At 59.6% G+C, this 113647-nt stretch carries 107 protein-coding genes, 1 tRNA gene and 3 pseudogenes; 74 read left to right on the top strand and 37 right to left on the bottom strand.

Annotated features, from left to right (window positions below):
* Positions 1-6: 6 nt before the first annotated feature.
* The 7 genes from rplU to BUE92_RS03100 all read left to right on the top strand — a co-directional run bounded on the left by rplU (position 7) and on the right by BUE92_RS03100 (position 5645).
* The gene (rplU, locus tag BUE92_RS03130) at positions 7-321 is read left to right on the top strand and encodes a 50S ribosomal protein L21 (protein WP_003176051.1); all 315 of its coding nucleotides are present in this window, start codon (positions 7-9) and stop codon (positions 319-321) included.
* Between the two features lie 34 nt (positions 322-355).
* The gene (rpmA, locus tag BUE92_RS03125; protein WP_003176049.1) at positions 356-613 is read left to right on the top strand and encodes a 50S ribosomal protein L27; all 258 of its coding nucleotides are present in this window, start codon (positions 356-358) and stop codon (positions 611-613) included.
* A gap of 192 nt (positions 614-805) precedes the next feature.
* On the top strand, positions 806-2029 hold the full coding sequence (gene cgtA, locus BUE92_RS03120; protein ID WP_003194084.1) for an Obg family GTPase CgtA: 1224 nt from the start codon (positions 806-808) through the stop codon (positions 2027-2029).
* A 109-nt stretch (positions 2030-2138) separates the two neighbouring features.
* Positions 2139-3257 carry a glutamate 5-kinase gene (gene proB / locus BUE92_RS03115; RefSeq protein ID WP_019817476.1) on the top strand — a complete coding sequence of 373 codons (1119 nt, stop codon included), beginning with the start codon at positions 2139-2141 and terminating at the stop codon, positions 3255-3257.
* 16 nt (positions 3258-3273) lie between these two features.
* On the top strand, positions 3274-3738 hold the full coding sequence (locus BUE92_RS03110) for a CreA family protein (RefSeq protein ID WP_014719889.1): 465 nt from the start codon (positions 3274-3276) through the stop codon (positions 3736-3738).
* A 102-nt stretch (positions 3739-3840) separates the two neighbouring features.
* Positions 3841-4323: a glutathione peroxidase gene (locus BUE92_RS03105; RefSeq protein WP_073521880.1), complete on the top strand. Its 483-nt coding sequence runs from the start codon at positions 3841-3843 to the stop codon at positions 4321-4323.
* A gap of 218 nt (positions 4324-4541) precedes the next feature.
* Positions 4542-5645, top strand: a complete 1104-nt coding sequence (locus BUE92_RS03100) for an NADH:flavin oxidoreductase (protein ID WP_073521879.1) — start codon at positions 4542-4544, stop codon at positions 5643-5645.
* On the opposite strand, the gene BUE92_RS03095 is transcribed toward BUE92_RS03100, so the two are convergent.
* The gene (locus BUE92_RS03095; RefSeq protein ID WP_073521878.1) at positions 5614-6816 is read right to left on the bottom strand and encodes a glycosyltransferase family 4 protein; all 1203 of its coding nucleotides are present in this window, start codon (positions 6814-6816) and stop codon (positions 5614-5616) included. The genes BUE92_RS03100 and BUE92_RS03095 overlap by 32 nt on opposite strands.
* Positions 6817-6870: 54 nt before the next feature.
* The gene (cysZ, locus tag BUE92_RS03090) at positions 6871-7635 is read right to left on the bottom strand and encodes a sulfate transporter CysZ (protein ID WP_073521877.1); all 765 of its coding nucleotides are present in this window, start codon (positions 7633-7635) and stop codon (positions 6871-6873) included.
* A gap of 293 nt (positions 7636-7928) precedes the next feature.
* On the opposite strand from cysZ, the gene trxB reads away from it, so the two are divergent.
* Positions 7929-8891: a thioredoxin-disulfide reductase gene (gene trxB / locus BUE92_RS03080; protein ID WP_010206474.1), complete on the top strand. Its 963-nt coding sequence runs from the start codon at positions 7929-7931 to the stop codon at positions 8889-8891.
* Positions 8892-9075: 184 nt separating this feature from the next.
* On the opposite strand, the gene BUE92_RS03075 is transcribed toward trxB, so the two are convergent.
* The 6 genes from BUE92_RS03075 to BUE92_RS03050 are packed head-to-tail and all read right to left on the bottom strand — an operon-like array spanning position 9076 to position 11999.
* On the bottom strand, positions 9076-9414 hold the full coding sequence (locus BUE92_RS03075; RefSeq protein ID WP_073521876.1) for a HopJ type III effector protein: 339 nt from the start codon (positions 9412-9414) through the stop codon (positions 9076-9078).
* Positions 9407-9703, bottom strand: a complete 297-nt coding sequence (locus BUE92_RS03070) for a DUF1244 domain-containing protein (protein WP_073521875.1) — start codon at positions 9701-9703, stop codon at positions 9407-9409. Before BUE92_RS03070 ends, BUE92_RS03075 begins: the two co-directional genes overlap by 8 nt.
* A gap of 15 nt (positions 9704-9718) precedes the next feature.
* Complete coding sequence (gene folX, locus BUE92_RS03065) at positions 9719-10090, bottom strand: dihydroneopterin triphosphate 2'-epimerase (RefSeq protein WP_003194073.1); 372 nt, start codon at positions 10088-10090, stop codon at positions 9719-9721.
* Positions 10091-10092: 2 nt separating this feature from the next.
* Positions 10093-10653 carry a GTP cyclohydrolase I FolE gene (gene folE / locus BUE92_RS03060; protein ID WP_073521874.1) on the bottom strand — a complete coding sequence of 187 codons (561 nt, stop codon included), beginning with the start codon at positions 10651-10653 and terminating at the stop codon, positions 10093-10095.
* A gap of 20 nt (positions 10654-10673) precedes the next feature.
* Entirely contained in the window at positions 10674-11384 is a 711-nt protein-coding gene (gene folM / locus BUE92_RS03055; RefSeq protein ID WP_073521873.1) for a dihydromonapterin reductase, read from the bottom strand.
* Positions 11385-11441: 57 nt separating this feature from the next.
* The gene (locus BUE92_RS03050) at positions 11442-11999 is read right to left on the bottom strand and encodes an antibiotic biosynthesis monooxygenase (RefSeq protein WP_073521872.1); all 558 of its coding nucleotides are present in this window, start codon (positions 11997-11999) and stop codon (positions 11442-11444) included.
* A 213-nt stretch (positions 12000-12212) separates the two neighbouring features.
* Between BUE92_RS03050 and BUE92_RS03045 the strand changes: the two genes are divergently transcribed.
* A complete protein-coding gene (locus BUE92_RS03045; protein WP_073521871.1) occupies positions 12213-13181 on the top strand; it encodes a MerR family transcriptional regulator in 969 nt (322 codons plus the stop codon).
* Here the strand turns inward: BUE92_RS03045 and BUE92_RS03040 are convergent.
* Both BUE92_RS03040 and BUE92_RS03035 read right to left on the bottom strand, forming a co-directional pair.
* On the bottom strand, positions 13172-13777 hold the full coding sequence (locus BUE92_RS03040; protein ID WP_073521870.1) for a hypothetical protein: 606 nt from the start codon (positions 13775-13777) through the stop codon (positions 13172-13174). The genes BUE92_RS03045 and BUE92_RS03040 overlap by 10 nt on opposite strands.
* Before the next feature lie 58 nt (positions 13778-13835).
* Positions 13836-14303: a PAS domain-containing protein gene (locus BUE92_RS03035; protein WP_073521869.1), complete on the bottom strand. Its 468-nt coding sequence runs from the start codon at positions 14301-14303 to the stop codon at positions 13836-13838.
* A 129-nt stretch (positions 14304-14432) separates the two neighbouring features.
* Here BUE92_RS03035 and BUE92_RS03030 point away from each other — a divergent pair, with 129 nt between their 5' ends.
* From BUE92_RS03030 to BUE92_RS03000, 7 genes are all read left to right on the top strand, one after another.
* Positions 14433-14888 carry a flavodoxin gene (locus BUE92_RS03030; protein ID WP_073521868.1) on the top strand — a complete coding sequence of 152 codons (456 nt, stop codon included), beginning with the start codon at positions 14433-14435 and terminating at the stop codon, positions 14886-14888.
* A 176-nt stretch (positions 14889-15064) separates the two neighbouring features.
* Positions 15065-15847, top strand: a complete 783-nt coding sequence (locus tag BUE92_RS03025; RefSeq protein WP_073521867.1) for a class II aldolase/adducin family protein — start codon at positions 15065-15067, stop codon at positions 15845-15847.
* Positions 15847-16749, top strand: a complete 903-nt coding sequence (locus BUE92_RS03020) for an alpha/beta fold hydrolase (RefSeq protein ID WP_073521866.1) — start codon at positions 15847-15849, stop codon at positions 16747-16749. The genes BUE92_RS03025 and BUE92_RS03020 overlap by 1 nt, the downstream gene beginning before the upstream one ends.
* Before the next feature lie 118 nt (positions 16750-16867).
* On the top strand, positions 16868-17779 hold the full coding sequence (locus BUE92_RS03015; RefSeq protein WP_073521865.1) for an SDR family oxidoreductase: 912 nt from the start codon (positions 16868-16870) through the stop codon (positions 17777-17779).
* Between the two features lie 481 nt (positions 17780-18260).
* Entirely contained in the window at positions 18261-20051 is a 1791-nt protein-coding gene (locus BUE92_RS03010; RefSeq protein WP_073521864.1) for a DUF1302 domain-containing protein, read from the top strand.
* Between the two features lie 27 nt (positions 20052-20078).
* A complete protein-coding gene (locus BUE92_RS03005; RefSeq protein ID WP_073521863.1) occupies positions 20079-21437 on the top strand; it encodes a DUF1329 domain-containing protein in 1359 nt (452 codons plus the stop codon).
* A gap of 198 nt (positions 21438-21635) precedes the next feature.
* A complete protein-coding gene (locus BUE92_RS03000) occupies positions 21636-24131 on the top strand; it encodes a LuxR C-terminal-related transcriptional regulator (RefSeq protein ID WP_073521862.1) in 2496 nt (831 codons plus the stop codon).
* Here BUE92_RS03000 and BUE92_RS02995 read toward each other — a convergent pair.
* A complete protein-coding gene (locus tag BUE92_RS02995) occupies positions 24128-25003 on the bottom strand; it encodes an AraC family transcriptional regulator (RefSeq protein WP_073521919.1) in 876 nt (291 codons plus the stop codon). The two genes, BUE92_RS03000 and BUE92_RS02995, sit on opposite strands and share 4 nt — an antisense overlap.
* Before the next feature lie 136 nt (positions 25004-25139).
* On the opposite strand from BUE92_RS02995, the gene BUE92_RS02990 reads away from it, so the two are divergent.
* Positions 25140-26051 (top strand): DMT family transporter, encoded by a 912-nt coding sequence (locus BUE92_RS02990; RefSeq protein ID WP_073521861.1) that lies wholly within the window; start codon positions 25140-25142, stop codon positions 26049-26051.
* A 170-nt stretch (positions 26052-26221) separates the two neighbouring features.
* Here the strand turns inward: BUE92_RS02990 and norR are convergent, their stop codons facing one another.
* The gene (gene norR, locus BUE92_RS02985) at positions 26222-27769 is read right to left on the bottom strand and encodes a nitric oxide reductase transcriptional regulator NorR (protein WP_073521860.1); all 1548 of its coding nucleotides are present in this window, start codon (positions 27767-27769) and stop codon (positions 26222-26224) included.
* A 147-nt stretch (positions 27770-27916) separates the two neighbouring features.
* On the opposite strand from norR, the gene hmpA reads away from it, so the two are divergent.
* From hmpA to queC, 8 genes are all read left to right on the top strand, one after another.
* Positions 27917-29098, top strand: a complete 1182-nt coding sequence (hmpA, locus tag BUE92_RS02980) for an NO-inducible flavohemoprotein (protein WP_073521859.1) — start codon at positions 27917-27919, stop codon at positions 29096-29098.
* Between the two features lie 237 nt (positions 29099-29335).
* On the top strand, positions 29336-29842 hold the full coding sequence (locus BUE92_RS02975; RefSeq protein WP_047711744.1) for a disulfide bond formation protein B: 507 nt from the start codon (positions 29336-29338) through the stop codon (positions 29840-29842).
* Between the two features lie 793 nt (positions 29843-30635).
* Complete coding sequence (gene cyoA / locus BUE92_RS02960) at positions 30636-31577, top strand: ubiquinol oxidase subunit II (RefSeq protein ID WP_073521857.1); 942 nt, start codon at positions 30636-30638, stop codon at positions 31575-31577.
* Between the two features lie 3 nt (positions 31578-31580).
* Positions 31581-33599, top strand: coding sequence for a cytochrome o ubiquinol oxidase subunit I (gene cyoB / locus BUE92_RS02955; RefSeq protein WP_073521856.1), 2019 nt, complete (start codon positions 31581-31583; stop codon positions 33597-33599).
* Positions 33600-33602: 3 nt separating this feature from the next.
* Positions 33603-34229, top strand: coding sequence for a cytochrome o ubiquinol oxidase subunit III (locus BUE92_RS02950; protein ID WP_034133624.1), 627 nt, complete (start codon positions 33603-33605; stop codon positions 34227-34229).
* Positions 34229-34564, top strand: a complete 336-nt coding sequence (cyoD, locus tag BUE92_RS02945) for a cytochrome o ubiquinol oxidase subunit IV (RefSeq protein WP_003194051.1) — start codon at positions 34229-34231, stop codon at positions 34562-34564. The genes BUE92_RS02950 and cyoD overlap by 1 nt, the downstream gene beginning before the upstream one ends.
* A gap of 11 nt (positions 34565-34575) precedes the next feature.
* Positions 34576-35463, top strand: a complete 888-nt coding sequence (cyoE, locus tag BUE92_RS02940) for a heme o synthase (protein WP_014719864.1) — start codon at positions 34576-34578, stop codon at positions 35461-35463.
* Positions 35464-35597: 134 nt separating this feature from the next.
* Positions 35598-36296, top strand: coding sequence for a 7-cyano-7-deazaguanine synthase QueC (gene queC, locus BUE92_RS02935; RefSeq protein ID WP_044268318.1), 699 nt, complete (start codon positions 35598-35600; stop codon positions 36294-36296).
* Positions 36297-36403: 107 nt separating this feature from the next.
* Here the strand turns inward: queC and BUE92_RS02925 are convergent, their stop codons facing one another.
* Together BUE92_RS02925 and BUE92_RS02920 are read right to left on the bottom strand one after the other, a co-directional pair.
* Positions 36404-37267, bottom strand: a complete 864-nt coding sequence (locus tag BUE92_RS02925; protein WP_014719862.1) for a queuosine precursor transporter — start codon at positions 37265-37267, stop codon at positions 36404-36406.
* The gene (locus BUE92_RS02920) at positions 37254-37859 is read right to left on the bottom strand and encodes a helix-turn-helix transcriptional regulator (RefSeq protein ID WP_003194047.1); all 606 of its coding nucleotides are present in this window, start codon (positions 37857-37859) and stop codon (positions 37254-37256) included. Before BUE92_RS02920 ends, BUE92_RS02925 begins: the two co-directional genes overlap by 14 nt.
* A gap of 211 nt (positions 37860-38070) precedes the next feature.
* Between BUE92_RS02920 and ptaA the strand changes: the two are divergent.
* The 3 genes and pseudogenes from ptaA to BUE92_RS02905 all read left to right on the top strand — a co-directional run bounded on the left by ptaA (position 38071) and on the right by BUE92_RS02905 (position 41319).
* Positions 38071-39152: pseudogene (gene ptaA, locus BUE92_RS02915) on the top strand (pyoverdine biosynthesis transaminase PtaA).
* A gap of 120 nt (positions 39153-39272) precedes the next feature.
* The gene (locus tag BUE92_RS02910; RefSeq protein WP_256673931.1) at positions 39273-39944 is read left to right on the top strand and encodes a helix-turn-helix transcriptional regulator; all 672 of its coding nucleotides are present in this window, start codon (positions 39273-39275) and stop codon (positions 39942-39944) included.
* 175 nt (positions 39945-40119) lie between these two features.
* A complete protein-coding gene (locus BUE92_RS02905; RefSeq protein ID WP_178380675.1) occupies positions 40120-41319 on the top strand; it encodes an MFS transporter in 1200 nt (399 codons plus the stop codon).
* Between the two features lie 49 nt (positions 41320-41368).
* Here the strand turns inward: BUE92_RS02905 and BUE92_RS02900 are convergent, their stop codons facing one another.
* From BUE92_RS02900 to BUE92_RS02865, 8 genes are all read right to left on the bottom strand, one after another.
* Positions 41369-42085 (bottom strand): hypothetical protein, encoded by a 717-nt coding sequence (locus BUE92_RS02900; RefSeq protein ID WP_073521853.1) that lies wholly within the window; start codon positions 42083-42085, stop codon positions 41369-41371.
* 83 nt (positions 42086-42168) lie between these two features.
* A complete protein-coding gene (locus tag BUE92_RS02895) occupies positions 42169-43422 on the bottom strand; it encodes a 2-aminoadipate transaminase (protein WP_073521852.1) in 1254 nt (417 codons plus the stop codon).
* A 109-nt stretch (positions 43423-43531) separates the two neighbouring features.
* Entirely contained in the window at positions 43532-44545 is a 1014-nt protein-coding gene (locus tag BUE92_RS02890; protein ID WP_073521851.1) for a diguanylate cyclase domain-containing protein, read from the bottom strand.
* 137 nt (positions 44546-44682) lie between these two features.
* Positions 44683-46581 (bottom strand): alkaline phosphatase D family protein, encoded by a 1899-nt coding sequence (locus BUE92_RS02885; protein ID WP_073521850.1) that lies wholly within the window; start codon positions 46579-46581, stop codon positions 44683-44685.
* 157 nt (positions 46582-46738) lie between these two features.
* Entirely contained in the window at positions 46739-46960 is a 222-nt protein-coding gene (locus BUE92_RS02880; RefSeq protein ID WP_073521849.1) for a hypothetical protein, read from the bottom strand.
* Between the two features lie 270 nt (positions 46961-47230).
* Positions 47231-49474: an ATP-binding protein gene (locus BUE92_RS02875; protein ID WP_073521848.1), complete on the bottom strand. Its 2244-nt coding sequence runs from the start codon at positions 49472-49474 to the stop codon at positions 47231-47233.
* Complete coding sequence (locus BUE92_RS02870; protein ID WP_073521847.1) at positions 49471-50085, bottom strand: biliverdin-producing heme oxygenase; 615 nt, start codon at positions 50083-50085, stop codon at positions 49471-49473. The genes BUE92_RS02875 and BUE92_RS02870 overlap by 4 nt, the downstream gene beginning before the upstream one ends.
* 212 nt (positions 50086-50297) lie before the next feature.
* A complete protein-coding gene (locus tag BUE92_RS02865) occupies positions 50298-50660 on the bottom strand; it encodes a response regulator (RefSeq protein ID WP_073521846.1) in 363 nt (120 codons plus the stop codon).
* Between the two features lie 162 nt (positions 50661-50822).
* Between BUE92_RS02865 and BUE92_RS02860 the strand changes: the two genes are divergently transcribed.
* Together BUE92_RS02860 and BUE92_RS02855 are read left to right on the top strand one after the other, a co-directional pair.
* Complete coding sequence (locus BUE92_RS02860; protein WP_073521845.1) at positions 50823-51254, top strand: bleomycin resistance protein; 432 nt, start codon at positions 50823-50825, stop codon at positions 51252-51254.
* A 30-nt stretch (positions 51255-51284) separates the two neighbouring features.
* Entirely contained in the window at positions 51285-51659 is a 375-nt protein-coding gene (locus BUE92_RS02855) for a c-type cytochrome (protein WP_073521844.1), read from the top strand.
* A gap of 166 nt (positions 51660-51825) precedes the next feature.
* Here the strand turns inward: BUE92_RS02855 and BUE92_RS02850 are convergent, their stop codons facing one another.
* From BUE92_RS02850 to BUE92_RS02840, 3 genes are all read right to left on the bottom strand, one after another.
* On the bottom strand, positions 51826-52095 hold the full coding sequence (locus BUE92_RS02850; RefSeq protein WP_073521917.1) for a barstar family protein: 270 nt from the start codon (positions 52093-52095) through the stop codon (positions 51826-51828).
* Positions 52096-52168: 73 nt separating this feature from the next.
* Positions 52169-52426, bottom strand: coding sequence for a colicin E3-like toxin immunity protein (locus BUE92_RS02845; protein ID WP_073521843.1), 258 nt, complete (start codon positions 52424-52426; stop codon positions 52169-52171).
* A gap of 7 nt (positions 52427-52433) precedes the next feature.
* On the bottom strand, positions 52434-53516 hold the full coding sequence (locus BUE92_RS02840; RefSeq protein WP_256673930.1) for an S-type pyocin domain-containing protein: 1083 nt from the start codon (positions 53514-53516) through the stop codon (positions 52434-52436).
* On the opposite strand from BUE92_RS02840, the pseudogene BUE92_RS29225 reads away from it, so the two are divergent.
* A pseudogene (locus tag BUE92_RS29225) lies at positions 53502-53699 on the top strand (PIN domain-containing protein); the annotation flags it as partial. The gene BUE92_RS02840 and the pseudogene BUE92_RS29225 sit on opposite strands and share 15 nt — an antisense overlap.
* An 80-nt stretch (positions 53700-53779) precedes the next feature.
* Here the strand turns inward: BUE92_RS29225 and BUE92_RS02830 are convergent.
* Positions 53780-54151 (bottom strand): PH domain-containing protein, encoded by a 372-nt coding sequence (locus BUE92_RS02830; protein ID WP_073521841.1) that lies wholly within the window; start codon positions 54149-54151, stop codon positions 53780-53782.
* Positions 54152-54307: 156 nt separating this feature from the next.
* Between BUE92_RS02830 and BUE92_RS02825 the strand changes: the two genes are divergently transcribed.
* Positions 54308-54943: a LysE family translocator gene (locus BUE92_RS02825; RefSeq protein WP_073521840.1), complete on the top strand. Its 636-nt coding sequence runs from the start codon at positions 54308-54310 to the stop codon at positions 54941-54943.
* Between the two features lie 7 nt (positions 54944-54950).
* Here BUE92_RS02825 and BUE92_RS02820 read toward each other — a convergent pair whose 3' ends face one another.
* A complete protein-coding gene (locus BUE92_RS02820) occupies positions 54951-55280 on the bottom strand; it encodes a hypothetical protein (protein WP_073521839.1) in 330 nt (109 codons plus the stop codon).
* 83 nt (positions 55281-55363) lie between these two features.
* Positions 55364-55448 (bottom strand) — tRNA-Leu (locus tag BUE92_RS02815).
* Positions 55449-55556: 108 nt separating this feature from the next.
* Here BUE92_RS02815 and queA point away from each other — a divergent pair.
* The 6 genes from queA (at position 55557) to BUE92_RS02785 (ending at position 61630) form a co-directional block, all read left to right on the top strand.
* Positions 55557-56606, top strand: a complete 1050-nt coding sequence (queA, locus tag BUE92_RS02810; RefSeq protein ID WP_003194027.1) for a tRNA preQ1(34) S-adenosylmethionine ribosyltransferase-isomerase QueA — start codon at positions 55557-55559, stop codon at positions 56604-56606.
* A gap of 5 nt (positions 56607-56611) precedes the next feature.
* Positions 56612-57727, top strand: coding sequence for a tRNA guanosine(34) transglycosylase Tgt (gene tgt / locus BUE92_RS02805; protein WP_032803964.1), 1116 nt, complete (start codon positions 56612-56614; stop codon positions 57725-57727).
* A gap of 43 nt (positions 57728-57770) precedes the next feature.
* A complete protein-coding gene (gene yajC, locus BUE92_RS02800) occupies positions 57771-58109 on the top strand; it encodes a preprotein translocase subunit YajC (protein ID WP_003175975.1) in 339 nt (112 codons plus the stop codon).
* Between the two features lie 62 nt (positions 58110-58171).
* Positions 58172-60040 (top strand): protein translocase subunit SecD, encoded by a 1869-nt coding sequence (gene secD, locus BUE92_RS02795; RefSeq protein ID WP_003194025.1) that lies wholly within the window; start codon positions 58172-58174, stop codon positions 60038-60040.
* 9 nt (positions 60041-60049) lie between these two features.
* Positions 60050-60964 carry a protein translocase subunit SecF gene (secF, locus tag BUE92_RS02790; protein ID WP_073521838.1) on the top strand — a complete coding sequence of 305 codons (915 nt, stop codon included), beginning with the start codon at positions 60050-60052 and terminating at the stop codon, positions 60962-60964.
* Between the two features lie 123 nt (positions 60965-61087).
* Positions 61088-61630 (top strand): glycine zipper 2TM domain-containing protein, encoded by a 543-nt coding sequence (locus BUE92_RS02785; RefSeq protein WP_073521837.1) that lies wholly within the window; start codon positions 61088-61090, stop codon positions 61628-61630.
* A 222-nt stretch (positions 61631-61852) separates the two neighbouring features.
* On the opposite strand, the gene suhB is transcribed toward BUE92_RS02785, so the two are convergent.
* On the bottom strand, positions 61853-62668 hold the full coding sequence (suhB, locus tag BUE92_RS02780; protein ID WP_005791195.1) for a type III secretion system regulator SuhB: 816 nt from the start codon (positions 62666-62668) through the stop codon (positions 61853-61855).
* Between the two features lie 145 nt (positions 62669-62813).
* Here suhB and trmJ point away from each other — a divergent pair, with 145 nt between their 5' ends.
* From trmJ to BUE92_RS02675, 21 genes are all read left to right on the top strand, one after another.
* Positions 62814-63584 (top strand): tRNA (cytosine(32)/uridine(32)-2'-O)-methyltransferase TrmJ, encoded by a 771-nt coding sequence (gene trmJ / locus BUE92_RS02775; RefSeq protein WP_073521836.1) that lies wholly within the window; start codon positions 62814-62816, stop codon positions 63582-63584.
* Positions 63585-63586: 2 nt separating this feature from the next.
* On the top strand, positions 63587-64369 hold the full coding sequence (cysE, locus tag BUE92_RS02770; RefSeq protein WP_073521835.1) for a serine O-acetyltransferase: 783 nt from the start codon (positions 63587-63589) through the stop codon (positions 64367-64369).
* Positions 64370-64646: 277 nt separating this feature from the next.
* A complete protein-coding gene (gene iscR, locus BUE92_RS02765; protein ID WP_003194020.1) occupies positions 64647-65138 on the top strand; it encodes a Fe-S cluster assembly transcriptional regulator IscR in 492 nt (163 codons plus the stop codon).
* A gap of 50 nt (positions 65139-65188) precedes the next feature.
* Positions 65189-66403: an IscS subfamily cysteine desulfurase gene (locus tag BUE92_RS02760; RefSeq protein WP_003194019.1), complete on the top strand. Its 1215-nt coding sequence runs from the start codon at positions 65189-65191 to the stop codon at positions 66401-66403.
* Between the two features lie 99 nt (positions 66404-66502).
* A complete protein-coding gene (iscU, locus tag BUE92_RS02755; RefSeq protein WP_003175965.1) occupies positions 66503-66889 on the top strand; it encodes a Fe-S cluster assembly scaffold IscU in 387 nt (128 codons plus the stop codon).
* 28 nt (positions 66890-66917) lie between these two features.
* Complete coding sequence (gene iscA / locus BUE92_RS02750; protein WP_003209680.1) at positions 66918-67241, top strand: iron-sulfur cluster assembly protein IscA; 324 nt, start codon at positions 66918-66920, stop codon at positions 67239-67241.
* Positions 67242-67249: 8 nt separating this feature from the next.
* Positions 67250-67771 (top strand): co-chaperone HscB, encoded by a 522-nt coding sequence (gene hscB / locus BUE92_RS02745; RefSeq protein ID WP_073521834.1) that lies wholly within the window; start codon positions 67250-67252, stop codon positions 67769-67771.
* Positions 67772-67822: 51 nt separating this feature from the next.
* The gene (hscA, locus tag BUE92_RS02740) at positions 67823-69685 is read left to right on the top strand and encodes a Fe-S protein assembly chaperone HscA (RefSeq protein WP_073521833.1); all 1863 of its coding nucleotides are present in this window, start codon (positions 67823-67825) and stop codon (positions 69683-69685) included.
* A gap of 3 nt (positions 69686-69688) precedes the next feature.
* Positions 69689-70030 (top strand): ISC system 2Fe-2S type ferredoxin, encoded by a 342-nt coding sequence (gene fdx, locus BUE92_RS02735; protein WP_005791182.1) that lies wholly within the window; start codon positions 69689-69691, stop codon positions 70028-70030.
* A gap of 14 nt (positions 70031-70044) precedes the next feature.
* A complete protein-coding gene (iscX, locus tag BUE92_RS02730) occupies positions 70045-70245 on the top strand; it encodes a Fe-S cluster assembly protein IscX (protein WP_003238461.1) in 201 nt (66 codons plus the stop codon).
* A 92-nt stretch (positions 70246-70337) separates the two neighbouring features.
* A complete protein-coding gene (gene ndk / locus BUE92_RS02725; protein WP_003175956.1) occupies positions 70338-70763 on the top strand; it encodes a nucleoside-diphosphate kinase in 426 nt (141 codons plus the stop codon).
* 29 nt (positions 70764-70792) lie between these two features.
* Complete coding sequence (rlmN, locus tag BUE92_RS02720) at positions 70793-71941, top strand: 23S rRNA (adenine(2503)-C(2))-methyltransferase RlmN (RefSeq protein WP_003194014.1); 1149 nt, start codon at positions 70793-70795, stop codon at positions 71939-71941.
* A gap of 12 nt (positions 71942-71953) precedes the next feature.
* The gene (gene pilW / locus BUE92_RS02715; protein ID WP_014719819.1) at positions 71954-72712 is read left to right on the top strand and encodes a type IV pilus biogenesis/stability protein PilW; all 759 of its coding nucleotides are present in this window, start codon (positions 71954-71956) and stop codon (positions 72710-72712) included.
* The gene (locus tag BUE92_RS02710; protein ID WP_073521832.1) at positions 72712-73713 is read left to right on the top strand and encodes a RodZ domain-containing protein; all 1002 of its coding nucleotides are present in this window, start codon (positions 72712-72714) and stop codon (positions 73711-73713) included. Before pilW ends, BUE92_RS02710 begins: the two co-directional genes overlap by 1 nt.
* A gap of 2 nt (positions 73714-73715) precedes the next feature.
* Positions 73716-74825 (top strand): flavodoxin-dependent (E)-4-hydroxy-3-methylbut-2-enyl-diphosphate synthase, encoded by a 1110-nt coding sequence (gene ispG, locus BUE92_RS02705; RefSeq protein ID WP_034115889.1) that lies wholly within the window; start codon positions 73716-73718, stop codon positions 74823-74825.
* Positions 74826-74848: 23 nt separating this feature from the next.
* Positions 74849-76138 carry a histidine--tRNA ligase gene (hisS, locus tag BUE92_RS02700; RefSeq protein WP_073521831.1) on the top strand — a complete coding sequence of 430 codons (1290 nt, stop codon included), beginning with the start codon at positions 74849-74851 and terminating at the stop codon, positions 76136-76138.
* Between the two features lie 41 nt (positions 76139-76179).
* The gene (locus BUE92_RS02695; RefSeq protein ID WP_056789048.1) at positions 76180-76821 is read left to right on the top strand and encodes a YfgM family protein; all 642 of its coding nucleotides are present in this window, start codon (positions 76180-76182) and stop codon (positions 76819-76821) included.
* Complete coding sequence (gene bamB, locus BUE92_RS02690; protein ID WP_073521830.1) at positions 76814-77965, top strand: outer membrane protein assembly factor BamB; 1152 nt, start codon at positions 76814-76816, stop codon at positions 77963-77965. The genes BUE92_RS02695 and bamB overlap by 8 nt, the downstream gene beginning before the upstream one ends.
* Positions 77966-78229: 264 nt before the next feature.
* Entirely contained in the window at positions 78230-79699 is a 1470-nt protein-coding gene (gene der / locus BUE92_RS02685) for a ribosome biogenesis GTPase Der (protein WP_073521829.1), read from the top strand.
* A 135-nt stretch (positions 79700-79834) separates the two neighbouring features.
* The gene (locus BUE92_RS02680; RefSeq protein ID WP_073521828.1) at positions 79835-80983 is read left to right on the top strand and encodes a pyridoxal phosphate-dependent aminotransferase; all 1149 of its coding nucleotides are present in this window, start codon (positions 79835-79837) and stop codon (positions 80981-80983) included.
* Entirely contained in the window at positions 80971-81762 is a 792-nt protein-coding gene (locus tag BUE92_RS02675; protein ID WP_073521827.1) for an amidohydrolase, read from the top strand. The genes BUE92_RS02680 and BUE92_RS02675 overlap by 13 nt, the downstream gene beginning before the upstream one ends.
* Before the next feature lie 159 nt (positions 81763-81921).
* Here the strand turns inward: BUE92_RS02675 and leuA are convergent, their stop codons facing one another.
* The 6 genes and pseudogenes from leuA to BUE92_RS02645 form a co-directional block, all read right to left on the bottom strand.
* Positions 81922-83601 carry a 2-isopropylmalate synthase gene (gene leuA / locus BUE92_RS02670; protein WP_073521826.1) on the bottom strand — a complete coding sequence of 560 codons (1680 nt, stop codon included), beginning with the start codon at positions 83599-83601 and terminating at the stop codon, positions 81922-81924.
* 89 nt (positions 83602-83690) lie between these two features.
* Entirely contained in the window at positions 83691-83927 is a 237-nt protein-coding gene (locus BUE92_RS28435) for a hypothetical protein (RefSeq protein WP_178380674.1), read from the bottom strand.
* Between the two features lie 216 nt (positions 83928-84143).
* The gene (locus BUE92_RS02660; RefSeq protein ID WP_178380673.1) at positions 84144-87872 is read right to left on the bottom strand and encodes a membrane-targeted effector domain-containing toxin; all 3729 of its coding nucleotides are present in this window, start codon (positions 87870-87872) and stop codon (positions 84144-84146) included.
* Between the two features lie 471 nt (positions 87873-88343).
* Entirely contained in the window at positions 88344-89165 is an 822-nt protein-coding gene (locus BUE92_RS02655; protein WP_073521825.1) for a M23 family metallopeptidase, read from the bottom strand.
* A 3-nt stretch (positions 89166-89168) separates the two neighbouring features.
* Positions 89169-90548 (bottom strand): exodeoxyribonuclease VII large subunit, encoded by a 1380-nt coding sequence (gene xseA / locus BUE92_RS02650; protein ID WP_073521824.1) that lies wholly within the window; start codon positions 90546-90548, stop codon positions 89169-89171.
* Positions 90549-90622: 74 nt separating this feature from the next.
* Positions 90623-90949 (bottom strand): annotated as a pseudogene (locus BUE92_RS02645) (LysR family transcriptional regulator); the annotation flags it as partial.
* Between the two features lie 99 nt (positions 90950-91048).
* On the opposite strand from BUE92_RS02645, the gene BUE92_RS02640 reads away from it, so the two are divergent.
* The 6 genes from BUE92_RS02640 (at position 91049) to BUE92_RS02615 (ending at position 97577) form a co-directional block, all read left to right on the top strand.
* Positions 91049-91816 carry a sulfite exporter TauE/SafE family protein gene (locus BUE92_RS02640; RefSeq protein WP_073521823.1) on the top strand — a complete coding sequence of 256 codons (768 nt, stop codon included), beginning with the start codon at positions 91049-91051 and terminating at the stop codon, positions 91814-91816.
* A gap of 155 nt (positions 91817-91971) precedes the next feature.
* On the top strand, positions 91972-92520 hold the full coding sequence (locus BUE92_RS02635) for a hypothetical protein (protein ID WP_005791157.1): 549 nt from the start codon (positions 91972-91974) through the stop codon (positions 92518-92520).
* Positions 92521-92737: 217 nt separating this feature from the next.
* Positions 92738-94207 (top strand): IMP dehydrogenase, encoded by a 1470-nt coding sequence (guaB, locus tag BUE92_RS02630; RefSeq protein ID WP_003193998.1) that lies wholly within the window; start codon positions 92738-92740, stop codon positions 94205-94207.
* Between the two features lie 80 nt (positions 94208-94287).
* Positions 94288-95865 (top strand): glutamine-hydrolyzing GMP synthase, encoded by a 1578-nt coding sequence (gene guaA / locus BUE92_RS02625; RefSeq protein ID WP_073521822.1) that lies wholly within the window; start codon positions 94288-94290, stop codon positions 95863-95865.
* A gap of 238 nt (positions 95866-96103) precedes the next feature.
* Entirely contained in the window at positions 96104-96349 is a 246-nt protein-coding gene (locus BUE92_RS02620) for a helix-turn-helix domain-containing protein (protein ID WP_073521821.1), read from the top strand.
* Positions 96342-97577 carry a type II toxin-antitoxin system HipA family toxin gene (locus BUE92_RS02615; protein WP_073521820.1) on the top strand — a complete coding sequence of 412 codons (1236 nt, stop codon included), beginning with the start codon at positions 96342-96344 and terminating at the stop codon, positions 97575-97577. Before BUE92_RS02620 ends, BUE92_RS02615 begins: the two co-directional genes overlap by 8 nt.
* Before the next feature lie 16 nt (positions 97578-97593).
* On the opposite strand, the gene treR is transcribed toward BUE92_RS02615, so the two are convergent.
* Positions 97594-98298, bottom strand: a complete 705-nt coding sequence (gene treR / locus BUE92_RS02610; RefSeq protein WP_073521819.1) for a trehalose operon repressor — start codon at positions 98296-98298, stop codon at positions 97594-97596.
* A 254-nt stretch (positions 98299-98552) separates the two neighbouring features.
* On the opposite strand from treR, the gene treP reads away from it, so the two are divergent.
* From treP to BUE92_RS02580, 5 genes are all read left to right on the top strand, one after another.
* Positions 98553-99995: a PTS system trehalose-specific EIIBC component gene (gene treP / locus BUE92_RS02605; RefSeq protein WP_073521818.1), complete on the top strand. Its 1443-nt coding sequence runs from the start codon at positions 98553-98555 to the stop codon at positions 99993-99995.
* A 56-nt stretch (positions 99996-100051) separates the two neighbouring features.
* The gene (treC, locus tag BUE92_RS02600; protein WP_073521817.1) at positions 100052-101698 is read left to right on the top strand and encodes an alpha,alpha-phosphotrehalase; all 1647 of its coding nucleotides are present in this window, start codon (positions 100052-100054) and stop codon (positions 101696-101698) included.
* A 165-nt stretch (positions 101699-101863) separates the two neighbouring features.
* Entirely contained in the window at positions 101864-103084 is a 1221-nt protein-coding gene (locus BUE92_RS02590) for a maltoporin (protein WP_073521815.1), read from the top strand.
* Positions 103085-103269: 185 nt separating this feature from the next.
* Positions 103270-105804 (top strand): phosphoenolpyruvate--protein phosphotransferase, encoded by a 2535-nt coding sequence (gene ptsP / locus BUE92_RS02585; RefSeq protein ID WP_073521814.1) that lies wholly within the window; start codon positions 103270-103272, stop codon positions 105802-105804.
* A 2-nt stretch (positions 105805-105806) separates the two neighbouring features.
* On the top strand, positions 105807-106085 hold the full coding sequence (locus BUE92_RS02580) for a PTS transporter subunit EIIB (RefSeq protein WP_073521813.1): 279 nt from the start codon (positions 105807-105809) through the stop codon (positions 106083-106085).
* A gap of 125 nt (positions 106086-106210) precedes the next feature.
* Here BUE92_RS02580 and mltF read toward each other — a convergent pair whose 3' ends face one another.
* On the bottom strand, positions 106211-107671 hold the full coding sequence (mltF, locus tag BUE92_RS02575) for a membrane-bound lytic murein transglycosylase MltF (RefSeq protein ID WP_073521812.1): 1461 nt from the start codon (positions 107669-107671) through the stop codon (positions 106211-106213).
* Between the two features lie 286 nt (positions 107672-107957).
* Here mltF and purL point away from each other — a divergent pair, with 286 nt between their 5' ends.
* From purL to BUE92_RS02555, 4 genes are all read left to right on the top strand, one after another.
* Entirely contained in the window at positions 107958-111854 is a 3897-nt protein-coding gene (gene purL / locus BUE92_RS02570) for a phosphoribosylformylglycinamidine synthase (protein WP_073521811.1), read from the top strand.
* 4 nt (positions 111855-111858) lie between these two features.
* Positions 111859-112170: an NGG1p interacting factor NIF3 gene (locus BUE92_RS02565; protein ID WP_073521810.1), complete on the top strand. Its 312-nt coding sequence runs from the start codon at positions 111859-111861 to the stop codon at positions 112168-112170.
* A 467-nt stretch (positions 112171-112637) separates the two neighbouring features.
* A complete protein-coding gene (locus BUE92_RS02560) occupies positions 112638-112877 on the top strand; it encodes a DUF6124 family protein (RefSeq protein WP_073521809.1) in 240 nt (79 codons plus the stop codon).
* 311 nt (positions 112878-113188) lie between these two features.
* Positions 113189-113497: a hypothetical protein gene (locus tag BUE92_RS02555; RefSeq protein ID WP_073521808.1), complete on the top strand. Its 309-nt coding sequence runs from the start codon at positions 113189-113191 to the stop codon at positions 113495-113497.
* Positions 113498-113647 lie beyond the last annotated feature (150 nt).

Raw genomic sequence — 113647 nt, 5'->3', positions numbered from 1 at the left:
AATACCATGTCGTACGCAGTAATTGTTACTGGTGGCAAGCAATACAAGGTCGCCCCAGGTGAATACCTGAAGATCGAGAAACTGGAAATCGCTACTGGCGAATCCGTTACTTTTGATCGCGTTCTGTTGGTCGCCAATGGCGATGACGTGAACATCGGCGCTCCAGTTGTTGCTGGCGCTACCGTTGTGGCTGAAGTGATCTCCCAAGGTCGTCACGATAAAGTCCGCATCATCAAGTTCCGTCGTCGTAAGCACCACATGAAGCGTATGGGCCACCGCCAGTGGTACACCGAGATCAAAATCACCGGTATTCAGGCTTAATTTCAGCCTAATTCCTCACTAGGAGAATTGACTCATGGCACACAAAAAAGCTGGTGGTAGTACCCGTAACGGTCGCGACTCAGAAGCCAAACGCCTTGGCGTTAAGATGTATGGCGGCCAGAAAATCATTCCGGGCAACATCATCGTGCGTCAGCGCGGCACCCAATTCCACGCCGGTTACGGTGTTGGCATGGGTAAGGATCACACCCTCTTCGCTAAAATCGAAGGCGTGATCAAGTTCGAAGTAAAGGGCGCGTTCAACCGCCGTTACGTGAGCGTTGTCGCAGCTTAATTGCGAGATCGCTGGAAAAGCCCTGTCTTGCGACGGGGCTTTTTCGTTTGTGGAGTGAGTCTCTTGCAAAGCTGTCTGTGATGAGCTCAGGCGCTGGTTTGCGGTCGCTGATTGAGGTCGCTGCGCTCATTTTTGCAAGAGTCTTATGTCTTGGTTTCTTAGGCTCGTCCATGCGGCGAGAGGCGTTTTGTTATGAAGTTCGTTGATGAAGTTTCCATCCGAGTAAAAGCAGGCGACGGCGGTAACGGTTGCATGAGTTTCCGTCGCGAAAAATTCATCGAAAACGGTGGTCCAAACGGCGGTGACGGCGGTGACGGCGGTTCCATCTACATGATGGCCGACGAGAACCTCAACACCCTGGTCGACTACCGTTACACCCGGCATTTCGATGCCGAGCGTGGCTCCAACGGCGGCAGCACCGACTGCACCGGTAAAAAAGGTGAAGACCTGGTACTGCGCGTACCCGTCGGCACCACGATCATCGACTCCGCGACCCAGGAAGTGATTGGCGACCTGACCAAGGCCGGCCAGAAGCTGATGGTTGTGCAGGGCGGCTGGCACGGTCTGGGTAACACCCGATTCAAGTCCAGTACCAACCGTGCACCGCGCCAGACCACGCCGGGCAAGCCGGGCGAGCAGCGCGACCTGAAGCTGGAAATGAAAGTACTGGCGGATGTGGGCCTGCTGGGCTTGCCGAATGCGGGTAAAAGTACCTTCATTCGCTCGGTGTCGGCCGCCAAGCCGAAAGTCGCCGACTACCCGTTCACTACCTTGGTGCCGAACCTGGGTGTGGTCAGCGTAGACCGCTGGAAAAGCTTCGTGGTTGCCGACATTCCTGGCTTGATCGAAGGCGCTTCCGACGGCGCGGGCCTGGGTATCCGCTTCCTCAAGCACTTGTCCCGTACCCGTTTGCTGCTGCACCTCGTCGACATGGCGCCGCTGGATGACACCAGTGCCGCTGATGCTGCCGAAGTCATCGTCAGCGAACTGACCAAGTTCAGCCCGGCCCTGGCCGAGCGCGATCGCTGGTTGGTACTGAACAAGTGCGACCAGATCCTTGAAGAAGAGCACGAAGAGCGCGTCAAGGAGATCGTTGATCGCCTGGAGTGGGAAGGTCCGGTCTACGTCATCTCGGCCATCGCCAAAGAAGGCACCGAGCGCCTGACCCGCGACATCATGCGTTACCTGGAAGACCGTGCCGACCGCCTGGCGGCCGACCCGGTGTACAAGGCCGAACTCGCCGAACTCGACCAGCAGATCGAAGACGAGGCCCGTGCCCAGTTGCAGGCTCTGGACGACCAGCGCGCCCTGCGCCGCAGCGGCGTGAAGTCGGTCCACGACATCGGCGACGATGATTGGGACGAAGAAGACGTGGATGATGAAGACGGTCCGGAAATCATTTACGTGCGTGACTGATCCGTTGCGATAAACTTGAACGCCGCTCTCTGGAGCGGCGTTTTGGTATCCGGGTATAACGTTATGGGCAGCGCTGGGTCGCGCGGCCCTCACTCTAAGGTTGAAGATGATGCGGAGCAAAGTGACAGGTGCGCAGCGCTGGGTCGTGAAAATCGGCAGTGCGCTGTTGACGGCGGATGGCAAAGGTCTGGATCGCGCAGCCATGAGCGTCTGGGTCGAGCAGATGGTGGCCTTGCATGAAGCAGGCGTTGAGTTGGTGCTGGTGTCGTCCGGAGCGGTTGCCGCCGGGATGAGCCGCCTCGGCTGGACCGCGCGACCCAGCGCGATGCACGAACTGCAAGCCGCTGCCGCCATCGGCCAGATGGGCCTGGTACAAGCCTGGGAATCCAGCTTTGCAGAGCACGGCCGCCATACGGCGCAGGTGTTGCTGACCCACGACGACCTGTCCGACCGCAAGCGCTACCTCAACGCCCGCAGCACCTTGCGCGCGCTGGTGGAGCTCAAGGTCATCCCGGTCATCAACGAGAACGACACTGTGGTCACTGACGAAATCCGCTTCGGTGACAACGACACCCTGGCCGCCCTGGTGGCCAACCTGGTAGAGGCCGACTTGTTGGTGATCCTCACCGACCGCGATGGCATGTTCGACGCCGACCCGCGCAACAACCCCGATGCCCAGCTTATCTATGAAGCCCGCGCCGACGACCCGGCGCTGGATGCGGTCGCCGGCAGTGTCGGCGGTGCCCTGGGCCGCGGTGGCATGCAGACCAAGTTGCGCGCCGCGCGCCTGGCGGCGCGTTCGGGCGCCCACACCATCATCGTTGGCGGGCGCCTGGAGCGCGTGCTCGATCGCCTCAAGGCCGGTGAGCGCATCGGTACGCTGCTGTCGCCGGAGCGCGGCATGCTGGCGGCGCGCAAGCAATGGCTGGCCGGTCACCTGCAAACCCGTGGCACGCTGGTGCTGGATGCGGGGGCCGTATCGGCCTTGTCCCAGGGCAACAAGAGCCTGCTGCCGGTGGGTGTGAAGTTGGTGCAAGGCAGCTTCCGCCGTGGCGAGATGGTGGTGTGCGTTGCGCCAGACGGTCGCGAGATCGCGCGCGGCCTGGCCAATTACAGCGCCCTGGAAGCACAGAAGATTATTGGACAATCTTCCGACGCCATTGTCGGACTCTTGGGTTATATGGCGGAACCGGAACTGGTGCACCGCGACAACCTGATCCTGGTTTAACCATAGGAAATACACGATGCGCGTGATAAAGGGATTGCTCGGCCTGCTGCTGGCCATGCCACTGCTGGCTTCGGCCGAAGAAGTCGGCCAAGTGTCGACGGTGTTCAAGTTCGTGGGCCCCAACGACCGGATTGTGGTTGAAGCGTTTGACGACCCCAAGGTCGATGGCGTGACCTGCTACCTGTCGCGTGCCAAGACCGGCGGCGTAAAGGGCGGCCTGGGCCTGGCTGAAGATCGTGCCGAAGCCTCGATCGCTTGCCGCCAGGTGGGCCCGATCCACTTCAAGGGTGAGCTCAAGGACGGCGACGAGGTGTTCAAGGAACGCACGTCCCTGGTGTTCAAGACCATGCAGGTGGTGCGTTTCCTCGACAAGAAGCGCAATACCCTGGTGTATCTGGTGTACAGCGACCGTCTGATCGAAGGCAGCCCGCAGAATGCGGTAACGGCAATTCCGATTCTGCCCTGGCCGACCGCTCAGTAACCTGCAGGCGAGTTTTGTCACCGGCGTCTATGATTGCAGCTTTGCCGGTTGTAAGCTCCGAAGGGCTGCAATGCAAAGAACATGGGATATCTGGAGTTCGTCATGAGTGCTTTCCACGATCTGAAACTCAAAGCCCTGGACGGACAAGAGCTACCGCTGGCGCCTTTCAAGGGCCAAGTTGTGCTGGTGGTCAATGTGGCGTCCAAGTGTGGTTTGACCCCGCAATACGCGGCGTTGGAAAACCTCTATCAGCAGTACAAGGACCAAGGGTTCACAGTGCTCGGCTTGCCATGCAACCAGTTTGCAGGCCAGGAGCCGGGCACCGAGGAGCAGATTCAGCAGTTCTGCAGCCTGAACTACGGCGTGACCTTTCCACTGGGCAGCAAGATCGAGGTCAACGGGCCTGATCGGCACCAGTTGTACCGTTTGCTGGCGGGCGAGGGCGCTGAATTCCCCGGGGATATCACTTGGAACTTCGAGAAATTCCTGTTAGGTAAAGATGGCCGTGTACTTGTGCGCTTCTCACCCCGTACGCCCCCAGACGATCCCTCCATCATCCAGGCCATCGAAAAAGCCCTGAGCTGACTCCGCCCCCTGTAGGAGCGAGCTTGCTCGCGAAAAACGCCAACGATAACGCGTGCTTCCTTAAATACGCGACGTCCTCAGGTGCTTCGCGAGCAAGCTCGCTCCTACAGGTATTCGGGTACTTCTAATACCTTAATCATTTAGATCAATAGTGCTAGGAGTGGCGCTGTAGTCTCCATATTATCCACGTCATAAATTCCTTAGCCGTGGAGCGCTCCATGCCCGTCCAAGCCTTGTTCAAACCCTTCCAGCTCGGTGCATTGCAACTGTCGACCCGCGTGGTCATGGCGCCCATGACCCGCTCGTTCTCCCCAGGCGGCGTACCCAATTCCAAAGTCATTGAGTACTACCGCCGCCGTGCCGCTGCCGGTGTGGGCTTGATCATTACTGAAGGCACGGTGGTCGGGCACCCAGCCTCCAATGGCTACCCCAACGTGCCGCATTTCTACGGTGAAGCCGCCTTGGCTGGCTGGAAGAAAGTGGTCGATGCAGTCCACGCCGAAGGCGGCAAGATTGTCCCGCAGCTTTGGCATGTGGGCAGTGTGCGCCGTATCGGCACCGAACCTGACGCCAGCGTGCCGGCTTATGGCCCGATGGAAAAGCTCAAGGACGGCAATGTCGTTGTGCACGGCATGACCAAACAGGACATCAAGGACGTGATCAACGCCTTCGCCCAAGCCGCCAAGGATGCCCAGGCCATCGGCATGGACGGCGTGGAAATCCACGGTGCCCACGGCTACCTCGTGGACCAGTTCTTCTGGGAAGGCAGCAACCAGCGCACCGACGAATACGGCGGCAGCCTGGCCAACCGTTCGCGCTTCGCCATTGAACTGATCCAGGCCACCCGCGCCGCTGTCGGCCCGGGCTTTCCGATCATCTTGCGTTTCTCCCAGTGGAAGCAGCAGGACTACACCGCGCGCCTGGCGCAAACCCCTAAGGCGTTGGGTGAGTTTCTCAAGCCACTGTCTGACGCTGGCGTGGATATTTTCCACTGCTCCACCCGTCGTTTCTGGGAGCCGGAATTTGAAGGCTCCGACCTTAACCTGGCCGGTTGGACGCGTCAGCTCACAGGTAAGCCAACCATCACGGTAGGCAGCGTGGGCCTGGATGGCGAGTTCCTGCAGTTCATGGTCAACACCGACAAAGTTGCCCAGCCTGCCAGCCTGGAGAAACTGCTGGAGCGCCTGAACAACGATGAGTTCGACCTCGTGGCAGTGGGCCGTGCCTTGCTGGTGGACCCGGATTGGGCGGTGAAGGTGCGCGAAGGGCGCGAGGGTGACATCTTGCCCTTCAGTCGTGAGGCGTTGATGACTCTGGTGTGAGCGGTGAGAGGGCCGGCACCGGTTGACCGTCCTCGCATACCCCACGCAACTGGCGCTCGAATTGCTCGATAATCGCCGGCCAGCCCTGACGGCTGGCATGTTGTCGGGCATTCAAGCGCACTCTGCGCAACGTTTCGCGCTCCTCCAACAGCCAGATGGCCGCGTCGCAAAACGCGTCTTCATCCCCAGGCATTGCCAGTGCGCCGCTATAGCCATGGCGCAGATGCTGGCTCGCGGCCGCCTGGTCGTAAGCCACCACTCCCAGGCCAGACGCCATCGCTTCGAGCACCACATTGCCGAAGGTTTCGGTCAGGCTGGGGAACAGGAACAAATCCCCTGAGGCGTAATGCCTTGCCAGCTCTTCGCCGCGCTGAGTTCCGCAGAACACTGCCTCGGGCAGATCGTGTTCCAGCGACGAGCGCTGGGGGCCATCACCGACCACAATCAGCTTCATCCGCCGCATTGGATAGGCAGCCTGCAATGCATCAAAGCAGAGCTTGAGCAGCCTCAGGTTCTTCTCTTGGGCCAGGCGCCCCACATGCAGCACGGCAATATCGTGGTTCTCCAATCCCCAATTTTCACGCATGGCGTTATCGCGTTTGGCCGGGTGGAACAATTGGCTGTCGACACCCCGAGATAACATATCCAGACGCTCGAAATTCCGGCGTTCCAACTCCAGGCGCTGGCTGGCGCTCGGTACCAGGGTCAGGCTCGAGCGGTTATGAAACCAGCGCAGGTAATGGGTGACCACGCGGCTCAACAGGCTCAAGCCATATTGGTTCGAATACTGCTGAAAGTTGGTATGAAAGCCGCTGACTACGCCGATCCCCAGGCGCCGCGCAGCGCGCAGCGCTGAGAGCCCCAGCGGCCCTTCCGTGGCGATATACAGCACATCCGGGCGCTGGCGCGTCCAGCGGCGCAGCAACTTGCGCATTGACGATTGGCCCCATTGCAGCCCTGGATAGCCGGGCAGTGGCCAGCCGCGGCACAGCAGCAGTTCATCGTCGCTGGGGCGGCTTTGGTCGGCACTCTGGCGTGGGCGTACCAGCTCGACCTGATGGCCGCGTGAGCGCAAACCCTCGCACAGACGGCCAAGGGTATTGGCCACCCCGTTGATTTCCGGCGGGAAGGTTTCGGTAATGAGGGTGATGTGAAGCGAGGCTGTCGTCATGACCCACAGTGTCGGCGTGGGCCATGTCGCCATTGTGTCAATGCGATGATGGATTTATGACTTGGCCACCGCTTGCTGCGCCATCGCCTCGGCGCCTTGCTCACGCACCCAGAACAACGTCGCCCCGGCCACCGCCGCTGGCATCATCAACAGGTTGACCACCGGCACCAGCAGTACCAGGTAGACAATGCCGCCAAAACTCATGCTCTGCCAGCGTTTCTGGCGCAGCCACGCGAGCATCTCGTTCCAGCCCAGCTTATGGTTATCGGCCGGGTAGTCGATGTACTGGATCGCCATCATCCACACGCCAAACAGCAGCCACAACGGCGCCGCGATCAGGTTGACCACCGGGATGAACGACAGGATGAACAGGCCGATGGCACGTGGCAGGAAGTAACCCAGCTTGCGCATCTCCCGCGCCAGGGTTCGCGGGACCATGGCAGCCAGCTCACCCCAACTGAACGGCGGGAAGTCGTCGGTGCCACGTACCACGACCTCGACCTTCTCGGCGAGAAACCCGTTGAACGGCGCGGCGATAATATTGGCGAGCATGGTGAAGGTGAAAAACACCATCAGCACCACCAGCACGACAAACAGCGGCCACAACAGGTAATTCAAAAAGCCTAGCCAGTGGGGCAGCGTCGGCATCAAGGTGTCGACCCACAGGCTGAACTGATGGCCGGCGAAATAGATCAACCCGACGAACAGCACCAGGTTGATCACCAACGGCAACAGCACAAACAGGCGCAGGCCAGGGCTCAACACCAGTTTGAGGCCTTCACGCAGGTATTGCGGGCCGGAAAGAGCAGGGGCGGGCATGGAGTACTCCGAGCAGAATGGCGAACGCGCCGACCTTACCGGCTTTGCACCTGATGTGAAAGCGCGGGCAGGTAGGCGACATCCAGGGTTACAAGGTGTCGATTAGCTTGATTGCACGCATAGAGAACACCTATGAGCTGGATTGTTATTGCGTATTTCCTTAATCTTGCCCCCCTCGATACGCTGCACCCATTATTTTTCAGGACCTGGCGAGTCAAAGCCTTCCCCAAGTGCTTCGCGGTCCTTTTTTATTCCCGCCGCCCTGTGGTCCGGGCGGTCGGTAGGAGTGAGTCATGTCTGATACCCGTCATTCCCGAGTGATTATTCTCGGTTCCGGCCCTGCCGGTTACAGCGCCGCTGTCTACGCTGCCCGGGCCAATCTCAAGCCGCTGCTGATCACCGGCATGCAGGCGGGCGGTCAGTTGACCACCACTACCGAGGTCGACAACTGGCCGGGCGATGTCCATGGCTTGACCGGCCCGGTGCTCATGGAACGTATGAAAGAGCACGCCGAGCGCTTTGAAACCGAGATCGTCTTCGACCACATCAACCAGGTCGACTTCTCGAAAAAGCCTTACAGCCTGACCGGTGACAGCGGTGTGTACACCTGCGATGCGCTGATCATTGCCACAGGTGCCAGTGCACGTTACCTGGGCCTGCCGTCGGAAGAAGCGTTCATGGGCAAGGGCGTTTCGGCATGCGCCACCTGCGATGGTTTCTTCTACCGCAACAAGCCGGTTGCCGTGGTCGGCGGTGGCAACACTGCCGTGGAAGAGGCGCTGTACCTGGCCAACATCGCCAGCACCGTGACCCTGGTTCACCGCCGCGAGACCTTCCGCGCCGAGAAGATCCTGATCGACAAGCTGCACGCCCGTGTCGCTGAAGGCAAGATCATCCTCAAGCTCAACGCCACCCTGGATGAAGTTCTGGGCGACAACATGGGTGTGACCGGTGCTCGCCTGAAAAACAACGACGGCAGCTTCGACGAGCTGAAAGTCGACGGTGTGTTCATCGCTATCGGCCACACCCCGAACACCTCGCTGTTCGAAGGCGTGCTGGAAGCCAAAGACGGGTACCTGGTGGTGCAGGGCGGCCGTGAAGGCAATGCGACTGCGACCAACATCGAAGGTATCTTCGCTGCCGGCGACGTGGCAGACCATGTCTACCGCCAGGCCATCACCTCGGCCGGCGCCGGTTGCATGGCGGCCCTGGATGCCGAGCGTTACCTCGACGGTTTGAAGGATGCGTCCTTCTAAATCGCTGAAATAAAAAAACCGGCTGCGAGGCCGGTTTTTTATGCCTGCGATTCAAGCCGCACCGCAATCTGAAGTGTTAACCCAATCGCTGTGGGAACTGGCTTGCCTGCGATAGCGGTGTGATAGTCACCACCGTCATCGCGGGCAAGCCCGGCTCCCACATTGATCGGGTTTTCACATCGAATCAGCGGCGAATCAAAGGTTGTTGGGCAAACTTCACACCTGCCAAACCCTGGGCAATCAACGCCCGGATATTGCCATGGTCGCTGCCGTCCGGAGTGGCTACCACCGACCGGTAATGTTCGCCAAACGCCAGCAATGCTTCCTGGTCACTCAACCCTTCCAGCAGTGCCAAGCCCAGGGTCTTGCACGACCCTTCATTCTGCCCAGCGGCATTTTCCACACCGCCGTTGATGAAGGCTTGCGGCTGGTAGTCGTAACCGGCCGCGACGAACGCCAGGGTATCGGCAAAAAGGTGTTCGCCGCTGTTGAGGCTGGCGCGCAGGGTATTCAAATCAGTCATGAGGCTTTCCTTTGGCGAACGCGGCCTGTTGGTCGGCGTTGGCTTCTTGCTGGTATTGGGCTTTCCACTCGGCGTACGGCATGCCGTACACCACTTCACGGGCGTCATCGAGGCTGAGTTCGATCCGGCGTTCGTCGGCCTCGGCCTTGTACCACTTGGACAGGCAGTTGCGGCAGAAGCCGGCGAGGTTCATCAGGTCGATATTCTGCACATCCTTGCGGCTGTCCAGATGGGCCACCAATCGGCGAAAGGCGGCGGCTTCGAGTTCGAGGCGTTGTTGGTCGTTCATAGGGCTCACTTAGTATCAGCGGCTGGCGGCCAGAGTGATAGAAACCGACTCGGCAAAGCGCAGCGCGTGGGGCTTGTCCACTTCGACTTCGGCGTACAGCACCGATTCGTTGCTCATCACCAGGTCCAGCAATTCCTGGGTCAGGCGCTCCAGCAGGGCAAAGCGATTGCCTTCGACGTGAGCGATGATGGCCTTGGTGATGGTGCGGTAGTTCAGGGCGTGGTCGATATCGTTGTCACGCACGGCTTCCTGGGCGGCATACAGGATGGTCAGGTTGATCAGCACATCCTGCTTGTTGAGGATTTCGTCCTCGTTGATGCCGATAAAGGTGCGCAGGCACAGGTCCTTGACCCGGATACGCGCCATGCCTGGTTGAAGTTGTGGCATTGCTACTTGCTCCGTCCAATCAGTTGCAGGAACTCCATGCGGGTGGTGTTCGACTCGCGAAAGGCGCCGAGCATCACCGAGGTGTTCATGGTTGAATTCTGTTTCTCCACGCCGCGCATCATCATGCACATGTGCCTGGCTTCGATCACCACCGCCACGCCGGCGGCCTGGGTCACGTCCTGGATGGCGTCGGCGATTTGCCGCGTGAGGTTTTCCTGAATCTGCAGGCGCCGGGCGAACATGTCGACAATGCGCGCCAGTTTTGACAGGCCCAGCACCTTGCCGGTCGGAATATAGGCCACATGGGCCTTGCCGATGAAGGGCAGCAGGTGATGCTCGCACAGCGAGTACAACTCGATGTCCTTGAGGATCACCATCTCGTCATTGTCGGACGCAAACAGTGCGCCGTTGACGATGTCTTCCAGGTTCTGCTCATAGCCGTGACACAGGTACTGCATGGCCTTGGCGGCACGCTTGGGCGTGTCGAGCAGGCCCTCGCGCTGCGGGTCTTCGCCCAGGCCCTTGAGGATCTCGCGGTAGTGGTGGGGCAGGGATAAGGTCATACAACATCCTCGTAAACGGCTTACTTGATATGCCGCCCACCGTTGACGGTCAGGGTGGTACCGGTGACATAGGGATTGTCCAGCAGGTAACGCACGCTCTGGTAGATCACCTCGGGCCCGGGCTCGATGCCCAGGGCCGACTTGGCCAGGACCTTGGCGCGATAGGCTGCGTCATCGCCTTCGTTGAACATCACCATCGCCGGTGCGATGCCGTTGACCTTGATCAGCGGCGCGAACTGCGCGGCAAACGATAACGTGAGGCTGTCGAGCCCGGCCTTGGTGGCGCAATAGGCGATGTGCTGCCGGCTGCCCTTGCGCACCACGTCATCGCTGATATGCACGATATCGGCAGGTGTCGAGCGTTGCAGCAAAGATGAACAATGCAGGTTGATCAGGTACGGCGCAAGCATGTGCACGCTGAACATGTCGATAAAGGCACGGCTTTCGTCGCCCGGGGTTTCGGCGACCCAGGCTGAAGCGTTGTGGATGATCGCTCGCAGGCTTTGAGTATGGGTTTTCACTGCGGCAATGAAAGCCAGCACTCCGGCTTCGCTGGAGAAGTCGGCAAACACGCCGACGGCGCCCCGTTCACGCAGCGCCTGCACGCCAGGGCGTTCGCTGCGGTAGCTGAAAATCACCGCTTGGCCTTCATCCAGCAGGCGCTCGGCGCAATGCAGGCCGACACGCTGGCCGGCACCGGTGATCAGGATCGGAGCGTTGGTTGCATTCATGGGAGGCTCAAGTCGCTGGCAGGCTGAAACTATACCAGCGCCCCGGCCTCCCTGTACTCAAGCGGCGGCTTCGGTGACCTTGCGAGGGGGCGAGGGGTGCAGCCAATTCGCCAGCAGATGGGTCGACAGCGGTATAAAGAGGTAAACCATCAGCGGGGTCAGGGCTGCGGTGCTGACCAGTACGCGGCTGAACAGGTCCAACTCGCTGAGCAGCGGGCCCAGGCCGAAGTTGAACAGCAACGATACCGGGAAAAATGCCAACCAGATGGCTACCGCCTGTTTCCAGCGTGGCGGGCGGGCACCCGCTGCGCCAAACCAGCCATCGATACCACTGACACGGTGCTCCGACGGGTCGGCAAACAGCTCGCTGCCGCGGCTCAGCCACGCGCTGCGCGAGGCGGAGAATTCCCACGCATGCAGGGTTTTTTCATCGGCGAAGCGGAAGATGATCTGGAATTCATCATCATGGGGTGGCGGGGCCAGCACGCCGGAGCCCAGGTAACCCGGGAAGTCCGTCGCCAATTGCTCGCCTTCGCGCAGCCAGGCCATCAGTTCTTCGTAGCGACCTTTGGCCACGCGGCGCGCAACCATCAAGGTGACGGGTGAGGTAGACATCGTATATCTCCAAGTCAGCAGGTGCGCCAAGCCGGGTAGGCGGCGCACGAACGAAGCTGCGGGGTGGTGCAGCGACGTAAAAAAACAGGCAAGGATTATTCCGGTTTTGTCGAAATACGCCAGAAACTTCGGATGGATCGCCGTAGATCTTGAATCATGCAGTCCAATCGGCGTTAAATGCTCTTCAATTTCATACAGGTTTTTTGACCGCTGATGCCCGAAACCACTGCGCCTCTTCGCGAAATGACACCCGACAGCCACACTGACTGCGAGGGGCTGTTTCCGATTCGTGAAGTGGCAAGACTCACAGGCGTAAACCCGGTGACGTTGCGTGCGTGGGAGCGTCGCTACGGTTTGATCCAGCCTTTACGCACCGAAAGTGGGCACAGGCTTTACTCAAGCACCGATATCGAAACCGTGCACCGCATCCTCGACTGGATCGAGCGGGGCGTGGCAGTGAGCAAAGTCGGCAAGCTTTTGGCGCGCGACCCACAGCCCAACGAGCAAGCTACCGCGTCACGCAGCGATACCGAACTGGAGTGGCGCCAATGGCAGGCGCAACTGCGGCAGGCCATCAGTGCTTTTGATGATCGTGAGCTCGACCGGTTGTACGGCCAGATCTTCAGCGTCTATTCGACGACGGTGGTGTTCCAAGACATCTTGATGCCGTTGTGGCAGCAGTTGTTACGTCACCCAGGCCGCTTTGGCCAAGCCAGCGAGTGGCTGTTCTTCGACAATTTCCTGCGCTCGCGCGTCGCACGGTGCCTGCAAATGGCCTGTGCCTCGCCAGCGCCCAGGGTATTGCTGTCAGCCATTGCCGGAGAGTGCCGTGAGCTGGAGTTGCTGGTGGCGGGCTTGTTGATGTCGAGCGAGAAACTGGCGGTCAAGGTCCTGGGCGTTGGCCAGCCACTGGATGAGTTGACGCTGCTCTGCGAGCGCACCCGGCCGCAAGCCCTGGTGCTGTTTTCAAACCATGCGCCTGGCGCAGAATTGGCGTCGCGGCTCAATCGCCTGGCCTTCACCCTCGATTGTCCATTGTTGCTGGCTGGAGAGGCGTCGGATCTTGCCGAACACAGCCTGGCAGGTTCGTCGATTGGTTGCCTGGGCAATGATGGGCGCTGGATGCCGCGCCGCTTGCAGCAACTGCTCAGCGGCCATCTGGGTACCGAGTCTCAGGCGTGAACGTGAGGATGGACCAGGCGGTGCTGGTGCAGGATGAACTGGCGTAGCCGTTCGATCTCGTCGGCATCGCTCTGGTTCAGGCGATAGGCGAACAGGCCTCGGGCGGTTTCCCGCTCCAGCGTGCCGCGCAAGGCGATGCGCTCGTAACCGGAAGGGCTGAACCACAGGGAAAACGTCTTCGGTGGTTTGACCCGGCCACGCACTTCTACCAGCACCCCTTTGAATGACACTTCGTGCACCCACAACGCGCTGGGGTAGCCCTTGATGTTTTCCAGCGCCACCGGCGTTTCAAGCGCCAGGCGCCACGGGCGGATCATCGGCCCATCTTCAAAAATACTCGGTACGCCCAGGCGCAAATGCACGGCATGAAACTCATCTTCCACCAGGTGCAACGGGAAGGTGAGTTGCTGGTTGTCGAACTGCGCCTGGATGGTGACCTGGTCGTGAGCCGCTAGCCGCGTGAGCAAATCGCGAATCTGTGCCCCGCCATTAACCGTCAGGCTCGACCATGCATCCCGCAGGTTGAGCTGCGGGTTGTGCTGCATGTCCTGGATAAAATCCAGCTCGTCCTGCGTCAATAGCGTGTCGCGTTGCATTGATCTAGCTCAAGGCTGAGGCATTAAAAAGCCATTATCGCTCTAAAGACCGCGTTTTTTACAGTTTGTTAGTTCCACTCGTCGCCTTGAGTGCCGCGAGCTCGTCTTTGAGTTCGGCTAATTGGGCTTCCAGTTGGGCGACGCGCTGCTGTGCCTTGACTTGGGTGGTGACGTCTTTTTGCACGCCGACGAAATAGGTTTGCTTGTCGACCTCGTTGTACACGGTCGAAAGCGATAGCTCGTTCCAGAAAGGCGTGCCGTCCTTGCGAAAGTTGCGCAGGACCTCCCGGCAGGCGCCGCCGCTGTCGAGCGCGTCACGAATGGCGATCAAGGCCGGTTGGTCGCGGTCGCCCGACTGCAGGAAGCGGCAGTCCTGATACAGGATCTCGTCGAGGGTATAGCCGGTCAGTCGTTCGAAGGCTGGGTTGACGTAGATCAGCGGTTTGTCTTTGCCTTCGCGCTCGGCAACGACGATCCCGTCGTTGGACGCATTGACGACCATTTGCAGCAGTTTGGCGTTAATCATAGAGCGGTCCCTGGCCTGGTTTTGACCTTGCCAGTTTATGGCAAGTCTCGAATGTTGCACGGTGCGCACTGAAATATTGGTACAGGCTGCTAATATCCCACGCTTTCACTCAACTACAGGATCAGATTGATGAATGTCGCCATCCTCTCCGGCTCGGTCTACGGTACGGCTGAAGAAGTCGCTCGCCACGCGGAAAAAATCCTAAAGGACGCAGGTTTCAACGCCTGGCACAACGCGCGTGCCACGCTGGCAGACGTGCTGGCCTTTGCTCCCGATGCATTCCTGGCAGTGACCTCGACCACCGGCATGGGCGAGCTGCCCGACAATCTGCAACCGCTGTACTCAACCATTCGCGACCAGCTGCCCGCCGCCTGGCGCGGCCTGCCGGGTGCGGTCATCGGCCTGGGTGATGCCAGCTATGGCGATACCTTCTGTGGCGGTGGTGAGCAAATGCGCGAGTTGTTCGCCGAACTGGGCATCCGCGAAGTGCAGCCGATGCTGCGCCTGGACGCCAGCGAAAGCGTCACTCCGGAGGCTGACGCCGAGCCTTGGCTGGCCGATTTGATCACCGCGCTGCGCGGTTGAACCCCAGGGAGCGCCGTTATTGACGGCGCTTGTTTGACACGTATTTGTACTATTCTCATGACTGACTCGCTCAGTCATCAAGCTGGCTGCGAAGGCAACTCCTTCCAACTCGGCGTCTGACTAGACTGGCTCTCACTTTTAGACACAATAAGAAGTGCGCCAAGGAGGTCATTGCCATGAGCCTAGCCCCTGCTCCATCGCCACAGAATGTCAAAGCCCAGGTCAGCGCCGCCGAATGGCAAACCCGCGTGGACCTGGCGGCCTGTTATCGCCTGGTAGCCATGCACGGCTGGGATGACCTGATCTTCACGCATATTTCGGCCAAGGTGCCGGGCACTGAAGATTTCCTGATCAACCCCTATGGGCTGATGTTCCATGAGATCACCGCGTCGAGCCTGGTCAAGGTTGACCAGGCCGGCAATAAGCAAATGGACAGCCCCTACGAGATCAACCCTGCGGGCTACACCATCCACAGCGCCATCCACGAAGTGCGCCACGACGTGACCTGCGTGCTGCACACCCACACCGCTGCCGGCGTGGCGGTGTGTGCGCAAAAGCAGGGTGTATTGCCCATCAGCCAGCAATCGCTGTTCGTGCTGTCCAACCTGGGCTATCACGCCTATGAGGGCGTGGCGCTCAATCACGAGGAAAAGGCCCGGCTGCAAGCGGATCTGGGCCAGAACAATTTCCTGATGCTGCACAACCACGGCCTGCTGACCTGCGCCGGCACTATCGCCGACACCTTCCTGATGATGTTCACCTTCCAGCGCGCCTGCGAGATTCAGGTACTGGCCCAAAGCGGCGGCACCGAGTTGATAGCCATCGAGCCGCAGATTCTCGCCGGTGCCAAGGCGATGGTGGCAGCTGTCACAAAAAGCGCCCAAGGTATGGGCGGTGCGCTGGCCTGGCCGGCACTTCTGCGCAAATTGGACCAACAGGACCCCGGGTATAAAAGCTGATGCCACTCGCCGAGATACCGCTCAGAGCCTGGCGCAAGCGCGGCCAGGACTTCGTCTTTCGTGGCCACACCGTGCGGTATTGGGTGGCCGGGCAGGGCGAGCCGTTGCTGCTGATTCATGGTTTCCCCACGGCCAGTTGGGACTGGCACTACCTGTGGCAACCCCTGGCCCAGCGCAACCTGGTGATTGCCTGCGACATGCTCGGCTTTGGCGACTCGGTCAAACCCTTGAACCACGACTATTGCCTGTTGGAACAGGCCGATCTGCAACAGGCGCTGCTTGAGCACCTGCGGGTAGAGCAGCCGGTGCATGTGTTGGCTCATGACTACGGCGACAGTGTCGCCCAGGAATTATTGGCCCGGCATTACGAGGGGCGGTTCCAGATGGCGAGCTGTGTATTTCTCAACGGCGGGCTGTTTCCGGAAACCCATCGGCCGGCGCTGGTGCAAAAGCTATTGCTCAGCCCGTTGGGCTGGATGATCGGCCGGGCCTTTGGGCGCAATGCCTTGGCCAGTAGTTTCAACCAGATTTTCGGCCCCCAGACGCGGCCCAGTGAAAGCGTGCTGGATGATTTCTGGAGTTTGATCAGTTGCAATGACGGCCCGCGCATCCTGCACAAGCTGATCGCTTATATTCCCCAGCGCCGTCGTCTGCGTGAGCGTTGGCTGGCAGGCATGCAGCGAGGTGAGGTGCCGTTGCGGGTGATCGACGGCGAGGTGGACCCGATTTCCGGTGCCCATATGGTCGAGCGCTATCGCCAACTGGTGCCGGAGCCCGACACGATACTGCTGGCCAATATCGGCCACTACCCGCAGATCGAGGCGCCGGTCCAGGTGCTCAAACACTACCAGGGATTTCGTGATCGCCTTGGCCAGCCCTCACCGCGCGCGGCCTATTCCTGAGCCTGCGCATCATCCCGCTGCCTTATCAAGCACCATTCAGCCCTGGCCGTCTTTATTGTGACCAAAGGCTGCGTGCGTGACACTCTGTCTATTCCCATTGTCGCCAGCGGAGTTCGGTATGAGTGAGTCAGTGCAATTGCAGGATAAGGTCGTGATCGTCACCGGCGCCGGTGGTGGCTTGGGCCAGGCCCATGCGCTGCTGTTCGCCAGGCACGGAGCCAGAGTGCTGGTCAACGACCTGGGTGGATCAACCCAAGGCGAGGGTGCCAACGCCTCGGCGGCTGACCGGGTGGTGGCGCAGATTCGCGCGGCAGGCGGCATTGCCGAAGCCAACCATGACTCCGTCACCGACGGCGACAAGATCGTACAGAACGCCCTGGATGTCTTCGGCCGGGTCGACGTGGTGGTCAACAACGCCGGCATCCTGCGCGACAAGACCTTCCACAAAATGGACGACAACGACTGGGACCTGGTTTACCGGGTGCACGTCGAAGGCGCCTACAAAGTCACCCGCGCCGCCTGGCCGCACTTGCGCGAGCAGGGTTATGGCCGGGTGATCTTTACGGCGTCGACGTCCGGTATCTACGGCAACTTCGGCCAGTCCAACTACGGCATGGCCAAGTTGGGCCTGTATGGCTTGACCCGCACCCTGGCGCTGGAAGGGCGCAAGAACAACATCCTGGTCAATGCGATTGCTCCTACCGGTGGCACACGCATGACCGAAGGGCTGATCCCGCCGCAAGTGTTCGAGCGCCTCAAACCGGAACTGGTCAGCCCGTTGGTGGTGTACCTGGGTAGTGAAGCTTGTGAAGAAACTGCCGGCTTGTTTGAAGTGGGTGGTGGCTGGATCGGCAAGACCCGTTGGGAGCGCAGCCTGGGTGTGGGTTTTGATCCCGAGGCCGGTTTTTCGCCGGAGGATGTAGCCGCGCACTGGCAGCAGATCTGCGATTTCGAAGGGGCTGCGCACCCCAAGGACAATATCGAGGCGTTGAAGGAAATGATGGCCAACTTGCAGAAGTTCAGCCTCTGATCATTGCCGGTAAATCAATGAATCCCACGGGGCGTCGATGACGCCCCGTTTTGTTTAGGGCATAAAAAAGGCCGCTGCATAGGCAGCGGCCGAAGTAAGACGTTGGATCAAGGAGCGACAAATCAACGTCAGTGAACACCGGGAACAGACTGATTACAGGACCAATCCGTTATAAATCAGCTTTTCTCCCCAATGCGGGAGCGGGCCGTTTGCCCTGAGAGCCAGGCAAGAATAGTCGGTTGTAACAAAATGAGTAATAGCAAATCGGGACAAGGACTATTACCAGTTCGGCAATAATTGCAGGGCGCCATCGATTCTTCTGATAACCCTTCATCCATCGCATGCATGTCACCAGGCCAACGCCCGGCCAGATAACCCCGTCATCCTTTCGAGCGACAACACGAATACCTCCTTGGTGCGCTTATCGCTCCTCAAGGGCGGCAGTAGGGTGGAGCCTTCTGTCACTCACCGGGGAAGACGCATGACAAAAACAATAATGCGCGCCATCTTCACGCCACAGGCGCTGGCCACTGCGGTAGCGCTGGGCTGCTGTGCCCAGGCGCAGGCTGTTTCGTTCAATATCGGCGAGATCGAAGGGCAATTCGACTCCTCGCTGTCGGTCGGCGCCAGTTGGGGCATGCGCGATGCCGATAAAAGCCTGGTCGGCACGGTCAATGGTGGGACGGGCCAGGCGTCCACCGGGGATGACGGGCGCCTCAACTTCAAGAAGGGCGAGACCTTCTCCAAGATATTCAAGGGGCTGCACGACCTTGAGTTGAAGTACGGCGACACCGGCGTATTCGTGCGTGGCAAGTATTGGTACGACTTCGAGCTCAAGGACGAAGACCGCGAGTTCAAGCCCATCAGCGACCACAACCGCAAGGAAGGCGCCAAGTCCAGCGGTGCGCAGATCCTCGATGCCTTTGTCTACCACAACTACTCCCTGGGCGACCTGCCCGGCACCGTGCGCGCCGGTAAGCAGGTGGTCAGTTGGGGCGAAAGTACCTTCATCGGTAACTCGATCAACAGCATCAACCCGATCGACGTGTCGGCGTTCCGCAGGCCCGGTGCCGAGATCAAGGAAGGCTTGATCCCGGTGAACATGCTGTTTGCCTCCCAGACCCTGACCAATCAACTGACCGTAGAGGGGTTCTATCAACTGGAATGGGACCAGACGGTGCTGGACAACTGCGGCACCTTCTTTGGTGGTGACGTGGCGGCGGACGGCTGCACCGATAACTACACCGTCGGCAGCCCGGCGATCCGACCGCTGCAACCGGTGGCGGCTGCCTTTGGCCAAGGGTTTGGCGTGACCAATGAAGGTGTGATTGTGCGGCGTGCCGGTGACCGCGATGCGCGCGACTCCGGCCAATTCGGCGCAGCCCTGCGCTGGCTGGGCGATGACACTGAGTACGGCCTGTACTTCATGAACTACCACAGCCGTACGCCAACCGTCGGCACCCTGACCGCCAATACCAACCTCGCCACCATCGGGCGCATCATCAACACCGCCAACGCCCTGGCGCCTGGCTCCGGCGCCGGTTTGGCGCAAAGCACCATGCTGGGCCGTGGCCAGTACTACCTGGATTACCCGGAAGACATTCGCCTGTTCGGCGCCAGTTTCTCCACCACCTTGCCCACGGGCACGGCGTGGACCGGCGAGATCAGCTATCGGCCCAATGCGCCGGTGCAACTCAACACCACTGACCTGACCCTGGCTCTGGTCAACCCCATTGCGGGCCAACTGGCCTCACCCATCCGCAGCAATTTCGGCGATGACAACAAAGGCTATCGCCGCAAGGAAATCACCCAGATCCAGAGCACCATGACCCAGTTCTTCGACCAGGTACTGGGCGCCGAGCGCCTGACCCTGGTGGGCGAAGCGGCGGTGGTGCACGTCGCCGGCCTGGAAGAAAAAACCAAACTGCGCTACGGCCGAGACTCGGTGTACGGCGCCTACGGTTTTCAAGGTGACACCGACGGTTTTGTCACCTCCACCTCCTGGGGCTACCGGGCACGGGCGATCCTTGACTACAACAACGCGATTGCCGGTGTGAACCTCAAGCCCAACCTGTCCTGGTCCCATGACGTCGCGGGCTACGGCCCCAACGGCCTGTTCAACAAAGGCGCCAAGGCCATCAGCGTCGGCGTGGATGCGGACTATCGCAGCACCTACACCGCAAGCCTGAGCTACACCGACTTTTTTGGCGGTGACTACAACACCCTGACCGACCGCGACTTCCTCGCCCTCAGCTTCGGCGTGAACTTCTGATCTGGCTTAAAAGAAGGACAAGACCCTATGCGTAAGATGATTGCAGTGTTGGCCCTGAGCGTATTGGCCGCCAACGTAATGGCGGCGGTATCGCCCGACGAAGCCGCCAAACTCGGCACCAGCCTGACCCCGGTCGGCGCCGAAAAAGCCGGCAACGCCGATGGCTCGATCCCGGCCTGGACCGGCGGTATTCCGAAAAACGCCGGCGCGGTGGACAGCAAGGGCTTCCTGGCTGATCCCTTCGCCAACGAAAAACCGCTGTTCGTGATCACCGCCGCCACGGTGGACAAGTACAAGGACAAACTCTCCGACGGCCAGGTGGCGATGTTCAAGCGCTACCCCGAGACCTACAAGATCCCGGTGTACCCGAGCCACCGCACGGTCAACTTGCCTGCGGACATTTACGAGTCGATCAAGCGCAGCGCCGTGAATGTGAAGGCGATCAACGATGGCAACGGCCTGGAGAATTTCACTGGCAACCGTTACTACGCGTTCCCTATCCCGAAGAATGGCGTGGAGGTGCTGTGGAATCACATCACCCGTTACCACGGCGGCAACCTGCGGCGCATCATCACCCAGGCCACGCCGCAGACCAATGGCAGCTACACGCCGATTCGCTTCGAAGAGGAAGTGGCGGTGCCCCAGGCTATCCCGGATATCGACCCGGCCAAGGCCGCCAACGTGCTCAGCTATTTCAAGCAATCGGTCACCGCCCCGGCGCGGCTGGCGGGTAACGTGCTGCTGGTGCATGAAACCCTCGACCAGGTGAAGGAGCCGCGCCTGGCCTGGATCTACAACGCCGGGCAGCGCCGTGTGCGGCGCGCACCGCAAGTGTCCTACGACGGCCCGGGCACCGCTTCCGACGGCCTGCGCACCACCGACAACTTCGACATGTTCTCCGGCGCGCCCGACCGTTATGACTGGAAACTGGTGGGCAAGAAGGAGATGTACATCCCTTACAACAGCTACAAGCTCGATTCGCCGAGCCTCAAGTACGACGACATCATCAAGGCCGGCCATATCAACCAGGACCTGACCCGTTACGAGTTGCACCGCGTATGGGAAGTGATCGGCACCGTCAAACCCAGCGAGCGGCATATCTATGCCAAGCGCCATATGTTCATCGACGAAGACAGCTGGCAAGTCGCCCTGGTGGACCACTACGATGGCCGCGGCCAACTGTGGCGCGTTGCCGAAGGCCATGCGCAGTTCTATTACGACCACCAGGTGCCGGCCTACACCGTGGAAACCCTGTACGACCTGATTGCCGGGCGCTACATCGCGCTGGGCATGAAGAATGAGGAGAAGAGCAGCTTCGTGTTCGGCTTCGCGGCCAAGGCGGCGGACTACACCCCGGCTGCACTGAGGTCAGCGGGCGTGCGCTGATTTCTGTGGGAGCGGGCTTGCTCGCGAATACGGTGTATCAGTCAGCTGATTTATTGACTGACATGCCGCATTCGCGAGCAAGCCCGCTCTCACATTGGGTTCTATGCATGGTCACTAATCACCCCGCTGAATACTTCTTCAACAACCGCCAATCACAGGTCTAGGGTGATGCAACAATAAAAACAGCAGGATGCAGCAATGACCGCCATGACCCGCTGCCTGGACCGTCCTGGATGCATGCCTCGGCTGTCCGCACACCATCTGTTGCGCCCGCGCTTGTCCGGGCCTCTGCTCGCAGCGCAGGCGCGTGTGCGGTTGTTGTGCGCGCCGTGTGGCAGTGGCAAGAGTGCCCTGCTCGCCGAGTGCGCGTTGCAGGCGCCGGCGGGGTGCCTGGTTTATTGGATGCCGCTCAATGGCGTCGCGCTCAGCCCGTTGGATTTGTGCACACGGCTGGCGCAACACCTGGGCCTGGTGTTTGTCGATGAAGCCACCTTGCTGCTCGACCTCAGCCGCTGGTCCAGCCCCACGTGGCTGTTTCTGGATGACTTCTGCCGCCTGCCGGCCCCGGAGTTGGACGCTTTGCTTGACCGTCTGCTCAGTGCCAGCAGTGCGCAACTGACGTGGTGGCTGGGTGCGCGGCGGCGCCCGGTGTGCAACTGGCCGCGCCTGTTGCTGGAGGATGAGTTGCTGGAGTGCAGTGAGTTGTCGTTCAACGCTGCGGAGGTCCAGGCACTGCTCGCCCCAGGGCAGGACGTCGACAGCGTAATGCAGTTCAGCGGTGGTTGGTGTGCCGGTGTGCGCATCGCCGTGCTGGGTGATAACCACCCCGACAAGACCTTGCTGGATTACCTGCAACACGAACTCTTCAGCACCTTGCCGGCGCCACTGGCTGACGCCTGGCGTGTACTGGCCCATCTGCCGCGCTTTAACCTGAGCCTGTGCGAGCACTTGTTCGGTCAGGGTGACGGCGATCAGTACCTGCGCGAGCTGCAGGCGCTCGGGGCGTTTATCCAGCCCTGGGAAACCACCAGCGACTGGTTGCACGTGTTTCCACCGTTGGCGCGACTGCTGCGTGACGAACCCTGGCCGGCCAAGCGCTCGTGGCATCGCCGCGCCTGCCAATGGTTCAGCGCCGAGCGCGACTGGCAAGCCGCCTTCGAGCAGGCGTTGCTGGCGCAGGAATATGAAGTGGCGGTGAGCCTGTTGCAGCACTTCAGTTTCGAGGATTTGTTTCGCCAGCAGAACGCTGTGCTGCTGTTGCGCCTGCATGAACAGCAGGGCGATGAATTGATGTTGGGTTCGGCGCAGTTGGTGGGGCTGCTCACGGCCGCGTTGTTGTTTGCCGGGCGCTTCGAACAGGCGGCCTTGTGTATCGACCAACTGGCCCGGTTTGCCCCGCAACCAACGGCTGCCGCGCAGCGCTTTGTGCTGGCGCGCTGGCAGGCGCAGTGGGGCTGGTTGCTGCATTTGAGCGGCGATGCCGAACGCTCTCGCGAGCACTTTATCGAAGCCCTGCAATCGCTGCCCGACAGCGCCTGGACATCGCGCCTGATGTGTCTGTCGGGCCTGACCCAGCAAGCCTTGCTGCGCGGTGAGTTGGAGGCCGCCCAAAGCTTGAACCGTGAAGCGCTGTGCCTGGCCCGGGCCCACGGTTCGCTGGTATTGGAGGCCCTGCTGGAGTTGGACCACGCCCAATTGCTGGAGCAGCGTGGCGCGCCGTACCGGGCGCAAAGCCTGTTGGAAACGGTGCAAGCGATGTTGGCCGGGCAGCGCCTCACCGCTGGGCCGTTGGTGGGGCGTATTGTTCTGCGTCGCGGGCATCTGGCCTTGCGTCAGGGCCAGGACGGCCTGGCAGCCGAATGTTTCGAGGCCGGCTTGAGCATGTGCCTGCAGAGCCAGGACAAGCGCGTTCTGTACGGCTTTCTGGGCCTGGCGCTATTGGCGGCCAATCGTGGCGACTACGCCCAGGCCTTCATTCAATTGCGCGACGCCGAGCGCCTGATGCAGCAGCGCCATGTGCCCGACACGGTGTACCGTGCGGTACTGCTGTTGGTCAGTGGGCACTTCTGGTTGCAGCAAGGTCGCGCCGAATTGACGGTGCAAGCCGTGCGCCGGGTGTTGCGCCACTTTCGCGGGCCTTGCGCCAAGCAGGCACCGCCGGCCACCTTGGAGCTGATCCCGCGCCTGGAATATTTGCTGGTGCTGGCCGAGGTCAAGCTGGGCTGTGCCGAGCAACCTATCGCACGGCTCAATGCCTTGCTCGACACCTCACGGCAACACGGCATGCTTTGCCTGGAAACCGAATTGCACCTGGTGCTGGGTGAAGTGACCTGGCAACTTGGCGACCCGGCGTTGGCGCGCCGGTCGCTGCAAGCTGGCTTGGCGCTGGCAGAGCGTTGCCAAGTACAGCAGGCGGTCCGCGAGTTGCGTTTACGCGCCCCGGGACTTTTGAGTGAGCTGGGCCTGGAGCCCCAGGCCGCGCCTGCCGGGGCGGCGCAGAACCCGCTGAGCCAGCGTGAGCTGGAGGTGCTGCAACTGATCGCCCTGGGCAACTCCAACCTGGAGATCGCTGAGCGCCTGTATATCTCTCTGCATACCGTCAAGACGCATGCGCGGCGTATCCACAGCAAACTCGGGGTAGAGCGACGTACCCAGGCGGTCGCCAAGGCGAAGACGTTGGGCTTGATGGTCTAGGCGCCGAACGCCTGACGGTATTGGCCCGGCGTGGCGCCCATGGCGTGGCGAAAGCGCTGGTTGAAATGGCTGGCGCTGGAAAAACCGCACAGCAAGGCCAGCTCACTGATCGGTAAAGCGCCGCTGCGCAGCAGGCTTTTCGCTCGCGCCAGACGCCGTGCCAGCAGGTATTGATGGGGCGGCACGCCGAAGCTTTGACGGAACATCCGGGCGAAATGGTATTCGGACAGCGCGCACATCGCGGCCAACTGGCCGAGGCTGATGGAGTCTTCCATATGTTGGTCGATGTACTCCACCAACCGCCGCCGTTGGTGCGCGGCCAACCCGCCTTTCAAACGCAAGCCTTCGCGGGCGCCGACCTGGTTGAGCAAGGTATGGCTGAGCAGTTCGTGGGCCAGGCTGCTGGTCAGCAGGCGTTCGCCGGGCTCGTGCCAGTTGAGGCTGACCAACTGGTGAAAGCGCTGGGCCTGGAATGGGTCTTCAAGGAAGGTGCCCTCACGCAATTGCAACTGCCGTGGCTCACGGTCCAGCAGGGTGACGCAGCCGAGGGCAAATTGTTCCGGGCTGAAATACAGGTGGGCCAGGCGAATATCGCCATTGATCACCCAGGCCGACTGATGCTCGGCCGGCAGGATGCACAGTTTGTCGGGGCCGCCCTTGATACCCGGCTGATCACGCCGAAAGGTGCCCGTGCCGCCGCCGATGTAGCAGGACAGCGTGTGATGGCTGGGGCCCTGGTAATCCTGGGCGTCATGGTGGTTGCTCCACACGGCCGCAGCCAACCCGTCACCGAGCTCGGCGCAGGCTTGCAGGCGTGCGTGGGGCGAGCGGTTGAGGGCTTGGAAGACGTGCAGCGATTGCAGCTCTGGCATGGTGTGTTCTCCGACACCCTGCATCCTACGCTCCAAGGCTGGCGCTGTGAGCCCATCGCCCGACAAAAGCGCAAGAATGTGCAAGAACCTCAGGGCAGTTGAAGGCAACACTGTGGCTCAATCGACGGAGCCCACTATGAACCTCTTCTTGTATTCACTCACGGTACTGATTTGGGGCACCACCTGGATCGCGCTCAAGTGGCAACTCGGCGTGGTGGCGATTCCAGTGTCGATTGTCTATCGCTTCGGCTTGGCTGCCCTGGTGTTGTTCGTGTTGTTGCTGCTCAGTCGCAAGTTGCAGGTGATGAACCGGCGTGGGCACCTGATCTGCCTGGCGCAGGGGGTGTGCCTGTTCTGCGTCAATTTCATGTGTTTTCTCACCGCCAGCCAATGGATTCCCAGCGGGCTGGTAGCGGTGGTGTTTTCCACGGCGACCTTGTGGAACGCGCTCAATGCCCGGGTGTTTTTTGGCCAGCGGGTGGCGCGTAATGTGCTGATGGGCGGGGCGCTTGGGTTGCTGGGGCTGGGCTTTTTGTTCTGGCCGGAGTTGGTTGGGCATACCGCCAGCCCGCAAACCTTGTTGGGCCTGGGCTTGGCCCTGCTGGGCACCCTGTGCTTCTCGGCGGGCAACCTGCTATCGAGCCTGCAGCAGAAGGCCGGGCTCAAGCCGCTGACCACCAATGCCTGGGGCATGGCCTATGGGGCGGCGATGCTGGCGGCCTATTGCGCAGTACGTGGTATTCCCTTCGAGATGGACTGGAGTGCGCGGTATATCGGCGCGCTGTGGTACCTGGTAATTCCAGGCTCGGTGATTGGTTTTACCGCTTACCTCACCCTGGTGGGCCGCATGGGGCCGGAGAAAGCGGCGTATTGCACGGTGCTGTTTCCGGTAGTGGCGCTGAATGTGTCGGCAGTGGCCGAGGGTTACCAGTGGACGGCTCCGGCGTTGATGGGGCTGGTGCTGGTGATGCTGGGGAATGTGCTGGTGTTTCGCCGGCGGAGGGCATCTGCGCCTGTGAACCCAGTGCTCAATGCTAAACAAATCTGAAAGTGTGGAAGGGGGCAAGCCCTAATGCCTGTAGGAGCGAGCTTGCTCGCGAAAAACTCACAGACGCCGCGTTCATTCAGGAGGCACGCGTTATCGTTGACGTTTTTCGCGAGCAAGCTCGCTCCTACAGAAGACAAGCCTCCTTCCCACATTTAACTGAGTCGCCTGGTCTATTTGAGGCCCAGGCGCTTGGCCATGCGCCCCAGGTTGGCGCGGTCCAGGCCCAGTTCGCGGGCGGCGCTGGCCCAGTTGTGCTGATGGCGTTCCAGGCAGGCGCTGATGAGTTGGCGCTGGTAATGCTCGGTGGCCTGGCGCAGATCGCCGCTGACCACCGGGAGGGTAGGGGCCGGTGCTTCTTCGGCCGCAGCCGCAGTCACGTCGGGCAAGTCCAGGTCCAGGGCGCTCAGGCTGAGAATCTTCGGGCGCTCGCGGCAATTGCCCAGGGCTTTCAACGCGCTGCGTCCGATCAAGTGCTCCAGCTCGCGCACATTGCCGGGCCAGTTATAGGCCTGCAGGGCCGCCTGCGCATCGCCGGTCAGGCGCAGGCTGCCCAGGCCCATGCGCGAACGGTTCTGTTCAAGGAAGAAGCCCGCCAATAGCAGCACATCACGCCCGCGCTCGCGCAGCGCCGGCACTTGCAGCGGGTAGACGCTCAAACGGTGGTAGAAGTCGGCACGGTAGCGGCCATTGCGCACTTCTTCGGCAAGGTCGCGGTTAGTGGCGGCAATCAGGCGCACATCCACCTGGTGCTCCTTGTCCGACCCCAGGCGCTGCAACTGGCCGCTTTGCAGCACACGCAGCAACTTGGCCTGCACGGTCAACGACAACTCACCCACTTCATCCAGGAACAAGGTGCCGCCATTGGCCAGTTCGAACTTGCCCCGGCGCTCGTTCAACGCGCCGGTAAAGGCGCCGCGCACATGGCCGAACAATTCGCTTTCTACCAAGGTCTCGGGCAGGGCGGCGCAGTTGAGGCTGATCAGCGGTTTGTCGGCGCGCGAGGACGTGGCGTGGATCGCCTGGGCCACCAACTCCTTGCCGACCCCGGTTTCGCCGGTAATCAGCACGGTCAAGTCACTGCCGCCGACCAGGTTGATTTCCTCGACCAGGCGCTTGTGCGCTTTGCTCTGGCCGATCATTTCCTTGGGCTGCTGGCCACTGGCCTGGCGATAGATCTCGGCGCGCTGGTGCTCGTCTTCGGCCCGCAGCGCCAGGCGCTCGATACGTTCAGCCACGTTGACGGTGGCCGCGGCAAGGCTGGCGAACGCTTGCAGGGCGTCCAGCTCGACTCGTTCAAAGCGCTCGGTATCGAGGGCGTCCAGGGTCAGCAGGCCCCAGGGCTGGTCGTCGATAAACAGCGGGCAGCCCATGCAGTCGTGGACTTCCAGATGGCCGTGCAAGCCGGCGACCAGGCCGTCATAGGGGTCGGGTAGCTCGCTGTCACTGTCGAAGCGGGTAGGGCCGGGGCTGCTCAGCAGGATCTCGAAGCGCGGATGTTCACTGACCTTGAAGCGCCGGCCCAAGGTATCGGCGCTCAAGCCGTCCACGGCCAACGGCACCAACCACTCGCCGTCCAGGCGTAGCAACGCGGCGGCGTCGCAGGGCAGCAGGGCGCGCATGGCTTGCAGCAGGCGTCGGTAGCGCTCGCCTTCGGGCAAGTCCCGGGACAGGTCAGCGACCAGCGGCAGCAGGGTGGTGAGCAGTGGTTGTGCAGTCATAATGACTCCTTGTAGTCCTTATGACTATAAAGTGTAAGAGGTCATACTGACTACATAATATTTAAGTGATTGAAAATAAAGAATTTATAAGTTGGCACGATTACTGACTGCCTAAAGGCAATCAGTAAGAAGACCCAGGAGTCTCCCATGCTTAGTGCCCAAGACCGTGCAATCATCAAATCCACTGTGCCCCTGCTGGAAAGCGGCGGCGAAGCGCTGATCACGCATTTCTATCGCATGATGCTGTCCGAGTATCCCGAAGTCCGTCCGCTGTTCAACCAGGCTCACCAGGCCAGTGGTGACCAGCCTCGCGCCTTGGCCAATGGCGTGCTGATGTACGCGCGGCATATCGACCAGTTGGACCAACTGGGCGACCTGGTGGCCAAGATCATCAACAAGCACGTGGCCTTGCAGATCCTGCCGGAGCATTACCCCATTGTTGGCGCCTGCCTGCTGCGGGCTATTTCCGAAGTGCTGGGCAGCGAGATTGCCACCCCCGAGGTCATGAGTGCCTGGGGCGCGGCCTACGGCCAGTTGGCGGACATTCTGATCGGCGCCGAAGCGGCCATCTACGACGAAAAAGCCCAGGCGCCCGGCGGCTGGCGTGGGGCGCGGGCGTTCCTGTTGGTCAAGCGCGTGGAAGAGAGTGACGAGATCATCTCTTTTTACTTCGCGCCAGTGGACAACGGCCCGATCCTGGCCGCAGCACCTGGCCAGTACATCGGCCTGAAACTGGTGCTCGATGGCGAGGAAGTGCGTCGCAACTATTCTCTGTCGGCCCTCACCGACACCGGGCTGTACCGCATCAGCGTCAAGCGCGAAGCGGGCGGGCGGGTGTCCAATTACCTGCACGACCAGATGCATGTCGGCGCGACCATTGATCTGTTCCCGCCGTCGGGCGAGTTCACCCTGGCCGCCAGTGATAAACCGCTGGTGCTGATCAGCGGCGGGGTAGGGATTACGCCCACGCTGCCGATGCTTGAAGCCGCACTGGCGACCGAGCGCCCGGTGCATTTTATCCATTGCGCCCGTAACGGCGGGGTGCATGCGTTCCGTGATTGGGTGGACACCCTGGCGGCCAAGCATCCGCAGCTCAAGCGTTTCTACTGCTATGCCGAGGATGACGGTGTCAGCCCGGCGGCGGACAAGGTCGGCATGCTCAACCAGGAGCAACTGGCGGCCTGGTTGCCTGAGCAGCGCGATATTGATGCCTACTTCCTGGGGCCCAAGGGCTTCATGGCGGCGATCAAGCGGCATCTCAAGGCGCTGGGTGTGCCAGAGAAGCAGGCGCGCTATGAGTTCTTTGGCCCGGCGGCGGCGCTGGAATAATCCTCCCTAGCAACAACACTGTCCAAAATGTGGGAGCGGGCTTGCTCGCGAAAGCGGTGTGTCAGTCAATACATGTGTCTCTGATACTCCGCCTTCGCGAGCAAGCCCGCTCCCACATTTGGCACTCTATTGCGCCTGATTAATCCGCCGTTAACCCCTCTCTGTTTTAACCACTGCCTGTGTGTAAACTTGTTGCCATCAGGCACAAACCATAATCAGAGAAAGGGAAAGACGGGGATGATTGACGACATGCGTTTAGGCAGGGAGCGGCGCTTTCTGGTGTTGCTGGGCATCATCTGCCTGGCGCTGATTGGCGGGGCGCTGTACATGCAAGTGGTGCTGGGCGAAGCACCGTGCCCGCTGTGCATTCTGCAACGCTACGCCTTGCTGCTGATTGCGCTCTTCGCGTTCATCGGCGCGGCCATGCGCACCAAGGGCGCGCTGACGTTCTTCGAAGGGTTGGTGGTGCTCAGCGCCTTGGGTGGCGTGGCTGCGGCCGGCCACCATGTGTACACCCAGTTCTTTCCCCAGGTCAGTTGCGGTATCGATGTGTTGCAGCCGATCGTTGACGACCTGCCCCTGGCCAAGGTGTTTCCCCTGGGCTTCCAGGTCGACGGCTTTTGCAGCACCCCCTACCCGCCGGTCCTCGGCCTGTCCCTGGCCCAATGGGCACTGGTGGCTTTCGTGCTGACGGCGATCCTGGTGCCCCTGTGCATCTATCGCAACCGTCATCCCAAAGCCTGAGCCGCCGCACCTGCCGAACGCTCCGTTGCTTCTGAATGAAGGCGGAGCGTTTTTGTTTGTAGGGATTTGTGAAAGCACCGTGACGAGGGGCAACGGAAGGTGCGCGCAGCGTGCGACATGTTGTCACATGAACGTTGTCGCAGGACGTTTCTGACCCGCCAAATCGGCCCTTGAATTTGCACCCGGCGTACAAGTTGTGCTGTCAGTTCGTGGTTCGCACGGCGGCCCGATTCGTGTGCGGCCCCAATCCCTGAAGCATCTATGAATGCCTTGTTTTATGGGCACTTGGATACCTTCGGCATGCCCTTACAGGCCGTAAGGGAAGTGGCACTGTGCCCAATAACACGGCAATTTTTGTGGTTTTTGTTGAGAATCGAACGCGATAAGATCGCGAATCTTTGCAACTTTGGTGAAGGATTGTTGCTGGAATCGATAAAAATTATTTCTCTATAAGACATGGTTTATACATCGCTAGCTAACTACAATCGCCCGCACTGAATGTCCGGTGCTGTTCAATATTTGAGCATTGGAGCGGTCGAGGAGCAGATGGAAGGCTCAATGCGACCCCAGGTTCCGGCAGCCTTTCAACTATCCGCACCAAATGGAATTGGTCTGTAACAAGGCCTTTAGCCACGAAATCGAATAAGAACTCACTGCAGGTCCGTGAAACGTACAGTCATGACGTGTCGGGCAGGCTCTTATTCAATCGAAGAGAAATGCCAACCCTTGGCAGGGTGAAGTGTTGGCGATCAAAACCCAACTGCATTGCGCAAGCTGCTTTAGAGGTCGTGAGATGAGTAAAAACAGGTACCCCCGATTACTAGGCTTTTTGCCGCTGCTTGGCATGATGTTAATGCTGGGAGGCTGCAAGTGGACCTTGCTCGACCCAAAAGGACAGGTCGGTCTGGATGAACGAAACCTGATCATCACCGCTACCCTGCTGATGCTGCTGGTTGTGGTGCCTGTGATCGTGATGACCTTCGCCTTCGCCTGGAAATACCGCGCGTCCAACACCAGCGCCACCTACGCGCCGAAGTGGTCGCACTCCACCAAGATCGAGATCGCGGTGTGGCTGGTTCCGATCCTCATCATCATCGCCCTGGGTTACATCACCTATAAGTCGACCCACGCGCTGGACCCGTATCGTCCGCTGGAGTCCGACGTCAAGCCTGTGAACATCCAGGTGGTCGCGCTGGATTGGAAGTGGCTGTTCATCTACCCGGACCTGGGTATCGCCACTGTCAACGAGATCCGCTTCCCGGAGCACACCCCGCTTAACTTCCGGATCACCTCCGACGCCGTGATGAACTCGTTCTTCATCCCTGCACTGGGCGGCCAGATCTACGCGATGGCAGGCATGCAGACCCGCCTGCACCTGATCGCCAACCAGAAAGCTGAAATGGAAGGCATCTCCGCCAACTACAGCGGTGCTGGCTTCACCGGCATGAAATTCAAAGCGATCTCGACAAGCCAGGAAGATTTCGACGCCTGGGTAGCTGCAGTCAAGGCCGCACCTAAACAGCTTGATCAAGCTGAATACGACGCTCTGACCAAACCGAGCCAGAACAACCCTGTCGCCTTGTACTCCGCGTATGAGCCGGACCTGTTTCAGAAAATCGTCGACAAGTACGAAGGTATGAAGCCAGGCAAACCGGTCAAGCACGAGAAGAAAGAAGTGGCCGCGGTTGAAGGTTCTGATACAGGCGCGCATTCAACTGCTGGGGCAGAGGAGTAAACGATGTTTGGTAAATTAAGTTGGGACGCGGTCCCATTCCACGAGCCGATCGTGATGGTGACTATCGCCATGATCGCGCTGGGTGGTCTGGCACTGTTTGCAGGTATTACCTACTTCAAGAAGTGGACCTACTTGTGGACCGAGTGGTTGACCTCGGTCGACCACAAGAAAATCGGCGTCATGTACGTCATCGTTGCCATGGTCATGCTGCTGCGTGGTTTTGCCGACGCCATCATGATGCGTACCCAGTTGGCCATGGCCACCGAGGGTTCGCCTGGCTACCTGCCACCTGAACACTATGACCAGATCTTCACCGCCCACGGTGTGATCATGATCATCTTCATGGCGATGCCATTCTTCACCGGCTTGATGAACCTTGCCTTGCCGCTGCAGATTGGTGCGCGTGACGTTGCCTACCCATTCCTGAACTCCCTGAGCTTCTGGCTGCTGGTGTCCGGCGTGGTGCTGATCAACGTTTCCCTGGGCGTTGGCGAATTCGCCAAGACCGGTTGGGTTGCGTATCCGCCATTGTCGGGGCTGCAATACAGTCCGGGCGTGGGTGTGGACTACTACATCTGGGCGCTACAGTTATCAGGGCTCGGGACGACATTGACGGGGGTCAACTTCCTGGCCACCGTCCTGAAAATGCGCGCCCCTGGCATGAAACTGATGGACATGCCGATCTTCACTTGGACCTGCACCTGGGCAAACGTGCTGATCGTGGCTTCGTTCCCGATCCTGGCCGCTACCATGGCGCTGCTGTCGCTTGACCGTTACCTGGATTTCCACATTTTCACCAATGAACTTGGTGGCAATCCAATGATGTACGTGAACCTGTTCTGGGCATGGGGTCACCCTGAGGTGTACATCCTGATCCTGCCAGCGTTCGGTATCTTCTCCGAAGTGATCTCGACCTTTACCGGCAAGCGCCTGTTCGGTCACCACTCGATGGTCTACGCATCGGGCGCAATTTCCGTACTGGGCTTTATGGTGTGGCTGCACCACTTCTTCACCATGGGGTCGGGGGCCAGCGTCAACGCCTTCTTCGGCCTGGCGACGATGCTGATTTCCATTCCGACGGGGGTGAAGCTATTCAACTGGCTGTTCACCATCTACCACGGTCGTCTGCGCATGACCAGCCAGGTCCTGTGGACCCTTGGCTTCATGGTGACCTTCGCCATCGGCGGCATGACCGGCGTACTGCTGGCCATCCCGGGTGCTGACTTCGTGCTGCACAACAGCCTGTTCGTGATCGCTCACTTCCACAACGTGATCATCGGTGGTGCGGTATTCGGCTACATCGCTGGTTTCAGCTTCTACTTCCCGAAAGCGTTCGGCTTCAAGCTGCACGAAGGCTGGGGCAAGGCTGCGTTCTGGTTCTGGATCTCGGGCTTCTTCGTCGCGTTCATGCCGCTCTATGCACTGGGCTTCATGGGCATGACCCGTCGTCTGAACGCCACCACCAACCCTGAGTGGGTACCGTACCTGTACGTTGCCATGTTCGGTGCGGTGATGATCGCTGTGGGTATCGCCTGCCAGCTGATCCAGCTGTACGTCAGCGTGCGTGATCGCAAGAAGAACATGTGCGAATCCGGCGACCCATGGAACGGCCACACCCTGGAATGGTCGACCTCGTCGCCACCACCGTTCTACAACTTCGCCGTGATCCCTACTGCGAACACCATTGATGCGTTCACCGAAGCCAAGGAAGACGGTACTGCGTACCAGAAGCCCAAGCACTACGAACCGATCCACATGCCAAACAACACCGCCACTGGCGTGGTGATGGGTGCGCTGTTGACCGTGTTCGGTTTCGCGATGATCTGGCACATCTGGTGGCTGGCAATCGCGAGCCTGGTGGGCACTATCGGTTACTTCATCATTCACGCTGCCCGTGATGATCAAGGCTACATGGTGCCGGTCGAAACGATCGAACGCATCGAAGCCGAGCAGCACGCTCGCCTGGTAGCCGAGAAGAAGATCCCGGCCAACCGTGTAGAAACCTCGTTGGAACAGGCTTAAACCATGTCGAACTTAGTGACCAATGCTGGACACGCCCATGTCGATGACCATGGGCACGATGACCACCACCACGACTCAGGGCCGATAACCGTCTACGGTTTCTGGCTCTACCTGATGACCGACTGCATCTTGTTTGCGTCGATCTTCGCGGTGTACGCGGTACTGGTAAACAACGTAGCGGGTGGCCCGTCGGGCCACGACATCTTCGAACTGCCTTACGTGCTCGGCGAAACCGCCTTGCTGCTGTTCAGTTCGATCACCTACGGTTTCGCCATGTTGGCCTTCTACAAGGGCAACAAGAAAGGCGTGCTGACCTGGCTGGGCCTGACCTTCCTGTTCGGCCTGGGCTTCATCGGCATGGAGATCAACGAGTTCCACCTGCTGATCTCCGAAGGCTACGGCCCGCACCGTTCCGGTTTCCTGTCGGCGTTCTTCACGCTGGTCGGCACCCACGGTCTGCACGTAACCGCAGGTTTGCTGTGGATGGCGGTGATGATCTATCAGGTCAATAAGCACGGCCTGACCAACACCAACAAGACCCGCCTGAGCTGCCTGAGCCTGTTCTGGCACTTCCTGGACGTGGTCTGGATCTGCGTATTCACCGTCGTTTACTTGATGGGGACTCTGTAATGGCTAATGCACACTCCCATGACAGCCACGATTCAAGCCACGGCAGCGTAAAGTCTTACGCCATCGGCTTCATCCTGTCGGTCATCCTGACCCTGATCCCGTTCGGCCTGGTGATGTACCCAACCTTGCCGAAGTCGATCACCTTGATGATCGTCCTGGCGTTCGCGGTGATTCAGGTTCTGGTTCACCTGGTGTACTTCCTGCACCTGGACCGCTCCAAAGAGCAGCGCGAGAACGTGATCGCGTTTGTGTTCGCAGGCCTGGTGATCGTTCTGCTAGTTGGTCTGTCGCTGTGGATCATGTTCAGCATCCACACCTACATGATGGCGAAGTGAGGTAAGACCCGATGTCGCTTAAGCACTTTATCCAAATCACCAAACCGGGGATCATTTTCGGTAACGTGCTTTCTGTGGCGGGCGGTTTCTTCCTGGCCTCCAAGGGACATGTCGATCTGGCCATCTTCCTGGCTGCAATGATCGGTACGTCCCTGGTGGTTGCTTCCGGTTGCGTATTCAACAACTGCATCGACCGTGACATCGACATCAAGATGGAGCGCACCAAGAATCGCGTGCTGGTCCAGGGCCTCATCTCCCTGAAGCTGGCACTGATCTATGCGACCGTCCTGGGTGTTGCCGGTGTGGCCCTGTTGTACAAGGTGGCCAACCCGTTGGCGGCGCTGTTTGCCGTGATCGGTTTTGTCATCTACGTCGGCCTCTACAGCCTGTACCTCAAGCGCAAGTCGGTTCACGGCACGCTGGTGGGCAGTCTGTCGGGGGCAATGCCGCCGGTGATTGGTTATGTAGCTGTGACCAATAGCTTCGACATGGCCGCGCTGGTGCTGCTGGTGATGTTCAGCCTGTGGCAGATGCCGCATTCCTACGCCATCGCGATTTTCCGCTTCAATGACTACCTGGCTGCATCGATTCCGGTATTGCCGGTCAAGCGTGGCATCCAGGTGGCCAAGAAACACATCCTGCTCTACATCCTGGCCTTCCTCGTGGCGACCTTGATGTTGACCTTCAGTGGCTACGCCGGCATGAGCTACCTCGCCGTCGCCGCCGCCATGGGCATGTACTGGTTGTACATGGCCTGGACCGGCTACAAGGCGGTGGATGACACCGTCTGGGCGCGCAAGCTGTTCGTGTTCTCGATCTTCACCATCACCGCGCTCAGCGTGATGATGTCCCTGGATTTCCAAGTGCCGAAAGAGCTGTTGCTGACCTACGCCCACTGAGTGGTCTTGCAGTAAAAAAGCCCCGCCTTCGAAAGACGCGCGGGGTTTTTTATTGAGCGCTGCGTTATCGTTGACGTTTTTCGCGAGCGAGCTCGCTCCTACCTCCCAATTCTACAAATGCAGGAAGCAATGCAATGAGTAAAAAAGCCGTGATGGTTTTCAGTGGTGGGCAGGATTCGACGACCTGCCTGATCCAGGCCCTGCCGCTGTATGACGAAGTGCACTGCATTACCTTTGATTACGGCCAGCGCCATGTGGCAGAAATCGAAGTGGCGCAGAAATTGGCCAAGCAGTTGGGTGCCACTGTGCACAAAGTGATGGATGTGTCCCTGCTCAATGAGCTGGCGATCAGCAGCCTGACGCGCGACAACATCCCGGTGCCGACCGTGAACAGCTCGGGTGAAAGCCTGCCGAGTACCTTTGTGCCGGGGCGCAACATCCTGTTCCTGACCCTGGCTGCGATCTACGCCTATCAAGTGAAGGCCGAGACCGTCATCACCGGCGTATGCGAAACCGACTTCTCGGGCTACCCCGATTGCCGGGACGAATTTGTCAAAGCGCTCAACCAGGCCCTCAAGCTGGGCATGGAATACGACGTGCGCCTCGACACGCCGTTGATGTGGCTGAACAAGGCCGAGACCTGGGCCCTGGCCGATTACCACGGGCAACTGGAGCTGGTGCGCGAGCAGACGCTGACCTGCTACAACGGCATCATCGGTACCGGCTGTGGCGAGTGTGACGCGTGCAACCTGCGCGCTCGGGGCTTGAATGACTACCTGCAGAACAAGACACCTGTCATGCAGAGCCTCAAGCACAAGTTGCAACTGAAATAACCCTTGTAGGAGCGAGCTTGCTCGCGAAGAACGTCAACGATAACGCAGCGTATCTGGTTGAACGTGGCGCTCTCGGGTTCTTCGCGAGCAAGCTCGCTCCTACAAGATTACTGATAGCGCTTGAACAATGAACGTGCCCCGTAGGCAGGCAGGATGTTGAAGAACGCAAAGCCGACTTTGATCGCGATCTGCACATAGATCATGCTGAGGATGTCGCTGGTCTGCATCGCCCCGTAGAAGGCGATAAAGCAGAACAGGAAGCTGTCGATAATCACCGCAAAGAACGTACTGAGGAATATCCGCAGGTATAGATACCTGGAGTTAGTCAGCTCCTTGATCTTGCACAGCAAGTAGGAATTTATATTCTCCGACACCAGGAACGACACCGAAGAGGCCACCAGCACCGACGACACTTGCAGGATCACGTCGGTATAAGGCCCATCCAGCTTCCAGCCCGGTAGCCCCGGCAGGAACGTGGAGCCATACAGCAGGATGATGATCATCGCGTTGCTGGCAAACGCAAACAGAATGGCTCGCCTGGCCAGGCGCAAGCCAAAATTCTCGTTGAGCAAGTCCACGATCAAGAAGGTCAGCGGGTACAGGAACGTGCCCGGCGTGACGATGATGCCCAACGACTCCAGGTAAATCGGTTTGGTCGCGGCAATGCTGGTGAAGATATAGAAGGTGAACAGCAGCAAGTTCAGGATGATGTAGATCATCCAAGAGTTTTCATTGCGGTCGTTTATATCGTAGGCGGTCAGCGTTCCGCCTTGGGAGTAGAACTTCTTGTACAGGTTCTTGATTTCCATCTTGTTGAAGTTGTCCATCATTTCACTGCTGAGCACTTCACTCAGCTTGATCTTGAGGACCTTGCCCGTGGCGATCACCATGATCACCGCCAGGCGCTTGTCGTTTTCAAAGCCCAGCAACTTGTATTTGCTGTTTTCCACGGCGCCCTCAGACGTTGTCATTGAAGCGCTCCTCAAGGATGTCGCCGATGACACACAAACGCTCTGAGTTCCCACAGGGTTCGAGGGTGATGAACAGCTTCTTGGTGGCGCGGTCGTACACCAGTTTTTCTTTATCGTCGCTCGACGAGCCTTTCTGCACGATCAGCAAGTCCCCCGGTTCGTTGAGGCCGGGAATCCCGTGTTCAAGGCGCACGCCGATCAGGTTGCAGGCGCTGCCGAAGTAGTAGGTCAGCGGATGAAGCGTGGCCAGTTCACCGATGCGCTTGCCCAGGTTCTGCATGAGCAGGCTTTCCTTGAGCACAGGCACTGCCGCCGGGTTCTTGTTACCCAGCGGGGAAACGTTGCTCTCGATGACTTCCTTGGCCTCAAAACTGATCGTCTCGATTTCTTCGTAGGACACGCCGAAGAAGTCCGAGATCTTGCGAATCGTCGACTGCTGTACGTTAACGACCTTGCCTTCCAGGATGTTATAGATGGTGGTCCTGGTCAGGCCGGCGGCACTGCTTAACGAAAGCTGGGTTTCGCCACGACTCTTGATCAAGTACTTGATGTTGCTTTTCAAGTGCTCGGTTTTTTCCCGTCTGTGTATCAAGTGCTCACCACTTCCATTTAGTCATCAGTCCATGCCGGCAGAACCCGTTCTTGACGGTTCGCGGCAGTGAAAGTGTTGCATGCGCCCGCTACAACAATAAAGTACTGAGTGCAGGGATACGCCTCGGTGGTAAATCAGGCAACGGCTTTCTCGTCATACTCTTCTGAACGGCCAGCGCGAATCCCTCGCGCCTCTACAAGGAGTAGTCATCATGGTGCGTGTCAGTCGTCGATCCCTTCTCGCCCTGGGCGCGGCCCTGCCTGTGTTGGGGCAGCTCAATTGGGCGTTCGCCAGCCCGGCGCCGACGAAGTCTGACAAGGTGCTGCTCAATTACAACGAAAGCCCCTACGGCCCTTCAGACGCGGCTCGCCAGGCGATGCAGCGCGCGATTGCAGCCTCCGGACGTTACCCTTACCCCGATATGTACGCATTGGCCGCGCTGTTTGCGGAGCAACAAGGCATCGCCGAAGAAAACATCGGGGTATTTGCCGGCTCGATGGCCGCCCTGCGTTACGCGGTGCTGGCGTTCGCCAGCCAGACCCGCGGCCTGGTGATGGCTACGCCGTCCTACGAAGTACCGCGCCAGGCGGCCGAATCGATCAAGGCGCCGGTGCATGAAGTTAACCTCGACGCCCAGCATGCCCACGATGTGCACGCCATGCTCGCCGCGGACCCACAGGCCGGCATGCTGTACCTGTGCAACCCCAACAACCCGACCGGTACGCTCACCTCGACCGAGGCCATCCGCCACGCGCTGGTGAATAAACCCAAGGGCAGCGTGCTGGTGGTGGACGAGGCTTATATCGACTTCTGCGACGCCCCCAGTTGCGTAAGTTGGATCAAGGAGCACGACGACCTGCTGGTACTGCGTACCTTCTCCAAGATCTACGGTATGGCCGGTGCGCGCCTGGGCCTGGCGATCGGCCACCCGGCGCTGCTGGAGCGGTTGGCCGTGTTCGGCGGCGACAACGTCCCGGCCGGCGCCAGCTTGCTGGCCGCCCATGCGAGCCTGGAAGACGCGCAACTGGTGGGCCAACGCAAAGCGCTCAATGCCAGGTTGCGCGATGAGACGATCGCGTGGCTCAAGGGCCGGGGCTTTACCTGCACCGTTTCCCACAGCAACTGCTTCATGATCGACGTGAAGCGCCCGGCAGAGCAGGTGATTGAGCAGTTGGCGGCAAGGAATGTACTGGTCGGGCGGGTGTGGAAGGACTGGCCGCAGTGGGTGCGGGTGACGGTGGGGGATGAGCGGGAGATGGAGCGCTTCGCGAGGCGTTCGCGGCGCAGGTCTAGCCCCTGGGTTTGCATCCGTTGCCTGGACAGGTAAGCCAGGCATGCTTCATGCTCGACCGGGTTGAATACTCAAGGAAGACCCCCGTGCGACCTAATGGCCAACCCGATAGAAAATCGCCCATGCTGCCCGAGGATATGCGCCGCTTGCTCGATACCGAGCTGAGCCGCCGTGGCCTGGGGCACTTCGAGGTCTACCAGTGTGGGCCGACGCTGGACCAAGCGCAGATTGTGTCCAATTACCCCGAGGCCATGGAGCCTTCCGACACGGCCGACGATTTCTACCGGCGTGGCGAGCTGGTTTCATTGACCCGTACCCGGATCAAACCGTTTTTCTGGAGTGATGAACACCTGCTGGCCGTGGCCGATGAGGCGGTGCCGGTGCCGGGCCCCTACAAACCCGTTGGCGAGGGCGCCAGTTTTATCGTGCATGGCAATCGCGGCTTTTACTCGGTGCTCAATCTGTGCAGCTTCGGAGAAGACCAGCAATTTCGCGAGACCGTGCTGGCCCATCAAAGTGAACTGCAGATGCTGTTGGTCTCGATGTACGACGAGGCCCTGGAAGATCACGCGGCGCCTGTGGAACAACAGACGGTGCTGACCCCTCGGGAAACTGAAGTATTGTCCTGGGTCAGCCTGGGCAAGACCTACAACGAAGTGGCACTCCTGACGTCGATGACCTCCCATACGGTCAAGTTTCATATGAAGAATGTCTTCGGCAAATTGCAGGTCACCAACGGCAAGTCAGCAATCGGCAAGGCCCTGCAATTGGGCTATATCCGCCACCCGGCCTGAGGCCGCAATCAGCACCTACCTGTCCAAATGGGTAGCTTGTTCGCCGCACAGTGCTGCATTAGGTTGCCCAGCTATGGAGTTTGGCGCCGGACACACCGGCGCCGCCATTGCGAAAGGACATCCGGATGAGCCGCTCTGTAGCTTTGCTCCACACCTGTGCCAGCGTGCTGCGCTGATGGGTACTTTTCACGCCTTGCGCGGCCTTAACGCGCGGTTGCAAGCATTGTTCATTATCACGCTGGTGTTCCGCATGGGCACCCTGGCGTTTCCTTTTTACGCGGCGTACCTGATTCATCAACACGCGATATCGGCAGGCACGGCAGGCCTGTTGGTCGGCGTGTATGGCGCGGGCGCCCTGTGTACCGACCTGATCATCGGCGCCGTGATCAAGCGGTTTTCGGCTAACCGGGTCATTCTTGGTTCGTTGTTGTTCAACGCGGTGTTGCTGCTGGTCATTCCCTCGGTGGATAACCCGTTGGCGCTGTTCCTGTTGTCGTTTCTCTGGGGCGCTTGTTACGAAGCCTTCACACCGGCCGCCTTCTCCGAGACGGTGGCTCACAGCAGCCTTGAGTCGCGCAAGGTGGCGTTTTCCTGCAACCGGCTGGCGATCAACATCGGCATGGCCATCGGGCCGTTGCTGGGCAGCTTGATCTTCCTCAGCAATGCTGACGCGGTGTTCTACATCAATGCCGTGCTGTCCCTGCTGGCCTTCGCCGCCTGCCTGCGGTTCGGTCGGTCTCGGTCGGCCACCCAAGGCGTGCCTGTCGCCGGCAAGGGCGAGGGCTTGCCCGAGGTGGCGGCTCATGAGCGTTCGCGACTGCTGGTGATCCTGTTGGCGGCGCTGCCGGTGCACGTGGCTTACGCATTGCCGCCGACTTTTCTGTCGGCGTACATCATCAACTACACCCAATTGCCGGCCTATTACGTGGGCATCATCTTCTTCATCAATGCCTTGCTGGTGATTGTATTTGAAGTGCCGATCAACCTGCGCATGGCGCACTTGTCGAGCAGTCGCTCGCTGATCATTGGCCTGTTGCTGGCAGGCAGCGGGTTCTTCTTGATGGGCTTTGGTCAGGTCGGCGCGCTGTTGATGCTCGCTACGGTGTTGTGGAGCCTGGGCGAGATGATTGTGTTCCCCGCGATCACCCACTATGTCAGCAGTATTTCCAGCCGCGACAGCGTGGGCCGAAACCTTGGCTACTACTCGGCGGGCGTCAACATCGGCGTGATGATCGCGCCCTCGTTGGCGTTCATGTTGCTGTCCCGGCCAACCTTGCCGTCACCGTGGCTGCTGGCAGGCTGTGTGTTGTTGCTGTTCGCAATCGCCGTGGGGATGATGAAAAGCTCGGCGGTGTTGTGGAACAAAGAGGCGTAGGCGGCAACCGGCGCTGCGCCGTGCACGCGCGCCTGGTTGCGTCAGCTACTTACTGGGCGGCGATGGCGTAGCCGTCAAAGGCGCTTTGCTGTTGCAGCGCAGTCACGATGCTCTTGCGCGTGACCGGCTGCTCCGCGCCGCTGTTGTCGATGAAGGTTTCGCTCGCAAGTTCCGCCTCGCTGCCTTCGCCCACAAAGGTGAAACCCAGGAACTCCAGCGCTTCGCGGTCCACATTGAGCTTGGAGCGCGGCGTGCGCAGCGGCAGGGTGACGCTGATGCCATCCTTGCTGATCACAAACACTTCGGTGTCTTTCTTGGCGCGTGCAGCCTTGCCCTTGCCGGCGCTCGGGTTGCTGATGGCCTGGTGCGACTGGTTTAGCACCTTGAGGGCCAGGCCATAGACCAATTCCTGGAACTCGGGATCGTCCTTGAAGCTGGACAAGATGCGGCTGATCGAGAACTGGCTGCTCAGGTGTTCCAGAGCGGCGTTGTCTGCGGCTTCGGCGTCTTTCAATTGCTTGAGCTGGCCCATCAGGTCATAGGCTTTGTCATCGTCGAAGGCATCGTGGGCCTGGCGAATGGCAACGCGCAGCTCGCGGATCTGGTCGCTTTCCTTGGAGGTGTGAAACGCGTCCAGCACCATCTCGCTGATGATCTTGGCGGCTGGCACATGCTGTGAAAGATTGATGGCGTTTTCGTATTCGGCTTTGGCGTGCAGGGCGACTACGGATTCTTCGGCGGATTTTTCGGTGTAGGAATCAGACATTAAAATTTCACTGCGTAGTATGCGGAGAGACAAAAAACGTCGGGCATTTTCAGCGGGTGAGGGGATCAGGTCAAGGCAGCCGGTTATTCGTCCAGCTGTGTGAGACACGCCTGGAGAATATCCAGGCCTTCCTCCAACACCGCAGGCTCAATAGTCAGCGGGGCCAGCAAGCGCACGATGTGCCGCGACTTGCCGCTGGGCATCAGCAGCAAGCCAGCCTCTCGCGCCAGTTCCAGCAGCTGCGCCAGTTGCTTGGGGGCGGGTGTGCCGTCGGCATGGGCCAGTTCAATGCCCCGCATGGCGCCGACACCGGTGAGGCGGCCCAGGTAGGGCGACAGTTGCTGCGCGCGCCAGGCTTCATAGCGGCTGACAATCGCGGCCTCCTGCGCGACGCCCCAGGCGTGCAGGTTTTTGTCGCTCATCACCTCAAGGGTCGCCAGTGCCGCCGCGCAGGCGATGGGGTTACCCGAATAGGTGCCACCCAGGCCACCTTTGGGCAGGTTGTCCATCAGCGCTTTACGCCCGACCACCGCCCCCAGCGGCATGCCGCCGGCGATGCTTTTGCCGAGCAGCAGCAGGTCCGGCTCGATGCCCAGGCGCGAGAAGGCGAAACGCTGGCCGGTACGACCAAAACCCGACTGGATTTCATCAATGATCAGCAGGATGTTGTGCTGGTCGCAGAAGCGTCGCAAGGCTTGGGCAAACTCGGTGTCCAGGGCTAGAAAGCCGCCTTCGCCCTGCACCGGCTCGATGATGAAGCAGGCCACATCGTTTATGTCGATTTCCACGCTGAACAGACGCTCCATGGCCTTCAGCGCTTCGGCGCCGGTCACGCCGTTATCGGTACTGGGGTAGGGCAGGTGATACACAGGACCGGGCAGTACGCCGACCTTCTGCTTGTAGGGCGCGACCTTGCCATTGAGGTTGAGGGTCGCCAGGGTGCGCCCGTGGAAGGCGCCGTCAAAGGCGATCACTGCCGTGCGCCCGGTGGCACCACGGGCGATCTTCAGGGCGTTCTCGGCCGCTTCTGCACCGCTGTTGGTGAGCATGCCGCTGACGGGGTAACCCACCGGGATAAACGCGGCCAATTGCTGCATCAACTCGATGTAAGGCGTATGCGGTGCGGCGTTGAACGCGTAATGGGTGAGCCGGGTGGCTTGCTCGCAAATGGCCGCCACCACGGCCGGGTGGCAATGACCCAGGTTGAGTACGCCGATACCGCCGACAAAGTCGATGTAACGCTTGCCCGCCGTGTCCCAGACTTCGGCGTTTTTACCGTGGCTCAGGCTGATGGGGTGAACGATGGAAATCGACTGGCTGATGCTAGCGTGGCTCATGACTCTGGGACTCGGCAGTGGTGGGCGCAGCGCTATCTAAGCCGCGCGACCGGCCTTGCCGCAAACGAAATAAAGTCGCCGTGTCATTCCACCTTGGAAGGAGCTGCGGCTATTCCGACACCCCATCCTTGCCCGCCGCCTTGGATCGGTACAAGGCTTGATCGGCCCGCGCCATCAGCGCAGCCGGGGATTCACCCATGCGCCGCTCCACCACGCCCAGGCTCAGGGTAACGTTCAAGGCGCCGACGGGGGCTGCCTCCTTGATTTTATGGCGAATCCTTTCGGCCAACTCTTTGGCCATGTCCAGGCTGCTTTTGGGCAGCACCACCATAAATTCATCGCCGCCCCAGCGCGCCAGCAAGTCGCTTTTACGTACGCAGGCTTCCAGGTGTTCTACTACCCGTATCAGGGTCTGGTCGCCGACGCCATGGCCGTATTGGTCATTGATCGGCTTGAAGTCATCGACATCCATGGCCACCAGGGCCAGGGGCAGGCGGAAGCGCTCGGCGCGGTCGCATTCCTCCAGTAGCACTTTTTCCAGGCGGTACCGGTTGGCGATGCGCGTCAGGGCGTCCCGCTCGGCCAAAGAGCGGTTTTCGTCCAGCTGCAATTGCAGTTGCTGGTTGACGCGCGACAATTCGAGGGTGCGCTCCGCGACCAGCGTTTCCAGAGACTGGTTGCGCTTTTGCAACTGTTCGATGGAGCATTTGCGCGTATGAATATCGCGGTGTGCGCCGACCATGCGCGCCACTGAACCGTCGGGGTTGCGGGCAATGACGTAGCCACGGTCCTCGATCCAGAGGTACGTACCGTCTTTTTTGCGACAACGGTATTCGGCCCGGTAGTGAGCGGCGCGTTGGCTGATGTAGTCATCGAACACCGCCATCACGCGAGGGTAGTCCTTGGGGTGGATCACGTTCTCCCAGGTGAAGACGCTGTTTTCCAGAGAGTGGTGAGAGTATCCAAGCATTTCGTACCAGCCGGGATTGCGGTAGACGAAGCCGGTGTTGGCGTTCCAGTCCCAGATGCCGTCACTGACCAGTTCCATGATGGCGTGCAACAGGTCTACGTTAAGGTCGGAAACCTCATGGCGTAGCGGTTCTTTGCCGGATGTATCGTCCATCTGCACGCTTCCTGCGGGGGCTGGCGCCCAAGGCCAGTCATGGTTGACGCCGATACTCCGTGGCTGGCGCTACTGTACATCGGCGCTTGCGCGCTTTGAATAGGGCAGGTGTGCTGTTTTTGACCAGTGGCGAAAAGCTATTTTTCTGGCGCCATCATCTTGGTCCGAGGCCTCCCATCCGCGTTGTGCTGGTAAATGGCTTGCGGTTGGCCTTGCTCATTGAAAAACACCTGGCCAATGCCTGCCGAGTTCCACAACCGTTCACCCGCCTCGGCATGCTCTGGAATATAGGGCACCACCTGCATGGTGCGGCGGCGGGTAAACCAGTTGAGCGGCGAACGCGGGGAGTAGAGCCAGCGGTTGAGGCGGTCGAACCATTCCAGCAGGCGCGGCGGGAATTCGTTCTTGATGCCGCTGCTGGTGATTTGCCAGATCTTGGGGCCGCCGTTGCGGTGGCGGATCAGCACTTGGTAGACAAACGAGTAATGCACATCGCCGGAGAGGATCACGTAGTTACCCGGCGTGCGCGAGTGGCGGAAGATATTCAAAATCACTTGGGCAGCGCCGCGGTGGGCCATCCAGTTTTCGGCGTCCACCAGCAGTGGGAAGCCACACCAACTGAAGACCTTTTGCACCGTCTCGATCAGCTTGACGCCAAAGACCGGCGCGGGCGAGACAATGATGGCTGACGGGTGGTCCAGCAGCGCTTGTTGCAGTTCGCTCAAGGCTTCCCAGTCCAGCAGGCCGGAAGGTTGCTTGAGGGTGAACTCGCTGCGCCAGCGTCGGGTGCGGGTGTCGAGTACCACCAGCGCCGGAGTGGTGGGCAATACGTAGTGCCATTGCTGGAATTTCAGCAAGGCTTCCAGCAACGCGTCTTGCGCCGCCGCGTCGAGATGATTGTCCTGTGCCTGGCCGGTCAGTGCCTGGGTCTGGCTCAGCAGTTCGCCAAATACCTGGGGCTGGTTGCCCCAGCCCTGGCATAACAGATACGCCAGCAAGGCATTGCCGATGATACGTTTGGAGAAAGGATGGCCGTAGGCGGTTTCTTCCCACTGCGCGCTGAGGTTCCAGTCGTCGGTGATGTCGTGATCGTCGAACATCATCAGCGTCGACAGGTGCGCGAACACCCGCGCCACCCCAGGCAGGCCGTCGCGGAACTGATCGATATGAACCTGTTCGCGGGCGTAGCGTTGCTGCTCTTGCGCGCTCAGCGGCGGCGGTTCTGGTGTGATCAGCGTCCAGGGTGTCGGCGACCAGGCCAGCAGGTACATCGCGATCACTTCGGCAAAGGTCACCAGGTGATTGTCGGCGGTGCTGCTGGTGAAGATCGGTTTCTTCACGCCGCCGAAAAAGCGTTCGCGCAAGGTCTCGTTACTGTCCAGCGCGGGCAGCAGGTCGGCCCGGTGATAATAGCTGGCGCGATGCCCATAGAGGCTGGCGCTGTCGTCAACCACGGCCCCTTCTAGGTATTCGTCGAACAGGCCCAGGCGCGCGATTAGTTCATGAATTGCCCGCAGCATGGGCCCCGCGACGTCGTCGGCGTAGACCTGGTCGCCGCTCATCATCAGCAAGGCGGGGCGTTGTGCCACGGTGGGAGCTTGCGCCAGCAGACGATCAATGCACAGCAACCCGTCATCAGCGCGATGGTGAGGCTTGCGGCAGGAGCCGTGGACCAGTTGGTGGATGCGCCCATGCACGACGAAATCGGGCAGCGTGGCGCCTGCGTACAGCAGATGGGGTGCCCACTGGGCTATTCCGCAGCCGTCAATAAACAGGTCATAGTGGATGTTTACATCCAGAGGCAGGGCGTCAGTCAGGGGCACATCGATCAAGTGGATAAACGAATGGCGCCCGACGGGGACGATCTGACAATGTGCATGTAGGTGAATATCCAGCGTCGATCCCTGAGCGTGCTGCAGCCTCATAACCAGCTTCAGTTCCCGGCTCGCCACCAGCCATAGCACCACACGCTTTGGTTCCAGGCGGCGCAGCAACGGGCCAGCAAGTACGGGGGGAAGTGACTGCAGTTCAGGCATGACGCGATCGGCTCACTAATAAGATAAGCACTCAGTATAACGCTGAAAATGTCGGCATTTCGTCAACGAACGTCAGGCAGTAACACGTTGTGGCTATTAATGAATAAGCAGCGCCCTGAGCGCTACTTATTTAGTAGTTGCGCTTAAGTAAGTTTACTCAAAGAACATGGCCTCTGCCGAGACTGTCCAAGCCACCACCATTACGCTTGCCGCCTCTGTCCGCGGCGACCCCATTGTCATTAATCGAATTGTCGGGAGCGATTTGATCGAGACTTCGTTTCGAGCGTGAGTTGACCTTCTCGCTGGCTTGGGTGTCTTGGTCGGGGGCGGGTTGGGAAATGTAGGTATTGACGGGATTAAAGCCGATAGAATTGAACATGGTAATGCCTCACTATTAATAACATGGTTTACATGGCATGTTCTTCCCTGTAACAGTGCACGGCATAAGTTAGTGGGGTTTGATATTTTTTGCGAGGTGTTCTATGTTTCTGTTTGTGATGAATGAGTTGATTTTATTGTTAAGTTTTTTGGTTGTTTTATTTTGAAAGTTTGGTTAAAAGAGTGAAATGTTGTATGAGTGTATGTTTGGTTGTCTGTTCTCGGTTATGGGGCAGCAGGGGCAATATGGTTGTCCCTGCCGGCAAATGGCTCAGTTGTTTGCCTCAATCGTCACCTTCGGTACGGTAAATCGAAACTCGCTGCCCTGGCCCAGCTTGCTCTCGGCTTCGATCCTGCCGCCATGCGCCTTAACGATGCCTTGAGTGATATACAGCCCCAACCCACTGCCGGTGGGGTTGTTTTCCGTCTGGGTCCAATAGCGATCGAACACATGGGGCAAATCGTCCGGCGCAATGCCTTCACCGGAGTCGCGCACCGAAAATACAATTTCCTCGCCGTTGCTCATGGCGCTGATGCCAATGTTGCCCTGGCGCGGGGTGAACTTGATCGCGTTGCCGATCAGGTTCGACAGCACTTGGAACAAGCGCTCCGGGTCGGCGTTGATCTGCAGGCCAGGCTCGACATTGAACGACAGGACGATGCCCTTTTCCGAGGCCAGCGGGGCCAGCAGCGAATACGCCTCTTCAAAAATCTGGCTGACGTCCAGCGCCACCGGCTTGACCACATAGCGCCCGGCCTCGATTTTCGAGGTGTCGAGCAAGTCTTCCAGCAACACGTTCATGCGCCCGGCCGCCTGCTGCATGGTGTCGATGGCGGAAGAGATGCGCCGTGAGGTGTGGGGCCCATCCGAGCTGAAGGCTTTTTGCATCATGCCGCAAAGCATGGAGATGACAGTCATGGGATTGCGCAGGTCGTGGGAAACCACCGCGACCAACTCGTCACGGGCACGTACCGCTTGTTGCTCGCGCAGCACTTGGCGGGACAGGTCGTTCTCCAGGGCCGAGCGGCGCAAATCGTTGGCGGCAAACAGGTCGCCATGGCTCCACTTGGTGGAGATACCAGCCATTTCCACTTTCCAGATTTCAAACGAGGTGCGTGGGCGAAGGCGCATGCCCGCGTCGCAGGTTTCCAGATTCAGCGGCTTCTGCGGGTCGCCACTCCAGTGGATGTTCTCTTTGACTTCCGGGCGAAACCACAACACACCGTTATCCACAGGCTTGGGCAAGCTCATGGCGAGCACGCCGCTGGCCATGCTCTGGAACTCGGCGGCAGGCGGATAAACCGAGGCCAGGTTATGGCTGGAAAATACCGGTGCGCCGTTGCCCTGCAACCACTTGTGCAGCGCGCGTATCTGCGCCGGTTCCGGGCAGTTGCCGTAGCGGTGCAATTGCTTATCTTCGATGATCGCCACGCCGCCGGAGAGGGTCAGGTCCATCAGCAGTCGGCCTTGCTGGGCCAGGCCGTCGAATACGTTATTGGCAGAGGCTTTCATCGCCAGGTCCAGCAGCGCCAGCGCTTGGACTTTCTCGTCGCGCTGGCGGGTCAGCTCCAGGGCCTCCATGGCACTGATCTGCAATGACAGCACCTGGCCGATGGTCTGGCAGGCCATGCGCAGGTCGTTGGGCACCAGCAGCGGCTCACGGTTGCCGCAGCTGATCAGGCCCCAGAGTTTGTCGCCCTTCATCAGTGAAATACTCATGGACGACAACACGCCCATGTTCTGCATGTACTGGCAGTGAATCGGCGACACGCTGCGCAGGGTGGCGAAGCTCAAGTCCAGAGGCTGCCCGGTGTCCGGGCGCAATTTGGGCACCAGCGGTACCGGTTCGTAGGACGCATTCGGGATGATCCGTAGCCAGTTGGTGCGATACAGCTCGCGAGCCTGCTCGGGGATGTCGGACGCGGGGAAGAACAGCCCGTTGAACAATTCCATGGACGGCGCCGAGGCCTCGGCGATCACCTGGCCATGGCCTTCCTCTTCGAAGCGATAGATGAGCACCCGGTCATAACCGGTCATGGCCTGGATTTCGTTGACGGTGATGGCGTAGAGCGCCTCCAAGGTCTTTGCCGATTGCAGGCGGTGCAGCATCTTGCCCAGGTCGCTGGTGCGGCCATTGTGCGCTCGGGGTTTGAAAACCTTGAGCCGTGGTTCGAATTCCAGCACTAACACGCCCTGGTGGCGATGCAACAGGCCTTCGAACGGCTCACCCTTGAAGGTTATCAGCAGGGGCGGCGAGTCCAGGAATGCGCTGTCCTTGGCCATGGTTTGCACGGCCTGGGCGTACTCCTCGCCAATCAATCTGTGCAACGGTTGATCCAACAGCGCCTCGGGGGCGTGGCCGAACAACGTACCGACGTTGGCACTTACTTGAATGATGTTCAGGCCGGGTTCCGACAAGGTCAGCAGCACGCCGTGGGGCTGGATGGCCCCCGGAAAACGAATGGGTTCGTCGGCGCAGTTGGCAAGCAGCTCTTCAAAATCTTCGGGTTTCATAGCAATACCTCCTGGCTGTCGAGCCATTGCTCAAAGGCGCTGAATGTCGAGCGGGCCGCCATCACCGCGCGCGCGGCGGCATGTGTATCCAGTGGCTGGCGGCCCAGATAATCGAGGAAATCTTTCCAGCGCCGTCCGGTCTCGGCGCCGTATACATTGAGAAAGGCACCGCCGTTGTCGGCGTTCACATCCAGGCGCAGGGCCATTTCCCGGCGCAGCACTTGGCCGCCCAGGGTGGCGCCTTCCAGCACATACAGGGCGCCGAGGCACGCAGCCGGTGTGTCTAATAGGGGGAGTTGGGTACAGCAAGGCAGGGCATGGATGGCGTGGTCAGTCAGGCCGAGTGCGTGCAGGTCATGGATCAGGGTTGGTGTTTTCACACGCAACGCAGACTCATATCCGTCGGGAATCAAACCGCTGTCATACAGCGCCGCTTCCATCGGCTGATAAAAGCCGTAGTACGCTTGCAGCAAGCGCCGATACCACTGGGCATCCAGGCGCTCGGAAAAAAACGGCAGGCGCTGTTCCAACGCCACATGCAGCAGGCCCGTGCCCGTGCGCAACGTTTCCAACAAGGAGGGCGCACTAACGTCATGGGCCTGTGAATGCATTCAATGAGCTCGAACTGTGGGCCTGTCGGCCATGAATGACGCGTGAAAATGGGCGACGATTCTACACAACTCATTGTCGTCATCTGAACGCAGAAGCGGAAAGGCTGGCCAGCGGACCAGAAAAGTCGCTCCCTGCACCTTACATGACCGCAGAACTGTCCCTCAAGTTCGGTTGGAATGATATCGCGCTGCTATCAATGCAGGGACAGGCCCTAGTGCGTCAACGCTGTCTGCACGCACTCAAGCAAGTGGTCGGTACTCCAGGGCTTGGGCAGAAACCGCACGGTACTGCCCAACTCGGCGGCGATTTTCGTATTGCCTGAGGTCAGCACCACCTGTACTTCAGGCCAGCGGTGGGCGACGACACGGCTCAAGTCATAACCATTGAGCAAACCGGGCATCTGAATATCACTGACAATCAAATCCACCGGGTCATCGCCGCGCTCCAGGTAAATCATCCCTTCGTCCGCCGATGCAAACGATGTCACCAGCGCACCAAAGTCTTCCAGCACATCCACCATCAACGCCCGAATGATCTCGTCGTCTTCCAATACCAAAATCGATGGCTGAGCCATGATCCTTACTCCACCATCAGGGGTTCAGTAAGGTGGAGTAGGGGTTGGGTATATAGGTTCGATTGGATGTTTTTTAAACGATGGGTGGTCATTTGGCTGGTTGTGAGCCATGGGCACGACAATCCGTTAAGGTGAACGCCACCCTGCCATCCAAGGAATGCCATGTTCAACCGTAACCCACTCGTGCCTGAACTTATTGTCACTGGCCTCAGCGCCAGTCTGGCGTTCTGGATCGAACAGTTAGGTTTCGCTATTGCCTATCAGCGCGCAGAAGAAGGCTTTGCCTACCTCGACCTTAACGGCGCGCAAATCATGCTCGAACAATACGACCCCGAGGCCGGCCAGTGGCTGACCGCGCCGTTGCAGCCACCGTTTGGGCGCGGCATCAACCTGCAAATCGATGTGCCCGCCGTAGCACCCATCCTGCAACGGTTGGCGCAGATCGGCTGGCCATTGTTCCGCGATGTGGAGGACGCCTGGTACCGAGCCGGTGACGTGGAGGCCGGGCAGCGCCAGTTCATCGTGCAAGACCCGGACGGTTATCTGGTACGTCTGGTGCAGCGGCTGGGAGAAAGGCCGGTCGAACAGGCATAATCCACGGCAACAGCCGATAGGGAGACGTGAATGAAGTCTGTGTTATTGACCCTCGCCCTGACCGTTATCGCCGCACCCGCGTTCGCTGAGGGCGACGCCGAGGCGGGCGGCAAACTCTTCACCAAGACCTGCGGCGGCTGCCACAGCATTGGTGAGGGCGCGCGGGGTGGTTTTGGCCCGGAACTGAACGGCATCATTGGCCGGCGTGCCGGTACCACCGAGGACTATCAGTATTCGGATGCGATGAAGAACTCGGGCGTGGTGTGGACGCGGGAAAAACTGGCGGCCTACATTGAAGACCCGAAGGCGGTGGTCAGTGGCACGCGGATGATCTTCTGGGGGATCAGTGATCAGGAGAAGATTGAAAATATCCTGGCGTACTTAGAGACATTCCAGCCCAAGTGAGCTGCCCAGGCTGACACGCGTCACCGTCCTCTGTAGGAGCGAGCTTGCTCGCGAAAAACGTCAACGATAACGCGCGCTTCCTGAATAAACGCGACGCCTGTGAGCTTTTCGCGAGCAAGAACTAGGCGTCCCCCTCGCTCCTACAAAAAAGCCTTGTTGACTGGCATCAATAGCGAACCCGCGATGCAAGGTCCGGGTACAGGGTCGCGAGCTCAGCCAAGCATTGCCGCAGCATCTTGGCATCGTGAGGTAGGCGCTCTGAAAAAATATCCCAACCAGAAAACTCAAGCGTCTCGGGCATTTCTACCAAGCCGGTGATGACGTCCCAAAAAGCATCCCAATTTTGGCCATACCAAGTGGGGAAGTTGAGTGAAGTGCCCAGCGTGGCGTGAAGCTCTTTGGGGTTCTGAATGCGGGTCAGGTCTATTTTGATGATGGCTGAACGGGTCGCTTGTGCACCATTTGCTTTTTTATCTGCTACAGCTAAGGCTGAATTCTTTGAGTCTGTATTATTGGTTTGCAACTTCGTAATCAAACGCGATGAAGTAGTCACTTTCTGAAAGAGCAATTTTATGAGAAAAGTGTGGCTGTATCACTGATAGCCATTCCCTGCGCAATTCAAACATGCCGTTATTGACGTCCGCTGCGCTCAACAACCCGAGCGTGGAAATCACCGAGTAGTCATCTCCGCAGTCCGCTGAACTCTCCGTTCCGTTTAGCCTCTCTGTGGTTCTGTCGAACCATTCCAACCTTATTTTCAGTCCCATGTAGCCCTCACAGATATTTTTTGATGTTTCGTTTTTTGATTGGCCCTTTTAGCTGCTCGCCGCTTATGTGGTTGAACGCACCTATATGGCTCCCATCACTTGCTAGATAAACCTCCAGCTCCCCGTGCTGAGAGTCCCATTCATAGATCTTCCGACCTTTTTCCTCAATCCAGCGTTCTCTCAGCCCGGCGCCTCCTTGTCTGGGAGTCTTGGGTTTTGCTTTTATCAGTTTTTCAAAGCCAGTTATTTGTTCAGTGTTAGGCGCTTTGTGGTACTTGTGATCCCCAGCCTTGGCACCTACCACCACATACAGCGGCCGAACCCCCGACCCCGCCGGAAACACCAGAATAAAATCTCGATAGTCCGGTGGGTAAATAGGGTTAACCAGAATCTGCTCCGCCGTCTCAGTCGGTGGGTAGATCCAGATCACCGGTGCTTGCGGCGCAGCCTCCAATGCCGGAATACCTAAGGTGTCATTTGGATCAACGGAGGGCGTCCAGATCAGCTCTACGCCATTATTCAAATCTGCTACTAACTGGCCGCTGCGGTTTTGAAACTGCACCACATCAATCATCTGCCAATCGGCCTTGTTGCCTGTGTAAAACCCATACCCCTTGAGCGTGCCGTCGTCGCGTTGCTCGATATGCAGCCGCATCTGCGAACGCGCGCGTTGCAGCGAACGCAACTGTTCCTCGTTGTAGAGCGCGCTATCACTTAGATCCGACGGCCAAGCCAGCGCTACCAATCCTGTCAGCAGGCTGCCAGCGACGGATACGCCGACTGTGGCCGCCGACTCCAAAAACGCCGAACGTAATGCCAAATGCCCTAAGCCGGCTGGCAGTGTACTGCCGCTGATCTTGCGTAAGGCAACAGCGCCCCGGGCGTCCACTTCGCGGCCGCCCAACAGACTTAAATGGCCGTACTCCTTGATCAGTTCCAGTGGGACAAAACCGGTGGGGCTCGAGTAATGGGCGATACCGTCAGGCAGTTGACACGGCTTGATGAAGACGCAGCCTGGAGGTTTGGCTGGTGCGTGCGTCGCCAAGGTTGTTTCGAATATTGCGTTTTTCGTTACATTGAACCGATGCATCCGGATGACTTTATTTCGGATCTCTGGGATTTGGATCAGGCGGCAGTGTTGGGAGCGGCGCAGAAGCAGAGGAGGGCGTTGAAGAAGCCCGCGATGGAGGCGGGAAGCTATCTTGAAATGTTGATGCGGCAGGGCTTGGTGCAGACTAGCAAGGCAATGGGACCCTATGAAATGATGCTATGAGCAGGATGAGCCCGGTGTTCGTCAGCTGAACCGCAATAAAAAAGACCTTGAAACACCAAGGTCTTTTTTGTGCCTGCGGATCAACTCAACAGGTGCTTGGAAATCAGCCGGGAAATTTCCACGATCGAAGCCTTGCCAGTGAATTCGAATTTCACCTTCCCCAACGACGAAAAATAAATCTCCAACTCCGAATCCAAGTCAAACGTCCCTGACGTTTCCACCGAGTACGCCACGATGTTCTTGTACGGCAATGAGGTGAAGTCCTTCTTGCTGCCGGTAATCCCCTGCACGTTCACCGCGATGATGCGCTTGGTGGTGAACACGACGCCGTCGCGCATGGCTTTGTAGGCGTCGACCACTTCTTCGCCGTCCAGCAGCAGGGCCGCTACGCGTTCGGCGTATTCGTCGTTTTGCTTGAGCTTGAAAAAGCCTTTGTTGTTGAAGTCGATCATGTGCCTGTCCTGGGTAGGTGGTGCCGCCGGTGTATGACGTTTTGCTTGCGGATCTGTATCTAACGCCTGGGCCTTCAAGCCCCTAGCATGACGCTCAACACTACCGCGTCGGCGAAGGATTTCACGCTGGCAGCTTAAAAAACCAGGAGCCAATCCATGCCTGATATGTCCAGCTTGCTCGCCTACGGCCTGATTTCACTCGGCATGGTACTGACACCGGGACCGAACATGATCTACCTGATTTCCCGCTCCATCTGCCAGGGGCGCACGGCCGGGTTGATTTCCCTGGGCGGGGTGGCGCTGGGGTTTGTGGTGTATATGGTGTGCGCGGCGCTGGGTATCACGGCGTTGGTGATGGCGGTGCCCTTTGCCTACGACGCGCTGCGTCTCGGCGGGGCGCTGTATCTGGTGTACCTGGCCTGGCAGGCGGTCAAGCCGGGTGGGCGCTCGCCATTCCAGGTGCGCGACTTGCCCAAGGACAGCCCGCGCAAGTTGGTCACCATGGGCTTGGTCACCAACCTGCTCAATCCTAAAGTGGCGGTGATGTATTTGTCGTTGCTGCCCCAGTTCATCGACCCGAACGGTCATGGCAGTGTGCTGGTGCAATCCCTGGCGCTGGGCTCCCTGCAGATTCTTATCAGCGTGAGCGTCAACGCGGTGATTGCCTGCATGGCGGGTTCCATCGCGGTGTTCTTCGTCACCCGGCCTAGTTGGCAGGTGCTGCAGCGCTGGCTGATGGGGTCGGTATTGATGGGCTTGGCGGTGCGGATGGCGGTGGAAGGGCGCAAGTAAGTGCACGTCACAGGATGGCTTTCAGGTAATCCTTGAGTGCGTGGAGCGGGGCGTCGAGTGCTTCCAGGGTCGGTGCTTGGCGCACTTCCATTGCGAGCCGCTGCAACTCGCGACCCATGACGGTATCGGCGCCGCCCAGGGTGTCGAGTGCCAATGACAGGCATTCATCGAGCTTCACTTGGATCTCGGCCAGGTTTCTCTGGCGTACCAACAACCCAAACACTTCGCGCTCATAGCCCTCCATCGCCGGATCATCGCGCAGCAACGGGCTGCCGTCGTCAGTCTCATGCACCAGCTTCAATGCAAACAACGCAACCGCCTCAAGCGTCAACTCCATGGTCCCGCTCCCTCCACTTCCACGCCTGGCACTTTTTTGCAGGCGAAAAAAAAGACCTTGAATTTCAAGGTCTTTCTTTAAGATGGTGCCCCGAGGGAGACTCGAACTCCCACTCCTTTCGAAAACGGATTTTGAATCCGCCGCGTCTACCAATTCCGCCATCAGGGCTCAATGGCGGCGAAGTATAGAGATGAGATTACCGTTGGTCAATCACGTTTCATGGTCTATTTTCACTATTTCCGCTAGACTTCCCGGCCCTGCTAGACGAACCCCATCATGCGCGTTGCTGACTTTACTTTTGAGCTCCCTGATTCGCTGATCGCTCGCCACCCTTTGGCCGAGCGTCGCGCCAGTCGACTGCTGACCCTGGACGGGCCCAGCGGTGCCCTCGCACACCGTCAATTCACTGATTTGCTTGAGCATTTGCGCCCAGGTGATCTGATGGTTTTCAATAATACCCGGGTGATTCCAGCGCGGCTGTTTGGCCAGAAAGCGTCCGGCGGCAAGCTGGAAATCCTGGTGGAGCGGGTGCTGGACAGCCACCGCGTGCTGGCCCATGTGCGCTCCAGCAAATCGCCCAAACCGGGGTCGAGCATCCTGATTGAGGGCGGTGGCGAAGCCGAGATGGTCGCGCGCCACGATGCCTTGTTCGAGCTCAAGTTTGCCGAAGAAGTGTTGCCGTTGTTGGAGCGCGTCGGCCATATGCCGTTGCCTCCTTATATAGACCGCCCCGATGAAGACGCGGACCGCGAGCGCTATCAGACCGTGTACTCACAGCGCCTCGGCGCCGTCGCCGCCCCGACTGCCGGGCTGCATTTCGACCAGCCATTGCTGGATGCGATTGCCGCCAAGGGCGTCGACACGGCCTATGTGACTCTGCACGTGGGGGCCGGTACGTTTCAGCCGGTGCGTGTGGATAACATCGAAGACCACCATATGCACAGCGAGTGGCTGGAAGTCAGCCAGGACGTGGTGGATGCGGTGGCGGCGTGCAAGGCGCGTGGCGGTCGAGTGGTTGCCGTGGGCACCACCAGTGTGCGTTCGCTGGAGAGTGCAGCGCGTGATGGCGTGCTCAAGCCGTTCAGTGGCGACACCGATATCTTCATTTTTCCAGGGCGACCCTTTCATGTGGTCGATTGCCTGGTCACCAACTTCCATTTGCCGGAATCCACGCTGTTGATGCTGGTGTCGGCATTTGCCGGTTACCCGGAAACCATGGCTGCCTACCAGGCCGCCATCGCTAACGAGTACCGTTTTTTCAGCTACGGTGATGCGATGTTTATCACCCGTAACCCGGCGCCGCGCGGCCCTGAGGACAACTTATGAGTCGTATGTCGTTTGAATTGCTCGCTACGGACGGCAAAGCCCGTCGCGGTCGCCTGACCTTCCCGCGCGGCACCGTGGAGACCCCGGCATTCATGCCCGTTGGCACCTACGGCACCGTCAAAGGCATGTTGCCGCGCGACATCGTCGCCACCGGTGCCGAGATCATCCTCGGCAATACCTTCCACCTGTGGCTGCGCCCGGGCACGGAAGTGATCAAGAAGCATGGCGACCTGCATGACTTCATGAAGTGGCAAGGCCCGATCCTCACCGACTCCGGTGGTTTCCAGGTGTTCAGCCTGGGTGCCATGCGCAAGATCAAGGAAGAGGGCGTGACCTTCGCCTCGCCGGTCGACGGTGCCAAGGTGTTCATGGGCCCGGAAGAGTCGATGCAGGTACAGCGTGACCTGGGCTCGGACATCGTGATGATTTTCGACGAGTGCACGCCGTACCCGGCCGATGAAGACGTGGCGCGTATCTCCATGGAGCTGTCGCTGCGTTGGGCCCAGCGTTCGAAGAACGCCCATGGCGATAACACGGCTGCGCTGTTCGGTATTGTCCAGGGCGGCATGCATGAAAGCCTGCGCAAACGCTCGCTGGAAGGCCTCGACAAGATCGGCTTCGACGGCCTGGCCATCGGCGGTTTGTCGGTGGGTGAGCCCAAGCACGAAATGATCAAGGTGCTCGATTACCTGCCGGGCCTGATGCCCGCTGACAAACCTCGTTACCTTATGGGCGTTGGCAAACCGGAAGATCTCGTAGAGGGTGTGCGCCGCGGTGTGGACATGTTCGATTGCGTGATGCCAACCCGTAATGCCCGCAATGGGCATCTGTTCATCGATACAGGCGTACTGAAGATCCGTAACGCGTTCCATCGCCATGATGATTCGCCGCTGGATCCTACCTGTGACTGCTACACCTGCCAGAACTTCTCCCGTGCTTATCTGCACCATCTGGACAAGTGTGGGGAAATGCTGGGTAGCATGTTGAATACCATCCACAATTTGCGTCATTACCAAGTCCTGATGGCTGGTTTGCGCGAGGCTATTCAACAGGGTACATTGGCCGCCTTCGTCGATGCCTTCTATGCCAAGCGTGGCCTCCCTGTGCCGCCCTTGGACTGAGTTTTCCGACCCTAAGATTCACTATTTGCAACTGGAGTGCTAAATGAGCTTTTTTATCTCTAACGCCATGGCTGACGCCGCTGCGCCTGCTGCTGCCGGCCCTATGGGTGGTGGTTTCGAGTGGATTTTCCTGGTCGGCTTCCTGGTCATCTTCTACCTGATGATCTGGCGTCCACAGGCCAAGCGCGCCAAAGAGCAGAAAAACCTGCTGGGCAGCCTGCAAAAAGGCGACGAAGTCGTGACCACTGGCGGTATCGCCGGCAAGATCACCAAGGTTTCCGATGCTTTTGTGGTACTGGAAGTCTCCGACACCGTGGAAATGAAGTTCCAGAAGGGCGCCATCGCCGCCACGCTGCCTAAAGGCACGCTCAAAGCGATCTGAGTAACAACCTTTACCAATCGACGGGGCGCGCAAGGCGCCCCGCGTTATAAGCGGGCGGCGTGATGCTGAACAAATACCCTCTGTGGAAATACGTACTGATCCTGGCGGTGCTGGCGATCGGTTTTATTTATTCCGCTCCCAATCTCTATCCTGATGACCCGGCGATCCAGATCTCTGGCGCCAGCACTTCGCTGCAAGTCAATCAGGCAGACCTGGACCGTGCGAGCAAAGCGCTCAACGACGCGGGTATCCAGGTTAAAGCGGCAACCTTGGCAGCTGGTTCCAAAGGCGGCTTGTTGCGCCTGACCAAGCAAGAAGACCAATTGCCGGCCAAAGATGTCGTACGCAAGGCCATGGGTGACGACTACGTTGTCGCGCTCAACCTGGCCCAGACCACGCCACAATGGCTGCGCAGCATTGGTGCGCACCCGATGAAGCTGGGTCTGGACTTGTCCGGTGGTGTGCACTTCCTGCTGGAAGTCGACATGGACAAGGCCCTGGACGCACGCCTGAAGGTCTACGAAGGCGACGTGAAGAGCCTGCTGCGCAAAGAGAAGCTGCGTTATCGCAGCCTGCCGCAGCTCAACGGCGCCATCCAGCTGGGCTTTGCTGACGAAGCATCCCGCGAGCAGGCCCGTGCGCTGATCCGCAAGAACTTCAATGACTTCGACATCGTACCGGCCGACCTCAATGGTCAAGCGGTGCTGCGTCTGGCGATGAGCCCGGCCAAGATCGCTGAAATCCGCGAATACTCCATCAAGCAGAATTTGACCACGGTCCGTAACCGCGTCAATGAGCTGGGTGTGGCCGAGCCGATCGTGCAGCGCCAGGGCGCCAACCGCATCGTGGTTGAGCTGCCAGGCGTACAGGATACCGCTGAAGCCAAGCGTATCCTCGGCAAGACCGCCAACCTGGAGTTCCGTCTCGCGGCAGACCCAGGCGCTACGCGTGCCACTTCCGAAGAATTCGAGTTCCGCGAAGGCAATCGTCCTCCTGCGCTGATCGAGCGTGGTTTGATCATCACCGGTGACCAGGTGACCGACGCCAAGGCCGGTTTCGGCGAGCACGGCACGCCTGAAGTGAACATCCGTCTGGATGGCCATGGCGGCGAACTGATGAGCCGCGCCACGCGCAGCAACGTCGGTCGCAGCATGGCGGTGATCTTCATCGAACAGCGCCCGGTGACCACCTACACCAAGCAGATGGTCAACGGCGTCGAGAAAGACGTGCCGGTGCAGACCTTCAAGGAAGAGAAGAAGATCATCAGCCTGGCGACCATCCAGTCGCCGCTGGGTGCTCAGTTCCGTATCACAGGCCTGAACGGCCAGGGCGAGTCTTCCGAGCTGGCGTTGCTGCTGCGTGCCGGTGGCCTGGCGGCACCGATGTACTTCGCTGAAGAGCGTACCATCGGCCCGAGCCTGGGTGCCGACAACATCACCAAGGGTGTCGATGCCGCGTTGTGGGGCATGCTGTTCGTGTCGCTGTTCATCATCGCCATCTACCGCTTCTTTGGTGTGATCGCCACTGTTGCCCTGGCGGGCAACATGGTGATGCTGCTGGCCTTGATGTCGTTGCTGGGCGCTACACTGACCCTGCCAGGTATCGCCGGTATCGTACTCACCATGGGTATGGCGGTGGACGCCAACGTGCTGATCTTCTCGCGGATTCGTGAGGAGATCGCCGCTGGCATGACTGTGCAGCGTGCAATCAACGAAGGCTTCGGCCGGGCATTTACCGCGATCCTCGACTCCAACCTGACCACACTGTTGGTTGGCGGGATTCTCTTCGCAATGGGCACAGGCCCGGTGAAAGGCTTTGCGGTGACCATGTCCCTCGGGATCTTTACCTCGATGTTCACGGCCATCATGGTGACCCGCGCAATGGTCAACCTGATCTTTGGCGGGCGTGACTTCAAGAAGTTGTGGATTTAAGGGGCTGCCATGTTACGTACAATCAACTTCATGGGCGTTCGCAACATTGCGTTCGGCGTCACCGTGCTCCTTACCGTACTGGCGTTGTTCAGCTGGTTCCATAAGGGCCTGAACTACGGCCTGGACTTCACCGGCGGTACGCTCATCGAGCTGACCTACGAGAAGCCGGCCGACGTTACCCTGGTGCGCAGCGAGCTAGTCAAGGCCGGCTATCACGAAGCTGTGGTGCAGAGCTTTGGCGCTACCACCGACCTGCTGGTGCGCATGCCTGGCGAAGACCCGCAACTGGGTCACCAGGTAGCCGAGGCCTTGCAAAAGGTGGGCGGCGACAACCCGGCGTCGGTCAAGCGCGTCGAGTTCGTCGGCCCGCAAGTGGGTGAAGAGCTGCGCGACCAGGGCGGCCTCGGCATGCTGATGGCGCTGGTCGGCATCATGATCTACCTGGCGTTCCGCTTTCAGTGGAAGTTCGGTGTCGGCGCCATTGTGTCGCTGATCCACGACGTGATCGTGACCGTGGGTATCCTGGCCTACTTCCAGATCACCTTCGACCTGACCGTATTGGCGGCCGTGCTGGCGATCATTGGTTACTCGCTCAACGACACCATCGTGGTATTCGACCGGGTTCGTGAGAACTTCCGCGTACTGCGCAAGGCATCGTTGATCGAGAACATCAACATCTCCACCACCCAGACGCTGCTGCGGACCATGGCGACGTCGATCTCCACCTTGCTGGCGATTGCTGCGCTGATGATCTTCGGTGGCGACAACCTGTGGGGCTTCTCCCTGGCGCTGTTTATCGGCGTTCTGGCGGGTACCTACTCGTCGATCTACATCGCCAACGTGGTGCTGATCTGGCTGAACCTCAACAGCGAAGACTTGATCCCTCCTGCCGCTACCGACAAGGAGGTCGACGACCGTCCTTGATGGGGGTTTGTTGATCCGCTGTTACAAGAAAGGCGCGAGTATTGAACTCGCGCCTTTTTTTTTGCTCCAAGGCTGGGTATAGCGCGGATCTTTCGGTCCGCTTGTGATGGTCAGGAGGTTCATGTGAACAAGTCGTTGCTGGTTGGTGCGGTATTGGGTGCTGTCGGTGTGACTGCCGGAGGCGCTGTTGCCACCTACAGCCTGGTAAAAAGCGGCCCTGAGTATGCGCAAGTACTGGCGGTACAGCCGGTTAAAACCCAGATCAAAACCCCGCGTGAGGTCTGCAAGGATGTCACCGTGACCCGGCAGCGTCCGGTGCAGGATCAACATCAAATCGCCGGTACCGTGGTGGGCGCCCTTGCGGGTGGCCTGTTGGGCAACCAGATTGGTGGCGGTAATGGTAAGAAGCTGGCCACCGTGGCCGGTGCGGTCGGTGGCGGTTACGCCGGTAACAAGGTTCAGGAAGGCATGCAGAACCGCGATACCTACACCACCACGCAAACTCGCTGTAACACCGTTAACGACATCAGTGACAAGGTGGTCGGTTATGACGTGCGTTACAACCTGGAAGGCAAGGAAGGCACTGTGCGTATGGAGCGTGATCCAGGCAGCCAGATCCCGGTGGATAAGGAAGGGCGTCTGATCCTGGGTCAGAACCAGCAGTAATTCCGGGCCTGGCACTGATTCAAAGGCCAGGTGCAGTTCAAAATGTGGGAGGGGGCTTGCCCCCGATTGCAGTGGGTCAGCACCTGATTAGCTGGCTGACCCACCGCCATCGGGGGCAAGCCCCCTCCCACATTTGATATGTATTGCTGCTGATTCACGGGCCTGGCACAAATCCCAGGCATAAAAAAGCACCCCTGAGGGTGCTTTTTTGTGCTCGCTCGCTTAGCGCTTCAGCGAAGCCGGCAGATGCGGCTGGATCGCCGTCAGTACTGCCTTGAAGCATTTGGTGTTGCCAGCCACTACGTGGCCTTTCTCCAGGAAGTCGTGACCACCGGTGAAGTCGCTCACCAAGCCGCCCGCTTCCTGAATCAGCAGGGCGCCTGCTGCCATGTCCCACTCGGACAGGCCCGACTCCCAGAACGCATCAAAGCGACCGGCGGCTACATACGCCAGGTCCAGGCTGGCTGCACCGGCGCGGCGGATGCCCGCGGTCTGGCCAACCAGGGCGCGGAACATGCCCAGGTAGTTTTCCAGGTTGTCCATCTGGTCGTCACGGAATGGGAAGCCGGTACCCAGCAGGGCGCCTTCCAGGCTGGTGCGGCCGCTGACACGCAGGCGTCGGCCGTTCAGTTGGGCGCCACGGCCACGGCTGGCGGTGAATTCTTCCTGGCGAACCGGGTCCAGCACGACGGCGTGTTCCAGGCGGCCACGGTATTTGCAGGCGATGCTCACGGCAAAGTGCGGGATGCCGCGCAGGAAGTTGGTGGTGCCATCCAGTGGGTCGATGATCCACAGGTAGTCTTCGCCTTCGCCGCTGCCTTTGTGCAGGCCGGTTTCTTCACCGAGGATGCCGTGGGTAGGGTAGGCCTTGCGCAGGGCGTCGATGATCTTCTGTTCGGCGGCGCGATCCACCTCGGAGACATAATCCTTGGCGTCTTTTTCGTCGACCTTGATGGTATCCAGGCGCTCGATGGAGCGGAAGATCAATTCACTGGCGCTGCGGGCGGCGCGCAGCGCGATATTCAGCATGGGCTGCATGGATAGGTCACCTAAGGTTGTTAAAGAAAGCCGAGCATTCTAGCAGAAACTTTCCTCAGGTGAAGGACGACGTTCGCTTTCATGGCATAACCTTAGGCGGTTCTGTAAGATTTGCTCCCCTTTCCTGTGTCCGCGAGCGCCTCCCTTGCTGCAAAACATTCGTGTCGTCTTGGTCAATACCAGTCATCCCGGCAACATCGGCGGGGTGGCGCGAGCCATGAAAAACATGGGGCTGACGCGCCTGGTGCTGGTCGAACCGCGGGTATTCCCGCACCACGAGGCTGATGCTCGTGCGTCCGGCGCCAATGACTTGCTTGAAAATGCCCAGGTGGTCGCCACCTTGGAGGACGCCTTGGTCGGCTGCAATCTGGTGCTCGGCACCAGCGCCCGTGACCGGCGTATCCCTTGGCCGCTGCTGGATCCGCGCGAATGCGGCACCAAGGTGGTGGAAGAGGCTGCTGGCGGTGCTGAAATCGCCTTGGTATTCGGCCGTGAAGACTCCGGCCTGACCAACGAAGAGCTGCAGCGATGTCATTACCACGTGCATATTCCCTCAGACCCTGAGTTCAGCTCGCTGAACCTCGGGGCTGCGGTGCAGGTGCTGACTTACGAAGTGCGCATGGCCTGGCTGGCCGCTGCTGGCCAGCCGAGCAAAATGGAAAAGGAAGAGGTTGCATCAATCAAAAGTGGCGAGTTGGCCACTATGGACGAACTGGAGCGGTTCTATGAGCACCTGGAGCAAACCCTGGTCGCCATCGAATTCCTCGACCCTGAAAAGCCACGGCACTTGATGGCGCGCCTGCGTCGTTTGTACGGCCGCAGCTCGGTGAGCCGAGCTGAAATGAACATATTGCGTGGCATCCTCACGGAAACCCAGAAAGCGGCCCGTGGTGAGCTTCTTGAGCGGAAGGATTAAAAATGTTCGAGCGTTTGCGAGAAGATATCCAAAGTGTTTTCCACCGTGACCCGGCGGCGCGCAACGCCTTTGAAGTGCTGACCTGCTACCCGGGCATGCACGCGATCTGGATTCACCGCTTGTCCGGCGCCCTGTGGGGCATGGGCTGGAAATGGCTGGCGCGGCTGGTATCGAACTTCGGGCGCTGGTTGACCGGTATCGAGATCCACCCGGGTGCCAAGGTGGGGCGTCGGTTCTTTATCGACCACGGCATGGGTATCGTGATTGGCGAGACGGCCGAGATCGGCGATGACGTCACCCTCTATCAAGGCGTGACCCTGGGCGGCACCACCTGGAATAAGGGTAAGCGCCACCCAACGCTGGGCGATGGCGTGGTAGTAGGGGCGGGCGCCAAGGTGCTCGGGCCGTTTACCGTGGGTGCCGGTGCGAAGGTTGGCTCCAACGCGGTAGTGACCAAGCCTGTGCCGCCGGGTGCCACGGTTGTGGGCATTCCAGGCCGCATCATCGTCAAGCCGCAAGTCGGTGATGAGCAAGAGGCCAAGCGCAAGGCGATGGCCGAGAAGATTGGCTTCGATGCCTATGGCGTCAGTGAAGACATGCCTGACCCGGTGGCTCGTGCGATTGGCCAATTGCTTGATCATCTGCAGGCGGTGGATGGCAAGCTGGAGGGTATGTGCGGGGCGCTGAAGGAGTTGGGCAGCCCGTACTGTGCCAAAGACTTGCCTGAACTGCGTGAAGAAGATTTTGCTGAAATCAAGGACGAAGCCGCTACCAAGGCAAGCTGAAGTCCATCCCTGTAGGAGCGAGCTTGCTCGCGAAGATCGTCAAAGATAACGCAGCGCATCTGGTTTGGCGCGGCGCTCTCTGGTTCTTCGCGAGCAAGCTCGCTCCTACAGTTGTTCGCCGCCATATGGGTTGCGCTGTTCGATCCCGCCCCATCCTGCTATGATTCGCGCGCCCTTTTTACGGGTAATCCTGACTAAAGTACTAGGTCTTATAGTTGACTTAAATACTCGGGAATCGCATACTTGCTCCCATTCTGAAACACCTTGGTACTTGTCCATGAGACTGACTACAAAAGGCCGATACGCGGTGACCGCCATGCTCGACTTGGCCTTGCACGCGCAAACTGGGCCGGTGTCCCTGGCCGATATCTCCGAGCGCCAAGGCATTTCCCTGTCCTATCTCGAGCAGTTGTTCGCCAAATTGCGCCGTAGCAATCTGGTTTCCAGCGTTCGCGGTCCGGGTGGTGGCTATCAGTTGTCCCGCGACATGCAGGGCATTCAGGTGGCCCAGGTGATCGACGCGGTCAACGAATCCGTCGATGCCACCAAATGCCAGGGTCTGGGTGACTGCCATGCCGGCGACACCTGCCTGACACACCACTTGTGGTGTGACTTGAGCCTGCAGATCCATGAGTTTTTGAGTGGTATCAGCTTGGCTGATCTTGTGACTCGCCGTGAGGTGCAAGAAGTAGCCCAGCGTCAGGACCAGCGCCGTTGCAACACCAAGGCGCCGCGTCTGGACAAGATTGAAGCGTCCGCCGTCGAGTGACAGCCGAAGAGCTAACGGCACGCCAGCCAGCCTGATTTAGGAGAAAGTCCATGAAATTGCCGATTTACCTTGATTACTCAGCGACCACCCCGGTTGATCCGCGTGTCGCGCAAAAAATGAGCGAGTGCCTGCTGGTCGACGGAAACTTCGGCAACCCGGCCTCCCGTTCCCACGTATTCGGCTGGAAAGCCGAGGAAGCGGTCGAGAACGCTCGTCGCCAGGTGGCTGACCTGGTCAATGCCGACCCGCGCGAAATCGTCTGGACCTCTGGTGCCACCGAGTCCGACAACCTGGCTATCAAGGGCGCGGCGCATTTCTACGCGACCAAAGGCAAACACCTGATCACCACCAAGATTGAGCACAAGGCTGTCCTGGACACCATGCGCCAACTGGAGCGTGAAGGTTTCGAGGTCACCTACCTTGAGCCAACCACCGACGGTATCGTCACCCCGGCCATGATCGAGGCTGCGATGCGTGAAGACACCATCCTGGTTTCGGTGATCCACGTGAACAACGAAATCGGCACTATCAACGACATCGCCGCCATCGGCGAGCTGACCCGCTCCAAGGGTGTGTTGCTGCACGTCGACGCTGCTCAGTCCACCGGCAAGGTCGATATCGACCTGTCCAAGCTGAAAGTCGACCTGATGTCGTTCTCGGCCCACAAGACTTACGGCCCTAAAGGCATCGGCGCGCTGTACGTGAGCCGCAAGCCTCGCGTGCGCATCGAAGCCACCATGCACGGCGGCGGTCACGAGCGCGGCATGCGTTCGGGCACCCTGGCGACCCACCAGATCGTCGGCATGGGCGAAGCTTTCCGTGTAGCCAAGGAAGACATGGCTGCCGAAAACGTGCGCATCAAGGCCCTGAGCGATCGCTTCTACAAGCAGGTCGAAAACCTTGAAGAGTTGTACATCAACGGCAGCATGACCGCCCGTGTACCGCACAACCTGAATTTGAGCTTCAACTACGTCGAAGGCGAGTCGCTGATCATGGCGCTCAAGGACCTGGCGGTCTCGTCCGGTTCGGCCTGCACCTCGGCGTCCCTTGAGCCTTCGTACGTACTGCGCGCCCTGGGCCGCAACGACGAACTGGCCCACAGCTCGATCCGCTTTACGTTCGGCCGCTTCACCACTGAAGAGCAAGTCGACTACGCCGCGCAGAAGGTCTGCGAAGCCGTCAACAAGCTGCGCGTTCTGTCGCCGCTGTGGGACATGTACAAAGACGGTGTCGATATTTCCAAGATCGAGTGGGCGGCACACTAAATATAGAAGCCGCCACCCAAGCTCTGTAGGAACGTGGCGGAAAACGCAGGCGTTTCTACAGGGTTCCAGAGCGGCCCTGATGAGTGAGGATTCAGTACCATGGCTTACAGCGAAAAGGTCATCGACCACTACGAAAACCCGCGCAACGTCGGCAAGATGAACGCGGAAGATCCTGATGTCGGCACCGGCATGGTCGGCGCCCCGGCGTGCGGCGATGTAATGCGCCTGCAGATCAAGGTCAACGATGCTGGCGTTATCGAAGACGCCAAATTCAAGACTTACGGCTGCGGTTCGGCCATCGCCTCCAGCTCCCTGGCGACCGAATGGATGAAAGGCAAGACCCTGGATGAGGCTGTCACTATCAGCAACACCCAGCTGGCCGAAGAACTGGCGTTGCCGCCAGTGAAAATCCACTGCTCCGTACTCGCTGAAGACGCCATCAAGGCGGCCGTTCGCGACTACAAGCAGAAGAAAGGCTTGATCTAAGCATTTGGCGACGAGTAAGGAGTCAACGATGGCTATCAGCATGACAGAAGCGGCTGCGCAGCACATTCGCCGCTCCCTGAATGGGCGCGGTAAAGGTGAGGGGATTCGTCTGGGTGTACGCACCACGGGCTGTTCCGGCCTTGCCTACGTGCTGGAGTTTGTCGACGAGGTGGTTGAAGAGGATCAGGTGTTCGAAAGTCACGGCGAGAAAGTGATCATCGACCCCAAGAGCCTGACCTACCTGGACGGCACCGAACTCGATTTCGTCAAGGAAGGGTTGAACGAAGGCTTCAAGTTCAACAACCCTAACGTGCGCGGTGAATGTGGCTGCGGCGAAAGCTTCAACATCTGAGGCTACTCGTGGGTACTCCTTGTCATTTCGCTTTATTCGAGCTGCAGCCGAGCTTTCGGCTGGACCTTGAGCAGCTCGCCACGCGCTACCGTGAATTGGCGCGTGGGGTGCACCCGGACCGCTTCGCTGACGCTTCCGAGCGTGAGCAGCGCCTGGCCCTTGAGCAATCGGCCAGCCTCAACGAAGCCTATCAGACGCTTAAAAGTCCTCCGAAACGCGCGCGCTACCTGCTCGCGATGAATGGGGGCGAGCTGCCACTGGAAGTCACGGTGCATGATCCTGACTTCCTGATGCAACAGATGCAGTGGCGTGAAGAACTCGAAGACTTGCAGGACGAAGCCGACCTGGCAGGTGTCGCGGTCTTCAAGCGTCGTCTGAAGGCGGCCCAGGATGAGCTCAACGAAAGCTTCGCAGCCTGTTGGGATGATGCGACGCAACGCGAACAGGCCGAACGCCTGATGCGGCGCATGCAGTTTCTCGACAAGCTCACCTACGAAGTGCGCCAGCTAGAAGAGCGCCTCGACGATTAACCCAGTGCTGCCCGTGATGCACGCCTGATAGACAGATAAGACCTGATTACCATGGCTCTACTGCAAATCGCCGAACCCGGCCAAAGCCCTCAACCGCACCAGCGTCGCCTGGCGGTCGGGATTGACCTGGGCACCACCAATTCCCTGGTTGCTGCCTTGCGCAGCGGCCTGTCCGAGCCACTGCCCGACGCCGATGGGCAGGTGATCCTGCCGTCCGCGGTGCGTTATCACGCCGACCGCACTGAAGTGGGCGAATCGGCCAAGCTCGCCGCGTCCGCAGACCCCTTGAACACGGTGTTGTCGGTCAAGCGCTTGATGGGTCGTGGGTTGTCCGACGTCAAGCAATTGGGTGACCAACTGCCATACCGCTTTGTCGGCGGCGAGTCCCATATGCCGTTCATCGACACTGTCCAGGGGCCCAAGAGCCCGGTGGAAGTGTCGGCCGATATCCTCAAGGTGCTGCGCCAGCGTGCGGAAAACACCTTGGGTGGTGAGCTGGTAGGGGCGGTTATCACCGTCCCGGCGTATTTCGATGACGCCCAGCGCCAAGCCACCAAGGATGCGGCGAAACTTGCCGGCCTGAACGTGCTGCGCTTGCTCAACGAGCCGACTGCGGCGGCAGTGGCCTACGGCCTCGATCAGCACGCTGAAGGCCTGGTCGCTATTTATGATCTGGGCGGCGGTACCTTCGATATTTCGATCCTGCGCTTGACCGGCGGTGTGTTTGAAGTGCTCGCGACCGGCGGCGACAGCGCCCTGGGTGGCGATGATTTTGATCACGCCATTGCCGGCTGGATCATCAGCAGTGCCGGCTTGTCGGCCGACCTGGACCCAGGCGCGCAGCGCAACCTGCTACAAACTGCCTGCGCGGCCAAAGAGGCGCTGACTGACGCTGCTTCTGTTGACGTTTGCTACGGCAATTGGTCGGCCCCACTGACTCGCGAAGCCTTTGATGCGCTGATCGAGCCGATGGTCGCCCGCAGCCTCAAGGCCTGCCGCCGTGCTGTGCGTGATTCCGGTATCGAGTTGGAAGATGTTGGCGCAGTGGTCATGGTAGGCGGTTCCACCCGCGTGCCGCGCGTGCGTGAAGCAGTAGGCGAAGCCTTTGGGCGCGAGCCACTGACCGAAATCGACCCGGACCAAGTAGTCGCCATCGGTGCTGCTATCCAGGCCGATACCCTGGCGGGTAACAAGCGTGATGGCGGCGAACTGCTGTTACTCGACGTGATCCCGTTGTCCCTGGGCCTGGAAACCATGGGCGGCCTGATGGAGAAGGTGATCCCGCGCAACACCACCATCCCCGTCGCTCGCGCCCAGGATTTCACTACTTATAAAGACGGCCAGACGGCCATGATGATTCATGTGCTGCAAGGCGAGCGCGAGCTGATCAGCGACTGCCGCTCGCTGGCGCGCTTTGAATTGCGCGGCATTCCGGCGATGGTGGCCGGTGCCGCCAAGATTCGCGTGACCTTCCAAGTCGATGCCGATGGCTTGCTCAGTGTCGCCGCGCGCGAACTGGCGTCTGGCGTTGAAGCCAGCATCCAGGTCAAGCCGTCCTACGGCCTCACCGATGGCGAAATCGCCAAGATGCTCAAGGATTCGTTCCAGTATGCCGGTGACGACAAGGTCGCCCGCGTATTGCGCGAGCAGCAAGTGGATGCCCAGCGCCTGCTTGAGGCGGTGCAGGGCGCCCTTGAAGTCGACGGTGAGCGCCTGCTGGATGCCGAAGAACGCATGGTCATTGACCTGCAGATGCAGGAACTGGCCGAACTGATGAAAGGCAACGATGGCTATGCCATCGAGCAACAGACCAAGCGCCTGTCGCAAGTGACTGATGCCTTTGCCGCCCGCCGTATGGATCAGACGGTTAAAGCCGCGCTGGCGGGCCGCAACCTGAATGAAATTGAGGAATAACTGATGCCGCAGGTCACTTTTCTACCGCACGCCGAACATTGCCCTGACGGCATGGTCGTGGAGGCTGAGACCGGCAAGTCCCTGCTCGACGTCGCCCATGACAACCACATCGAGATCGAAAGTGCCTGTGGCGGCGTCAATGCCTGCACCACCTGTCACTGCATCATTCGTAAAGGTTTCGACAGCCTCAATGAGGCCGACGACCTGGAAGAAGACTATCTTGATCGGGCGTGGGGCCTGGAGCCGACGTCGCGCCTGAGTTGCCAGGCGAAAGTGGGGACTGAAGATCTCACCGTCGAAATCCCGAAATATTCGCTCAACCATGCGGCCGAAGCGCCGCATTGATTCAAGGAAATGTCATGAGCCTGAAATGGGTTGATGTACAAGAAATCGCTATACAACTTGCAGAGGCTCATCCTGAGGTCAATCCTCTTACGGTGAACTTCGTCAAGCTGCGCAACCTCGTAATGGAGTTGCCGGATTTTGACGACATCCCTGACCGGGGTGGCGAGAAGGTCCTGGAGGCGATTCAAGGCCTGTGGATCGAAGAAGCAGACTGAGCCGCCTTTTTACGCAGTTAGGCAATACCCAATAACCCGCGTATAATTCGCGGGTTTAATTTTTCGTAAATTACCGTTTCTGGAGTTACACCATGGCTGTTCAACGTACTTTCTCCATCATCAAGCCTGACGCTGTTGCAAAAAACGTCATCGGCGAGATCACCACTCGTTTCGAAAAAGCCGGCCTGAAGGTTGTAGCTTCGAAACTCAAGCAACTGTCCAAGGCTGAAGCTGAAGGCTTCTACGCTGAGCACAGCGCTCGTGGCTTCTTCGGCGACCTGGTTGCCTTCATGATCTCCGGTCCTGTTGTTGTCCAGGTTCTGGAAGGCGAAAACGCTATCGCTCTGAACCGTGAGCTGATGGGCGCTACCAACCCTAAAGAAGCTGCTGCTGGCACCATCCGTGCTGACTTCGCTGAATCCATCGACGCCAACGCTGTTCACGGCTCGGACTCCGAAGCTGCTGCTGCTCGCGAAATCTCGTACTTTTTCGCTGCTACTGAAGTAACCGCTCGCTAAGCATCGGCTTAAAGAGTGAGGGTGAATCCATGACTACATCGACTGTTAAAACCAACCTGCTGGGTCTGACTCAGCCGGAAATGGAGAAATTCTTCGACTCAATCGGGGAGAAGCGTTTCCGTGCCGGTCAGGTAATGAAGTGGATTCACCACTTTGGCGTCGACGATTTCGACGCCATGACGAACGTCAGCAAGGCCCTGCGCGACAAGCTCAAGGCCATTGCCGAGGTGCGTGGTCCCGAAGTGGTCAGCGAGGACATTTCCAGCGACGGTACCCGTAAGTGGGTCGTGCGCGTGGCGTCTGGCAGCTGTGTCGAGACCGTGTACATTCCCCAGGGCAAACGTGGCACTTTGTGCGTTTCGTCCCAGGCAGGCTGTGCCCTGGACTGCAGTTTCTGCTCCACCGGCAAGCAAGGCTTCAATAGCAACCTCACCGCCGCCGAAGTCATCGGCCAGGTGTGGATTGCCAACAAATCCTTTGGCAGCGTCCCGGCGACCGTCGACCGTGCCATCACCAACGTGGTGATGATGGGCATGGGTGAGCCGCTGCTGAACTTCGACAACGTGATTGCGGCCATGCATTTGATGATGGACGACCTGGGCTACGGCATCTCCAAGCGCCGTGTGACCCTGTCGACCTCCGGCGTGGTACCGATGATCGATGAGCTGGCCAAGCACATCGACGTTTCCCTGGCGTTGTCGCTGCATGCACCTAATGACGCATTGCGTAACCAATTGGTGCCGATCAACAAGAAGTATCCGCTTAAGATGCTGCTCGAATCGTGCCAGCGTTATATGGCGACCCTGGGTGAGAAACGTGTGCTGACCATTGAGTACACCATGCTCAAGGACGTCAACGACAAGCTGGAGCACGCGGTCGAGATGATCGAATTGCTCAAGGACACCCCGTGCAAGATCAACTTGATCCCGTTCAACCCGTTTCCCCATTCTGGCTACGAGCGGCCCAGCAACAACGCCATCCGTCGTTTCCAGGATCAACTGCACCAGGCCGGCTATAACGTCACTGTGCGAACCACCCGTGGTGAAGACATCGATGCCGCGTGTGGCCAATTGGTAGGGCAGGTGATGGACCGCACCCGCCGCAGTGAGCGTTATATCGCCGTGCGCGAACTTAACGCCGCTGAAGATTTGCCGCAAATCGCTGTGAATCGAATCTGAGAGAGGATCTCTATGCCCTTGCGCCTTGCGCTGCTTTTACTGTTTACCGGCCTCGTGGCCGGTTGCGTTTCATCGGGCCATGACAGCCCGTTGCGCACTGATAAAGGCCGTGATGAGGCGCGAGTTGCCTATGTGCAACTGGGTTTGGGGTACCTGCGCCAAGGCATGAGCGAGCAGGCCAAGGTGCCGTTGAAAAAAGCCCTTGAGCTGGACGCCGATGATGCCGATGCCAACGCCGCGCTGGCCTTGGTGTTTCAGGCTCAGGCCGAGCCCGAGCTGGCCGACCGCTATTTCCACAAGGCCCTGGCCTCCCGCCCTGCCGATCCGCGCCTGCTGAACAACTACGGCAGTTTCCTGTTCGAGCAGAAACGGTATGACCTGGCCTCACGTTATTTTCAGCAAGCCGCCACCGATACGCTCTACCCGCAGCGTTCGCGGGTGTTCGAGAACCTCGGTGTGACCTCGATGCGCCTCGGTCAGCGCGACAGCGCCCGCCAGCAGTTGGAAAAAGCCCTGCACCTGAACAGTCGCCAGCCACGGGCATTGCTCGAAATGGCTGAGTTGTCTTACGAAGACAGGCATTATGTGCCGGCCCGTGACTATTACGAGCGTTTTAGCCTGCTCAGCGGGCAAAATGCACGTAGTCTATTGCTCGGTGTGCGCCTGGCGACGGTTCATGAAGAACACGACACGGCCGCACGTTTTGGCCAGCAACTCGAACGACTCTATCCCGGTACGCCGGAATATCAGCAATACCTGTCGGAGCAATGATGAAAGCCGCGCACCCGGAAGATGTAGCAGCTAATCGCGTCAACCCAGGCGAAACCTTGCGCCAGGCCCGCGAAAGCAATGGTTGGTCGCTGGCGGAAGTGGCCCTCAAGCTCAATTTGACCAGCACCTCCCTGGCCAACCTGGAAGCCGGCGCGTTCGACAAGCTGCCTGGGCACACCTTTGCCCGCGGCTATATTCGCGCCTATGCCAAATTGCTGGGTATCGACCAGGCCGTGCTGGTCCAGGAATTCGACCAGTTCACCGGTACCGACGCCCAGGGCAGTAATGTCCATGGGTTGGGGCGTATCGAAGAGCCAACGCGGGTTTCCCACACGATTTTGCGGATTGTCAGCCTGTTGTTGCTGATTGCCGTGGTCGGCGGCGGTTTTGTCTGGTGGCAAGACCAGGCCTCCCAGCGCAACAAAGACCTGACCAGCAACGCCATGGAACATGTCGAAGTCGAAAGCGCCGACGGCACCACCCAGATTCACCCCTTGGATGAGCCGGAAGACCAGGCCGTGGTAGAAGGGCAAGCCGCGCCGCAAGCGCCGGCCACTGCCGAGCAACCCGTGCCAGAAGCCGGTACGGCCCCGACTGCGACGGCTGTGGTACCAGCCCCGGCTGCTCCGACAATTGCGGTAGCACCCGTGGCCCAGGCTCCGGCGGTCGCGGTTCCAACACCTGCACCCGCGACCCCTGCGCCAGCCGCACCCGCAGCGCCGGCGATGTCGCCTCCCACCACCCCGGCATTGATCGCCGGTGATGGGCGCGTACAAATTACCTTCATCGCGGACTGCTGGACGCAGGTCACCGATGGCAACGGCAAAGTGCTGTTCAGCGGTTTGAAGCGTAAGGGAGATACGCTTGACCAGGGCGGCAAGCCTCCTTTGACGCTGCGTCTGGGCTTTGCCCGTGGCGCGCAAGTGGCCTATAACGGCCAGCCTGTAGACGTGGCGCCGTTCACCAGTGGCGAGACTGCTCGCCTCAAGTTGGGACAATAGTCATGCACGGCGAATCTCCAATCAAACGTCGCGTATCGCGCAAGATCTGGGTCGGCTCGGTGCCGGTGGGTGGCGACGCCCCCATTGCAGTGCAGAGCATGACCAACAGTGACACCAACGATGTGGCTGCCACCGTTGCCCAGATCAATCGTCTGGAAGCGGCTGGCGTGGACATCGTGCGGGTGTCCGTTCCGGACATGGACGCAGCCGAGGCCTTTGGTCGTATCAAGCAGTTGGTCAAGGTGCCACTGGTTGCCGATATTCACTTCGACTACAAGATCGCGTTGCGCGTGGCCGAACTGGGTGTGGACTGCCTGCGTATCAACCCCGGCAACATCGGGCGTGAAGACCGCGTGCGCGCTGTGGTGGATGCTGCCCGTGATCGCGGTATCCCGATCCGTATCGGCGTCAACGCCGGTTCCCTGGAAAAAGACCTGCAAAAGAAATACGGCGAGCCCACTCCGGCGGCGCTGGTCGAGTCGGCACTGCGCCACGTTGAACACCTTGAACGCCTGAATTTCCAGGACTTCAAGGTCAGCGTAAAGGCTTCCGATGTGTTCATGGCCGTAGAAGCCTACCGCCTGCTGGCCAAGGAAATCGTGCAACCGCTGCACCTGGGTATCACTGAAGCGGGCGGTTTGCGCTCAGGCACAGTGAAATCTGCGGTGGGTCTCGGTATGCTGCTCGCCGAAGGGATTGGCGATACTATCCGCATCTCCCTGGCGGCAGACCCCGTAGAGGAAGTGAAGGTCGGCTACGACATTCTCAAATCCCTGCGTTTGCGTTCCCGTGGTATCAACTTCATCGCCTGCCCGAGCTGCTCGCGACAGAATTTCGACGTGGTGAAAACCATGAACGACCTGGAGTTGCGCCTGGAAGACCTGCTGGTGCCGCTGGATGTTGCAGTGATCGGTTGTGTGGTCAACGGGCCGGGTGAGGCCAAAGAGGCCCATGTGGGCCTGACCGGTGGTACACCGAACCTGATTTACATCGACGGCAAACCGTCGCAGAAGCTAACGAATGACAATCTGGTGGATCAGCTGGAAAAGCTGATCCGCGAGAAAGCGGCCGAGAAGGTCGCCGCTGACGCAGCGCTGATCGCTCGCGGCTGATTGAACGAATTTAAGGATCTGATGTGAGCAAGTCTCTGCAAGCCATTCGTGGCATGAACGACATCCTGCCGGAGCAGACGCCATTGTGGCGCTACTTCGAAAGCACTGTCGCGCGCCTGCTGGATAACTACGGTTACAAGCAGATCCGCATGCCGATCGTCGAGTTCACCGAGCTGTTCAAGCGCTCCATCGGTGAAGTGACCGACATCGTCGAAAAAGAGATGTACACCTTTGAAGACCGTAACGGCGACTCCCTGACCCTGCGTCCGGAAGGCACGGCCGCGTGCGTTCGCGCCGTACTGGAACATGGCATCACCGGTGGTGGCCAGACCCAGAAGCTGTGGTACATCGGCCCGATGTTCCGCCACGAGCGCCCACAGAAAGGCCGTTACCGCCAGTTTCACCAGATCGGTTGCGAAGTTTTCAACCTGGACGGCCCGGACATCGACGCCGAGCTGATCGTGCTGACCTGGCGCCTATGGGGCCAACTGGGCATCCGCGATGCGGTCAAGCTTGAACTCAACAGCTTGGGCACCAGCGAGTCCCGGGGGCGTTATCGCGAAGCCCTGGTCGAGTACCTGTCGGCCCACCTGGACAAGCTGGACGAAGACAGCCAACGCCGTCTGAAGACCAACCCGTTGCGCGTCCTGGATACCAAGAACGCCGACACCCAGGCCGTGCTGGTCAATGCGCCGAAAATGGCCGATTACCTGGACGACGAGTCCCGCGTGCATTTCGAGGGCCTCAAGGCTCGCCTGGATGCAGCCGGTATTCCCTACGTGATCAACCCCAAGCTGGTGCGTGGCCTCGACTACTACAGCAAGACCGTGTTCGAGTGGGTCACCGACAAGCTCGGCGCCCAGGGCACCGTGTGTGCCGGTGGTCGCTACGACGGCCTGGTCGAGCAGATGGGCGGCAAGCCGACCACGGGCGTAGGTTTTGCCATGGGCATCGAGCGGCTGATCCTGCTGCTGGAAACCCTGGAGCAGGTCCCGGAAGAAATTTCCCGTCAGGTGGACGTGTACCTGTGCGCCTTCGGCGAGGCTGCCGAACTGGCGGCCCTGGCCTTGAGCGAAAAAGTACGTGACCAACTGCCCAACCTGCGCCTGCAGATCAATGCCGGCGCTGGTAGCTTCAAGAGCCAGTTCAAGAAGGCCGACAAGAGCGGTGCGCTTTACGCACTGATCCTCGGCGATGACGAGCTGGCCCAGCAAGTGGTAGGTTTCAAACCCCTGCGTGGCCAGGGCGAACAACAGAACATTGCCTTTGATGCGCTCGCTGCGCACTTGGCCACCTGCGTTGTGCAGGGTTGAAGCTGTCGAACAGCCGAATTTAGCGATTAAGGAGTATTGGGGTGTCGAGTACTGATGATGAGCAACTGGCCGACTTCAAGGACTGGTGGCAGCGTAACGGCAAGCCCCTGGTCACAGGCGGCCTGCTGGCGCTAGTGGTGGTGTTCGGCTGGCAAGCCTGGACCAAGTATCAGGCCAACCAGTCCCAAGGTGCCTCGATCGTTTATCAGCAACTGCTGGAAACTACCCTGACGCCGGACGGCAAGCCTGACCCTGCGCAGGTTGCAGACCTGGCCGGCAAGCTGAAGAACGAATTCGGCGGTAGCACCTACGCCCAGTACGGCAGCCTGTTCGTCGCGAAAGTCGCGGTCGACACCGGCAAGCTGGATGACGCCGCGACCGAGCTGAAGGCCATTGCCGACAAGCCGACCAACCCGACCCTGGGTGAAATCGCACGTCAGCGCCTGGCACAGGTATTGGCGGCACAGAACAAGGCTGACGAAGCACTCAAACTGCTCGACGGCGATGCTGACAAGGCATTCGTGGCCACTCGCGAAGAGCTCAAGGGCGACCTGTTGGTCCAATTGGGTCGTACCGACGAAGCCCATGCTGCGTACCAAAAAGCCAAGGCGGCGCTGTCTGATGAAGCGGCGGTCGGTGGCTTACAAATCAAGCTCGACGACTTGGCCAAAGGGGATGCGTGACGTGATCCGTTGGAAACATGCAGCATTGCTGGCTCTGGCCGTTTTGGCCGCGGGTTGCAGCAGCAACAGCAAAAAAGAACTGCCTCCTGCCGAGCTGACCAGCTTCAAGGAAGAAGTAGTCCTGCAAAAACAATGGAGCCAATCCATTGGTGATGGGCAGGGCGACCTCTACAACCTGTTGCAGCCGGCGATTGACGGCGACAACATCGTGGCCGCTGATTCCACGGGTGTCGTGGTTGCCATGGATCGCATGAATGGCGACGTCAAGTGGAAGAAAGACCTCGAACTGCCAGTTTCCGGCGGTGTGGGCGTCGGCTACGGCATGGTGCTGATCGGCACGCTCAAGGGCGACGTGGTCGCGCTTGATTCCAGCACGGGTGAAGAGAAATGGCGCGCTCGCGTGACCAGTGAAGTGCTCTCGGCACCGGCGACCAACGGCGATATCGTCGTGGTGCAAACCCAGGATGACCGTGTGATCGGCCTGGATGCCTCTACCGGCGACCAACGCTGGTTGTACGACAGCACCCCCGCGGTGTTGACCCTGCGCGGTACCAGTGGTCCGATTGTGACCAACAACCTGGCCGTTGCTGGCCTGTCGACCGGTAAAGTGGTTGCCCTGAATACCCAGAACGGCGTGCCGGCCTGGGAAACTCGTGTGGCCATCCCGCAAGGTCGTTCCGAACTGGATCGCGTTGTAGACATCGACGGCGGCTTGCTGCTGTCGGGGGAAACGCTCTACGTCGCCACCTACCAGGGTCGTGTTGCCGCGCTGGACCTGCAAAGCGGTCGCATCAACTGGCAGCGTGATGCCTCCAGCTATGCGGGTGTCGCCCAAGGGTTTGGCAGCGTCTATGTGAGCCTGGCATCCGGCACCGTTGAAAGTGTCGATGAGCGTTCCACCACTGCACTTTGGAGCAATGACTCCCTGGCTCGCCGTCAACTGTCGGCACCGGAAGTCTTCTCCAGCTACGTAGCTGTGGGTGACTTCGAAGGCTACCTGCACCTGCTGAGCCAGGTGGACGGTCGTTTTGTCGGTCGCCAGCGTATCGACAGCGACGGCCTGCGTGCGCGTCCGCTGGTGGTGGGTAACATGCTTTATGTGTATGGCAACGGCGGCAAGCTGGAAGCCCTGACCATCAAGTAAAGGTTTGACTATGCTTGGGGTAACCCCCAGGCGGCCCTGCTTCAATACCGGTTGCTGTAGGAGCGAGCTTGCTCGCGAAGGACGTCAACGATAACGCGGGTTTTCTGGATAAACGCGTTGTTCTCGGGTTTTTCGCGAGCAAGCTCGCTCCTACAGTGGCGGGGGCAGAAGCAGGGCATGTGGCATTTTAAATGCTGCCCCGAGCACCAGCCGCTGCCCTGCAGCGGCTTTTGTATTTTCTGAAATAACGAAGTGGAGAGCCGCATGGTTCCCGTAATCGCCCTGGTGGGCCGACCTAACGTCGGCAAGTCCACCTTGTTCAACCGCCTGACCAGGACTCGCGACGCCATTGTCGGCGACTTGTCCGGTCTGACCCGTGATCGCCAATACGGTGAGGCAAAGTGGCAAGGGCGCTCCTACATTATTGTCGACACCGGTGGTATCTCCGGTGACGAGCATGGCATGGACGAAAAGATGGCCGAGCAGTCCCTGCTCGCTATCGAAGAAGCCGATGTGGTGCTGTTCCTGGTGGACGCCCGCGCGGGCTACACGGCTGCCGACCAGATGATTGGCGAGCACCTGCGCAAGCGTAACAAGCGTTCCTATCTGGTCGCCAACAAGATCGACAACATCGATCCTGAGGCCGCCCGTGCCGAATTCAGCCCGATGGGCCTGGGCGATGCGATCCCGGTCGCCGGTGCTCACGGCCGCGGCATCACCCAGATGCTGGAAATCGCCCTCAGCACCTTTCCCAAGGATGACGATGAGGAAGAAGAGGGTGAGGAAGAGATCGTCGCTGAAGGCGAGGAAGCCAAGCGCATTCCTGGCCCGAGCGAAAAAGACGGTATCAAGATCGCTATCATCGGCCGCCCGAACGTCGGCAAGTCGACCCTGGTCAACCGTATGCTCGGTGAAGATCGCGTTATCGTCTACGACCAACCCGGTACCACCCGCGACAGCATCTACATCCCGTTCGAACGCAACGAGGAAAAATACACGCTGATCGACACCGCCGGTGTGCGCAAGCGCGGCAAGATCCACGAAGAAGTTGAAAAGTTCTCCGTGGTCAAAACCCTGCAAGCGATCAAAGACGCCAACGTGGTGATCTTCGTAATGGACGCCCGCGAAGGCGTGGTGGACCACGACCTCAACTTGCTGGGCTTTGCCCTGGAAGCCGGCCGTGCCTTGGTGATCGCGATCAACAAGTGGGACGGCATGACGCCGAGCGAGCGTGATTTCGTCAAGATCGAGCTGCAACGCCGGTTGTTCTTCGTGGAATTCGCCGATATCCACTTTATCTCGGCACTGCACGGCACTGGCGTGGGCAACCTCTACGCGTCCGTACAGAACTCGTTCAAGTCTGCGGTCACCCGCTGGCCGACCAACCGTCTCACCCAGATCCTGGAAGACGCGGTGGGCGAGCACGCACCACCGATGGTCAACAACCGCCGGATCAAACTGCGTTACGCCCACTTGGGTGGTGCCAACCCGCCGATTATCGTGATTCACGGTAACCAGATCGAGAAGGTGCCCAAGTCCTACGTGCGTTACCTGGAAAACACCTACCGCCGTGTCTTGAAGCTGGTTGGTACGCCGATCCGTATCGAGTTCAAGGGTGGCGAGAACCCATACGAAGGCAACAAGAACACACTGACCGACCGTCAGGTGAACAAGAAGCGTCGTTTGATGACTCACCACAAGAAGGCCGACAAGAAGCGCCGTGACAAGAAATAACGGCAGCTTCGAGTTGTAAGCTACAAGCTGCAAGAGAGGGCTCCTTCGGAGCCCTTTTTTGTACCTGGCGGTTTGCCCCTTGACCTGCTTGCAGCTTGCAGCTTAAAACTTGCAGCTCACCCGAAGGGGGCTCCTATGATCACCAGTAAGCTGCCAAACGTCGGCACGACCATTTTCACCACCATGTCGCAACTCGCCGCCGAAACCGGTGCGCTCAATCTGTCCCAGGGCTTTCCCGATTTCAATGGCCCTCAGGGTTTGCTCGATGCAGTCGGTAAGCACATCGCCCTCGGTCATAACCAGTACGCCCCCATGACAGGCCTGCCGGTGCTGCGCCAGCAAGTGGCGGCCAAGATCGCCCGAAGTTATGGCGCCACGGTGAATGCGGACACGGAAGTGACCATCACGCCGGGGGCCACCGAGGCGATCTTCTGCGCGATCCAGGCGGTGATTGGCAATGGCGATGAAGTCATCGTGTTCGACCCCTGCTATGACAGCTATGAGCCCTCGGTGGAACTGGCCGGTGGTCGTTGCGTACATGTGCAACTGAGCCTGGACGGCTTTGCCCTCGACTTCGAGAAGATCAAGGCGGCGCTGTCACCGCGCACGCGCATGATCATCATAAACTCGCCACATAACCCGACTGGCGCGCTGATCAGCCGCGCCGAGCTGGACCAGTTGGCCGAACTGATCCGCGACCGCGATATCTACCTGGTCAGCGATGAGGTCTACGAACACTTGGTGTTCGACGGTGTGCCCCACGTCAGCGTACTGGCCCATGAGGAGCTGTATCAGCGCGCGTTCGTGGTCAGCTCATTCGGCAAGACCTATCACGTCACGGGCTGGAAGACCGGCTACGTGGTCGCGCCATCGGCCCTCAGCGCCGAACTGCGCAAGGTGCATCAATATGTCAACTTCTGCGGCGTCACCCCTTTGCAGTACGCTTTGGCGGACTTCATGGCCGAACACCCGGAACATGTCGAAGAACTGCCGGCCTTTTACCAGGCCAAGCGCGATTTGTTTTGCGACCTGCTGGCGCCGTCCCGCTTCAGTTTTAACCGGGTGACCGGCACTTATTTCCAGCTGGTGGATTACTCGCAGATTCGCCCAGACCTGGATGACGTCGCCATGTCCCTGTGGATGACCCGCGAACATGGCGTGGCGACCATTCCGGTTTCGGTGTTCTACCAGCACCCACCCCAAGGCCAGCGCCTGGTGCGCCTGTGCTTTGCCAAACGCGAGGAGACGTTGCGACAAGCGGCGGAAAAACTATGCGTGATCTGAGTACATTGCCGAATCTGAACATTGCCCTGGTGCAGACGAGCCTGGCCTGGCATGACCGCCAGGCCAACTTCGAACACTTCGAGTTGCTGCTGGAGCAGGTCAAAGGCGCCGACTTGATGGTGCTGCCAGAGATGTTCACCACCGGTTTTTCCATGGAATCAGAAACCCTCGCCGAGCCGGAAAACGGCCCCACCCATCATTGGCTCCAGGCCCAGGCGGCGAAGTATCAGGCCGTGATTACCGGCAGTGTAATCATCCAGGCCGCCGATGGCAGCCACCGCAATCGCTTGCTATGGGCGCGGCCGGATGGCGAGGTATTGCATTACGACAAGCGCCACCTGTTCCGCATGGCCGGTGAACATGACCATTACACCCCCGGTGAACGCCAAGTGCAGTTCGAGTTGAAGGGTTGGCGCATTCGCCCGCTGATCTGCTATGACCTGCGCTTCCCGGTGTGGAGTCGCGACGCCCAGGATACGGACTTGCTGCTGTACACCGCCAACTGGCCGGGCGCTCGGCGTCAGCATTGGAATCGGCTGTTGCCGGCGCGGGCCATTGAGAACCTGTGTTACGTGGCGGCGGTGAACCGGGTGGGCACCGACGGCAAGGGCTTTGCCTACACCGGTGATAGCCAGGTGCTGGATTTTCAGGGTGAGACTTTGCTGAGTGCGGGGGAGGCGGATGGGGTGTTCCAGGTGATCCTGGATGCGGCGGAGTTGTCTGCTTATCGCACCCGGTTCCCGGCGAACCTGGATGCCGATAGCTTTCAGTTTCTGTAGGAGCGAGCTTGCTCGCGAAAAGCGCCAACGATAACGCAGCGTTATCAGGTTGCCAGCGGTGCCTTTGGGTTTTTCGCGAGCAAGCTCGCTCCTACAAGGTATTGAAACGAGAAGGCCCCTGGATTCACACCCAGGGGCCTTTCGCATTTCAGCGTCCGATTACGCGGCTTTGGCTTCCAACTGGCTCAACGAACGGTTCAGTGCGCTGAACAGCGCCTTGAAGCTGGCGGTGGTGATGTTTTCATCGATACCCACTCCATGCACCGGGCGTTCGCCGTTCACGCGCAGTTCAATATAGGCCGCCGCCTTGGCATTGGTACCCGCACCAATCGCGTGTTCGTTGTAGTCCATGATCTCCACGCCAATCGGCAGGCCCGCTACCAGCGCTTCCAATGCACCGTTGCCTTTGCCCTTCCAATGCAGGTTGGTTTCGCCCTGGCCTTTGCCGGACACTTCTACTTCGACAAAGCTGTTGCCATTCTCTTCCTGCAGGCGGTGGCTGACCAACGCGTACGGCGTGTTGGCTTGCAGGTATTCACGCTGCAGCAAGGCGTAGATCTGTGGCGCGGTCATCTCCAGGCCCACGCGGTCGGTTTCGGCCTGCACCACCTGGCTGAACTCGATCTGCATGCGACGCGGCAAGCTGATGTCGTATTCCTGCTCCAGCAGGTAGGCGATACCGCCTTTGCCCGACTGGCTGTTCACGCGGATCACCGCCTCGTAGCTGCGGCCAATATCGGCCGGGTCGATCGGCAAGTACGGCACTTCCCACAAAGCATCGTCTTTCTGCTGGGAGAAGCCTTTGCGGATCGCGTCCTGGTGGGAACCAGAGAACGCGGTGTGTACCAGGTCGCCCACATAGGGGTGACGTGGGTGCACCTGGATCTGGTTGCATTCCTCGACCACTTTACGTACGCCGTCAATGTCCGAGAAGTCCAACTGCGGGTCCAGGCCCTGGGTGTACATGTTCAGCGCCACGGTGACCAAATCGACGTTACCGGTGCGCTCGCCGTTGCCAAACAGACAGCCTTCCACACGGTCGGCGCCGGCCATCAGGCCCAACTCGGTGGCCGCCACGCCAGTGCCACGGTCGTTGTGGGTGTGCAGGCTGATAATCACGCTGTCGCGACGGTTGATATGGCGACCGAACCACTCGATCTGGTCGGCATAGATATTCGGCGTGGCGCACTCGACGGTGGCTGGCAGGTTGAGGATCATCTTGTGCTCAGGCGTCGGGTTCCACACCTCGATCACCGCGTCGCAGACTTCCTTGGCGAACTCCAACTCAGTGGCGCTGAAGGTCTCTGGGGAATATTCGAAGGTCCACTGGGTTTCCGGCTGCAGGGCTGCGTATTTGACGAACAGCTTGGCCGCGTTGACCGCGATGGCCTTGATGCCGTCCTTGTCCTGGTTGAACACGATGCGGCGGAACGACGGCGAGGTGGCATTGTACAAGTGCACAATGGCTTTCTTCGCGCCGCGCAGGGATTCGAAGGTGCGTGCGATCAAGTCTTCACGGCCCTGGGTCAGCACCTGGATGGTGGTGTCCTCGGGGATGTGGTTGTCTTCGATCAGGGTACGCACGAAGTCGAAGTCGGTTTGCGAAGCGGCCGGGAACGAGGCTTCGATTTCCTTCACGCCCACGGCCACCAGGGTCTTCCAGAAGCGCAGCTTTTTCACCGCGTCCATCGGCTCGATCAGCGACTGGTTGCCATCACGCAGGTCAGAACTGCACCAGATCGGCGCTTGGGTGATGGTCTTCGACGGCCAGGTACGGTCCGGAATGTCGATGGTCGGGAACGCGCGGTATTTCGAAGACGGGTCTTTGAGCATGCTCATCGGGAAATCCTTGATTGTAGGGGCCGAGAAAAGGCGGCCTGCCGTGGAACTGTTATTAGGGATAAAACTTGAGGACGAGGCAGATCGATTCAGCCTGGCAGTCGTGCGCTGACAAGGCACAGGCTGCGGTGCTGGCGGAGCTGAATGAGGGTATGAGAGGTTTTCATAAGCTCAACCCTAACCGTGGCCAAGTGAGATGGCAAGGTGGTCAGGAAAAATCGATAGATTTTCTGTTTAAAACAAGCTTTATAGATATTTATTGCTAATAATGTCTTATGTTCTTCACATTGTTGCGCTGCTGTAGGTGGTGGCGCAATTTTGGTCATGAGGTTTCACGTGTCCCAGCATGCGACAGTGAAAGGCTCACCATCGCGCAAACAACGCACGACGGTGATTACTCAAGTGACTTTATGGAAGATCTGATAATCCCCTACCGTGAGGCTATTCGTGACGTTAGCCTCGGGATCTCTCGGGATTGATGGGCCGCTGATGGCAACACTTTTGTTGAATGTTTTGTCGGGGAACACGCCTATGCCCACCCCTCAATTGAGTTCCGCCAGGCCTGGAACGTTTCGGGCCGTGTTCATATGGGCTCTGCCTACCAATGCGAGTACTTTTTCGCCCGGCTTGCGTGTTTGCAGAATACGGGTCGCGAAATAGTTGAATTCTTGCAGGCGAGTAATGCCGTTGTCGTTATCCCCAACGTACCTGTAGAAATCGGGCATATCCGATCGTCGGGTCAAGTAGTGGTGCTCTAGGGGTTTGACGGTGATTCCATTGTCATTGGCAAGTTGAACCAGTTCCGAGAGCGTAGGAGACGCGCCTTGAGGACGGTGGCCCCCCATGCCCGCATCCATGAGCTGGCCCGCGGTATTGGTTTCGACACCCTCAAGATACAGCGTGGTAACCCCCGACTCTTTGAGGGCCTGCATATTCTCTTTGAGCGTCTGGAAACTGGCGATTTCGCTATGGGACTCCCCCAGTACCACCACGTCGGTGATTTCATAGGCCTTACGCAACAGGTCGGCCGGCGAGGTGCCGGGTGCGAGCTCCAGCCGGGGCGGGCGCGGCGGTATCTGGCCTTGAGTGAGCATGTTCTTGTAGAAGTTATACATATCCCGCCTGAACCAATACCTGGCCAGTGGCAGGGTTTTAGGGGTGAAGTCGGCTTCGACCAGCCGCCCTCTGTTGAGGCTGAAATATTCGGCGTCTGGTAACGCTCGTCGGGCAGGGGCCTCGGCGCCTGTCGTCGAAGCTCCCGGCGTCGGCGTGGGGGCTCCACCGGGCAGTTGATTCAGGCGCCATTCACCGTTGCCCGCATGTTGTACAGAGGCGACGATTCTGCTGCTTTTGGGCGCAGTTGATGGGACGTTCGGGTCGATGATATTGACCCAGCCACTGCGAGCGTGAAAGGCTGAATCGATCTGATAAACCCTGCTCACGCGGGTACTGTCGGTAAATCGGATGAACCACTCGTCGCCAACGTTATAGGTACCGTCACTCCTGAGCGTCCGACCGTTGATCATATCGCCAGGCCTGGCGTACGCACTCAAGTCGCGCTCAGGAATGACGGCGTCGTTGGGCGTGCGTGAGCCGGCAATAGTGTTGCCAGTGCTGGCGAAGGCGCGCGCCGGCACTGGGCTGACGGGCGCAGGCAGTGCTCTTGGCCCAGGGCGCGAGGTAATCGCGCCTGTCGCCGTCGACGACTTGAATACCGGGCGCATGGGGGCCGCGCGAACATTGGAGATACCCGCCGCAGACAGGGTGAAATCACTGTAGATCGCCCGTCCCAGGCCGGGTCTTTTGATCAGGTGCGGCAACACTCTGCTGTTGGCACGCAGTGCGCTGATGCCGGCTTTGCCCAGACGAAAACCCGCAGACACGCCTTTGCCAGCCACCGGTATCAGGTCAGTAAAGATCAATGCCACTTCAATGCCGAACTCGATTTTGTTCTTGAGCGATTGCCGTGCGACCTCCGCACTGCTTACGGACTGGTGATCCGCTCGGTCGATCGCCATCTGTACGTGTTGCTTGTACAGATGGTCTTGGAAATCACCTTTTATGGGCTCAAGGCGAGTGGCGCCTCCCAGCAGCTTGACCGACGAAACCACCAGTTCGGGGGACATCAATTTCGTTGGGTTGTACGCCACTTCTTTAAGCGCTCCCTTGAACTGATCGATCTCATCTTTACTGACCGGTGATTTTCTTTGCGCGATATAGGTTGCCCACTCTTTTTTCTTCAGGAGGGTGTCGAGGGCCTTGTGATCCGCCACTTCGCGATAAGTAATGCCGTCGGGAGCCTTGGGGGTGTACAGCACCAGTGATGGATCTGTCTGGTTGCCGATCACCATCACGCCCTGCACCGCTAGCCCCCTGTGGAGCAGGCTGTTGGCGACGATGGTTTTCCCATCGACTTGAGGGCGGGTGGCAGGGTCGGGGTGAGTCAGTACCGCATCCGCCCACTGCGCCGCGCGTTTATGGATGTTGTCGCTGGCCAGTTCCGTATAGGCGTCGGGGCTGAGTTCTGCCAGAAACGCCTCTTTGTCCATCGCGTCTGCCAGATGAGCCTTCCACGCTGTGCGCAAGTGCACAGCATTCCCCGATTTGGCATCAGGGGCCATTTCCTGTTTGAGCAGTTTGGTGTATTCGCCCCCGACATCGGTGGTATTGACCAGTGCCCTGAGATCGTGGGTGTCCAGGGTAATCGGCTTGCCGCTCAGGTCCAGTAAGGGCTTGCCGTGCTTGTCGCGCAGAGGCAAGGTCATTTTCTCATCGGTGTATACACCTCTTTCGACGGCAGGGAAGCCACTGCGATTCTTCAGCGCCAAGTCGGTCAGGGACACCGCGTCTTGCTTTGAATAGAGCGGTTGGCCAGTCCCTCTCCCGCCGTGGATGGCGGTGCGGGTGTGGACCTGCACCATGAGGTGATCCGCATCGATTTCTGCTGCCGGGTATCGCTGTTTGATGGCTGCATTCAGGCGGTCACGGGCGAAGGTGTTCAGCGCCGGGATTTTTTCAAGCAGGGGCGTCAGCGCATCCAGGCTCCGTTCCTGCGCTTTGTCCAAGTGCAAAAACAAGGCTTCTTGAAAGGGGCTTAGATTCTTCAACCATTCGGGTTGGAGTTTGTCGGTCAGCTTGGCGTCCCGGGCCAGCATGGCGTTGGTGCCATCGGTGAGGTACGACCAGTCGGCCGCATTATCGATACCTTCCAATGTGGCACTGTCGAGAAGAGGGTTGACGGTTTTGCCTGGCGCCAATGCTGTGCTCAGGTGGGTATTAATGTCTGCCCGCTGGCGTTTGAGCATCCAGGGGATGGATTGCGCCAACACATCCCCGGCCGATGGCTCGACACTCGACATCAGATCTTTTCCGGTAATAGGGTCGGGCCTGTTTTGCAGAGCCGGGGGCAGGCCCTGCAGGAGCAACTTGGCCTCGACACCGCCCTGGTCCAGGCGGCTGGCCAAAGCCTGGCGCGCCTGGGCCGGGGTTGCGAATTCCTCGAAACCTTCGCTGGGCGTGTACATCACGACGGGGCCATTGTCATCGTTGAGCGCAAGTGCGCGCCCATTCGGCCAGGTGGGCGGCGTAGCATATGAGCCGTCTTTTCGGGTGATGAGAAAGGCCCCTGGCAGCATCGCGCCATGTTCCGTTTGGTCATCCACAGTGATGGGGTACACCCCAAAGCGATCACCGTCGGTGAAGCGTTTTTCTCGGTCTTGCAGGGTGGGGTAGCGCAGCGCGGAGTCGATCAGGTCTTTGCCGGTCGCGCTCAGGGTGCCATCGCTCAGGCGCAGTGAGGCGAGGATCGACAGCTGTTTTTTGTGCAGGAACAACAGTTGCTCTTGCGGCGACATCTGGAGAGTCGGCTGATTTTCCACCGGCCGCGGTGTGCTCCAGTATTCTTCAAGCGCCTGCGGGTATTGCGTGGCAATGCTGCGAGCAATGGATTGCAGCGTTCCTTCGGTAAAGGCCGGTGCCGCCAGGTCGGCAATGGTTCGTCGATAAGTGAATTCAGTGCTTATGCCTCGCTCCGGGCGCATCAACGCATTCGGGTTGGCCTGGATGTCGCGGATCATCCTGGCCAGCGCAGCCATCAGGGGCTCTGAAGAGGCCAGTGATTCGCGTCCATCGCCCACTCTGTATCGATTGAAACTGAGCATGTCGGGATTCAGCGGCCTGATCGCGGGGAACGCTTCCTCAAGTTGCGACTGTACAAAGGCCTTGAAGCCGGGTTGCTGGCTATGCAGGCGTTGCTTGTCTTCAGTCAGCATCGCGTGTTCAGCGGTGAACTGTATTTCGTTGCTGGGTTTGAAATGCTTCACCAACTGCGGGTATCGCATTTTCGCCGGTGTTATACCTGACGAGGCGGGAGTAGGCGGGTCATCGGGGGCGTAATTGGCGGCGGCGCGCAAGGGGATTGATGCAGGTTGTTGCAGAGTTGCGGGTGGTGTAGGCGGGCTGGTCGGGCGGGTACCGGGTGAGGCGTGAGATGAGGTCAAGAGGTTTTGCGAATGTCGCTCTGACAGTGCTGGAGTAAGGGACATGGAAAGAGTCTCATGGGAATTGGATCTCCAATGCTCAGGTCCTGCTCATTACGTCCGTGTAAATCGCTGGTTGAGTGAGTCTCGGGTGTCGGATGGTTCATCGCAAAAGTGTAAGAAGATCACAGTGCATTGCAGCGAACCTCCGGCAGATCAGGCGTCAGTGCAGGAAATCACTGACGCCCCTCACAGCCACGGTATTCAGGGTTGAAACGCGCCGATAAAAATCGCCGGATCTACCCGTGCATCGTTCAGGCTGACGTTCCAATGCATGTGCGGGCCGGTGGCTCGGCCGGTCGCACCCACCTTGCCCACCACCGCGCCGCGCACCAGTTGCTGGCCCACCTTCACGTCGATCTTGGACATATGGCAAAACATGCTGATAAAGCCCTGGCCGTGGTCGACGAACACCGTGTTGCCGTTGAAGAAGTAATTGCCCACCAGAATGACCTTGCCGTTCGCGGGCGTCTTGATCGGCGTACCGGCCGGCACCGCGAAGTCCAGGCCCGAGTGTGGGTTGCGCTCTTCGCCATTGAAGAAGCGCCGCACGCCAAACTTGCTCGACAGCGGCCCGCTCACCGGTTTATCCAGTACCAGGTTACTCGGCAGGTTCGGGCTGAAGCTGCGGTAAGCCTTGAGCTGCACTGCCAATTCGCCTTCGATGCGCTTGAGCTGGGCCGGGTCGGGGTTGACCTGGCTTTTGTTCTTCAAGGTGATGCGTTGTTCCGGATACTTCTTGTAGCCGACGATAAACGGCAGGTTGCGCCCACCGCTGCTGATGCGCTCGTTGCCAGGCTTGACCGTCAACGGGATACCGACAATCGCCAGCCAGTTGTCCTGCTCCTTGACCACCAGCACCGGCTTGCCCTGGTACGTGGCTTTGGGCGCCGTGGCCGAAGGGCCTAGATCGACGACGGCCACGCCACCGGGCACGGGTTTGTTCAGGGTGCGCGTGATGTAGCTGTCGGCGTGGGCGTTAAATGTGAGGCACAACAGCATCAACAGGCTCAGTAGGCGTGGCATTAATCAATCCAATAATGAAAGGGTGACGGGTGTCAGGTGGTTGTCTTCCACCCGCACTTGCAATTGGCCTTCACCCAGGCGCGCGGTGAGGCGCTGGCCGGTGTGGGTTTGCGCGGCATTGCGAATCGCCTGGCCGCGCTCGTCCAACAGGATGCTGTAGCCGCGGCCCAGGGTCGCCAGCGGGCTGACCACCTGCAATGTCTGCACTTGGCTCTGCAGTTGCAGACGCCGAGCCTTGAGACCTTCGCGCATGGCGCGGGGCAGGCGTTCGGCGAGGCTGTCCAGGCGCTGGCGCAAGAGTGCCAGTTGACGGCCCGGGTGCTGGCCGGCGAGGCGGGTTTCCAGGCGGATCAAGCGCTCGCGACGGGTATTGAGGCTGCGCTCAAACGCACGACGCAAGCGCATGTCCAGGTCATCCAGGCGCTGGGCCTGCTGGCGCAAGCGCTCGCCCGGGTGACGCAGGCGGCGGGCCATGCCTTCCAGGCGCAGGCGGCTGTGGCTCAGGCGGTTGCGCATCAGCATCACCAGGCGGCGCTGCAGGTTTTCTACCTGGCGCACCAGATGGCTGGCGTCGGGGGCCAGCAACTCAGCGGCGGCGGAGGGAGTAGGGGCGCGCACGTCCGCCACGAAGTCGCTGATGGACACATCGGTTTCATGACCAATGGCACTGACGATAGGGGTAACGCAGGCATCAACTGCGCGGGCCACCGCCTCTTCGTTGAAACACCACAAGTCTTCCAGGGAGCCACCGCCACGGGCCAGGATCAGCGCGTCGAAACCACGGGCGTCGGCGAGTTTCAGCGCCCGCACGATCTGCGGGATTGCTTCGCGGCCTTGCACGGCGGTAGGGATCAGGGTCAGTTCAACGTTCGGCGCTCGGCGCCGGAACACGCTGATGATGTCGCGAATCACCGCGCCGGTGGGCGAGCTGATAATACCGATGCGCCGAGGATGCGCCGGCAGCGCCACTTTGCGTTCGGCACTGAACAGGCCTTCGGTGCTCAGCTTTTCCTTCAGTGCATCGAAGGCCAGGCGCAGCGCACCATCACCGGCCGGCTCCACGGTGTCGAGGATCAGTTGGTAATCGCCACGGCCCTCGAACAACGAGACCTTGCCGCGCACCTTGACCGCCAGGCCGTCCTTCAACGCCTGGCGTACCCGTGCCGCGTTGTTGCGAAACAGCGCGCAACGCACTTGGGCACCACTGTCCTTGAGCGTGAAGTACACATGGCCGGAGGCCGGGCGGGCGAGGTTGGAGATCTCGCCTTCGACCCAGATATTAGTGAACACGTCTTCCAGCAACACCCGCGCACGGCCGTTGAGCTGGCTGACAGTCAGGACTTCGCGGTCCAGGCCCAAGCGGGCAAAAGGATCTTTAATCATGGGCGGCAGTTTATAGGCATTCGTGCAGGGTTTGACAGAGTTGCTCCACCAGCGCGTTCGGCGCTTGCGCACAGGCCAGCCAGGGCTACGGTGCTGTCGCAATCCGGGTCGGCCAGGGGCAGGGTGCCGAGCTGGCCATGGCCCACTTGTGTTGCCATTTCGCTGGCCTTGAGTAACTCACTGAGCAAATTGCGCGCCCGTGGATAGAAAGCTTCACCGGCAGCCGTCAGCCGCGGTTGGCGTGCGGTGCGTTCGAATAACGGGGTTTGCAGTTGAGATTCAAGCTCCTTGATCTGCCGGCTCAAGGCCGATTGCGCCACGAACAGGCGCTCGGCGGCGGCACTGAAGCTGCCGCTGTCGGCGATTTCGACGAAATAACGCAGTTGCCGCGTGGAGATCACAGGTCATGCCTTTTTGAGATGGGTGACGGGCCTTGAAGATATTAGTCGCAACACTTGGCGATGGCTAAAGTAGAGGCCATATCTAACAAGGAATAACCCATGAGCTTGGTTGAGTTGATGAGTCAGTGGTCGTTCGGGGCTGTGGATTGGCTGGTGATCGGCCTGGGTGTGGTGGTGGCCTATGTCGTGTTTGGCATTGCCGGGTTCGGTACGGCATTGGTCGCCGGGCCGATCCTGATCGTGTTCATGCCGCTATCGAAGATTATCCCGCTGTTGGTGATGCTGGATTTTGTCGCGGCGTTTGGTGGCCTGCTGCAAACACGACACGATGTGAACAAGCCGGAACTCTTGCGGCTGCTGCCATGCATGGCCATCGGTTGCACGCTGGGCGTGGTGTTTTTGCTCAACCTGCATTCGGACCTGTTGCTGTTGCTGATGGGGCTGTTTATCAGCGCCTATGCCATTTACAGCCTGGCGGTGAAAGCACGACCGACTCAGCTGGCAGCGGGCTGGTCGATTCCCGTGGGCACTGTGGGTGGTCTGTTTGGTGCGCTATTTGGGAGTGGCGGCTTTTTATATGCGATTTACCTGAACAGCCGTTTGCCCAAGGACGCGGCGCGGGCTACGCAAAGCGCGCTGATCAGTTGCAGCACGGTCGTGCGTTTGAGTCTGTTCCTGATTGCCGGGGTGTATGCAGATTTACCGTTATTGATGTTGGCGGTTTGCCTGTTGCCGGCCATGCTCCTGGGGCTGTGGTGCGGGCGCAGACTGACGATGCGCATGTCTCGTGAGGCGTTTGTGCGGTTGGTGACCTGGTTGGTGCTGGCCAGTGGTATTGCGTTGATCGGGCGGTATTTGAGTACTTGACCTGTGTGGAGCAGGGATTAAGCTGCCAGCCTTCAGGGCCTCTTCGCGAGCAAGCCCGCTCCCACAATTGACCGCATTTAATCCTGCAGGATCGCGCTCGAATGTGGGAGCGGGCTTGCTCGCGAAGGCGTCAGACGGCACACCGCAGGACTCCCATGAACTCCCAAAGCATCCTTGTCCCGAAAATCTCCACCTTGCCAGTCCACGAACCCCGCGCCCGGGCGATTGTGCGCTGGCTGGTGCGCAAGAACATCATCAAGGAAGAGCTCACCACTTGCGGTCGTACCGGCAACCGCATGGGCTACGCTCTGGCCGATGGTGCCCGCGCCGTGGTGCTGCACCCCGAGGCACTGCCGTTCAACGAGCCGGTCAATGGCCTGGAGATCATCTACAAGCGTTGCATCTATACCCCAGCCAAGGGGTTCCTCGAAGAAGCCGGCTGCCCGGAGTGCCTCAAGGAAGTCGGCGAGGCGCTGTTCGAAAGCCTGGAAGACTGGATGCCCGGCCACACCGATAACTTCACCTGCCCGTTATGTGGGCATGAGGACGACATCAACGGCTTCCTGTTCCTGCAGGAGTGCGGTTTTTCCAACCTGGGCTTTATCTTCAACAACTGGGCGGAGGCGGGCTTCAAGCAGAGCTTTATCGACGAATTTGCCGATTGGCTCGATCAAAAAATGAGCTGGGTCAAAGTCGAACTGTAGGAGCGAGCTTGCTCGCGAAAATCGTCAACGATCACGCGGGTTATCTGGTTTTATGCGGTGTCCTGGGGTTTTTCGCGAGCAAGCTCGCTCCTACAGAAAAGCAGCAGGATTTCTCCATCTATCAGTATTACCAAGTTTGTCAGAGTTTTACATTGAGCCCGGCAGGGTGCATGTATATAATGGCGCGCTTCCATTTTCCCGCTCGGGAGCCCCCGCGATGCTGCGTATCAGCCAAGAAGCTCTGACATTCGACGACATTCTCCTAGTGCCCGGTTATTCCGAGGTGCTTCCTAACGAAGTCAGTCTCAAGACCCGCCTAACCCGTGGCATCGAGCTGAATATTCCCCTGGTTTCCGCTGCCATGGACACCGTCACCGAAGCCCGTCTGGCCATTGCCATGGCTCAGGAAGGCGGCATCGGCATCATCCACAAGAACATGACCATCGAGCAGCAAGCTGCCGAAGTGCGCAAGGTCAAGCGTTACGAAGCCGGTGTGGTGAAAGATCCCATCACCATCGAAGCTGACGCCACCGTGCGTGACCTGTTCGAACTCACTCGCATGCACAACATCTCCGGCGTCCCGGTGCTGCACGATGGCGACCTGGTCGGCATCGTCACTTCCCGTGACGTGCGTTTCGAGAACCGCCTTGAAGTCACCGTCCGCGAAGTGATGACGCCTAAAGAGCGCCTCGTCACCGTCAAGGAAGGCGCCGACAAGAACGATGTGCGCGAACTGCTGCACAAGCACCGCATCGAGCGCGTGCTGATCGTCGACGACAAATTCGCCCTCAAAGGCATGATGACCGTCAACGACATCGAAAAAGCCAAGGCTTACCCGCTGGCCAGCAAGGATGACCAAGGTCGTCTGCGTGTTGGCGCTGCGGTCGGTACCGGTAAAGACACCGGTGATCGCGTCTCGGCGCTGGTCGCTGCCGGTGTTGACGTGGTGGTGGTCGACACCGCCCACGGCCACTCCAAAGGCGTGATCGACCGCGTGCGTTGGGTCAAGCAGAACTTCCCTGACGTGCAGGTGATCGGCGGCAACATCGCCACCGGCGCTGCCGCCAAGGCCCTGGCCGAAGCGGGCGCCGACGCAGTCAAGGTCGGTATCGGCCCAGGTTCCATCTGCACCACGCGTATCGTCGCCGGTGTGGGCGTGCCGCAGATCAGCGCCATCGCCAACGTCGCCGCCGCCCTTGAAGGCACGGGCGTACCGTTGATCGCCGACGGCGGCATCCGTTTCTCCGGTGACCTGTCCAAGGCCATCGTGGCCGGTGCCTCCTGCGTGATGATGGGCTCGATGTTTGCCGGTACCGAAGAAGCGCCGGGCGAGATCGAACTGTTCCAGGGCCGTTCGTACAAGGCTTACCGTGGCATGGGTTCGCTGGGCGCCATGTCCCAGGCGCAAGGCTCTTCCGACCGTTACTTCCAGGACTCTTCGGCAGGCGCCGAGAAGCTCGTACCGGAAGGCATCGAAGGCCGTGTGCCGTACAAAGGCACCCTGAGCGCGATCATCCACCAACTGATGGGCGGCCTGCGCTCCTCGATGGGCTACACCGGCAGCGCCAACATCGAAGAAATGCGCACCAAGCCAGAGTTCGTACGGATCACCGGCGCCGGTATGGCTGAGTCCCATGTCCACGACGTGCAGATCACCAAGGAAGCGCCAAACTACCGTGTAGGCTGAGCCTTCCAGCAAAATGTTAAGTAACCGGGGCTGTTCTTCAGCCCCGAGTTGTTTCTGATTCATTAGACGAGACTGACTTCATGGCCCTCGACATTCACGCCCACCGCATCCTGATCCTCGACTTCGGTTCCCAGTACACCCAACTGATCGCCCGCCGCGTGCGTGAAATCGGCGTGTACTGCGAACTGCACCCGTTCGACATGGACGATGAAGCGATCCGCGAATTCGCCCCTAAAGGCGTCATTCTCGCCGGTGGCCCCGAGTCCGTACACGAAGCCAACAGCCCGCGCTGCCCGCAAGCGGTATTCGACCTGGGCGTACCGGTGTTCGGTATCTGCTACGGCATGCAGACCATGGCCGAGCAACTGGGCGGCAAGGTTGAAGGTTCCGAGCTGCGTGAATTCGGTTATGCCCGCGTGGACGTGGTCGGCAAGAGCCGCCTGCTGGACGGCATCGAAGACCACATCGACGCCGACGGCCTGTTCGGCCTCGACGTGTGGATGAGCCACGGTGACAAGGTCACCAAGATGCCCGAAGACTTCCACATCCTGGCCAGCACCCCGAGCTGCCCGATCGCCGGCATGTTCAGCGACGAGCGTCGTTACTACGGCGTGCAGTTCCACCCGGAAGTGACCCACACCAAGCAAGGCGGGCGCATCCTGTCGCGTTTCATCCTCGACATCTGCGAGTGTGAAGCCCTGTGGACCCCGTCGAAAATCGCTGAAGATGCCATCGCCCAAGTGCGCGCCCAGGTCGGCACTGACAACGTATTGCTTGGCCTGTCCGGCGGCGTTGACTCTTCGGTTGTGGCTGCATTGCTGCACAAAGCCATCGGCGATCAGTTGACTTGCGTATTTGTCGACAACGGCCTGCTGCGCCTGCACGAAGGTGAGCAAGTGATGGCCATGTTCGCCGAGAACATGGGCGTCAAGGTGATCCGCGCCAACGCTGAGGAGCAGTTCCTCAACAACCTGGCCGGTGAGTCCGACCCGGAGAAGAAGCGCAAGATCATCGGCCGCACCTTCATCGACGTGTTCGATGCCCAGTCCAACAAACTGGACAACATCAAGTACCTTGCCCAGGGCACCATCTACCCCGACGTGATCGAGTCGGCCGGCGCCAAGAGCGGCAAGGCTCACGTGATCAAGTCCCACCACAACGTGGGCGGCCTGCCTGAGGAAATGAACCTCAAGCTGGTAGAACCGCTGCGCGAACTGTTCAAGGACGAAGTCCGCCGTCTGGGCCTGGAACTGGGCCTGCCGTACGACATGGTCTACCGCCACCCATTCCCAGGCCCGGGCCTGGGTGTGCGTATCCTCGGTGAAGTGAAAAAGGAATACGCCGACCTGCTGCGTCGCGCCGATCACATCTTCATCGAAGAACTGCGCAAGGCCGACTGGTACCACAAGGTCAGCCAGGCGTTCGTGGTGTTCCAGCCGGTGAAATCGGTTGGCGTTGTAGGCGATGGCCGCCGTTACGCGTGGGTTGTTGCACTGCGTGCTGTAGAGACGATCGACTTCATGACAGCGCGTTGGGCACACCTGCCTTACGAACTGCTGGAGACGGTCAGCGGCCGGATTATCAATGAAATCGAAGGTATTTCGCGCGTGACGTATGACGTGTCGAGCAAGCCGCCGGCGACGATTGAGTGGGAATGATTGGACGTCCGGCATTGTCCGGCACGATCTAGCAAGAAATGCCCTGGAGCCCGCGTAATTGCGGGCTTTTGGTTTTTTGAGTCTGGCAAGTTTTGCTTGGCCGCAGGTTTGTGTTTCTGGTGTGTAAGCGCTCAACTAAGAACGGTACGGGATAAAGGACTATTCAAAATTAAATGCATCGTATAAGGTGCATTATCGATTCATTTTTGTTTTTGCATTGTATTGGATGCGTTTTTGTATGGGCGATCTGGGAATATTGATTAGGAACCTCCGCAAGGCGGCCGGTCTTTCACAAAGCCAGCTGGCGCAACGGCATGGAATGAGCCGCGCCACGATCTCGGGGATTGAAAACAATACCATCCCGGAAGTGGGGATTCGCAAGGTCGCAGCCATTCTTGAAGGCTTGGGATATGAGTTGACCGCCATCCCCAAACGTCGGCGCATGACCCTTGACGCGCTCAAATCAGGAAACTTCCATGACTAGTCAAAGTGAACGGCTGTATATCGGTGTCGGCGGTGTGCCTGCTGGAACACTTGGGCGGGGCGAGGAGAGCAGGCGCGATTCGGTTTTTTCGTATAACGATACTGTTGTCGAAGAGAATGCAGTTTCCTTGACCATGCCGGTACGCCTGGAGAGTTACAACTGGGAGTATGGGATCCATCCTCTGTTCGAGATGCACATTCCCGAAGGGCACCTCAAGGACGAACTTGTGCGGCGCTTCAGCAAGTCGGTACGCGGCTTTGATGACTTTACTCTGCTCGGCATTGTGGGCCCACACCAACTGGGTCGTATTAGTGTTGCCCATGACGCGGGTGGTGAGTCGCTGCCTGAGGTCAAGCTCGCAGAGTTGTTGGTCTATGAGGGGGCGAAAGACCTGTTCGATGAACTTCTGAAAACCTATGCGGCCTATTCCGGGGTGTCGGGTGTTCAACCCAAGGTGCTGGTGCGCGATCTTGACGATACAACCCCCGGCATTGAGCGTCTCACGCATAGGGGCGCCACGCATCTGGTGAAGGCGTTCAATGAGTCTGACTTTTCACAATTGGCCGCCAATGAGTTTTTCTGCATGCGGGCCGCGTTCCATTGCGGCCTGGAGGTACCTGAGTTTCAGCTCAGCCGGCATGGGAAGTTCCTGGTGGTGAAACGGTTCGACATCGGTGCAAGCGCCTACCTCGGATTTGAGGACATGTGCGTTCTATCGGGATGGGGAACCGCGAGGAAATACGACGGCAGCTATCAGGGATGCGCAAAGCTGATCAGGTCATTTGTCACGCCCAGCCGTGTCACCAGGGCACTGGAAGACTTCTTTCTGATGGTGGCGCTTTCTGCCGGGATCCAGAACGGCGATGCGCACCTGAAAAACTTCGGTCTGTTGTATGAGAATTGTGCAGAGGACGCGGATGTTTGGCTCGCCCCTGCTTACGATCTGGTGACCACCACGGTGTACAGCAACAACGACATCATGGGTTTGCTGCTAGGCGGTTCCAAGGCCTGGCCAAAACGCAAGATGCTGGTCCGGTTCGGGCGAAGTTCGTGCGGGCTGACAGAGGCCCGGTGCAACCAACTGTTGGCCAGGGTGCACGACGGCATGAGCCTTGCGATGGCGGAGCTTTCCGAATACCGAAGCACTCACCCAGAGTTCGAGGCAGTAGGGGAGAAGATGACCGCCGCCTGGGCAGCAGGACTGGCCAAGAGTATCGCAGTGCAGTGATCTTCCCGGATTACGCTTACCGCCGCGCCACATCCGAAAAGTAAAACTTATCCAGCGTATGCCGCGACTCGGTGTACTCGAACTGTCGCCCATCCTGCAAAAACGTCTGGTTGCTCACCACAATCACATGGCTTTGCCCATCCAGATCCAGATGCGCCTGGTCGTCCTTGCTGCGTGGCAGGGCTTCGATGGTGCGTTGTGCGTAGCTGATCTGCAGCTGCAGCGTTTGCTCGATAAACGCGTAGATCGACTGCTCGGCGATGTCGCGGTCCAGGCCGGGAATCAGGTCGGTGATGAAGTGGTTGATGTCCAGGATTACGCGTTTGCCGCCGATGCGGCGCACCCGTTTGATACGCGTGATCAGCGTGCCAGGTTCGGCCTCGATGTGCTGCAGCAGTGAGCCTTCCAGCGGGATCTGGGTGAATTCGACCACGTCGGTACGCACGTCATCACCCAGATCGGCGTGGGTCTCGTGGAAGCTGACGATGCCGCCCAGTTGGAACTCGATCGGGTTGGGCGACAACACAAAGGTGCCCTTGCCGTGGATCTTTTGCGCAAAGCCACGTTCCTGCAACTGCTCGATGGCGCGCCGCACGGTGCCACGGCTGGCCTGGTAGGCGTCCATCAGTTCGGTTTCGGAGGGAAGGCGCGTACCGCGCTGCAGGCGCTCGGTGGTGATGCTGGCAAGCAGATCCGTATAGATCTGGTTGTATTTGCTCATGGGATGGCTCTTGCCCGGCGTTATGAAGGTGGACTGCGCGTTCAAGGCAGGAACCTTAGTGGCAGAGGTGGGGTTTGTCCATTGGGCAGCCGTACGGGAGGGGGAAAAATCTGACGGAAAGTTCGTTGATATAAACAAAAGTGTAACTCGTACAGACGAGTTGTTGATTTAACTCGTACAGACGAGTACTTTTCCCTCCTCGGCGTGCTGCCAACGACTGCCACCCATAAAAACAATCACAGTGGAAAACGAGCATGAGCCACGACTATTCAACGATTGCCCGCGAGATCCTCGACAACCTCGGGGGCCGCGAAAACCTTGAGCAAGCTGCCCATTGCGTAACCCGCCTGCGCCTGGCGCTCAAGGACCCAAGCCTGGTCAACGGCAATGCCCTGAACCAGGTCGACCTGGTCAAGGGCTCGTTCTTTACCGGCGGCCTGTTCCAGGTGGTGATCGGCCCCGGCGAAGTGGAAAAGGTCTACGCCGCCCTGCGCGAATTGACCGGTCTTGCTGCCTCGACCATTGCCGACGTGAAGAAAGCCGGGGGCGATAAGACCAACCCCATGCAGCGTCTGGTGCGGGTGTTCTCCGATGTGTTCATGCCGATCCTGCCGGCGCTGATCATTGCCGGCCTGTTGATGGGCGTGAACAACCTGATGGGCGCCAAGGGCATGTTCATCGAAGGCAAGACGCTGCTGGAGGCCTACCCGAACCTGGATGGCCTGTGGAGCCTGATCAACCTGATGGCCAACACCTCCTTCGTGTTCCTGCCGGCGCTGGTGGGCTGGTCGGCGGCCAAGCGGTTCGGCGGTAGTGAAATCCTGGGCATCGTCCTGGGCCTGATGCTGGTGCACCCGGACCTGCTCAACGCCTGGAACTACGGCAAGGCGGTCGCCGGTCTCGACGGCCAGAGCCTGCCGTACTTCGATATCTTCGGCTGGTTCCAGATCGAGAAGGTCGGCTACCAGGGGCAGATCCTGCCGATCCTGATGGCCGCCTTTGTGATGAGCGTGATCGAGAAGTGGCTGCGAGCGCGGGTACCGAATGCCATTCAACTGCTGGTGGTGCCGATCACCACCATCGTCGTCACCGGCGTGCTGGCCCTGGCGATCATCGGCCCGGTGACCCGTCACCTCGGCATCCTGATCACCGAAGGCCTGGTCACCCTGTTCGAGATCGCCCCCATGGTCGGCGGCGCGATTTTCGGCCTGCTCTACGCGCCGCTGGTGATCACCGGCATGCACCACATGTTTCTCGCCGTCGACCTGCAGCTGATTTCCACCCAGGGCAGCACCTTTATCTGGCCGATGATCGTCATGTCCAACCTGGCCCAGGGCAGCGCCGCGCTAGGGGTGTTCTACATGACCCGCAACGCGCGGGACAAAAGCATGGCCTCGACCTCGGCGATTTCCGCTTACTTCGGCATCACCGAGCCCGCGATGTTCGGGGTGAACCTGCGCTTCAAGTTTCCGTTCTACGCCGCCCTGCTGGGCTCGGCACTGGGCAGTATTTTCCTGTCGTTGAACAAGGTGACGGCCTCGGCCATCGGCGTCGGCGGGCTACCCGGGTTTATCTCGATTGTGCCGAGCGCCATTCCGATGTTCGTGATTGGCATGGTCGTGGCGATGGTCGTGCCGTTTGCGCTGACTTGCATGTTGAGCATGAAGATCGTTCGGCCTGGTTACCGGGTCGCCTGAAGGTCGCTATCGCAGGCCAGTAAGTCCAGCACCAAACTCCAATGAAGGAACCCACCATGCAAACCTGGCAACACTCGGTGATCTACCAGATCTACCCCAAAAGCTTCCACAGCCACGCGGGTAACGCCACCGGTGACCTGTTGGGCATCGTGGACAAACTCGACTACCTCAAGTGGCTGGGCGTGGATTGCCTGTGGGTCACCCCGTTCCTGCGCTCGCCCCAGCGCGACAACGGCTACGACATCAGCGACTACTACGCCATCGACCCCAGCTACGGCACCATGGCCGATTGCGACCTGCTGATCAGCGAAGCCGCCAAGCGTGGTATCAAGCTGATGCTCGACATCGTGGTCAACCACACCTCCATCGAACACGAATGGTTCCAGCAAGCACGCAGCAGCCTCGACAACCCCTACCGCGACTTCTACATCTGGCGCGACCAGCCGAACAACTGGGAATCCAAGTTCGGCGGCTCGGCCTGGGAATACGAAGCGCAGACTGGCCAGTACTACCTGCATCTGTTCGACCATACCCAGGCCGACCTCAACTGGGACAACCCCCAGGTGCGCGCTGAAGTGTTCAAGATGATGCGCTTCTGGCGTGACAAAGGCGTGGGTGGGTTCCGCCTGGATGTGATCAACCTGATCTCCAAGCCCGCCGACTTCCCCGAGGACCACAGCGACGGCCGCCGCTTCTACACCGACGGCCCGAACGTGCATGAGTACCTGCAGCAAATGCACCGTGAAGTCTTTGAAGGCCATGACCTGATCAACGTGGGCGAGATGTCATCCACCCGCCTGGAACACTGCATTCGTTACTCCAATCCAGCGTCGAAAGAGCTGTCGATGACCTTCAACTTCCATCACCTGAAAGTCGATTACCCGAACCTGCAGAAGTGGGTGAAGGCCGACTTTGATTTCCTGCAACTCAAGCAGATTTTCTCCGACTGGCAGATGGGCATGCAGGCCGGTGGCGGTTGGAACGCGTTGTTCTGGTGCAACCACGACCAGCCACGTGTGGTCTCGCGCTTTGGTGACGACGGCGAATACCGCGTGGTCTCGGCCAAGATGCTCGCCACGGCGCTGCACTTTCTGCAGGGCACGCCGTATGTGTATCAGGGCGAAGAATTGGGCATGACCAATCCAGGCTTCGACAGCATCTCCCAATACCGCGATGTGGAAACCCTGAACATCTTCCGGCTCAAGCGCGACGCGGGAGAGTCCGAAGCCTCGAGCATGGCGGCGATCATGCAGAAGTCCCGCGACAACGGGCGTACGCCGATGCAGTGGAGCACCGAAGCGAACGCCGGGTTCAGCCGCGGTGAACCCTGGATCGGCATTCCCGCGAATGCTGTGCAGATCAATGTCCACAGCCAGATGGATGACCCGGATTCGGTGTTGCATCACTACCGCAGGCTGATCGACCTGCGCCGTCGCGAACCGCTGATACAGCAAGGTGTTTACCGCCCGTTGTTACAAGACCATCGCCAGGTCTGGGCGTACCTGCGTGAAGGCCATGGCGAGCGCCTGTTGGTACTCAATAACTTCTATGGATCGTCGTGCGAGATTCAACTGCCCGAAGGCGTCATCAACGCCGCGAACGAGCAACGCCTGCTGATCAGCAACTACCCCGACTGCCCGCTGCGCACGAGCACGGTGGTGTTGCGCCCTTACGAATCGTTTGTGCTGCACCTGACTGGCTGAAATACCCCTGTAGGAGCGAGCTTGCTCGCGAAGATCGTCAACGATAACGCGCCCCTCCGAGTGTTGCGTGGAGGCTGCAAGTTCTTAGTGAGCAAGCTCGCTCCTACAGGTGATCGCGTCACGCAAGACAGTAAGAAAAAACAATAAAAATAAAAGGAGCGCTTCATGAAAACAACAATAAAGCTGGGCCTTATCGCGTCCTGCCTCACCGTGCCTTTTGGCGCTCAGGCCCTGGAGTTTGCCGGGTATTTGCGCAGCGGCGTGGGCACGTCAACAGGCAGCGGCAAGCAGCAATGTTTCCAGCTGCCGGGTGCGCAAACCAAATACCGCTTGGGTAACGAATGCGAGCAGTACGCCGAACTGGAGTTGCGTCAGGATCTGCTGACCCTCGACGACGGTTCGGTACTGAGCGTCGATGCCATGGCCTCCCTCTACAACAAGTACGACCGCGCGCTGAAGTTCCAGGGCGAAAACAATGGCTCGGCGCGCATGCCGCAGATGTATGCGCAATGGTCCAACCTGCCCAGCCTCAATGGCGGTTCGCTGTGGGCCGGGCGGCGTTACTACAAACGTAACGACATCCATATCTCCGACTTCTACTACTGGAACCAGAGCGCCACCGGGGGTGGGATCGAGGACGTGCTGATCGGCGGCTTGAAATACAGCTACGCCCTGTCGCGCAAAGACAACCTGTACCAGAAGGAATACGCCACCCGTCACGACTTCAACGTCGCAGGTTTCAAGACCAACCCGGGTGGCGAATTGGAGCTTGGCCTGAGCTACATCGCCAAGGCCGGTGGGCGTGACACTAACAGCGGTTGGGCGCTGACGGCGCAGCATGTGCAAGCTGCCTTCCTGGGCGGCAAGAACAAGTTTGCCCTGCAGTACGGCGAAGGCCCCGGCACCGGCCTGGGTTATACCGGCAATACCACATTGGACAAAAGCAGCAAAAGTTACCGCGCCGTCGAGTTCTTTGATTGGCAAGTGACCCCGCGTTTCGGCGGGCAAGTCGAGGCGGTGTACCAGAAAGATGTGCGCCCAGGGCGCCAGGACCAGAACTGGATGTCGCTCGGTGTGCGTCCGGCGTATGCGCTCAGCGAGCAATTCAAACTGGTCGCTGAGCTGGGGCACGATCAGGTCGAGGCCACCGGCGGTACGCGCAAACTGAGCAAATTTACCTTCGCTCCGACCTGGTCGCCCAAAGGCCCTGAGTTCTGGGCGCGGCCCGAAGTACGGTTGTATTACACCTATGCGTCCTGGAACAAAGCGGCCAAGCGTGCGGCCAATGAGCTGGCGGCGGGCTCGGCGTTGTCCGACACCGGCGCCTATGGCACGGCGCGGCATGGGTCGAACGTCGGTGTGCAGGTCGAATATTGGTGGAAGTAACCCGGTTAGGTGTACGCGGGCCAGTGTGGGAGCGGGCTTGCTCGCGAATGCAGTGGGTCAGTCAATGAACGTGTCGCCTGATACACCGCTTTCGCGAGCAAGCCCGCTCCCACCTTTGATCTTCGTCATCCCTAACCTTGCATCGACTCAATGATTTTTAAAGAACAACACGAACAGGTGAAGTCATGACCACATCTCAACCCCTGGAACTGCTGGCACCCTTGTCCGGGGTTTTGCTGGCGCTGGATCAGGTCCCCGACCCGGTATTCTCCGGCCGCGTGATTGGCGATGGCCTATGCATCGACCCCACCTCGCAGACCCTCTGCGCGCCATTGGCCGGGGTGATCAGCAACATTCAGAATAGCGGCCACGCGGTCAGCGTCACCGCCGATAACGGTGTGCAGGTGCTGCTGCATATTGGTCTGGACACCGTGAACCTGGCGGGCCAGGGCTTCACCCGGCTGGTCGAGGAAGGCCAACGGGTGGAAGCCGGCCAGCCGCTGATCGAGTTCGATGCCGACTATGTGGCGCTCAATGCACGCAGCCTGCTGACCTTGATGCTCATCGTGAGCGGCGAGCCATTTGTGCAGTTGGTGGCGGATCAGGTGCTGGTCGAGCCCGGCCAGCCACTGTTGCAGGTCTCACCGAGGCAGATGCCCGTTGAGGTGGACGAGGAGGAGGGCAATGCGCTGTTCTCCAAACCAGTGACCCTGCCCAATGCCAGCGGCTTGCACGCCCGCCCTGCGGCGGTGTTTGCCCAGGCGGCGAAGGGGTTCAGTTCAAGCATTTACCTGCACAAGCAAACCCAGAGCGCGAATGCCAAGTCTCTTGTGGCGATCATGGCGCTGCAGACTTCCCAGGGCGACAGCGTGCAAGTGAGCGCGGCGGGGGAGGATGCCGAGGCGGCGATCCAGGCGCTGGTGGCGTTATTGCTCGAGGGCTGTGGCGAGACGCTGCCGGTAACGGTCGAGAAGATCCACCAGCCCGCCGCGCCTGTGTCTTCAGCGTCCGTGTTGCGAGGTGTCTGTGCGTCGCCGGGCTCGGCGTTCGGCCAGGTCGTCCAAGTGGCTGAACCGACGCTCGAGATCCCCGAAGCCGGTGCGGGGGAAGCCTTCGAACGTACCGCATTGGCGCGCGGCCTGCGGGCGGCAAACGAGGCGTTGCAAGCGTTGCAGGCCAAGGCGGCCGGCAGTGCCCAGGCCGAGATCTTCCGCGCCCACCAGGAACTGCTCGAAGACCCGACCCTGCTTGAACAAGCCCATAGCCTGCTGGCCGAAGGCAAGAGCGCGGCCTTTGCCTGGAATACGGCCACGGTGGCGACCGCCAGACTCTTCGAAGGCTTGGGTAAAACGCTGCTGGCTGAGCGTGCGGCGGATTTGGCCGACGTCGGCCAGCGCGTGCTCAAGTTGATCCTGGGGGTGCCGGAGCGTTCCATGGAGCTGCCGGAGTGCGCCATTCTGGTCGCTGAACAACTGACCCCCTCGCAAACCGCCGGCCTGGATACCAGCAAAGTGCTGGGCTTCGTCACGGTCGCCGGTGGCGCTACCAGCCACGTGGCCATCCTTGCCCGGGCCCTTGGCCTGCCATCCCTTTGCGGTGTACCCAGTCAAGTATTGGCCTTGGCCAACGGCAAGCGGGTACTGCTCAATGCCGACAAAGGCGAGCTGCAGCTGGAGCCGAACCTGGCTGAAATCGAGCAACTGCAGGCGGTTCGTCAACAGCAAAAGCTGCGGCTGCAGCGTGAGGTGGCACAGGCCTCACAGGCGGCGGTCACCCGCGACGGTCACCACGTCGAGGTCACAGCCAACGTCGCCTCATTGCAGGAAGTGGAACAGTCACTGACCCTGGGCGGTGAAGGCGTGGGGCTGCTGCGTTCGGAGTTCCTCTACCTGGAACGCAACCGTGCGCCGAGCGCAGAGGAGCAGGCCGACACCTACAGCGCCATCGCCCGCGCCCTCGGCCCCGAGCGTAATCTGGTGGTACGTACCCTGGATGTGGGCGGCGATAAACCCTTGGCCTATGTGCCGATGGAAAGCGAGACCAACCCATTCCTTGGCCTGCGCGGTATCCGCCTGTGCCTGGAACGCCCCGAACTGCTGCGTGAACAGTTGCGTGCGATTCTTGCCAGTGCAGGCTTGGCGCGGCTGCATATCATGTTGCCGATGGTCAGCCTGCTGTCGGAGCTGCATCTGGCGCGCAAAATGCTCGAAGAGGAAGCGCAGGCGCTTGGCCTGAATGAACTGCCCAAGCTGGGCATCATGATCGAAGTGCCTAGCGCGGCGCTGATGGCGGATGTGTTTGCACCCCATGTGGATTTCTTCTCCATCGGCACCAACGACCTCACCCAATATACCCTGGCCATGGACCGCGACCACCCGCGCATGGCCAGCCAGGCCGACAGTTTTCACCCGGCCGTGCTGCGCCTGATCGACATCACGGTCAAGGCGGCCCATGCCCACGGCAAGTGGGTAGGCGTGTGTGGTGCGCTGGCCTCCGAAACCGTGGCGGTGCCGGTGTTGATCGGCCTTGGCGTGGATGAGCTGTCGGTCAGCGTGCCGCTGATTCCTACCATCAAGGCCACCGTGCGCGAGCTGGACCTGCACGACTGCCAGATCATTGCCCGCCAAGTGCTGGGCCTGGAAGAAGCCGACCAAGTACGCGAGGCCCTGCGCCTGTACCACGCGGCCACCGTTGAAACCTCACCTGTCGTGGAGCATTGAGCATGTTCGAGAAATTGCAGCGGGCGTTCTGGAAAGCCCTGACGCCGGATTTGGTGGCCGAGACGGTCACGCCGACGATCCCGAGCCTGTTGCCGGCCGATGTGGTGAGTGCATTGGGCGGGGAGGGGAACGTCACGTCACAGCAGCGCGTGGCACTCACGCGGGTGCGCGTGCAATTGCGAGAGGCGGGGCGTTTGGATGAGTCGGCGTTGAAGGCAGCGGGTATACCGGCAGTGATGGTGTTGACGGGTGGGGTGGTCCATCTGCTCACCGGCCTCTAAGCCAAGTGAAGATCCAAATGTGGGAGCGGGCTTGCTCGCGAAGGCGGTGTGTCAGTCAGCACATGTATTGACTGACACACCGCCTTCGCGAGCAAGCCCGCTCCCACATGAGGTATGTGGTGTTTTTACAATTGTGGGGTGTCTTGCGCAGGCTTGGTCTTGTCCACGCCCGGCACATGCAGGTTGCCTTCCACCACCTGGTTACCCTCCAGCTGCGGCTGGGTTACCCAGGTAAGGATGTCGTAGTAACGCCGGATGTTCGCCACAAAATGCACCGGCTCGCCGCCGCGGGCGTAGCCGTAGCGGGTCTTGCTGTACCACTGCTTCTGCGACAGGCGTGGCAGCATCTTCTTCACGTCCAGCCACTTGTTCGGGTTCAGACCTTCTTTCTTCGCCAGGATGCGGGCGTCGTCCAGGTGGCCGGTGCCCACGTTGTAGGCGGCGAGGGCAAACCAGGTGCGGTCGGGCTCGGCGATCTTGTCGTCCAGCTCATTCTTGATCCTGGCCAGGTATTTGGCGCCGCCCATGATGCTCTGCTTGGGGTCCAGGCGGTTGGACACGCCCATGGCTTGCGCGGTGTTCTGGGTCAGCATCATCAGGCCGCGCACACCGGTCTTGGACGTGACCGTGGGCTGCCACAGCGATTCCTGATAGCCGATGGCCGCCAATAACCGCCAATCGACTTTCTCGGCCTTGGCATAGGCCCGAAAGTGCTTTTCGTACTTGGGCAGGCGTTGTTGCAGGTGCTGGGCAAAGGTATAGGCGCCCACATAGCCAAGTACATCGACGTGCCCGTAGTAGCGATCCTTCAGACGCTGCAAGGTACCGTTCTTCTCGACCTTGTCCAGGTAACTGTTGATCTCGTTGAGCAGGCTGTTGTCTTCACCGGCCGCCACCGCCCAGCTCTGGTTGCTGGCATTGCCGAGGTCGAAGGCCACGCGCACGTTGGGAAAGTACACCTGGTTCATGGCCACTTCGTTGGAGTCCACCAGGGTCAGGTCGATTTGCCCTTCGTCGACCATGCGCAGCAAATCCACCACTTCAACCGCGTCGGATTCTTCGTACTCAATGGCCGGGTTCTGTTTTTTCAAGGTCGCCAGTTGTTCGGCGTGGGTGCTGCCCTTGAGCACCATGATCTTCTTGCCCACCAGGTCGGCGGCGTTGGTGGGGCGCGACTGGCCGTTGCGGTAGATAATCTGCGGGGTGACTTCAAGGTACGGGTGGGAGAAGCGCACCTGCTGCTGGCGTTGCTCGCTGCTGACCAAACCGGCGGCTGCCAGAACCGGGCCGTTGGGTTTGCCCAGCTGGCCGAACAGGTCATCGAGGTTGTCGGCGGTCTCGATTTCCAGCTTCACGCCCAGTTCGTCGGCAAAACGCTTGACCAGTTCATATTCGAAACCGGTCTCACCGTTACGGTCCTGGAAATACGTGGCCGGACTGTTCCGGGTGACCACCCGCAATACGCCGTCCTCCTTGATTCGCTCCAGTGTGCTGGGTTTATCAACACAGGCACTGAGCATCAGGAAGAGCAGGGTGGCGACGAGCCATTTGACGCATCGCAGGCGCAAAACAGTTGGGAAGAACATCTGCGCAGTATACGCAAACGGCTCACGGCGCCATATCTCGACAGCGGCGCACTTGTCTGCTAGCCAGCGTAAAACTGTGCTACAGCCCGCAGAAACGGGGCTTGGCGAGCGATTGTGACGGTTAAAATAACTGCGCCCAATGCCCTGGATAACACCGTGATCGCGGTCAAAGTGTGCCAACTGACGTTCGGCAGCGGCCACCGGTAGCGTTTCGGGTGCCGTTGGCGAAGGTTTACGCTAGAATGCACGGCCTCAAAGCACACCCCTTCCCGAGGCTGTCCCGAAGATGTTGATCCTGCGCGGCGCTCCTGCCCTTTCTGCCTTTCGCCACAGCAAACTCCTTGAGCAACTGAGCCAGAAGGTTCCAGCTGTTACAGGCCTGTACGCTGAATTTGCTCACTTCGCCGACGTAACCGGCGTCTTGACCGCCGACGAACAGCAAGTGCTGGCACGCCTTCTGAAGTACGGCCCAAGCGTTCCCGTTCAAGAGCCGACTGGCCGCTTGTTCCTGGTTCTGCCACGGTTCGGCACCATCTCGCCCTGGTCGAGCAAGGCCAGCGACATCGCCCGCAACTGCGGCCTGGATAAAATCCAGCGCCTGGAACGTGGTATCGCCTTCTACGTCGCTGGCCAGTTCAGCGATGCCGAAGCCGAGCTGATCGCCAGCAGCCTGCACGACCGCATGACCCAGATCATCGTCAGCCAGCTGGAACAGGCTTCCGGGCTGTTCAGCCATGCCGAACCCAAGCCGCTCACCGCGATTGACGTGCTGGGCGGTGGCCGCGCCGCCCTCGAGAAGGCCAACACCGAACTGGGCCTTGCCCTGGCCGAAGACGAGATCGACTACCTGGTCAACGCCTTCACCGGCTTGAAGCGCAACCCGCACGACATCGAACTGATGATGTTCGCCCAGGCCAACTCCGAGCACTGCCGTCACAAAATCTTCAACGCCAGTTGGGACATCGACGGCCAAAGCCAGGAAAAAAGCCTGTTCGGCATGATCAAGAACACCTACGTGATGCACAGCGAAGGCGTTCTGTCGGCTTATAAGGACAACGCCTCGGTGATCGTCGGCTCCGTCGCCGGCCGTTTCTTCCCGGACCCGGAAACCCGCCAGTACGGCGCGGTGCAGGAGCCGGTGCACATCCTGATGAAGGTTGAAACCCACAACCACCCGACCGCCATTGCCCCGTTCCCGGGCGCAGCTACCGGTTCCGGTGGCGAAATCCGCGATGAAGGTGCAACAGGTCGTGGCGCCAAGCCCAAGGCGGGCCTCACCGGTTTCACCGTGTCCAACCTGCAGATCCCGGGCTTCGAACAGCCGTGGGAAGTGCCGTACGGCAAGCCTGAGCGCATCGTCACCGCGCTGGACATCATGATCGAAGGCCCGCTGGGCGGCGCCGCGTTCAACAACGAATTCGGGCGCCCGGCGCTCACCGGCTACTTCCGTACCTTCGAACAGTCCATCACCACCCCGCGTGGCGATGAAGTGCGCGGCTATCACAAGCCGATCATGTTGGCCGGCGGCATGGGCAACATCCGTGAAGAACACGTCAAGAAAGGCGAGATTCTGGTCGGCTCCAAGCTGATCGTGCTCGGCGGCCCGGCGATGCTGATCGGCCTGGGCGGCGGTGCGGCCTCTTCCATGGCCACCGGCACCAGCTCGGCTGACCTGGACTTCGCTTCCGTACAGCGCGAAAACCCTGAGATGGAGCGCCGCTGCCAGGAAGTCATCGACCGTTGCTGGCAGTTGGGTGACAAGAACCCGATCAGCTTCATCCACGACGTCGGCGCCGGTGGTTTGTCCAACGCCTTCCCGGAACTGGTCAACGATGGCGAGCGTGGTGGCCGTTTCGAACTGCGCAACATTCCAACCGACGAGCCGGGCATGGCCCCGCACGAAATCTGGAGTAACGAATCCCAGGAACGCTACGTACTGGCCGTCGGTCCTGAAGACTTCGCACGCTTCCAGGCCATCTGCGAACGCGAGCGTTGCCCGTTTGCCGTGGTCGGCGAAGCCACTGCCGAGCCGCAACTGACCGTCACCGACAGCCACTTCGGCAACAGCCCCGTGGACATGCCGTTGGAAGTGCTGCTGGGCAAGGCTCCGCGCATGCACCGTTCGGCCAACCGTGAAGCCGAACTGGGCGATGATTTCGACCCAAGCACGCTGGACCTGGCCAACAGCATCGAACGCGTGCTGCACCACCCGGCCGTGGCGAGCAAAAGCTTCCTGATCACCATCGGCGACCGCACCATCACCGGCCTGGTTGCCCGTGACCAAATGGTCGGCCCGTGGCAGGTTCCAGTGGCTGACGTTGCCGTCACCGCCACCAGCTTCGACGTCTACACCGGTGAAGCCATGGCCATGGGCGAGCGCACACCGCTGGCCTTGCTGGACGCTCCGGCGTCGGGCCGCATGGCCATTGGTGAAACCCTCACCAACATCGCGGCCTCGCGTATTGGCAAGCTGTCCGACATCAAGCTGTCGGCCAACTGGATGTCCGCTGCCGGCCACCCCGGTGAAGATGCGCGCCTGTACGACACGGTCAAAGCCGTCGGCATGGAGCTGTGCCCGGAACTGGGTATCACCATTCCGGTGGGCAAGGATTCCATGTCCATGGCCACCCGTTGGAACGAAGATGGCACCGACAAGAGCGTGACCTCGCCGCTGTCGCTGATCGTCACCGGTTTTGCGCCGGTCACCGACATCCGTCAGACCCTGACCCCGCAACTGCGCATGGACAAGGGCACCACCGACCTGATCCTGATCGACCTGGGCCGTGGCCAAAATCGCATGGGCGCTTCGATCCTGGCGCAAACCCACGGCAAGCTCGGCAAACAGGCGCCGGACGTCGACGACGCCGAAGACCTCAAAGCGTTCTTTGCCGTAATCCAGGGCCTCAACGCCGATGGACACCTGCTGGCTTACCACGACCGTTCCGACGGTGGTTTACTGACCAGCGTCGTCGAGATGGCATTTGCCGGTCACTGCGGCCTGAACATCGTGCTCGACAGCGTTGCCGAGGCTGCTTCTGAAATCAACGGCATCCTGTTCAACGAAGAGTTGGGTGCGGTGATCCAGGTTCGCCAGGACGCGACCCCAGACGTACTCGCACAATTCAGCGCCGCTGGCCTGGCCGAGTGCGTGGCGGTGATTGGCCAGCCGATCAACAACGGCGAAGTCAATATCTCGTTCAACGGCGACACGGTCTTTACCGGTCAGCGCCGTTTGCTGCAACGCCAGTGGGCCGAGACCAGCTACCAGATCCAGCGTCTGCGCGACAACGCCGACTGCGCCGAGCAGGAATTCGACGTGATCCTGGAAGAAGACAACCCGGGCCTGAGCACCATGCTCAGCTTCGACGTCAACCAGGACATCGCCGCGCCTTACATCAAAAAAGGCATCCGCCCCCAGGTTGCCGTACTGCGTGAGCAAGGCGTCAACGGCCAGGTGGAAATGGCGGCCGCGTTCGATCGCGCCGGCTTCAATGCGATCGACGTGCACATGAGCGACATCCTCGCCGGTCGCGTTGACCTCAACGAGTTCAAGGGCCTGGTGGCCTGTGGTGGTTTCTCCTACGGCGACGTGCTGGGTGCCGGTGAAGGCTGGGCCAAGTCGGCCCTGTTCAACAGCCGTGCCCGCGATGCGTTCCAGGGCTTCTTCGAACGCAACGACAGCTTCACCCTGGGTGTGTGCAACGGTTGCCAGATGATGTCCAACCTCAGCGAACTGATCCCGGGCAGCGAGTTCTGGCCGCACTTTGTGCGCAACCGTTCCGAGCAGTTCGAAGCCCGTGTTGCCATGGTGCAGGTGCAGGAATCCAACTCGATCTTCCTGCAAGGCATGGCCGGTTCGCGCATGCCAATCGCCATCGCCCACGGTGAAGGCCACGCCGAATTCAGCAGCGAAGAAGCGCTGCTTGAAGCCGACCTGTCCGGCACCGTGGCCCTGCGTTTCGTCGACAACCACGGCAAGGTCACCGAGAGCTACCCGGCCAACCCGAACGGCTCGCCGCGCGGGATCACCGGCCTTACCAGCCGCGACGGCCGCGTGACCATCATGATGCCGCACCCGGAGCGCGTGTTCCGTGCCGTGCAGAACTCGTGGCGCCCGGAAGAGTGGAACGAAGACGGCGCCTGGATGCGCATGTTCCGCAACGCTCGGGTGTGGGTGAACTAAGGCCGTGTACAAGCTCGCCTTCTTCGTGCCCGACAGCCATGTGGAGACGGTGAAAACCGCCGTCTTCGCAGCCGGTGGCGGGCGCATCGGCGACTACGACCGCTGCGCCTGGCAAGTGCTGGGCCAGGGCCAATTCCGCGCCTTGGACGGCAGCCAGCCGTTTATCGGGCAGGTGGGTCAGGTTGAAGTAGTTGAAGAGTGGAAGGTTGAGTTGGTGGTGGCGGATGAGTTGATTGTGGCTGTTGTGGCTGCCTTGAAACGCAGTCACCCGTATGAGACACCGGCGTATGAGGTGTGGCAGTTGGCGGATTTTTGATCGGCTGGCTGCATAAACAAGAAACCCGCTGGGCCACTTTGGTCAGCGGGTTTTTTGTTGGCTGTAAGTGCCAATCGCAGGCAAGCCAGCTCCCACATTTGGCCCCGTTGTCAGACCGTACATCTATCCCATGTGGGAGCTGGCTTGCCTGCGATGGCGCCGGTGCGGGCGCCTCAGACCTTTCCGACAATCCTTTCAGGTTGTCCCTCGGAACGGGTACCACTAACCTTCGTCAGTCGCTGCCAATTCAGTGACCGGGACTGCAAGCCCGCCGAAATTATGTTGGAGCTCATAAGCGCCGCTATAATCGTGGCGCTTTTCATGGTCATCGCTTTATGGTGGCTGTGTGCGGGAGACCTTTGGGTCTACCCGGGATGCTCCTTCCTTGGTCTTGCAGGCCCGCACACAGCTGCCACCCATCATCTGCAAGTGATGTTGGTAGTTCCTATTTTTTGAGGAGCATTACCATGATCAAAGACAGTCCCAATCCCCCATCCGATCAGTTATTCAGCGTACGACTCAGTATCGATAGCGAAACCTTACTCGCCAATACCTCGCAGGACATCGCGTCTCTGCAGGCACTCACGAGCCATCTGGCGTTTGAAGTCGCTGGCGCACAGCGTGATGTTGTGTTGGCGATTTGCCGGATGTTGGAAGGTATTCAGTTAATGGTGGACCGGGTGCTGGACTTGAACGAGGTGCCCTAGCTTAAACCTTCCGGCGCCAGTTAAAACCCATTCGCGAGCAAGCCCGCTCCCACATTTTGATCGGTGCCTGACTTGGCAATGCGGTCAAATGTGGGAGCGGGCTTGCTCGCGAATAGGCCAGAATAGCCACGACATCTCTAGAACCTGGCACCGACCTCAACGCCACTGACCAACCGCTCCAACGCCTCGCCCATTCCTGAAGTGGTCCGAACCGCTCATCGAAAAGTCTTTGTACCCTGTTAGTTCTAACAGTTACCCCCGTTCGCCATTCATGGCTCACTGGCTGCTCACTTACGTGATGGAGATTGACCATGGCTACTAATACTCTTGGGCCCTTTATTACCAGCGTTGAAACACAAGGTGGGGTCAATGTTCCTGATGGAGGCCATACGCATGAAAAGGATTTGGTCTTTGTCGGCCGCATCACTTCTTCGGTTCCGGAGACTGTTGAGATCAGGGATTTGAGGAATAAAAAGGTGCTCGGGGAAGTGAGCGCTAGGCCAGGCACTCCCTTCCGCGTTGAGGTGAACGGTTTGGAGCCCCTGCAGTACGTGGTCGCGGCAGCTACGAAAGGTAATGATGAGGACGTGGAGCGACAATGGGGATTTACGGTTATTTAAGTGTTTGATCGTTCCCACGCTCTGCGTCACTAGTGTCCGGTAAAAACCAAAGGGGGAGCTTGCTCCCCCTTGCTGTTAGCGGTCATCAGTCATAATCGGATTTTTCAGACTCGATTTTGACTCATGTTTTCCAGCACCCGTTTAGCTCAC

It is taken from the genome of Pseudomonas fluorescens (assembly GCF_001902145.1).
Classification (GTDB): Bacteria; Pseudomonadota; Gammaproteobacteria; order Pseudomonadales; family Pseudomonadaceae; genus Aquipseudomonas; species Aquipseudomonas fluorescens_BV.
Note: the sequence above shows the minus strand (reverse complement) of the source record. Positions and strands in the feature narration are given on the sequence as shown.

Excerpts from the sequence above, each read along its gene's own strand:
- rplU (WP_003176051.1), top strand. The coding sequence starts at position 7 with ATGTCGTACGCAGTAATTGTTACTGGTGGCAAGCAATACAAGGTCGCC.
- rpmA (WP_003176049.1), top strand. The coding sequence starts at position 356 with ATGGCACACAAAAAAGCTGGTGGTAGTACCCGTAACGGTCGCGACTCA.
- cgtA (WP_003194084.1), top strand. The coding sequence starts at position 806 with ATGAAGTTCGTTGATGAAGTTTCCATCCGAGTAAAAGCAGGCGACGGC.
- proB (WP_019817476.1), top strand. The coding sequence starts at position 2,139 with ATGCGGAGCAAAGTGACAGGTGCGCAGCGCTGGGTCGTGAAAATCGGC.
- BUE92_RS03110 (WP_014719889.1), top strand. The coding sequence starts at position 3,274 with ATGCGCGTGATAAAGGGATTGCTCGGCCTGCTGCTGGCCATGCCACTG.
- BUE92_RS03105 (WP_073521880.1), top strand. The coding sequence starts at position 3,841 with ATGAGTGCTTTCCACGATCTGAAACTCAAAGCCCTGGACGGACAAGAG.
- BUE92_RS03100 (WP_073521879.1), top strand. The coding sequence starts at position 4,542 with ATGCCCGTCCAAGCCTTGTTCAAACCCTTCCAGCTCGGTGCATTGCAA.
- BUE92_RS03095 (WP_073521878.1), bottom strand. The coding sequence starts at position 6,816 with ATGACGACAGCCTCGCTTCACATCACCCTCATTACCGAAACCTTCCCG.
- cysZ (WP_073521877.1), bottom strand. The coding sequence starts at position 7,635 with ATGCCCGCCCCTGCTCTTTCCGGCCCGCAATACCTGCGTGAAGGCCTC.
- trxB (WP_010206474.1), top strand. The coding sequence starts at position 7,929 with ATGTCTGATACCCGTCATTCCCGAGTGATTATTCTCGGTTCCGGCCCT.
- BUE92_RS03075 (WP_073521876.1), bottom strand. The coding sequence starts at position 9,414 with ATGACTGATTTGAATACCCTGCGCGCCAGCCTCAACAGCGGCGAACAC.
- BUE92_RS03070 (WP_073521875.1), bottom strand. The coding sequence starts at position 9,703 with ATGAACGACCAACAACGCCTCGAACTCGAAGCCGCCGCCTTTCGCCGA.
- folX (WP_003194073.1), bottom strand. The coding sequence starts at position 10,090 with ATGCCACAACTTCAACCAGGCATGGCGCGTATCCGGGTCAAGGACCTG.
- folE (WP_073521874.1), bottom strand. The coding sequence starts at position 10,653 with ATGACCTTATCCCTGCCCCACCACTACCGCGAGATCCTCAAGGGCCTG.
- folM (WP_073521873.1), bottom strand. The coding sequence starts at position 11,384 with ATGAATGCAACCAACGCTCCGATCCTGATCACCGGTGCCGGCCAGCGT.
- BUE92_RS03050 (WP_073521872.1), bottom strand. The coding sequence starts at position 11,999 with ATGTCTACCTCACCCGTCACCTTGATGGTTGCGCGCCGCGTGGCCAAA.
- BUE92_RS03045 (WP_073521871.1), top strand. The coding sequence starts at position 12,213 with ATGCCCGAAACCACTGCGCCTCTTCGCGAAATGACACCCGACAGCCAC.
- BUE92_RS03040 (WP_073521870.1), bottom strand. The coding sequence starts at position 13,777 with ATGCAACGCGACACGCTATTGACGCAGGACGAGCTGGATTTTATCCAG.
- BUE92_RS03035 (WP_073521869.1), bottom strand. The coding sequence starts at position 14,303 with ATGATTAACGCCAAACTGCTGCAAATGGTCGTCAATGCGTCCAACGAC.
- BUE92_RS03030 (WP_073521868.1), top strand. The coding sequence starts at position 14,433 with ATGAATGTCGCCATCCTCTCCGGCTCGGTCTACGGTACGGCTGAAGAA.
- BUE92_RS03025 (WP_073521867.1), top strand. The coding sequence starts at position 15,065 with ATGAGCCTAGCCCCTGCTCCATCGCCACAGAATGTCAAAGCCCAGGTC.
- BUE92_RS03020 (WP_073521866.1), top strand. The coding sequence starts at position 15,847 with ATGCCACTCGCCGAGATACCGCTCAGAGCCTGGCGCAAGCGCGGCCAG.
- BUE92_RS03015 (WP_073521865.1), top strand. The coding sequence starts at position 16,868 with ATGAGTGAGTCAGTGCAATTGCAGGATAAGGTCGTGATCGTCACCGGC.
- BUE92_RS03010 (WP_073521864.1), top strand. The coding sequence starts at position 18,261 with ATGACAAAAACAATAATGCGCGCCATCTTCACGCCACAGGCGCTGGCC.
- BUE92_RS03005 (WP_073521863.1), top strand. The coding sequence starts at position 20,079 with ATGCGTAAGATGATTGCAGTGTTGGCCCTGAGCGTATTGGCCGCCAAC.
- BUE92_RS03000 (WP_073521862.1), top strand. The coding sequence starts at position 21,636 with ATGACCGCCATGACCCGCTGCCTGGACCGTCCTGGATGCATGCCTCGG.
- BUE92_RS02995 (WP_073521919.1), bottom strand. The coding sequence starts at position 25,003 with ATGCCAGAGCTGCAATCGCTGCACGTCTTCCAAGCCCTCAACCGCTCG.
- BUE92_RS02990 (WP_073521861.1), top strand. The coding sequence starts at position 25,140 with ATGAACCTCTTCTTGTATTCACTCACGGTACTGATTTGGGGCACCACC.
- norR (WP_073521860.1), bottom strand. The coding sequence starts at position 27,769 with ATGACTGCACAACCACTGCTCACCACCCTGCTGCCGCTGGTCGCTGAC.
- hmpA (WP_073521859.1), top strand. The coding sequence starts at position 27,917 with ATGCTTAGTGCCCAAGACCGTGCAATCATCAAATCCACTGTGCCCCTG.
- BUE92_RS02975 (WP_047711744.1), top strand. The coding sequence starts at position 29,336 with ATGATTGACGACATGCGTTTAGGCAGGGAGCGGCGCTTTCTGGTGTTG.
- cyoA (WP_073521857.1), top strand. The coding sequence starts at position 30,636 with ATGAGTAAAAACAGGTACCCCCGATTACTAGGCTTTTTGCCGCTGCTT.
- cyoB (WP_073521856.1), top strand. The coding sequence starts at position 31,581 with ATGTTTGGTAAATTAAGTTGGGACGCGGTCCCATTCCACGAGCCGATC.
- BUE92_RS02950 (WP_034133624.1), top strand. The coding sequence starts at position 33,603 with ATGTCGAACTTAGTGACCAATGCTGGACACGCCCATGTCGATGACCAT.
- cyoD (WP_003194051.1), top strand. The coding sequence starts at position 34,229 with ATGGCTAATGCACACTCCCATGACAGCCACGATTCAAGCCACGGCAGC.
- cyoE (WP_014719864.1), top strand. The coding sequence starts at position 34,576 with ATGTCGCTTAAGCACTTTATCCAAATCACCAAACCGGGGATCATTTTC.
- queC (WP_044268318.1), top strand. The coding sequence starts at position 35,598 with ATGAGTAAAAAAGCCGTGATGGTTTTCAGTGGTGGGCAGGATTCGACG.
- BUE92_RS02925 (WP_014719862.1), bottom strand. The coding sequence starts at position 37,267 with ATGACAACGTCTGAGGGCGCCGTGGAAAACAGCAAATACAAGTTGCTG.
- BUE92_RS02910 (WP_256673931.1), top strand. The coding sequence starts at position 39,273 with ATGCTGCCCGAGGATATGCGCCGCTTGCTCGATACCGAGCTGAGCCGC.
- BUE92_RS02905 (WP_178380675.1), top strand. The coding sequence starts at position 40,120 with ATGGGTACTTTTCACGCCTTGCGCGGCCTTAACGCGCGGTTGCAAGCA.
- BUE92_RS02900 (WP_073521853.1), bottom strand. The coding sequence starts at position 42,085 with ATGTCTGATTCCTACACCGAAAAATCCGCCGAAGAATCCGTAGTCGCC.
- BUE92_RS02895 (WP_073521852.1), bottom strand. The coding sequence starts at position 43,422 with ATGAGCCACGCTAGCATCAGCCAGTCGATTTCCATCGTTCACCCCATC.
- BUE92_RS02890 (WP_073521851.1), bottom strand. The coding sequence starts at position 44,545 with ATGGACGATACATCCGGCAAAGAACCGCTACGCCATGAGGTTTCCGAC.
- BUE92_RS02885 (WP_073521850.1), bottom strand. The coding sequence starts at position 46,581 with ATGCCTGAACTGCAGTCACTTCCCCCCGTACTTGCTGGCCCGTTGCTG.
- BUE92_RS02880 (WP_073521849.1), bottom strand. The coding sequence starts at position 46,960 with ATGTTCAATTCTATCGGCTTTAATCCCGTCAATACCTACATTTCCCAA.
- BUE92_RS02875 (WP_073521848.1), bottom strand. The coding sequence starts at position 49,474 with ATGAAACCCGAAGATTTTGAAGAGCTGCTTGCCAACTGCGCCGACGAA.
- BUE92_RS02870 (WP_073521847.1), bottom strand. The coding sequence starts at position 50,085 with ATGCATTCACAGGCCCATGACGTTAGTGCGCCCTCCTTGTTGGAAACG.
- BUE92_RS02865 (WP_073521846.1), bottom strand. The coding sequence starts at position 50,660 with ATGGCTCAGCCATCGATTTTGGTATTGGAAGACGACGAGATCATTCGG.
- BUE92_RS02860 (WP_073521845.1), top strand. The coding sequence starts at position 50,823 with ATGTTCAACCGTAACCCACTCGTGCCTGAACTTATTGTCACTGGCCTC.
- BUE92_RS02855 (WP_073521844.1), top strand. The coding sequence starts at position 51,285 with ATGAAGTCTGTGTTATTGACCCTCGCCCTGACCGTTATCGCCGCACCC.
- BUE92_RS02845 (WP_073521843.1), bottom strand. The coding sequence starts at position 52,426 with ATGGGACTGAAAATAAGGTTGGAATGGTTCGACAGAACCACAGAGAGG.
- BUE92_RS02840 (WP_256673930.1), bottom strand. The coding sequence starts at position 53,516 with ATGCATCGGTTCAATGTAACGAAAAACGCAATATTCGAAACAACCTTG.
- BUE92_RS02830 (WP_073521841.1), bottom strand. The coding sequence starts at position 54,151 with ATGATCGACTTCAACAACAAAGGCTTTTTCAAGCTCAAGCAAAACGAC.
- BUE92_RS02825 (WP_073521840.1), top strand. The coding sequence starts at position 54,308 with ATGCCTGATATGTCCAGCTTGCTCGCCTACGGCCTGATTTCACTCGGC.
- BUE92_RS02820 (WP_073521839.1), bottom strand. The coding sequence starts at position 55,280 with ATGGAGTTGACGCTTGAGGCGGTTGCGTTGTTTGCATTGAAGCTGGTG.
- queA (WP_003194027.1), top strand. The coding sequence starts at position 55,557 with ATGCGCGTTGCTGACTTTACTTTTGAGCTCCCTGATTCGCTGATCGCT.
- tgt (WP_032803964.1), top strand. The coding sequence starts at position 56,612 with ATGTCGTTTGAATTGCTCGCTACGGACGGCAAAGCCCGTCGCGGTCGC.
- yajC (WP_003175975.1), top strand. The coding sequence starts at position 57,771 with ATGAGCTTTTTTATCTCTAACGCCATGGCTGACGCCGCTGCGCCTGCT.
- secD (WP_003194025.1), top strand. The coding sequence starts at position 58,172 with ATGCTGAACAAATACCCTCTGTGGAAATACGTACTGATCCTGGCGGTG.
- secF (WP_073521838.1), top strand. The coding sequence starts at position 60,050 with ATGTTACGTACAATCAACTTCATGGGCGTTCGCAACATTGCGTTCGGC.
- suhB (WP_005791195.1), bottom strand. The coding sequence starts at position 62,668 with ATGCAGCCCATGCTGAATATCGCGCTGCGCGCCGCCCGCAGCGCCAGT.
- cysE (WP_073521835.1), top strand. The coding sequence starts at position 63,587 with ATGTTCGAGCGTTTGCGAGAAGATATCCAAAGTGTTTTCCACCGTGAC.
- iscR (WP_003194020.1), top strand. The coding sequence starts at position 64,647 with ATGAGACTGACTACAAAAGGCCGATACGCGGTGACCGCCATGCTCGAC.
- BUE92_RS02760 (WP_003194019.1), top strand. The coding sequence starts at position 65,189 with ATGAAATTGCCGATTTACCTTGATTACTCAGCGACCACCCCGGTTGAT.
- iscU (WP_003175965.1), top strand. The coding sequence starts at position 66,503 with ATGGCTTACAGCGAAAAGGTCATCGACCACTACGAAAACCCGCGCAAC.
- iscA (WP_003209680.1), top strand. The coding sequence starts at position 66,918 with ATGGCTATCAGCATGACAGAAGCGGCTGCGCAGCACATTCGCCGCTCC.
- hscA (WP_073521833.1), top strand. The coding sequence starts at position 67,823 with ATGGCTCTACTGCAAATCGCCGAACCCGGCCAAAGCCCTCAACCGCAC.
- fdx (WP_005791182.1), top strand. The coding sequence starts at position 69,689 with ATGCCGCAGGTCACTTTTCTACCGCACGCCGAACATTGCCCTGACGGC.
- iscX (WP_003238461.1), top strand. The coding sequence starts at position 70,045 with ATGAGCCTGAAATGGGTTGATGTACAAGAAATCGCTATACAACTTGCA.
- ndk (WP_003175956.1), top strand. The coding sequence starts at position 70,338 with ATGGCTGTTCAACGTACTTTCTCCATCATCAAGCCTGACGCTGTTGCA.
- rlmN (WP_003194014.1), top strand. The coding sequence starts at position 70,793 with ATGACTACATCGACTGTTAAAACCAACCTGCTGGGTCTGACTCAGCCG.
- pilW (WP_014719819.1), top strand. The coding sequence starts at position 71,954 with ATGCCCTTGCGCCTTGCGCTGCTTTTACTGTTTACCGGCCTCGTGGCC.
- BUE92_RS02710 (WP_073521832.1), top strand. The coding sequence starts at position 72,712 with ATGAAAGCCGCGCACCCGGAAGATGTAGCAGCTAATCGCGTCAACCCA.
- ispG (WP_034115889.1), top strand. The coding sequence starts at position 73,716 with ATGCACGGCGAATCTCCAATCAAACGTCGCGTATCGCGCAAGATCTGG.
- bamB (WP_073521830.1), top strand. The coding sequence starts at position 76,814 with ATGCGTGACGTGATCCGTTGGAAACATGCAGCATTGCTGGCTCTGGCC.
- der (WP_073521829.1), top strand. The coding sequence starts at position 78,230 with ATGGTTCCCGTAATCGCCCTGGTGGGCCGACCTAACGTCGGCAAGTCC.
- BUE92_RS02680 (WP_073521828.1), top strand. The coding sequence starts at position 79,835 with ATGATCACCAGTAAGCTGCCAAACGTCGGCACGACCATTTTCACCACC.
- BUE92_RS02675 (WP_073521827.1), top strand. The coding sequence starts at position 80,971 with ATGCGTGATCTGAGTACATTGCCGAATCTGAACATTGCCCTGGTGCAG.
- leuA (WP_073521826.1), bottom strand. The coding sequence starts at position 83,601 with ATGAGCATGCTCAAAGACCCGTCTTCGAAATACCGCGCGTTCCCGACC.
- BUE92_RS28435 (WP_178380674.1), bottom strand. The coding sequence starts at position 83,927 with ATGACCAAAATTGCGCCACCACCTACAGCAGCGCAACAATGTGAAGAA.
- BUE92_RS02660 (WP_178380673.1), bottom strand. The coding sequence starts at position 87,872 with ATGCTGACTGAAGACAAGCAACGCCTGCATAGCCAGCAACCCGGCTTC.
- BUE92_RS02655 (WP_073521825.1), bottom strand. The coding sequence starts at position 89,165 with ATGCCACGCCTACTGAGCCTGTTGATGCTGTTGTGCCTCACATTTAAC.
- xseA (WP_073521824.1), bottom strand. The coding sequence starts at position 90,548 with ATGATTAAAGATCCTTTTGCCCGCTTGGGCCTGGACCGCGAAGTCCTG.
- BUE92_RS02640 (WP_073521823.1), top strand. The coding sequence starts at position 91,049 with ATGAGCTTGGTTGAGTTGATGAGTCAGTGGTCGTTCGGGGCTGTGGAT.
- BUE92_RS02635 (WP_005791157.1), top strand. The coding sequence starts at position 91,972 with ATGAACTCCCAAAGCATCCTTGTCCCGAAAATCTCCACCTTGCCAGTC.
- guaB (WP_003193998.1), top strand. The coding sequence starts at position 92,738 with ATGCTGCGTATCAGCCAAGAAGCTCTGACATTCGACGACATTCTCCTA.
- guaA (WP_073521822.1), top strand. The coding sequence starts at position 94,288 with ATGGCCCTCGACATTCACGCCCACCGCATCCTGATCCTCGACTTCGGT.
- BUE92_RS02620 (WP_073521821.1), top strand. The coding sequence starts at position 96,104 with ATGGGCGATCTGGGAATATTGATTAGGAACCTCCGCAAGGCGGCCGGT.
- BUE92_RS02615 (WP_073521820.1), top strand. The coding sequence starts at position 96,342 with ATGACTAGTCAAAGTGAACGGCTGTATATCGGTGTCGGCGGTGTGCCT.
- treR (WP_073521819.1), bottom strand. The coding sequence starts at position 98,298 with ATGAGCAAATACAACCAGATCTATACGGATCTGCTTGCCAGCATCACC.
- treP (WP_073521818.1), top strand. The coding sequence starts at position 98,553 with ATGAGCCACGACTATTCAACGATTGCCCGCGAGATCCTCGACAACCTC.
- treC (WP_073521817.1), top strand. The coding sequence starts at position 100,052 with ATGCAAACCTGGCAACACTCGGTGATCTACCAGATCTACCCCAAAAGC.
- BUE92_RS02590 (WP_073521815.1), top strand. The coding sequence starts at position 101,864 with ATGAAAACAACAATAAAGCTGGGCCTTATCGCGTCCTGCCTCACCGTG.
- ptsP (WP_073521814.1), top strand. The coding sequence starts at position 103,270 with ATGACCACATCTCAACCCCTGGAACTGCTGGCACCCTTGTCCGGGGTT.
- BUE92_RS02580 (WP_073521813.1), top strand. The coding sequence starts at position 105,807 with ATGTTCGAGAAATTGCAGCGGGCGTTCTGGAAAGCCCTGACGCCGGAT.
- mltF (WP_073521812.1), bottom strand. The coding sequence starts at position 107,671 with ATGTTCTTCCCAACTGTTTTGCGCCTGCGATGCGTCAAATGGCTCGTC.
- purL (WP_073521811.1), top strand. The coding sequence starts at position 107,958 with ATGTTGATCCTGCGCGGCGCTCCTGCCCTTTCTGCCTTTCGCCACAGC.
- BUE92_RS02560 (WP_073521809.1), top strand. The coding sequence starts at position 112,638 with ATGATCAAAGACAGTCCCAATCCCCCATCCGATCAGTTATTCAGCGTA.
- BUE92_RS02555 (WP_073521808.1), top strand. The coding sequence starts at position 113,189 with ATGGCTACTAATACTCTTGGGCCCTTTATTACCAGCGTTGAAACACAA.